85 protein-coding genes (1 of these 85 cut by a window edge) are annotated in these 98,034 nt (G+C 61.8%); 29 read left to right on the top strand and 56 right to left on the bottom strand.

Annotation, left to right across the window (positions count from 1 at the left end; all coding sequences use genetic code 11):
• Positions 1–3: 3 nt before the first annotated feature.
• Positions 4–855: an alpha/beta hydrolase gene (locus tag HB676_RS05130; protein ID WP_213736580.1), complete on the bottom strand. Its 852-nt coding sequence runs from the start codon at positions 853–855 to the stop codon at positions 4–6.
• 101 nt (positions 856–956) lie between these two features.
• On the opposite strand from HB676_RS05130, the gene HB676_RS05125 reads away from it, so the two are divergent.
• From HB676_RS05125 to HB676_RS05115, 3 genes are all read left to right on the top strand, one after another.
• Positions 957–2,393 carry an amidase family protein gene (locus tag HB676_RS05125; RefSeq protein WP_213736579.1) on the top strand — a complete coding sequence of 479 codons (1,437 nt, stop codon included), beginning with the start codon at positions 957–959 and terminating at the stop codon, positions 2,391–2,393.
• 289 nt (positions 2,394–2,682) lie between these two features.
• The gene (locus HB676_RS05120; RefSeq protein WP_213736578.1) at positions 2,683–4,008 is read left to right on the top strand and encodes an MFS transporter; all 1,326 of its coding nucleotides are present in this window, start codon (positions 2,683–2,685) and stop codon (positions 4,006–4,008) included.
• Between the two features lie 32 nt (positions 4,009–4,040).
• A complete protein-coding gene (locus tag HB676_RS05115; RefSeq protein ID WP_213736577.1) occupies positions 4,041–5,264 on the top strand; it encodes an alpha/beta fold hydrolase in 1,224 nt (407 codons plus the stop codon).
• Positions 5,265–5,286: 22 nt separating this feature from the next.
• On the opposite strand, the gene HB676_RS05110 is transcribed toward HB676_RS05115, so the two are convergent.
• The 16 genes from HB676_RS05110 to HB676_RS05035 all read right to left on the bottom strand — a co-directional run bounded on the left by HB676_RS05110 (position 5,287) and on the right by HB676_RS05035 (position 19,593).
• Entirely contained in the window at positions 5,287–6,345 is a 1,059-nt protein-coding gene (locus HB676_RS05110) for a YeeE/YedE family protein (RefSeq protein ID WP_213736576.1), read from the bottom strand.
• Positions 6,346–6,490: 145 nt separating this feature from the next.
• Positions 6,491–7,504 (bottom strand): zinc-binding alcohol dehydrogenase family protein, encoded by a 1,014-nt coding sequence (locus HB676_RS05105; RefSeq protein ID WP_213736575.1) that lies wholly within the window; start codon positions 7,502–7,504, stop codon positions 6,491–6,493.
• Between the two features lie 40 nt (positions 7,505–7,544).
• The gene (gene paaK, locus HB676_RS05100; protein WP_213736574.1) at positions 7,545–8,870 is read right to left on the bottom strand and encodes a phenylacetate--CoA ligase PaaK; all 1,326 of its coding nucleotides are present in this window, start codon (positions 8,868–8,870) and stop codon (positions 7,545–7,547) included.
• Between the two features lie 22 nt (positions 8,871–8,892).
• Positions 8,893–9,348, bottom strand: a complete 456-nt coding sequence (paaI, locus tag HB676_RS05095) for a hydroxyphenylacetyl-CoA thioesterase PaaI (RefSeq protein WP_213736573.1) — start codon at positions 9,346–9,348, stop codon at positions 8,893–8,895.
• A 100-nt stretch (positions 9,349–9,448) separates the two neighbouring features.
• Positions 9,449–10,531, bottom strand: coding sequence for a 1,2-phenylacetyl-CoA epoxidase subunit PaaE (gene paaE / locus HB676_RS05090; RefSeq protein WP_213736618.1), 1,083 nt, complete (start codon positions 10,529–10,531; stop codon positions 9,449–9,451).
• A 2-nt stretch (positions 10,532–10,533) separates the two neighbouring features.
• Positions 10,534–11,037: a 1,2-phenylacetyl-CoA epoxidase subunit PaaD gene (gene paaD, locus HB676_RS05085; protein WP_213736572.1), complete on the bottom strand. Its 504-nt coding sequence runs from the start codon at positions 11,035–11,037 to the stop codon at positions 10,534–10,536.
• The gene (gene paaC / locus HB676_RS05080) at positions 11,031–11,807 is read right to left on the bottom strand and encodes a 1,2-phenylacetyl-CoA epoxidase subunit PaaC (RefSeq protein ID WP_213736571.1); all 777 of its coding nucleotides are present in this window, start codon (positions 11,805–11,807) and stop codon (positions 11,031–11,033) included. Before paaC ends, paaD begins: the two co-directional genes overlap by 7 nt.
• 158 nt (positions 11,808–11,965) lie before the next feature.
• Entirely contained in the window at positions 11,966–12,253 is a 288-nt protein-coding gene (gene paaB / locus HB676_RS05075; protein ID WP_213736570.1) for a 1,2-phenylacetyl-CoA epoxidase subunit PaaB, read from the bottom strand.
• 34 nt (positions 12,254–12,287) lie between these two features.
• Entirely contained in the window at positions 12,288–13,271 is a 984-nt protein-coding gene (gene paaA / locus HB676_RS05070; protein ID WP_213736569.1) for a 1,2-phenylacetyl-CoA epoxidase subunit PaaA, read from the bottom strand.
• 72 nt (positions 13,272–13,343) lie between these two features.
• The gene (paaX, locus tag HB676_RS05065) at positions 13,344–14,210 is read right to left on the bottom strand and encodes a phenylacetic acid degradation operon negative regulatory protein PaaX (protein ID WP_213736568.1); all 867 of its coding nucleotides are present in this window, start codon (positions 14,208–14,210) and stop codon (positions 13,344–13,346) included.
• 188 nt (positions 14,211–14,398) lie between these two features.
• Positions 14,399–15,169 carry an alpha/beta hydrolase gene (locus HB676_RS05060; protein ID WP_213736567.1) on the bottom strand — a complete coding sequence of 257 codons (771 nt, stop codon included), beginning with the start codon at positions 15,167–15,169 and terminating at the stop codon, positions 14,399–14,401.
• Between the two features lie 191 nt (positions 15,170–15,360).
• Positions 15,361–16,647 (bottom strand): DUF445 domain-containing protein, encoded by a 1,287-nt coding sequence (locus tag HB676_RS05055; RefSeq protein ID WP_213736617.1) that lies wholly within the window; start codon positions 16,645–16,647, stop codon positions 15,361–15,363.
• Positions 16,648–16,862: 215 nt separating this feature from the next.
• Positions 16,863–17,345, bottom strand: a complete 483-nt coding sequence (locus HB676_RS05050) for a phasin (RefSeq protein WP_213736566.1) — start codon at positions 17,343–17,345, stop codon at positions 16,863–16,865.
• 192 nt (positions 17,346–17,537) lie between these two features.
• Positions 17,538–18,131 carry a GNAT family N-acetyltransferase gene (locus tag HB676_RS05045; protein WP_213736565.1) on the bottom strand — a complete coding sequence of 198 codons (594 nt, stop codon included), beginning with the start codon at positions 18,129–18,131 and terminating at the stop codon, positions 17,538–17,540.
• Positions 18,128–19,210: an alpha/beta fold hydrolase gene (locus HB676_RS05040; RefSeq protein WP_213736564.1), complete on the bottom strand. Its 1,083-nt coding sequence runs from the start codon at positions 19,208–19,210 to the stop codon at positions 18,128–18,130. Before HB676_RS05040 ends, HB676_RS05045 begins: the two co-directional genes overlap by 4 nt.
• Complete coding sequence (locus HB676_RS05035; protein WP_213736563.1) at positions 19,207–19,593, bottom strand: poly(R)-hydroxyalkanoic acid synthase subunit PhaE; 387 nt, start codon at positions 19,591–19,593, stop codon at positions 19,207–19,209. The genes HB676_RS05040 and HB676_RS05035 overlap by 4 nt, the downstream gene beginning before the upstream one ends.
• A 220-nt stretch (positions 19,594–19,813) precedes the next feature.
• On the opposite strand from HB676_RS05035, the gene HB676_RS05030 reads away from it, so the two are divergent.
• The gene (locus tag HB676_RS05030; RefSeq protein WP_213736616.1) at positions 19,814–20,707 is read left to right on the top strand and encodes an alpha/beta hydrolase; all 894 of its coding nucleotides are present in this window, start codon (positions 19,814–19,816) and stop codon (positions 20,705–20,707) included.
• Between the two features lie 34 nt (positions 20,708–20,741).
• Positions 20,742–21,149, top strand: a complete 408-nt coding sequence (locus HB676_RS05025) for a GFA family protein (protein ID WP_213736562.1) — start codon at positions 20,742–20,744, stop codon at positions 21,147–21,149.
• Between the two features lie 226 nt (positions 21,150–21,375).
• Here the strand turns inward: HB676_RS05025 and HB676_RS05020 are convergent, their stop codons facing one another.
• The 6 genes from HB676_RS05020 to HB676_RS04995 form a co-directional block, all read right to left on the bottom strand.
• Positions 21,376–24,606, bottom strand: coding sequence for a cytochrome P450 (locus HB676_RS05020; RefSeq protein ID WP_213736561.1), 3,231 nt, complete (start codon positions 24,604–24,606; stop codon positions 21,376–21,378).
• A 120-nt stretch (positions 24,607–24,726) separates the two neighbouring features.
• Positions 24,727–25,722, bottom strand: a complete 996-nt coding sequence (locus HB676_RS05015) for an alpha/beta hydrolase (protein WP_213736560.1) — start codon at positions 25,720–25,722, stop codon at positions 24,727–24,729.
• Between the two features lie 38 nt (positions 25,723–25,760).
• Entirely contained in the window at positions 25,761–27,308 is a 1,548-nt protein-coding gene (locus tag HB676_RS05010) for a wax ester/triacylglycerol synthase family O-acyltransferase (RefSeq protein ID WP_213736559.1), read from the bottom strand.
• 81 nt (positions 27,309–27,389) lie between these two features.
• Positions 27,390–28,190, bottom strand: a complete 801-nt coding sequence (locus HB676_RS05005) for an alpha/beta hydrolase (RefSeq protein WP_213736558.1) — start codon at positions 28,188–28,190, stop codon at positions 27,390–27,392.
• Complete coding sequence (locus HB676_RS05000; RefSeq protein ID WP_213736557.1) at positions 28,190–28,444, bottom strand: DUF6489 family protein; 255 nt, start codon at positions 28,442–28,444, stop codon at positions 28,190–28,192. Before HB676_RS05000 ends, HB676_RS05005 begins: the two co-directional genes overlap by 1 nt.
• A gap of 267 nt (positions 28,445–28,711) precedes the next feature.
• The gene (locus tag HB676_RS04995) at positions 28,712–29,965 is read right to left on the bottom strand and encodes an FAD-dependent oxidoreductase (RefSeq protein WP_213736556.1); all 1,254 of its coding nucleotides are present in this window, start codon (positions 29,963–29,965) and stop codon (positions 28,712–28,714) included.
• A 195-nt stretch (positions 29,966–30,160) separates the two neighbouring features.
• Here HB676_RS04995 and HB676_RS04990 point away from each other — a divergent pair, with 195 nt between their 5' ends.
• From HB676_RS04990 to HB676_RS04935, 12 genes are all read left to right on the top strand, one after another.
• Positions 30,161–31,771 (top strand): ABC transporter substrate-binding protein, encoded by a 1,611-nt coding sequence (locus HB676_RS04990; RefSeq protein ID WP_213736555.1) that lies wholly within the window; start codon positions 30,161–30,163, stop codon positions 31,769–31,771.
• 133 nt (positions 31,772–31,904) lie between these two features.
• Positions 31,905–32,885, top strand: a complete 981-nt coding sequence (locus HB676_RS04985; protein WP_213736554.1) for an ABC transporter permease — start codon at positions 31,905–31,907, stop codon at positions 32,883–32,885.
• A 13-nt stretch (positions 32,886–32,898) separates the two neighbouring features.
• Positions 32,899–33,858 carry an ABC transporter permease gene (locus HB676_RS04980; protein WP_213736553.1) on the top strand — a complete coding sequence of 320 codons (960 nt, stop codon included), beginning with the start codon at positions 32,899–32,901 and terminating at the stop codon, positions 33,856–33,858.
• Between the two features lie 28 nt (positions 33,859–33,886).
• Entirely contained in the window at positions 33,887–34,873 is a 987-nt protein-coding gene (locus tag HB676_RS04975; protein WP_213736552.1) for an ABC transporter ATP-binding protein, read from the top strand.
• Positions 34,873–35,871, top strand: coding sequence for an oligopeptide/dipeptide ABC transporter ATP-binding protein (locus HB676_RS04970; protein ID WP_213736615.1), 999 nt, complete (start codon positions 34,873–34,875; stop codon positions 35,869–35,871). Before HB676_RS04975 ends, HB676_RS04970 begins: the two co-directional genes overlap by 1 nt.
• Before the next feature lie 105 nt (positions 35,872–35,976).
• On the top strand, positions 35,977–37,779 hold the full coding sequence (locus HB676_RS04965; protein ID WP_213736551.1) for a gamma-glutamyltransferase family protein: 1,803 nt from the start codon (positions 35,977–35,979) through the stop codon (positions 37,777–37,779).
• An 8-nt stretch (positions 37,780–37,787) separates the two neighbouring features.
• Positions 37,788–38,510 (top strand): DUF1028 domain-containing protein, encoded by a 723-nt coding sequence (locus HB676_RS04960; RefSeq protein WP_213736550.1) that lies wholly within the window; start codon positions 37,788–37,790, stop codon positions 38,508–38,510.
• On the top strand, positions 38,507–39,496 hold the full coding sequence (locus HB676_RS04955) for an ABC transporter ATP-binding protein (RefSeq protein WP_213736549.1): 990 nt from the start codon (positions 38,507–38,509) through the stop codon (positions 39,494–39,496). Before HB676_RS04960 ends, HB676_RS04955 begins: the two co-directional genes overlap by 4 nt.
• Positions 39,493–40,602, top strand: a complete 1,110-nt coding sequence (locus HB676_RS04950) for a dipeptide ABC transporter ATP-binding protein (RefSeq protein ID WP_213736548.1) — start codon at positions 39,493–39,495, stop codon at positions 40,600–40,602. The genes HB676_RS04955 and HB676_RS04950 overlap by 4 nt, the downstream gene beginning before the upstream one ends.
• A 17-nt stretch (positions 40,603–40,619) precedes the next feature.
• The gene (locus HB676_RS04945; protein ID WP_213736547.1) at positions 40,620–42,131 is read left to right on the top strand and encodes an ABC transporter substrate-binding protein; all 1,512 of its coding nucleotides are present in this window, start codon (positions 40,620–40,622) and stop codon (positions 42,129–42,131) included.
• A 46-nt stretch (positions 42,132–42,177) separates the two neighbouring features.
• On the top strand, positions 42,178–43,119 hold the full coding sequence (locus HB676_RS04940) for an ABC transporter permease (RefSeq protein WP_213736546.1): 942 nt from the start codon (positions 42,178–42,180) through the stop codon (positions 43,117–43,119).
• Positions 43,120–43,122: 3 nt separating this feature from the next.
• Positions 43,123–44,010 carry an ABC transporter permease gene (locus HB676_RS04935; protein WP_213736545.1) on the top strand — a complete coding sequence of 296 codons (888 nt, stop codon included), beginning with the start codon at positions 43,123–43,125 and terminating at the stop codon, positions 44,008–44,010.
• A 7-nt stretch (positions 44,011–44,017) separates the two neighbouring features.
• Here the strand turns inward: HB676_RS04935 and HB676_RS04930 are convergent, their stop codons facing one another.
• From HB676_RS04930 to HB676_RS04905, 6 genes are all read right to left on the bottom strand, one after another.
• Complete coding sequence (locus HB676_RS04930; protein ID WP_213736544.1) at positions 44,018–44,761, bottom strand: hypothetical protein; 744 nt, start codon at positions 44,759–44,761, stop codon at positions 44,018–44,020.
• 237 nt (positions 44,762–44,998) lie between these two features.
• Positions 44,999–48,094, bottom strand: coding sequence for a multidrug efflux RND transporter permease subunit (locus HB676_RS04925; protein ID WP_213736543.1), 3,096 nt, complete (start codon positions 48,092–48,094; stop codon positions 44,999–45,001).
• Positions 48,095–48,205: 111 nt separating this feature from the next.
• Complete coding sequence (locus HB676_RS04920; RefSeq protein WP_213736542.1) at positions 48,206–49,399, bottom strand: efflux RND transporter periplasmic adaptor subunit; 1,194 nt, start codon at positions 49,397–49,399, stop codon at positions 48,206–48,208.
• A 1-nt stretch (position 49,400) separates the two neighbouring features.
• Positions 49,401–50,102 (bottom strand): TetR/AcrR family transcriptional regulator, encoded by a 702-nt coding sequence (locus HB676_RS04915; protein WP_213736541.1) that lies wholly within the window; start codon positions 50,100–50,102, stop codon positions 49,401–49,403.
• A gap of 82 nt (positions 50,103–50,184) precedes the next feature.
• Entirely contained in the window at positions 50,185–50,775 is a 591-nt protein-coding gene (locus HB676_RS04910; protein ID WP_213736540.1) for a thiamine pyrophosphate-dependent enzyme, read from the bottom strand.
• The gene (locus HB676_RS04905) at positions 50,772–51,329 is read right to left on the bottom strand and encodes a thiamine pyrophosphate-binding protein (protein ID WP_213736539.1); all 558 of its coding nucleotides are present in this window, start codon (positions 51,327–51,329) and stop codon (positions 50,772–50,774) included. Before HB676_RS04905 ends, HB676_RS04910 begins: the two co-directional genes overlap by 4 nt.
• A 122-nt stretch (positions 51,330–51,451) precedes the next feature.
• On the opposite strand from HB676_RS04905, the gene HB676_RS04900 reads away from it, so the two are divergent.
• Positions 51,452–52,672 carry a cytochrome P450 gene (locus HB676_RS04900; RefSeq protein ID WP_213736538.1) on the top strand — a complete coding sequence of 407 codons (1,221 nt, stop codon included), beginning with the start codon at positions 51,452–51,454 and terminating at the stop codon, positions 52,670–52,672.
• On the opposite strand, the gene HB676_RS04895 is transcribed toward HB676_RS04900, so the two are convergent.
• From HB676_RS04895 to HB676_RS04855, 9 genes are all read right to left on the bottom strand, one after another.
• Entirely contained in the window at positions 52,673–53,506 is an 834-nt protein-coding gene (locus tag HB676_RS04895; RefSeq protein WP_213736537.1) for a sulfite exporter TauE/SafE family protein, read from the bottom strand.
• 301 nt (positions 53,507–53,807) lie between these two features.
• Positions 53,808–54,671, bottom strand: a complete 864-nt coding sequence (locus tag HB676_RS04890) for a sugar phosphate isomerase/epimerase family protein (protein ID WP_213736536.1) — start codon at positions 54,669–54,671, stop codon at positions 53,808–53,810.
• Positions 54,671–55,864, bottom strand: coding sequence for a dihydrodipicolinate synthase family protein (locus tag HB676_RS04885; RefSeq protein WP_213736535.1), 1,194 nt, complete (start codon positions 55,862–55,864; stop codon positions 54,671–54,673). The genes HB676_RS04890 and HB676_RS04885 overlap by 1 nt, the downstream gene beginning before the upstream one ends.
• A 12-nt stretch (positions 55,865–55,876) precedes the next feature.
• Positions 55,877–57,028: a Gfo/Idh/MocA family oxidoreductase gene (locus HB676_RS04880; RefSeq protein ID WP_213736534.1), complete on the bottom strand. Its 1,152-nt coding sequence runs from the start codon at positions 57,026–57,028 to the stop codon at positions 55,877–55,879.
• Positions 57,025–58,440, bottom strand: a complete 1,416-nt coding sequence (locus HB676_RS04875; RefSeq protein WP_213736533.1) for a hypothetical protein — start codon at positions 58,438–58,440, stop codon at positions 57,025–57,027. The genes HB676_RS04880 and HB676_RS04875 overlap by 4 nt, the downstream gene beginning before the upstream one ends.
• 11 nt (positions 58,441–58,451) lie before the next feature.
• Positions 58,452–59,297 carry an ABC transporter ATP-binding protein gene (locus tag HB676_RS04870; protein ID WP_213736532.1) on the bottom strand — a complete coding sequence of 282 codons (846 nt, stop codon included), beginning with the start codon at positions 59,295–59,297 and terminating at the stop codon, positions 58,452–58,454.
• Positions 59,298–59,409: 112 nt separating this feature from the next.
• A complete protein-coding gene (locus HB676_RS04865; RefSeq protein WP_213736531.1) occupies positions 59,410–60,399 on the bottom strand; it encodes an ABC transporter substrate-binding protein in 990 nt (329 codons plus the stop codon).
• A 57-nt stretch (positions 60,400–60,456) separates the two neighbouring features.
• Positions 60,457–61,266, bottom strand: coding sequence for an ABC transporter permease subunit (locus HB676_RS04860; RefSeq protein ID WP_213736530.1), 810 nt, complete (start codon positions 61,264–61,266; stop codon positions 60,457–60,459).
• A gap of 238 nt (positions 61,267–61,504) precedes the next feature.
• The gene (locus HB676_RS04855; protein ID WP_213736529.1) at positions 61,505–62,215 is read right to left on the bottom strand and encodes a TetR/AcrR family transcriptional regulator; all 711 of its coding nucleotides are present in this window, start codon (positions 62,213–62,215) and stop codon (positions 61,505–61,507) included.
• 229 nt (positions 62,216–62,444) lie between these two features.
• Between HB676_RS04855 and HB676_RS04850 the strand changes: the two genes are divergently transcribed.
• Entirely contained in the window at positions 62,445–62,804 is a 360-nt protein-coding gene (locus HB676_RS04850) for a hypothetical protein (RefSeq protein WP_213736528.1), read from the top strand.
• A gap of 116 nt (positions 62,805–62,920) precedes the next feature.
• On the opposite strand, the gene HB676_RS04845 is transcribed toward HB676_RS04850, so the two are convergent.
• A complete protein-coding gene (locus HB676_RS04845) occupies positions 62,921–63,772 on the bottom strand; it encodes a VOC family protein (protein ID WP_213736527.1) in 852 nt (283 codons plus the stop codon).
• 251 nt (positions 63,773–64,023) lie between these two features.
• Between HB676_RS04845 and HB676_RS04840 the strand changes: the two genes are divergently transcribed.
• A complete protein-coding gene (locus HB676_RS04840) occupies positions 64,024–64,935 on the top strand; it encodes a sugar kinase (protein WP_213736526.1) in 912 nt (303 codons plus the stop codon).
• Positions 64,936–65,108: 173 nt separating this feature from the next.
• Here HB676_RS04840 and HB676_RS04835 read toward each other — a convergent pair whose 3' ends face one another.
• A complete protein-coding gene (locus HB676_RS04835; protein ID WP_213736614.1) occupies positions 65,109–66,329 on the bottom strand; it encodes an FAD-dependent oxidoreductase in 1,221 nt (406 codons plus the stop codon).
• A 133-nt stretch (positions 66,330–66,462) separates the two neighbouring features.
• On the opposite strand from HB676_RS04835, the gene HB676_RS04830 reads away from it, so the two are divergent.
• Entirely contained in the window at positions 66,463–67,266 is an 804-nt protein-coding gene (locus HB676_RS04830; protein WP_213736525.1) for an enoyl-CoA hydratase/isomerase family protein, read from the top strand.
• A 61-nt stretch (positions 67,267–67,327) separates the two neighbouring features.
• Here the strand turns inward: HB676_RS04830 and HB676_RS04825 are convergent, their stop codons facing one another.
• The 6 genes from HB676_RS04825 to HB676_RS04800 form a co-directional block, all read right to left on the bottom strand.
• Positions 67,328–68,668 (bottom strand): TRAP transporter large permease subunit, encoded by a 1,341-nt coding sequence (locus HB676_RS04825; protein ID WP_213736524.1) that lies wholly within the window; start codon positions 68,666–68,668, stop codon positions 67,328–67,330.
• Positions 68,665–69,249, bottom strand: a complete 585-nt coding sequence (locus HB676_RS04820; RefSeq protein WP_213736523.1) for a TRAP transporter small permease — start codon at positions 69,247–69,249, stop codon at positions 68,665–68,667. Before HB676_RS04820 ends, HB676_RS04825 begins: the two co-directional genes overlap by 4 nt.
• A 163-nt stretch (positions 69,250–69,412) precedes the next feature.
• Positions 69,413–70,414, bottom strand: a complete 1,002-nt coding sequence (locus HB676_RS04815; RefSeq protein WP_213736522.1) for a TRAP transporter substrate-binding protein DctP — start codon at positions 70,412–70,414, stop codon at positions 69,413–69,415.
• A gap of 120 nt (positions 70,415–70,534) precedes the next feature.
• The gene (locus HB676_RS04810) at positions 70,535–71,491 is read right to left on the bottom strand and encodes a TRAP transporter substrate-binding protein (RefSeq protein WP_249780075.1); all 957 of its coding nucleotides are present in this window, start codon (positions 71,489–71,491) and stop codon (positions 70,535–70,537) included.
• Between the two features lie 354 nt (positions 71,492–71,845).
• Positions 71,846–73,552: an IlvD/Edd family dehydratase gene (locus tag HB676_RS04805; RefSeq protein WP_213736520.1), complete on the bottom strand. Its 1,707-nt coding sequence runs from the start codon at positions 73,550–73,552 to the stop codon at positions 71,846–71,848.
• A 163-nt stretch (positions 73,553–73,715) separates the two neighbouring features.
• Positions 73,716–74,528 carry an NAD(P)-dependent oxidoreductase gene (locus HB676_RS04800; protein ID WP_213736519.1) on the bottom strand — a complete coding sequence of 271 codons (813 nt, stop codon included), beginning with the start codon at positions 74,526–74,528 and terminating at the stop codon, positions 73,716–73,718.
• Positions 74,529–74,681: 153 nt separating this feature from the next.
• Between HB676_RS04800 and HB676_RS04795 the strand changes: the two genes are divergently transcribed.
• Positions 74,682–75,650 (top strand): SMP-30/gluconolactonase/LRE family protein, encoded by a 969-nt coding sequence (locus tag HB676_RS04795; protein ID WP_213736518.1) that lies wholly within the window; start codon positions 74,682–74,684, stop codon positions 75,648–75,650.
• Positions 75,651–75,896: 246 nt separating this feature from the next.
• On the opposite strand, the gene HB676_RS04790 is transcribed toward HB676_RS04795, so the two are convergent.
• Positions 75,897–77,327 carry an aldehyde dehydrogenase family protein gene (locus HB676_RS04790; RefSeq protein ID WP_213736517.1) on the bottom strand — a complete coding sequence of 477 codons (1,431 nt, stop codon included), beginning with the start codon at positions 77,325–77,327 and terminating at the stop codon, positions 75,897–75,899.
• A 218-nt stretch (positions 77,328–77,545) separates the two neighbouring features.
• A complete protein-coding gene (locus HB676_RS04785) occupies positions 77,546–79,915 on the bottom strand; it encodes a transketolase (RefSeq protein ID WP_213736516.1) in 2,370 nt (789 codons plus the stop codon).
• A 136-nt stretch (positions 79,916–80,051) separates the two neighbouring features.
• Between HB676_RS04785 and HB676_RS04780 the strand changes: the two genes are divergently transcribed.
• Entirely contained in the window at positions 80,052–80,513 is a 462-nt protein-coding gene (locus HB676_RS04780; protein WP_213736515.1) for an Lrp/AsnC family transcriptional regulator, read from the top strand.
• Here the strand turns inward: HB676_RS04780 and HB676_RS04775 are convergent, their stop codons facing one another.
• Together HB676_RS04775 and HB676_RS04770 are read right to left on the bottom strand one after the other, a co-directional pair.
• Positions 80,514–81,458, bottom strand: coding sequence for a DMT family transporter (locus HB676_RS04775; RefSeq protein WP_213736613.1), 945 nt, complete (start codon positions 81,456–81,458; stop codon positions 80,514–80,516).
• A 175-nt stretch (positions 81,459–81,633) separates the two neighbouring features.
• Positions 81,634–82,473 carry an aldo/keto reductase gene (locus HB676_RS04770; protein WP_213736514.1) on the bottom strand — a complete coding sequence of 280 codons (840 nt, stop codon included), beginning with the start codon at positions 82,471–82,473 and terminating at the stop codon, positions 81,634–81,636.
• A 262-nt stretch (positions 82,474–82,735) separates the two neighbouring features.
• On the opposite strand from HB676_RS04770, the gene HB676_RS04765 reads away from it, so the two are divergent.
• Genes HB676_RS04765 through HB676_RS04755 form a run of 3 tightly spaced genes read left to right on the top strand, consistent with a single transcriptional unit; the run spans position 82,736 to position 85,808 of the window.
• The gene (locus HB676_RS04765; RefSeq protein WP_213736513.1) at positions 82,736–84,058 is read left to right on the top strand and encodes a sugar ABC transporter substrate-binding protein; all 1,323 of its coding nucleotides are present in this window, start codon (positions 82,736–82,738) and stop codon (positions 84,056–84,058) included.
• Positions 84,055–84,987 carry an ABC transporter permease subunit gene (locus HB676_RS04760; protein WP_213736512.1) on the top strand — a complete coding sequence of 311 codons (933 nt, stop codon included), beginning with the start codon at positions 84,055–84,057 and terminating at the stop codon, positions 84,985–84,987. The genes HB676_RS04765 and HB676_RS04760 overlap by 4 nt, the downstream gene beginning before the upstream one ends.
• Complete coding sequence (locus HB676_RS04755; RefSeq protein WP_213736511.1) at positions 84,984–85,808, top strand: carbohydrate ABC transporter permease; 825 nt, start codon at positions 84,984–84,986, stop codon at positions 85,806–85,808. The genes HB676_RS04760 and HB676_RS04755 overlap by 4 nt, the downstream gene beginning before the upstream one ends.
• A 154-nt stretch (positions 85,809–85,962) precedes the next feature.
• Here HB676_RS04755 and HB676_RS04750 read toward each other — a convergent pair whose 3' ends face one another.
• The 5 genes from HB676_RS04750 to HB676_RS04730 form a co-directional block, all read right to left on the bottom strand.
• A complete protein-coding gene (locus tag HB676_RS04750; protein ID WP_213736510.1) occupies positions 85,963–86,361 on the bottom strand; it encodes a hypothetical protein in 399 nt (132 codons plus the stop codon).
• Positions 86,362–86,660: 299 nt separating this feature from the next.
• Positions 86,661–89,369: a nitrate reductase gene (locus HB676_RS04745; protein ID WP_213736509.1), complete on the bottom strand. Its 2,709-nt coding sequence runs from the start codon at positions 89,367–89,369 to the stop codon at positions 86,661–86,663.
• A gap of 4 nt (positions 89,370–89,373) precedes the next feature.
• Positions 89,374–90,594: an FAD-dependent oxidoreductase gene (locus HB676_RS04740; RefSeq protein ID WP_213736508.1), complete on the bottom strand. Its 1,221-nt coding sequence runs from the start codon at positions 90,592–90,594 to the stop codon at positions 89,374–89,376.
• A gap of 10 nt (positions 90,595–90,604) precedes the next feature.
• Positions 90,605–91,030, bottom strand: a complete 426-nt coding sequence (locus tag HB676_RS04735) for a globin family protein (protein ID WP_213736507.1) — start codon at positions 91,028–91,030, stop codon at positions 90,605–90,607.
• Between the two features lie 71 nt (positions 91,031–91,101).
• On the bottom strand, positions 91,102–92,493 hold the full coding sequence (locus tag HB676_RS04730; RefSeq protein ID WP_213736506.1) for an MFS transporter: 1,392 nt from the start codon (positions 92,491–92,493) through the stop codon (positions 91,102–91,104).
• A gap of 451 nt (positions 92,494–92,944) precedes the next feature.
• Here HB676_RS04730 and ilvD point away from each other — a divergent pair, with 451 nt between their 5' ends.
• A complete protein-coding gene (gene ilvD / locus HB676_RS04725) occupies positions 92,945–94,786 on the top strand; it encodes a dihydroxy-acid dehydratase (RefSeq protein ID WP_213736505.1) in 1,842 nt (613 codons plus the stop codon).
• 115 nt (positions 94,787–94,901) lie between these two features.
• Here the strand turns inward: ilvD and HB676_RS04720 are convergent, their stop codons facing one another.
• Entirely contained in the window at positions 94,902–95,816 is a 915-nt protein-coding gene (locus HB676_RS04720) for a dioxygenase (protein ID WP_213736504.1), read from the bottom strand.
• 138 nt (positions 95,817–95,954) lie between these two features.
• On the opposite strand from HB676_RS04720, the gene HB676_RS04715 reads away from it, so the two are divergent.
• Together HB676_RS04715 and HB676_RS04710 are read left to right on the top strand one after the other, a co-directional pair.
• Positions 95,955–97,217 carry a serine hydrolase domain-containing protein gene (locus HB676_RS04715; RefSeq protein ID WP_213736503.1) on the top strand — a complete coding sequence of 421 codons (1,263 nt, stop codon included), beginning with the start codon at positions 95,955–95,957 and terminating at the stop codon, positions 97,215–97,217.
• A gap of 149 nt (positions 97,218–97,366) precedes the next feature.
• Positions 97,367–98,034: the 5' portion of a sensor histidine kinase gene (locus tag HB676_RS04710; RefSeq protein WP_213736502.1), read on the top strand. Its footprint extends 841 nt past the window's final position; the window shows 668 of its 1,509 coding nt (coding positions 1–668); the start codon lies at positions 97,367–97,369; the stop codon falls past the right edge of the window.

Here is a 98,034-nt window from a genome sequence, read left to right as displayed (position 1 = left end):
TCGTCACCCCGCCTTCCGCTCAAACAAATGCCGGATCAGCGCGGTGATCCTGCCGGTCGGTGACGCCAACTGGTCCATCACGCTGAAATGGTCGGCATCAGGGATCTCTTCGTAACTGACCGGCAGGCCATATTTGGCGCGATGACCGGCGAAGTCGGCGGTCTGTCTGCGCAGCAGCGGCAGTTCACCGCCGCCGACCACCAGCGCCAGTGGCTTCAACGGGCCTGCCGCATGCGCCATCGGCGAATTGCGGCGGGACATCAGTTCGTCGAGCTTCAATTTGACGTTGAGATAGCTGTGACGGATCGGCTCAAGATCGTAGATCCCGCTGATCGCGACGCCGCCCCTAATGTTCGGATTCGACAACGCCATTGCCGTGAGATGACCGCCGGCCGACCATCCGCACACCGCGATACGGCTCGGATCACCGCCGAGCGCCGGCAGTTCCGCGGCCAGAAAATCGATCCCCGCATGGATTTCGGCGACGATCTGATCGAGCGTCGCGTCCGGCGCCAGCGTATAGCCGATCATCGCGACATTGATGCCGAACATCATCGGACCGCCGGCAAACAACGCGAAGTTTTCCTTGGCGCGCATCTGCCAATAGCCGCCATGAATGAACACCAGCGTCGGGGCTTTTTCGGCAGACTTGAAGAAATCGATGCGATTGCGCTCACGCGGGCCATATCGCAGATCCAGGTGCGCGGGATGCCGCGCACGCATGTCGGTTGAACGCCGGTCCCATTCGGCGACGATCTCGCCACTGCCGGCCACGGCTGCGCCATTGTTAAGGCCGTCGTCCCGATCCTTCTGGCTCATTCCGCGCCAGTCAGGCGCATCGAACGGCGTGCTCATTGTTAAACCTCCCCATTCTTGCTGCATTTCACTTTGTCGGAAAATGATTTACAGGGCTACACAATCCGTCATCCCAAAGCGGACCCCGGGGGGAGATGTAAGTGGCATCCGATCAAAAGCTAGTGCATGCGACAGCATGCGCCGTCATCGATAAACTTAATGCCGGCGAGGTCACCCCACTTGATTTGTTGGACGCGCTGGAGCAGCGAATCGCCGAGGTTGACGACAAGGTCAACGCCCTGCCGATCCTGTGTTTCGATCGTGCCCGGGATCGCGCCAAGGCCTTGATGAAAAAGCCGATCGGCAAGCGCGGCCTGCTCGCCGGCATGCCGATCCCGATCAAGGACCTCACCAATGTCGAGGGCGTGCTGACCACGCAGGGCTCGCCGATCTATAAAGACAATGTTCCCGCGCGCTCGGATATCGTGGTTGAACAGCTCGAACATCATGGCGGGCTGATTTACGCCAAATCCAACACGCCGGAATTCGGCGCCGGCGCCAATACGTTCAACGAAGTATTCGGCGCGACATTGAACCCCTGGGACCTGTCGCGCTCCGCCGCCGGTTCTTCGGGCGGCGCTGCCGTGGCGCTGGCCACCGGGATGGCCTGGCTCGCCCACGGAACCGACATGGGCGGTTCGCTGCGCAATCCCGCCAGCTTCTGCGGCATCGTTGGCATGAGGCCGAGCATCGGCCGCGTCGCCCACAGCCCGGCCGCGAAGATCGACCGCAATCTGGGGGTCCACGGCCCGATGGCGCGCAATGTCGAGGATCTGGCGCTGCTGCTGGACGCGATGAGCGGCGAACACCCGGCCGACCCGCTGTCGCTGCCCTTGTTGCCGGCATCGTTCCTGTCAGCCGCGCGCTCTGGCAACAAGCCCAAACGCATTGCCTATTCGCCCGATCTCGGCATCACCCCCGTCGATCCCGAAGTCGCCGCGATCACCCGCAAAGCAGCCGCGCGTTTCGCCGAGGCCGGGGTCATTGTCGAGGAAGCGCATCCCGATTTGCGCGAGGCCCATGAATGTTTCCATGTACTGCGCGCCTTCGATTTTGCGATCAGCAAGGCAGCGCTGTTACGCACCAAGCGCGATCAGTTGAAGCCGGAGGTGATCTGGAACATCGAGGAAGGCCTCAAGCTGACCGTCGAGCAGCTTGAGCGCGCCGAAGCCCAGCGCGTCACGATGAGCACGCGCACGCTGGAATTTTTCAAGACCTATGATTTGCTGCTGGCGCCCGCAACCATCGTCCCGCCGTTTCCGATCCGCGACCGTTATGTCGCCGAATGCGCGGGCACCAAATTCGACAATTATGTCGAGTGGCTCGGCATCGTCTACGCCATCACGCTGGTCTGTTGCCCGGCGATGTCGTTGCCATGCGGGTTCACCGCGTCGGGCCTGCCGGTCGGATTGCAGGTGGTCGCGCCGCCCCGTGGCGAGGCGCAGCTCCTCGCCGGCGCCAACGTACTGGAAGATATTCTGGGCCTGCGCGGCACGACGCCGATCGATCCCCGAATCGAGCCGATTCCACACAAGTAGCCAGACACCGCATTGACAGCGAAAAGCGCGGTTCGGCGCTGGCGCATCATGCCTGCCCCGCTATAATTGCCCCCGGGGAACAATGCGCGGCACCAAGCAGCAGCAGACGGGGGAACGCTCAAATGTCCGCAGCGCTAAAAATACACGTCGATCGGGATCGATGCCAGGGACACGCCCTCTGCAAGGCGCGATGAGCGCCTTATCCCTTCGATCCATTTACACCAGACTAATTTGCAAAAATAACTAGACGATCCGAGCCGAACCAAACACAAAACCCGAGGAAACAACCGTGACAGATCATGCTTTAAACCCGGCCGCTGACGACCGCCTCGACATCCACGACGCGGAGCGCCGGATCAAGGCGATCTTCATCGGCTCGATCGGTAACCTCGTCGAATGGTATGATTTCTACGCCTACACCGCGTTTGCGCTGTACTTCGCGCCGGCCTTCTTTCCGAACAGCGATCCGGTGGTGCAACAGCTCAATGCCGCCGTGCTGTTCGCCGCGACCTTCCTGATGCGGCCGCTCGGTGGCTGGCTGTTCGGCTATATCGCCGATCGCTACGGCCGGCGGCTTTCACTGACACTGTCCGTGGTCTGCATGTGCTTCGGCTCGCTGATCATTGCGGTCACGCCGACCTATGCCTCGATCGGCATCGCCGCACCGGCGATCCTCGCGCTCGCGCGCGTCATCGAGGGCCTGAGCCTCGGCGGCGAATACGGCGCCAGCGCGACTTACTTGAGCGAAGTCGCCGACGCCAAGCACCGCGGCTTCTACTCCAGCTTTCAATACGTCACCCTGATCGGTGGCCAGCTCACTGCGATCATTGTTTTGCTGTTGCTGCAAAAGGTGTTTCTGACCCAGCAGGAATTGCAGGCTTGGGGCTGGCGGATCCCGTTCGTGATCGGCGCCGTGCTGGCAATCTTTGCCGCGGTGATGCGGCGCAACCTGCACGAGACCGAGGCGTTCGTGGAGGCCAAGAAAATTGCCAAGCCGACCGGCTCGATCGCCGGCCTGCTCAGATATCCCCGCGAGCTGTTGCTGGTGGTCGGCCTCACAGCCGGCGGCACCGCCGCGTTCTACACTTTCACGACCTATATGCAGACCTTCGTCAAATTGTCGGTCGGCCTCACCGCCGACGAAACCACCTTCGTCATCTTCGGCTCTCTGGTATTCGCCACATTGCTGCAGCCGATTTACGGCGCGCTATCTGACCGGATCGGCCGCAAACCGCTGCTGATCTTCTTCGGCGTCGTCGGCACCCTGGCGACGATCCCGATCCTGAGCGCTTTGAAGGAGACCAAATCGCCGTTCGTGGCGTTCCTCTTGATCTGCGCGGCATGGATATTCGTCGCCGGTTACACCTCGATTAACGCAATCGTGAAGGCCGAATTGTTTCCGACCAATATCCGTGCGCTTGGCGTCGGCCTACCTTACGCCATCACGGTGTCGATCTTTGGTGGCACCGCGCCTGCGGTCGCGCTCTATTTCAAGAGTCTCGGCCACGAAGACTGGTTCTACTACTACCTCAGCGGCATGATCTTTCTGTCGCTGCTGATCTACGCGACCATGCGCGACACCAAGCATGAATCGGCGATGCACCGCCACGAATAGGCTTAACGCGAATAGCCCAAGGGAGACCTTCCGTGCTGACTGAACGTTTTCAATTCACCGGCTCGGAAGGCCATCAACTGGCCGCCGCGCTCGATCTGCCCGAGCGCGAGCCGATTGCCTATGCGCTGCTGGCGCACTGCTTCACCTGCGGCAAGGATGTGCTCGCCGCACGGCGTATCGCGGTAACGCTGGCGGCCAAGGGCATCGCGGTACTGCGGTTCGACTTCACGGGCCTCGGCTCCAGCGAAGGCGATTTCGCCAACTCGACATTTTCCTCGAACGTCGCCGACCTGGTGCGGGCCGCCGACCATCTGCGCGAAACCCGCCAAGCGCCCGCGATCCTGATCGGCCACAGCCTCGGCGGTGCGGCCATTCTGGCCGCCGCCAGTCAAATCCCGGACGCCAAGGCCGTCGTCACCATCGCCGCCCCCTCCGATCCCGCACATGTCACGGGACTTTTCGCCGATCGCATCGAGGATATCCGCAAGAAAGGCGAAAGCGAAGTTTCGCTCGCAGGCCGTCCTTTCCGCATCAAGCGCGAGTTTCTCGACGATATCGCCGAGCACGGCCTGATGGAACATGTTGCCAGGCTGCACAAGGCGTTGCTGGTGATGCACGCGCCGACCGACGACACGGTCGGGATCGACAACGCGACCCGCATTTTCGTTACCGCCAAGCATCCCAAGAGCTTCGTGTCGCTGGCGGGCGCGGATCACCTTTTGACCAACAAAAACGATGCCGCCTATGTCGCCGACGTCATCGCCGCATGGGCCACGCGCTATCTCGCGCCGGCCGCGCCGGAACAGGACGCCGTTACGGACGAAGGGCCACGCCAAGTCGTGGTTCGCGAAACCCGCAACAGCAAGCTCCAGCAGATTATCTCCACCGGACCGCATCGCCTGCTCGCGGACGAACCGGTTTCCGTCGGCGGCGAGGACACCGGACCCGGGCCGTATGATTTTCTGCTGGCCAGCCTCGGCGCCTGCACGTCGATGACGATGCGCATGTATGCCGACCGCAAATCGCTGCCGCTGGAGCGCATCACGGTGACGCTGAAGCATCAAAAAATCCATGCCGAAGACTGCGCCGAGTGCGAAACCAAGATTGGCATGCTCGACCAGATCGACCGCGTCATCGCGATGGAAGGCGCGCTCGACGCCGAGCAGCGCCAGAAACTGATGGAGATCGCCGACAAGTGCCCGGTGCATCGCACCCTCACCTCGGAGATCCGCATCGTGACCAAGGCGGCCGATTGACGAACATCCAGGCGGGCGCGCCTTACGCGCTCGCCAACGGCTGCACCCGCAACACGCCGCGCAGACCTGCGGCCGATCCCAGCAATATCCCGGCCACCGCGACGAAAGACGCCAGCGCCAGCGTTGATATGCCCGTCAGCCCCTGCCCGACCGAGCAGCCATAGGCCATCGCGCCGCCCGCTCCCATCAGCGCCGCGCCACCCATCGAACGCAGCATATGGCGCGGCGACGTGTAGCCCTCCCAATGAAAGCGGCGCGTGACCAGCGCGGTCACCAGGCTTCCCAGGAAGACGCCAGCCACCAGCGTGATACCGAAATTCAGGGTCAGCCCGGTCGACAGCATCGCGTATTGCAGCGCGTCGGCGACCGGCGCGATGAAGGTGAGCGAGGTGACCGGGGCTGGATTGAAATCATCGGCACCGAGATAGCCGGTCGCGAACCATCCGGCAGCGACCAGCAGGCCAACAATGATTCCGGCCGCAATCTGTCCCCAGGCGCGCTGGAACGGCGTGTGTGTGAACGCAAAAATAATCAGCGCACCGGACAGCACCGCGGCCACCAGCGTGCGCGCAAAGACCTCGCTGACGCCAAAGGCCGACACCAGCGCCGGCAGCGAAATGATCGCCGGTGTGGTCTGCGATGCCTGCAGCAGCACCACCCGCGCCGGCGCGATCAGTCCCTTGAGGGTCATCTGTGCAGCAATGCCGAGCACGATCACCACCACCAGCGAGCGCAGATTGCCTCGGCCGAGCAGCACCAGCGCGCGCGAGCCGCAGCCATTCGACAGCACCATGCCATAACCGAACAACAACCCGCCGAAGAACATCAGCGGCGCCGAGAACGACTTTTGCAGATAGATCGACTTGGCGAGATCGACCATGCCACTGCCGGCCAGCAACTGCGTGGCGACGATCGCCACGCCCAGCGCCAGCGCATAACTTCGGACCAGTCGGCCATCGCCCTGCGCCCACCAGCCGCGCAGACTGCTCATCAGGCAAAACCCGCTCAATAGCCCCACCGCGCCGTAGACGAGGCCAATCAGGAGACCGGCATAGACGACGATGTGGGCGCCTGAATCCATGGAATCCTTTCTTTAGAGACTGGCCGGATTTAACCAATGCGACCAGTCTCACCTCCCGTCATTGCGAGCGAAGCGAAGCAATCCATATCCGTAAAAAAGATGGATTGCTTCGTCGCTTCGCTCCCCGCAATGACGAACTAAATATTTACGGCCGCAGAATTACGCGATCGCGCGATGAACCGGCGACGGCGACAAACGCGGTTTTGGCGTCTTCCAACGGATAGATCGCGTTCGGCCTGATCGGAAACGTCTTGAGATGGCCGCTGGCAAAGCCGGGCCCGAGCTCGCGCAGCACCGCACCGGTCGCGATCGACGACAGGCCGAGCGAGTCGATGCCGACATAGGTATGCTGGCCGCGATAGAATTCCAGAATATTGAACTGCACGATCCGGTCGATCGCCGAGATCAGGATCTGGCGACCCCGCAAGGCCAGCGCCTTGTGCGCCGCCTGGAAATAGGGATCGCCGACCGTGTTGAACACGATGTCGGCGCCCTTGCCGTCGGTGAGTTCGCGCACGCGCGGCGCCAGATCAGTCGCCGATGCATCGACCACCTCCACGCTGGAATTGGTATGCCCCTCGTAAGGCTCATCCCGGCGCACCACACCGATCACGCGCGCGCCGTGCCAGGTCGCGATTTGCGTCGCGGCCTGTCCGACCTTGCCGTTGACCCCTAGCACCAGCACGGTCTCGCCTTTTTTCGGCATCCCGGCGCGGCGAAAACCTTCCATCGCCGTGACAAAGGGAACGCCGATGCCGGCGGCCTCTTCCCAGGAAAGATTTTTGGGCTTCTCCACCACCGCCTCGGCTTCGACCGCCAAATGCGTGGCATGGGTGCCGTCGCGCCGGATCCCCAGATCGCCCGACGAGCCGAACACTTCGCGGCCGATCGTGCCAGCCGGACCGTCGATCACGATCCCGGCGTAGTCGCGGCCGGAGGTGCGCGGAAACACCGCGTAGGGCATCAGGCCGGTTGCGGCCTTGATGTCGGAGGGATTCACCGCCGCTGCCTTGACCTCGATCAGCACCTCGTTCGCGGCCCGCGACAGTGCGCGGCGCTCGATCACGGGAGCTATTGATGCCGCATCGGCGGCCTTGGCGAGCAGGCGCACGCTTCTGGTCTCGGCAGTGACGGATTGGGTATTTTGGGCAGACGGCATTACGGGGATTTCCAATTTCTCGTGTCGCGAGAAACAGGAGTTACCCTTTTGGCCGCTTGTCGTAAACACGCTTGGCCTTGCCCAAGGACCGTTCCAGCGTGTCCGGCGCGACAATCCCGACCCGGGCCGATATCCCGATGGTATTCTTGATAAAGGCCGAAACCTTCTCGGCGTGCACCAAAAGCCCGCTACCGTCCCAATGCTCGGGACGGGATTCGGCCAGCACCGCCATCTGGTCCATCCGCCCCTCGCGCGTCAGTTCGATGACGAAATGACCGCCGCACCACTCGGTCGCGAGTAAAGCCTCCTCGATCTGGGTCGGGAACACGTTGACACCGCGCAGGATGATCATGTCGTCGGAGCGTCCGGTGACCTTCTCCATCCGTCGCATCCCCGGCCGTGCGGTTCCGGGCAATAACCGCGTCAGGTCGCGGGTGCGGTAACGGACGATCGGGAAAGCTTCCTTGGTCAGCGAGGTGAAAACCAGCTCGCCCTTTTCGCCGTCTGGCAGCACTTGGCCAGTCTCGGGATCAATCACCTCGGGATAGAAATGATCCTCCCAGATGTGCAGGCCATCCTTGGTCTCGACGCATTCCTGCGCGACGCCCGGCCCGATCACCTCCGACAGACCGTAGATATCGGTCGCGTCCATGTCGAACGCCTGCTCGATCTCGGCGCGCATCGCGTTGGTCCAGGGCTCGGCGCCGAAGATGCCGAGTTTCAGCGACGATTGGCGTGGGTCAATGTTCTGGCGCTTGAACTCGTCGAGGATCGCCAGCATGTAGCTCGGCGTCACCGTGATGATGTCGGGCTTGAAATCGTTGATGAGCTGCACCTGCCGCTCGGTCATGCCGCCGGACACCGGCACCACCGTGCAGCCAAGCCGCTCGGCGCCGTAATGCGCACCGAGGCCACCGGTGAACAGGCCGTAGCCATAGGCATTATGCATGATCATGCCGGTGCGGCCACCGGCGGCGCGGATCGAGCGCGCCATCACCTCGGACCACATGTCGATATCGCCCTGGGTATAGCCGACCACGATCGGCCTGCCGGTAGTCCCCGAAGACGCGTGGACGCGCACCAGCTTTTCGCGGGGGACCGCGAACATGTTGAAGGGATAATTGTCGCGCAGGTCGGTTTTGACGGTGAACGGGAATTTGGCCAAATCAGAGAGCCGCCTGAAATCCGACGGATGCACGCCGGCCCTGTCGAACGCCTGGTTGTAATGCCTGACATTGGCGTAGGCATGCGCCAGAGACCACGCCATGCGCTTTGTTTGCAGCGCGATAATCTCGTCGCGCGAGGCGCGCTCGGCATCATCCATCTCGGCGCGGTAGCCGCTTTGTCCAATCCTTGTCGAAGACATCGCGCGTTTCCCTGATCGATTATTATGGTTTGGTGCCGCTTTCCGGCAGCCATGTGCCTGATATCACGCGGGAATGGCCGCGAAACTCAGCAATGACGGTGCCATTCTCTGTCGTGACACTCACATCGTAGATCCCTGATCGACCACTGCGCGAGACTTCACGCGCGGTCGCGACCAGCCGATCGCCGAGCTTGCCCGGCCTGATAAAAGTGATGTCGCCCTGCGCGGCGACAACGCGTTCGTTATGGGAGTTGCAGGCAAAGGCGAAGGCCGAATCTGCCAGCGTAAAGATGAAGCCGCCATGGGCGATGCGCTGGCCATTGACCATATGCGGCTTGATCGTCATCGCCAGCGTGGCATGGCCGGACGTGACCTCGACCAGTTCCATGCCGAGCCCCCGGCTGGCATCGTCCTCTTGCCACATCGCTTGCGCGCAAGCGCGCGCGATATCGTCAGGCGTCGGCGTGGCCTTGTTCACGGCGGTCTCCCTGTTGTCGTCGGGCTTGTTGAAACAAGCCTCTTTAAGGTGCGCCAGTGTTGAGGCGGCGCGTTGACAGTGTCAACGAAACAATACTCCGCTAAACATGATCGTAATCCACCACGACCCGCTCCGAAGCCGGCCGCGCCTGGCAGGTCAGGATAAATCCCGCCTTGAGCTCCCACGGCTCCAGCGAATAATTCAATTCCATCGGCGCGTCGCCCTCGACCAGCTTGGCGCGGCAGGTCGAGCACATGCCGCCCTTGCAGGCGAACGGCAAATCCATGCCCGCGCGCAGGGCCGCATCGAGAATGGCCTCACCCTCGGCAACCGGCACGTCGCGGCGTTTGCCGTCGACAATCAACGACGCGATCGCCTTCGGCGGCGCATTCTCCGGGATCACAGCTTTCGGGCGCGGCTTGCCGCCGAGGCCCGAGACAAAACGCTCAACGTGAATGGAGTCGGCAGGCATCCCGATATCGCGACAAGTGGCTTCGATATCCTCGCTCATGCCGGTGGGACCGCAGATAAAGACATGATCGACGCTCGCGGCCGGAACCAGCGAGCGCAGCAGCACCCGCACCTTGTCGCCGTCGAGCCGGCCATGCAGGATCGGGATGTCCTGCTCTTCGCCGGAGATCACATGGAAAACCGAGAACCGCTGCATGAAGCGGTCCTTGAGTTCTTCCAGCGCCTCGCGAAACAGCATGCCGCCGGTCGAACGGTTGCCGTAGAACAGAAAGAAGCGGCTGTGCGGCTCGCGCGCCAGCACGCCCTTCACGATCGACAGGATCGGCGTGATGCCGGAGCCGGCGGCAAAGCCGACATAGACCCGCGCTTCATCGGGTGCGTGCACGATCCCGAAACGTCCCGTCGGCGTCATGACGTCGAGTTCGTCGCCGGCTTTCAACTCGTCGGCGGCCCAACTCGAAAACGCGCCGCCATCGACCTTCTTCACGGCGATGCGCAGTTCGCCGTCATCGGGACCGGAGCAGATCGAATAGGACCGGCGGACTTCTTCGCCGTCCATCGTGGTGCGCAGCGTCAGATATTGCCCGGGCGCGAAGCGATAGTCGTCCACGAGTTCGCCCGGAATCGCGAAGGTCAGCGACACCGCATCGGCGGATTCGCGGCGCAAATCGTTGACGGCCAGACGGTGAAAACGCGGAATTGAAGCCGACATGGTCAATGACATCTGAAATAATCAAAGGGTTCGCGGCAGCTCTTGCAGCGCCACAGCGCCTTGCAGGAGGTCGAGCCGAATTCGGCAAGCACTTCGGTATTGACCGAGCCGCATTGCGGGCACGCGACTTCCTGCACGCCGAACAGCGCGCGGCGGGAACTGCCCGCCGCCGGCGGCGCAATGCCGTAGTCCCGGAGTTTGCGGCGCCCCTCCTCGCTCATCCAGTCGGTGGTCCAGGCCGGCGACAGCACGGTGCGAACCTTTGCGCCCCGAAAGCCCTCACGCTCCAGCGCCAGCTCGATCTCGAGCTGGATCATGTTCATCGCGGGACAACCGGAATAGGTCGGCGTGATCGCGACCTCGACGCGGCCGTCGGTCACCGCGACATCGCGCAGCACGCCGAGATCGGCGATGGTGAGCACGGGAATTTCGGGATCGACCACGCCGGCCGCGATATCCCAGGCCTGTTGCCGTAACGCGGTATCGTCCAGCAAGGCGGTCACCATGTCGCCCCCGGAAATGTCCGCGGCATCGATTGCAGCTCGCTCAGGAGATGGCCGAGATGCTCGCTGTGCCGGCCGCTGCGCCCGCCCTGCTGCATCCAGTCATTTTTGGGCAGGCTCAAAGTCGCCTCGCCCACGACATCAGTAACGGTCTTCAGCCAGTGCGAGCGTAACGTCGCGGGGTCGACCGCGACGCCGGCCTCGATCAAGGCCCACTCGCTGTCGTCGGCTTCGAACATTTCGCCAGTATAGGCCCAGAGATCGTCGATCGCGCTCTGCGCGCGGCGATGACTTTCCGCTGTGCCGTCGCCGAGCCGAACGATCCATTCCGAGGAATGTCTGATGTGATAAGCGCTTTCCTTCTCGGATTTCGCCGCAATCGCCGCCAGTATCGCGTCATCAGACTTCATCATCGCGCGCCAATAGAGATCGGCAAAACCTGAGTAGAAGAATTGCCGCACCATGGTGTGCGCGAAATCGCCGTTCGGCTGTTCCAGCAGCAGTAGATTGCGGTACTGCCGGACGTCGCGCAGATACGCGAACTTGTCCTCGTCGTTGCCTTTGCCTTCGACCTCGGCGGCATATGAATACAATTCGCGCGCCTGCCCGAGCAGATCGAGCCCCATATTGGCGAGCGCCATGTCCTCTTCCAGCATCGGCGCATGGCCGCACCATTCCGACAGCCGGTGCCCCAGGATCAAAGCATCGTCAGCCCGGCGCAGCGCGTAGAGCACCAGCGGCGTTTCAGAGACCTGGATCGAGGCGATGGACATTTCGATGAACCTAATGCGCTAACAGTGTTTCGTCATTGCGAGGAGCGAAGCGACGAAGCAATCCATTCTTTCTTTTTTTCTTGAGCGATGGATTGCTTCGCTGCGCTCGCAATGACGTTTCGAAAATTTGGAACACCCTCACCATGAGGGATCAACAATCACATATGCCCTACTTCATCCGGCACATCATAAAACGTCGGATGGCGATAGATCTTGGATTCCGCGGGTTCGAACATCATGCCCTTCTCTGACGGATCGGAAGCGGTGATCGCGTTCGAGGGCACCACCCAGATCGACAACCCCTCGCCGCGCCGGGTGTAGATATCGCGCGCAGCCTGCAGCGCCAGCGTCGTATCGGCGGCGTGCAACGAGCCGACGTGTTTATGCGCGAGGCCGTTTCGGCTACGGATAAAGACCTCCCACAATTGCGTATTCGGCGTGGCCATTCTGGGCTCCCTATATTTTTATAAATTTTGCGGCTTATGCCGCGGCCTTGCGGCTCTTGCGTTTCTCAGCATAGGCCTGCGCGGCCTCGCGCACCCAGGAGCCTTCATCATGCGCCTTGCGCCGCGCCGCGAGACGATCGCGGTTGCATGGGCCGTTGCCGGCCAGCACCGCATTGAACTCGCTCCAGTCGATCGCGCTGTACTCCCAATTCCCGGATTCGTTCTGCTTCATGCCGGGATCGGGAATCGTAAGACCCAGATAATACGCCTGTGGCACCGTGGCATCGACGAATTTCTGCCGCAGCTCATCGTTGGAGAAGCGCTTGATCTTCCATTTGGTCGAGGTGTCGCTGTGCTGGCTCACCTTGTCGGGCGGCCCGAACATCATCAGCACCGGCCACCACCAGCGATCGAGCGCGCTTTGCGCCATCGCCTTCTGCTCCTCGGATCCACGCGCCAGCGTCAGCATGATCTCAAAACCCTGCCGCTGGTGAAAGGATTCCTCCTTGCAGACGCGGATCATCGCGCGGGCATAGGGGCCATAGGAACACCGGCACAGTGGAATCTGGTTCATGATCGCCGCGCCATCGACCAGCCAGCCGATCACACCGATGTCGGCCCAGGTCAGCGTCGGGTAATTGAAGATCGAGGAATATTTGGCTTTGCCTGACAGCATCAGGTCGACCAGCTCTTCACGCGAGGTGCCGAGCGTCTCGGCGGCGGCGTACAGATAAAGCCCGTGACCGCATTCGTCCTGCACTTTGGCGAGCAAGGCCGCCTTGCGGCGCAGTGACGGCGCGCGGGTGATCCAGTTGCCCTCCGGCAGCATGCCGACAATTTCGGAATGCGCGTGTTGCGAAATCTGCCGGGTCAGTGTCTTGCGATAGGCCGCCGGCATCCAGTCATTCGGCTCGATGCGATCGTCGGCGTCGATGCGCGCCTGAAACTGCGCCGAGCGATCGGCGTCCTCGATATAGCGGTCTTCGGCATCCGACGCGTTGAGCGCTTGGGTGTACACGGCCGACCTCCCTAGAACGAGATCAAAATATAACATAAAAAGAGAAATACAAGTTATTTTTGTAACATAATGTCAGTCGCCGAACCGGCGCACGAGTTCCACACCGGCGGCCGGCAGCGGGCCTTTTTCGTTGCTGGCATTGCGGTCAAGCCATTGTTCGGATGCCGGAAGCAGCCCGCGATAGATTTCGCCGCAAAGCTGGCGGGCGGCCCTGCCGGGCCAATCCGCCGGCAGTAATGGGGGCGGCAGCAAGGGATCGCGCAGCACCACGCGCCGGTAGTGGTGGATCAGCAGGATTCGCGCGGTGAAGGCCTCGGTATCCGCGAGGGTTTCGCCACGGCCGATCCAGCCCCTCAACGGCTCAAAGGTTTTCATGAATTTCAGATAGGCATCGGCGGTGCGATCGAGCGGCCAGCTTTCGCTGAGCAAACGCCGCCCGCTGTCGTCCTCGGCGGAAACTTCCAGCCGGATCGCGGATGAAGCCTCTTCCGGAATCGGAGCGCCAGAAGGCGCGACCCACACACCGGGCAACGGCGTACCGAAGCCGGCATTTTTCAGCGGCTCGCGCGCGGCGTCGCGATCCTCGGCTTTGCCGATCAGCAGCAGTTCAAAGCGGCCGGTCCAGTCGGACGGTTGCGGATCGTAGATGTGTCGTGTCGCGGCATCGAAGGTTTGCCGTCCCTTCTTGACCAGCCGGTAGAAACTGTTGCGGCCGACTTTGTGGCGCTCGAGCCAGCCATCGGCGGCGAGCCGCGACATCGCGGTGCGCACCACGCCGCTGTCGATGTCGATGGTCGCGAAAAACTCCAGGAGCGTGCCGAGCCAGACCGAACCGCCGCGCGGCACGATGGCGTCGCCGAACACGGTGATGACAATGGAGCCGGTGCGCGAGGGTTCGCGCTTGAGCTGATCAATAATGCCGGCAAGCGGATGCGCCATGCGTAACGCATAGCGCGATTTGCGGAGTGGCGACAACGTTCGTCTGTCGGGGCCTCATGGTTCGAGACGCGCGAAGTCGCGCTCCTCACCATGAGGGTTCTCGAACCTTCTTCTGAGGGGCATCCTCCAGGACCTCATCCTGAGGAGGCCGCGAAGCGGCCGTCTCGAAGGATGAAGCAGCGCCAACTTTATCTAGTCGGATCCGGATACACGAGGCTGCGCCAACCGCTGCGATCGAACGGGGCCCATTCGCCTTCGGGCTGAGCCAGACGTTCCGCCACCGCATAGACCACCGCGGGGTGATGGCCCATGCCGCAATGGCTGCTCTCGACTTCGATATTTTCTGACAGCGCCGACGGCTTTTCCATGCAGCCCTGCCACGCGCAGATGCCGTCGGTACGGCTGAAGATCGCGGTGGTCGGTACCGGCGGGGTTTCGGACAGCGATCCACCGAACCGGGCATCCTCTTCATCGGCGCGTCGGCCGCTCGCCAATTCATAGACGCGCCAGGCATTGGTCGCTTTGGGATCACCGGCAAACGGACTGCCGAGCGTGATCACCGAGCGCACGCGTTCGGGCATCATCTTGGCGAGCTGTCGCGCATAGAGACCGCCGAGGCTCCAGCCGACCAGACTGATCTTGCGGCCATGCGCATCGCTGAGTTCGCGCACCAGATCGACCATCGCATGCTGCACGCCGTCGCGCAGGCCGAGATTGCGGCCCTGACGCCAGCCGCTGACGGCATAGTCACGGCTCTTCAGGAAGCTGCGCAGCGGGCGCGTCGAGGTGTCCGAAGCGACAAGCCCGGGCAGCACCAGCACGGGATGACCGTCGCCCTTCGGCGCAAGGCTGAGCAGCGGCAATGCGCCGAGAAAAGCACCGAGTTCATGAAACGCCCGTCCTTCCAGCAACATCAGGGTTCTGGACGGCGGGCGCAGCGTCTGGGCTGTAGCGGACATCGTGTTTCCTCTTCAAAGCCGGCCTCTGACGGGCGGCCCAATGGATCAATAGTACGACGCAAAAGCCGGATAATCGTTCCGCAACGCAACAATTCTGGATCAAGTTAAGACGCTGATTCCAGCATTCAAGCTGGTGACATCAGACGGGACAATAGGTCCCCACATTTAAAACATGCGCAGTGATCTAAAAGTCACAGCCATCGCAGCAAATATTCTCCCGTATAGAGCGCCAATCCGGCAAGCCCGCCGATCAGCGAACCGTTGAAACGGATGTATTGCAGATCCCTGCCGATGTTGATTTCAATCAGCGAAATCAACTGCCCCATGTCCCAGGATTTGACCTGATCGGCGATGAATCCTGACACGCCGCTTTTCTGGTCCGCGATGAAACTGCCGAGCACCGCGACGAGGCCCTTGTTAATTTCCGAACGCAATTCGGCATCGCCCGCGAGCGCCTCGCCGGCCTCCACGAACATGCGCGCCAGATAATGCTGCAGCACCTGCGTTTCGCCGCTGGCGCTGCGTTCGATAAAGCTGCGCGTATTCGACCAGATATTGCGCGCGAGATCGCCGAGTTCAGGACGCGCCAAGAGGTCGCGCTTCAGGCTGTCGATGCGATCGACATAGGCCGGATCGCTGCCGAGCCGGTCCACGAACGACAGCACCATGCGATCGAATTCGCCGCGGAACGGATGCGCCGGATCATTGCGGACTTCTTCAAAGAACGAAGTCGCGGACGCCACGATCTTGTTCACCAGGAATTTGTCGGCGCGATAGAGTTTTAAAAGCGTCGGCAACTCACCGCGGATTTTCTCGCGGATCATCGCCATGGTTTCGGGCTGGGTCAGCGATTGATGCACCCCGCGCAGGATGTCGTCGAGCAAGCCCTGATGCCGGCCCTCGGCCACGAACGCGCGCAGCGTGCCGGCCGCAAGCGGCGCCAGATCAATCGACTGCAATTGCGTGGCGATGCGCCGGGTGATGAAGGTCATCAAGCCCGAATTTTCAGTGGCCGATACCGCCTCGGGCAACAGACGCAGCGTGAAGCGGGCGAGATCGGCGCTTCGCTTGCGGTCGCGCAACCAGTCGGCAATGAAGGAGCCGAAATCGATCTGGCGCAGCCTTGCATCGACGGGGACGGCTTCGAGAAAATGCACCTCGATGAATTCACCGAGCTTGTCGGCGATGCGGTGCTGATTGCTCTGGATGATGGCCGTGTGCGGGATCGGCAATCCCAAAGGCCTACGAAACAGCGCCACGACCGCATACCAGTCAGCCAAGCCGCCAATCGTCGCGGCTTCCGCGAACGCCGCGACAAAGCCAAATGCCGGATGCGCCGGCAGCAACAATTTCGCTATCACGAACAGCGCCAGCGTGCCGGCCAGCACCAGCATAGCCAGCAGCTTGACGCGCCGCAGCTCGGCTGCACGCGCAGCATCGGCTGATGTGGCGAACGAAAATGTGCCTGACGTGGTCATGGCGGCTTTCGGGGAGTGGGGATCAATCATGGCGCGGCATCCCTTCCGCCGTCATTCCGGGGCGTGCGAAGCACGAACCCGGAATCTCGAGATTCCGGATCGCCGCTTCGCGTCGTCCGGAATGACGGTGGAAAGACTCTATATGCGGCACGCGCCAAAAAAGAAGGCCCGCATGACGCGGGCCTTTGAATGACTGGCCGTCAGCTTAACCGCGATCAGGCGGACTTGGTGTAGACCTTGGAGAGGTTGTCCTGCGCGGTCTTGGCACCGTCGGCGACGAGCTTGCCGAGATATTCGGTGGTCGACTTGGCGCGCGACACGAAGGTCTCGCCGCTGGCGCGAAGCAGGTCGGACTGGATCTGAACCGCTTCGTTGATCGACTTGGCGGAAGCCAGCTTGTCGATGCCGGCGAAGAAGGCTTCGGTGTCCGAATAAATCGCCTGCTGGATATTGCGGCTGATCTTGGCGGCTTCACTGACCGAACCGGCAGCAGCGGTCTCGATCGCAGCAGTCACCTTCTCGGAGCCGGCATGAAGGTCAGCGGCGCGCTCCTTGGCGGTGCCGGCGGTCTTCTTCACGAACTCACGGGCAGCCTCGGGGACTTCCAAGTTCTGGAGGTTCTTGAGCGCTTCGGTGACGGGGGCGAAAGCTTCCTTGACGCTGTTCAGCACGGAATTGGCTTGGGTCTCGGTGGTCATTGGGGTCTCTCCATCCTCAGGGTTTGAGCTATGGGCTCACCCCGTCCGCTTTGGCCCGGGGCGTGATCGTTGTGCCATAGTTAATGGTGCGTCGCAATATCTTTGTTGCACTGCGATATCACGAATTCGTGATCAGCTCGCTGATTAGGCGATCTGCCCGGTAAACCAGCGCAAGGGAACTTACGCCCTGCTTCAGGGCTGCACAGCGCCCGGCAACCCATAGGCTTCCATCTGGGCCCGAACCTGCGCCACATTGTGCCCGAGCACGACGATATCGTGCTTTTTGCCGGCCTTATCCCTCACATGGTCGCGCAACAGCGCCTCGGCCTTAAAGCCCAGGCCTTCGAAGATCGCGATGGCGCCGGTTTGATCGACCGTCATTTGCACAAGCAGCTTTTCGAGGCCGACGCCTAAAGCGAGGGCAAAGATTTCCTGCGTCAGCGCCCGGCCGACGCCTTGGCCGCGCACTTCCGTCGCGACGACGTTGCGGATTTCACCGACATGCGGCGACCATGACAGGGGATCGCGCACCAGCGTTCCGCATCCCACCACCCTGCCCGCCTTCACCGCCAGGAGGCTCGTGATCGCGCCGCGCTCGATCTCCTTGATCCAGGCCGCCAGCACCTTGGGCTCGCTGATGTCGCGCGGCAGAAACAGCAAATCATGCATCGGCAGCTTTCGCGCAAAATCCAGCACGGCGACTTCATCGGCCTGCGACATCAGCCGCACTTCGATCTCGCCGGCCTCGGTCGCCACGCGCCGCGGATAGGAACGGATTTCACTCATATCGATCTCTCACCCAGCCATGAATCCAGTTTCGGCCACAGCCGCTTGATGGCATTGGCGCCGGCGACCAGGCTGACATGGCCGCCCTTGAGGATCACTTCCTGCTTGTCGGCCGAGCCGATCTTGGGGATCAGCGGCTTGGCGGCATCATAGGGTACGATGTGGTCGTGCTCGGCGACCGCATGCAGGATCGGCACTTTGATCTTCGAAATATCTGCCTTGCGGCCGCCGACCGACATTTCGTCATTGTAGAGCTTGTTGTCCCACATCAGATCGCGGGTGATGGTGCGGAAATATTCACCGGCCAGCGGCAGCGTATCGGTCGCCCAGCGATCGAACATCCGGTATGACTTGACGTATTCGTCGTTCCAGATGTTCTCCCACAATTGCACCTGGCTCGCAGCCCGCGAGGCCGGCCGCAGCATCTCGAAGGATGACAGGATCATCTCGGGCGGCACGTTGCCGACACTGTCGATCAGGTGGTCAACATCGAAATAGCGGCGGTCCGCGAAATTCTGGAACAGCTTCATCTCGCGAAAATCGACCGGCGTGGTGAAGCAGATCAAATTCTTCATTGGCCCATCGGGAAAGATCGATCCATACAACAGCGACAGCACGCCGCCGAAGCAATAGCCGATCACCGTGACATCGGTCTCGCCGGAATCGCGTTGCACCTGGCGGACACAATCCGGGATGAAGTCGAGGACGTAGTCCTCCATCCGCAGCGATTTCTCTTCGGGTTTGGGCGCAGCCCAGTCCAGCATGTAGACGTCGTAGCCGCGCTTCAACAGAAACTCGATGAAGCTCTGGCCCGGCACCAGATCGAGGATGTAGCCACGGTTGGTGGTCGCCATCACGATCAGGATCGGTATGCGATAGATCTCGTCCGCGACCGGCCGGTAATGATAGAGATTCATCGTGCCGCGCACATGCAGGATGTCTTTCGGCGTCGAGCCGAGCGAAGGACCGGACGACGATAGATATTCGACGCCCTTGATGCTGCGTTGGATCGCGCGCTGCACTTCGGATTGAATCCGCTCCGGGATCGCGGCCAGATCAATGCCCGGCGTGGCATTCATTTTTGTTCCCCGTCCGCCGACGGCGGACGCTTGGTGCGCGGCGGCTTGGGCGCGCCGGCATGTCCGCCTTCCGAGGTGATGGAATTGCTGTGCACCTGATGCAACAGCGCCTTGATCTCGTTCAACTGCCCCTCGATCGATTGCAGCCGCTCGGCCATGCTGACCATCTGTGAGCGGCTCGGCAGGTTCATGCTGACGAGATATTTCTCCATGAGATCGCCGAGCTGCTTCTGCGCGCCCGCCGTAGCCCCGCCGACCTGATTGACGACCTTGCTGAATTGCGGCGACGCCATCGCCTGATTGGCAAAGGCGTTGAAACCTTTTTCCATCTCGCCGACCATGTTTTGCCACAGCGCGACTGGATCGTTGCTTTTGTCGGCCATCGGCGCCTCCCCTGGATTGGATTGACGGCGATTGCTTCGCCTGTTTCGATCATTCCATACCGTTGCGCCGGGCCGGTCAACCGGGCGGGCCGATTTCCCGTTCCGCGGAATAGCTTATGCAGCCTTCTGCAGCGCGACAAACCGTGTCATAGAGTCCTCAAAACAATACCACCTCAGAGGGAGCTGCCACGTGAATCCGTCAGCGCATCAGCCGCCGCAAATGGCCCGCACCAACGGCATCGAGCTTTGCTACGAGATCTTCGGCGACGCGGCGGCCGAGCCGTTGCTTCTGATCATGGGGCTTGGCGCCCAGATGATACATTGGGACGATGAATTCTGCCGGCAGCTCGCCGCGCGCGGCTTTCGCGTGATCCGGTTCGACAACCGCGACATCGGCAAGTCCACCAGGCTGACTGGCGGCAAGCGCCTGAGCCCGGTGGAACTGCTCAAGCTGCGTTTCCTGAAAATCCCGGTCGATGCTCCCTACCGGCTGTCCGACATGGCGCTGGATGTCACCGGCCTGATGGATACGCTCGGGATCAAGTCGGCGCATTTGGTAGGCGCGTCGATGGGCGGCATGATCGCCCAGGAGATCGCGATCTCGTTTCCGCAGCGGGTGCGCTCATTGACCTCGATCATGTCGACGACGGGCAATCCAAAAGTGCCGCCGCCGACCCGCGAGGCCACCGCGGTGTTGATGGCGCCGCCGCCGGCGACCAAGGAAGAGTATTTCGATCGTTTCGCGCACACCTGGAAAGTGCTGCGCGCCGGCAGTTTCCCGGAAGACGAAGCGCTCGATCGCGCCCGCGCCGAACGCACCTATGCGCGCGGCCTCAATCCGGCCGGCGTCGGACGGCAGCTTCGCGCCATCCTCGCCTCTGGTAGCCGCAAGGAGCGGCTGGCATCGGTCAAGACACCAACGCTGGTCATTCACGGCACCGTCGATCCGCTGGTCCGGCCCGAAGGCGGCAAGGACACCGCGGCCTCGATCCCCGGCGCGAAACTCCTGATGATCGAAGGCATGGGCCACGCGCTGCCGATCCCGATGTGGCCACAGATTATCGATGCGATCGACAAGCACGCGCATGCGGCTTCGGACAAGACCATGCACTAAAAGCACGACGCCTTAACAAGACAAGGAGAACGTCATGAAGCTGGAAGGTGGATGCTATTGCGGCCAGGTGCGTTACGCCGCCGAAGGCGAACCGATGTTGAAAGCGCAGTGCCATTGCCGCGAATGCCAATATATCAGCGGCGGCGGTCCCAACATGTTCACGCTGATGCCGATCGCGGGCTTCAGCTATACCAAGGGAACACCGAAGCAGTTTACACGCAGCGATCTTGAAGGCGCGGTGACCCGGGATTTCTGTGCCGAGTGCGGCACCCATCTGATCACAAGGCGGCCGGGATTGCCCGCCGCGGTCCTGAAGATCGGCACGCTCGACGATCCCAGCCTGTTCGGCAGCCCGCAGATGGCGATCTTCACCATCGACAAGCAGGATTTTCATGTGATCCCCGAGGGGATGCCGAGTTTCGAGCGATTGCCACAGAGGTAATGGATGTCAGAAGCGATGTAGCCAGGCGTTTCGTCGTGCCGGCGTGCTCTTCTCCCCTCCCTCCGCGAAGCGGCGGGGAGGGGTCGGGGGTGGGGGGTGTCTCCGGGGACTCACTGCTAACAATGGAGTGAGTTGATAGACCCCCCACCCCCGACCCCTCCCCGCCACGCGCTTTTGCGCGTGGAGGGAGGGGAGACGAGTCAGCACGACCCGTTGATAAATCGCTTCAACTTCCCGCCCAGACGTCGAGCACATAGCGGTTCTTCGCGCCGAGATCGTCGATCCAGCGTTGCGCGGCCGCGGCATCAGCACCGGCGCGATCGCGATAGATCTTCATCAGCGTCGCCTTGACGTCGGGCTCCATTTTCCCGCCGTCGCCGCAGACATAGATGATCGAGCCTTGTTCGATCAGGGCCCAGACGCGCTCCTGCTGCGCCGCAATCAAATTCTGCACATAGGTCTTCGGCGTGTCCGCGCGCGAAAACGCCGTGTGCAGTTCGGTAATGCCGTCGGCCGCAAAGGCCTTCAACTCATCCGCATAGAGATAATCCTGCTCGGGATGACGGCAGCCGAAAAACAGCATCGCTGGGCCGAGCGTTGCACCCTTCGCCTTGCGCGCCGCGCGCTCCTGCAGGAAGCCGCGGAACGGCGCCAGACCTGTTCCCGGGCCGACCATAATAATCGGCACCGAGGGATCATCGGGCAGCCGAAACCCGGCCTTGGTCTCGCGCACCGTGGCGTGAATCGTCTCGCCCACGCGGCGGCTGGCGAGATGGTTCGAGCAAATACCCTTATAGGTGCCGTGCCCCGAACTCGCAGGCCCCTCGACCACCGCGACCGTGACGCTGCAGCGTGCGGGATCGCCCGATGGCGACGACGAGATCGAATAATAGCGCGGCGCCAGCAGCGACAGCATTTCGAGATAGGCATGAAACGGCAATTCGCAGGCTGAATATTCCTCCAGCAGATCGAATACCGATTTGCGCTTGCCGAGAATATCCGCGTGGTAGCGTTCGGTCGCGGCAACATCGTCGCCGATATAGGCCAGCAATTTCGGTTTTGTCACAGGGCAGCGGGTATTGTCTGCCATGACCTGGATCTGCTTGCGGGTCGCGACCTGCTGCAGTTCGACGAACTCGCTGAGCAGACGCCCGACAGACACGGTATCGCCGATCGGCAATTGCGCGCGGCGGCCCTCCGCGACCTGCAACCGGATCTGGTCGGAGGGCGTAAATCCGAAGCGACGCGCGACGGAATCGACCAGCGAGAGGTCATTGCGCGGCACCACACTAAGATGATCGCCGACGCGGTAACTCACGCCAGGCGGCAGTTGCACCTCGATATGCCGGGTCGATCGCTGAGAAGCATGAGCGCCCGACTTGTTCTGCAATTCGGTATTAACCAGCATCTTCATCGGCGCATTGCCGCCGAGCGCCACGATGGCATTGACCGCCGACGGCGCCACCGGCTCGATCGAATAAAGTGGTGCATCGTCGCTGCGGCTGAAATTGGAATCGACACCGAACTCCTTCATCGCCAGCGGCGCCAGCGCAGCGAACCAGCTTTCGAACTGGCCGTCGAGATCGCTGCGCGCATCGCCCTCGCCCCGCGCATACACGCTGCGCGCGCCGTGTGCCGCCAATTGGGTATCGATGACGCGCGGAATCCATTGATAGGTCGCGGCCCAATCGCTGTTGCCGCAGCCGAACACCGCGTAGCGAACTTTCGCAAAAGCATCCTTCGGCAAGTCGCTACCGAGCCATTTGACGAATTGGGCGGCGTTATCGGGTGCCGCGCCATTATACGACGCGCAGAAAATCAATACGCCGCCCTGCTCCGGCAATTTGCCGACGAAGTCATCGAGCGGCGCGAGCTTGGTGGCAAAACCATTGACCTCGGCGAGATCGGCTACGCGCGTCGCGAGTTCCTCGGCGGTGCCTAGGTTCGATCCGTAGAGCACCAATAGCGGCGTATTGTGCCCCGGCCGCGTCCGGGCGCGCGGCGCCGGTGCCGCACTCGATGCGGCCGCCGTCACCGGCCCGGCGAACGCGCCACGCTCCCTGTCGGTGCGCGGGCGCACCTTGATCTTGAATCCATCGGGCTTGATGGTCAGCGTTTCCTTGAGCTGCATCTGATAGCGGTGGATGTCGAGCAGCTTGAAGCGCTGCAGGATCATGCCGATCGCCAGTGCGGCTTCATGCATCGCAAAGCCGCGGCCGATGCAGGCGCGCTGACCATTGCCGAACGGCTTCCAGGCATTGACCGGCCGCGCCGCCTCGGCCTCACGGCTGAAATTTTCGGGATCGAACGCGTCGGGATTAGGTCCCCATACACTGGGATCGCGATGCAGCGCCATCACCAGCACCGTGATGAAAGTATTCTTCCGCAGCTTGTACTTGCCGCCAATGGTCTGGTCACTGAGTGGCGAGATGCCATAGGCCGGCGCCGGCGGCCACAGCCGCAACGCTTCCTTCAGAATCTGCGTAATGTAGGTGAGCTGGGTGACCTGCTGATAGGTCGGCCGCGCTTCGAGATTAGGACCGAGGACGCGATCGACCTCCTCATAGGCCTTCTTCAGCACGTCGGGATGCTTGAGCAGGGCGTAGATCGTACACGACAACAATCCGCTGGTGGTTTCGTGCCCCGCGATCAGAAACGTGTTGATCTGGTAGCGGATGTTGACGTCATCGAGCTGCTCGCCGGTGGCGCGATCGACGCCGGTCATCATGGCGGCGAGCATATCCTTTTTGTCTTCGGCAGCCTCGGCGTTCTTGCGGCGCTCGGCGACGATTTCGTCGACCATCTTGTTCATGAAGGCGACGTCGGCGCCGAGTTCCTGCTGACGCTTCTTCAGCCAGAGGCTCTCGAGCGGAATGCCGCGGGTCATCATGATGGTTTCGAGCGAACGGACCAGCGACTCCACGAACGGGTGATAATCCCGGCGGTAGAATGAATTGAAGCGGTAATCGAAACCGCACAGCCCGATCGTATCCAGCGTCAGCGCGGTCATGTCGTGGACGACGTCGATTTCCTCGTCGCCGTTGAGGCGTTCCCACTTCTTCACCAGTTGCTCGGCGATATCGACCATGCTCGGGTGATAGGACTGCATCGCCCGGTTGCCGAACGGCTGCATCAGGATGTTGTGCGCCTTGCTCCAGTTCGGCTCGCTGGTGTCGGCCGTGAACAATCCGTCGCCGCCAACCGCGCGCACCCGGCGCAATGAGCCACGCACGGCCTTGTCGAACCGCCTTTCGTCGCTGAGTTCCTCGACCAGGTCATGGCCGGAAACGATCACGATCGGCGCGCCCATCATGTCGAGCCAAAAGATCGGCCCCAGCTCCTTGGTCAGCCGCACCAGATCCTGCACCGGCGCCTTGGCATCCAGCGACAGCATATTGCCGATCACAGGCTTTTTCGGCGGATGGGGAATCGGGCTCAGTTTGTTGGTGGACGCCATCGTCAGAGTGTCTCCTGCCGTCTAAATCCGTACCGTCATTGCGAGCGAAGCGAAGCAATCCATTCTTTCTTTGCGCGGCGGCATGGATTGCTTCGCTTCGCTCGCAATGACGATGAATGATCACCCGAATCTCCTCCTGCGCCATTCAATCAGCTTGGCGCTGACTTCTTCCGGCTTTTCCTGTTGCGTCCAATGGCCGCTGCCGCGGACCAGATATTTCTCCAAATCAGGGATCAACTTCTCCATGCCGTCGGCGGAGGACGGCGGCAGCACCTGGTCGTTTTCGGCCATGATCATCAGCGACGGCACCCGCACGGTATGATCGATGTCGGCCGAGCGCTGCCAGTTGCGCGACATGTTGCGGTACCAGTTGATGCCGCCGGTGAAGCCGGTTTTGGTGAAGGTATCGACGAACACTTTCTTTTCTTCCGCCGACAGGATCGGTGTGCGCGGATCGTGCCTGGCATCGTAACCCGCGATCATCTGCGGAAACGCCAGATTGAGCCGCGGCGAGGCCCCGACGCCGGCGACGACCGTTTCTTCGGGTGCGGTGTCCGGCCGCGGCACGGGCTTGCGCATGAAGGCATCGAAGGTCTGCTCCACGCGGCTGCCGAAGATCTTGTCAGGCTCGTGCCCCGGATTCTGGAACTGCACGATATACATCTGATCGCCGAAACGCGTGCGCAGCAGTTCGATCGGGTCGGCCCAGGCCCGGTTGGTGTGCGGTGTATTGACGCCCACGACACCGGCGACACGATCGATATGCCGCAGCGGCATCTGCCAGACGATGAAGCCACCCCAATCGTGGCCGACAAAAATCGCCTTATCGATCTTGAGATGGTCGAGCAGGCCGATGAGATCGCCGGTCAAGTGCTCGATATCGTAGGATTCCACCGGCTCGGGCCGCTCGGTCGCGCCGTAGCCGCGCTGGTCCGGCGCGATCACCCGGATGCCCGCGGCCGCCAGCGCCTTGATCTGGTGGCGCCACGAAAACGCAATTTCCGGCCAGCCATGACAGAGAATGACAGGCGGCGTGTCGGTCTTCGGACCGGCTTCGTAATAGCCCATGCGGATGCCGTTCGTTTGGGCGAACTGCAGCGGAGGCATTTCAATCATCGGCGTGGTCCCACCTTGTCTTGCGTGGAAGGTGCGCGTCAGCTGGCCGCGCTCTTGAGATCGGCCGGCGGCGCGAAGGCGGCCTCAATGGCCTCGAATTCCGCCGGCAGCATGTCGCAGAGCACCTGGACGTGCGGAATGATGTTGGCGCCGGAGATAAAGCCGAAATCCAGTTGATCGCGGTAGCTCTGCACGGTGATGTTGAGCGCCAGCCCATGCGTCGAGATCGACACCGGGAAGATGTGCAGCAGTTCCGCACCGGCCGCGTACAGCGTCTGGCGCGGTCCGGGCACGTTGGACACCGTGATGTTCGCGGCAGGCGGTAGCACATCCGACAGGCTGGAGCGGCTGTACAGCAGCGCCAGGATCTGGACCAGGATCGGCGCGCCCAGCATCGAGATGTTGGACATCTGCGGCATCAGCGCGCGCAGCGGATGCGACATCTCCTTGGACTTGGTGGATTGCGCGATGATCGATTCAAGCCGCGCCTTGGGATCGTCGACGTTGGAGGCGATCGAGCAGATCATGCCGAACACCTGGTTGTTGGCGTCGGTGTTGCCCTCTTCGCGCAGCGAGATCGGCACCGCCGCGGTCATCGATTTCGCCGGCAGCGCGCCGCGCTCCAGCAGATAACGCCGCACCACGCCGGAGGAGACCGCCAGCACCACGTCATTGAGCTTGCCGCCGGCCTGCTTGGCCAGCGCCTTGGCCCGGCTCAGCGAAATCGATACGCCGGCAAAGCTGCGCTCCGACGAAATCGATTTATTGAGGATGGTCGAGGGCGACACCATGCTGGCAAGGCTGTCGCGCGATTTTGGATCGGAAATCTTGCCGACCACATCGGAGACGCTTTTCAGCATGGTCGGCACGCTGCCGGCAAACTTCACGGCTGACTCGATCTGGAACATCGCGTTGTCGAACAGGATCGATCCGAGATCGCTTTTGCCGGTACGCGGCAGATCGATGCCCTTGGCGGCCGCCGAGGCATCGAAGGGCTGACGCCAGAGTTGCTGGTAGGAATCGATGAAATTGGCGGCGATGTCGCGCGGTTCTTGTCCAACTTTCGGCGGCGTGACCGGTGTCTCGATCTTTCTGGGCACCGGCGTGATGTCGTAGATCATGTTGGTGAGGGCTGCACCGGCGCCGCCGTCGATGCAGGCGTGATGCATCTTGGAGTAAAGCCCGATCTCGTTGTTCTTCATGCCTTCGAATACATAGAACTCCCACAGCGGGCGAGCACGATTGAGCAGCTTGGCATGCATCCAGCCGACGATGCGCTCCAAGGTCGCACGATCGTGCGGTGCAGGAAGGCTGCCGCGGAAGATATGACGGTCGATGTCGAACTGGTCGTCCTCGACCCAGGAGGGATGATCGATATCGAGCGGCGCCTTTTCCAGGCGAGCTTTCAGGATCGGCGCAATATGCAATCGCGACGCGATCATCGCCTTGAATTCCTCGAAGAAGTCGCCCTTGTAATCGTCAGGCAGGCGGAAAATCGCCATGCTACCGACATGCATCGGCATTTCCGGCGTTTCCAGATAAAGAAACGACGCATCCATTGAGGACAGCTTTTTGGCGTCACTCATGATCTTCCTCCCTCCACCAATTCACGCGGCGCCTTGTTGGCGCTTCTGGCGTTCAGACGATCCCTTGTCGGGGAGCGTCAATCAGGATTGTGCCTGCTCCGGAGGCGCATATGCAATGGCAAACGGCCCCGATCGGTCAAATTGACTGAATTGGCCCTCGGGCTGGGCCAGCCGGTCGGCGACCGCCCACAAGGCGGCGGCGTTGACGCCCAACCCACTATGGCTGGCCAGATGCACCTCGATATTTTCTGCGGTCTCGGACGGGCGCAGGAGGCAGGTCCGCCAATTAACCACGCCGTCGGTGCGTGAATAGATCGACGTCGCCGGAACCGGCAAATCGCCGGCGATCGCCTGTCGAAGCTCGGAGTCATCCCCGACCGTTTCGCCGGACAGCGCCTCATAAAGCCGCGTCGCGTTGGTCGCCCGCACATCGTTCGCAAACGGGCTGCCCAGCGTGACCACGCATCGCACCAGATCGGGCGCCTGCAGCGCCAGATCGCGCGCATAGACACCGCCCAGACTCCATCCGACGATACTGACCTTGCGACCGCAACTTTCATGAATCTCCACGAGCCGGTCGCGCAGCGCAGCGCGCATTCGTGATACGCCGCCGGTGTTGCGGCCCATCTTCCACGCATAGGCGTCGTAGCCGAGTTCCCGAAGATAGCGGCGCATCGGCGCCATCGACAGATCGCTGGCGAGGAACCCCGGCAATGTCAGCACCGGATGCCCGTCGCCCTTCGGCGCACGCATCAGCAGTGGCGACAGCAGGACGCTGGTGTTGAATTCGAATATCCCGCGCACTTCAGCCAGCAGCAAGCCTAGACCCGGAGCACGAAGGCGGCCCGGCGCCGGCGATTCGCTGCTGTCATCCGGCGGCATTATTTTTTATCGGCCGAGCGCGCGCCGCCGAGACCCGCCATGGTCACGAACATATCCGAGAAACGCTCGGCGATCTTCGGATCGAAGGTCAACCAGCTCTGCATCAGCGCTTCCGGGGACACCTTCTTGATGTTGTCCATCATCTGGCTCTGGAGCTTGTCCATCACCGCCGTCTGCATCGGCTGCACATCGGGCAATCCGAAAAACTGGCGGGCTTCCAGCGGCGTGCAATCTATTTCAACGTTTACCTTCATGTGTACTCCCGATTGCATCTAGAGCCTTATCGGCTCTGATTAAATCAGAACCGGGCTCTAGCCTTTTGTTTTGACGCGTTTTCTACCGCAGATAAGTCTACGCAATCTGCGTAAACTTGATTGCTATGCGAACCGGTGTCCACTTCGCTCGAAAACGCTATAGCCAACTTGCAGCAGTATCGCCACGACCGGCCACAGGACGCAAGTCATCTAAAGGATGGGAGGGCGCCGCAAAGCGTCGAAAAGGCGTCCAATCAGCCCTTACGGTCAACCAAAGCGCGCGGCGGCATAGGGCGCTGGATCGGTGAAAGGCGTCTCGCCGGTCATCATTTCCGCCAGCAGGCGGCCAGTCGCTGGCCCCAGCGTCAACCCGTGGTGCTGGTGGCCGAAATCGAACCACAGCCCGTCATGGCGCGGCGCCTTGCCGATCACCGGCACCATATCGGGCAGACACGGCCGGGCCCCCTTCCAGGGTTTGGCATCGACCGCCTCACCCAACGGAAACAGGGCATGCGCCCGCGGCAGCGCCTGCGCGATCTGGATCGGCGTCGGCGGTGCATCGCGGCGGGCGAACTCGACGCCCGTCGTCAGGCGAATGCCCCGGTTCATTGGCGCCAGGAGATAACCGAGATCCGAATCGAGCACCGGATGGTTGAGCACGGCGTTGCCGCGCGGCGCCAGATGCAGATGGTAGCCGCGCTTGATACCGAGCGGAATGGAATAGCCGAGCGGGCGAAACACCAGATCGGACCACGGTCCGAGCGCCACCACGACCTCGCGCGCGCTGATCGAGCCCCCGGAGCCGCTCACGCGCCACCGGTCCGAGCTTTGTTCAAGCGTTCGCGCGTCGCCCACGAGAAAGCGTCCGCCCTTGCGCTGGAACAGCGCCGCATAGGCCTTGGCGAGCGCGCCGGGATCAGGAATAAATCCCGGCGCCGGAAAATGGATCGCGCCGGCGAATTCACCGGTCAGATTGGGCTCACGCGCGGTAATGGCGTTGCCATCGAGAATATCGCCGGCGACGCCATATTGTTTGGCGCGTTCGAAATCGCTCACGGCCGTCGCCAGCGTCGCATCGGAACGAAACAGCTTGATCCAGCCGGTCCGCCGCAACAATTCGGGAACGCCCGCCTCCGTAATCAGCGCTTCGTGTTCGACAAGGCAGCGTCTGATCAAGGGCAATTCGGCCATCGCACTTTGCAACGCGCGCTCCGGCGATGACGCCAGAAAGTAGCGCAGCAGCCAAGGCGCCGTGGTCGGCAAATCCGACAGGCTGTAGCGCACATGCGGCGAGCGGTTCATCGCATATTTGAGAATCTGGCCGAAATCCCGCGGAAACATCAGCGGAAAGACCGAGGCGGCTTCGATTATTCCGGCATTGCCAAAACTGGTCTCGTCGCCGGCGCGTTCGTTGCGGTCGATCAGGATGACGTCCCGTCCCCGCTGCTGCAGGTGCAAGGCGGCGCTGACGCCGACCATGCCTGCACCCAGGACAAGAACATCGGCCTTGAATTCCGCCATCCGGCACTCCCGTTGAACGTCACGCACGCGCTATCGCCTGCCGTGAAGCTAGTTATCGCAACCGCGTCGCGCAAACCAAGGCGGGAGCTCAAGGAAATCACGCTTGCGTGGCAGCCAAACTCTGGCAACATGGCTCGGTCGGAGCTGTCGATCGTGGGAAAACCAGCGGCGCGGCACAGCGGAGAACGTCAACACATGCCGGTACGTCAAGCCTTGTTTGCAGCAGCCAGCGTCTCGATCGTCGCTTTTGCCATGACAGCTTTTTCCATGACACCGGCGTCAAGCCAGACCCTGCGTTACGCCAACCAGGGCGAGCTCAAATCGCTCGATCCCTACACGGTCAAGGAAACCACGACCATTGCCCATCACGCCCACGTCTATGAGGGCCTGGTCACCCGCGACAAGGATCTGAAGATCGCGCCGGCGCTCGCCGAAAGCTGGGAAACGCCCGAGCCGACCCGCTGGCGCTTTCATCTGCGCAAGAACGTCAAATTCCATAATGGCGACCCCTTCACCGCCGACGACGTGATTTTTTCAGCCGATCGGGTGCGCGCCAAAGGCTCGAACTTCCTGACCAACGTTCCGGCCGACGCCAAGTTCGTCAAGATCGACGACTACACGGTCGATGTGAAACTCGACTCGCCCAATCCCATTCTGATTTCGCAGTGGGACGGCTGGTTCATCATGGACAAGAAGTGGTGCGAGGATAACAACGCGGTCGCGCCGACCCCGGCTTCCGCCACCACGCCAAGCTATGCGTCGTTGCACGAAAACGGCACCGGCCCCTTCACGATCGAGAGCCATCAGCCCGGCGTGAAAACCGTGTTCAAGGTCTATCCGGGCTGGTGGAACAAGCCTGAGCATAATCTCAAGGAAATCGTTTTTACATCGATCGGTTCGGCCGCCACACGAGTGGCCGCATTGCTGTCGGGTGAAGTCGACGTCATCGAGCCGGTTCCGACCCAGGATATCCAGCGGGTCAATTCGGGCGGCAACGCCACCGTGATGGCCGGCCCGGAAATTCGCACTATCTTTCTCGGCATGGACCAGTCGCGCGACGAACTGCTGTATTCCAACATCAAGGGCAAGAACCCGTTCAAGGACATCCGGGTCCGCGAAGCCTTCTACAAGGCGATCGACGTCGATCTGATCAAGAACCGCGTGATGCGCGGCCTCTCGACGCCCTCGGCGCTGATGATTGCGCCGCAACTGTTCGCGCTCTCCAAGGACTTCACCCGGCCCAAAGCCGATCCGGACGCCGCCAAGAAACTGATGGCCGACGCCGGCTATCCCGACGGCTTCGAAGTCACGATGGATTGCCCCAACGACCGCTACGTCAACGACGCCGATATCTGTCAGGCAGTCGTCGGCATGCTGGCGCGGATCGGCGTGAAGGTGAACCTGCTGGCGCAACCCAAGGCGCAATATTTCGGCAAGGTGCTGAAGCCCGGCGGCTACCAGACCTCGTTCTATCTGTTGGGCTGGACACCGGCCTCGATGGATTCCCACAACGTGCTGTACGACATCTTGGGCTGCCATGACCCGAAGGAGCCGACCCGCGGCGAAGCCAATCTCGGCGGCTATTGCAACAAGGACATGGATGCGCTCACCGACAAGGTGCTGGTCGAACTCGATAACGCCAAGCGCGACCAGATGATCAAGCAGGCCTTCGAGCTTGTGATTAAAGATTATGGCTATATCCCCGTGCATCAGCAGGCGCTGGCATGGGGCGTTTCGAAGAAAGTGAAATTGACCCAGCGCGCGGACAATCAGGTTTTGCTCTACTGGGCGACGAAACAGGAATAGGAGCTTTATTCGCCAAGAAACCCGGAAGTGTCTGCTTCCGGGATTTTTCGTTTTGAGTTAGGGAACGGCGCGCGCCGTCTCTGAAAAGCCGCCCTCTAAAGAGCCGCCCTCTAAAGAGAAGTGAAAGGAACAGATGCTCGCTTTCACTCTTCGCCGCGCCATCCAGGCCATCGGCGTCATGATCGCCGTCGGGATCATCTCGTTCTCGATGTTCCGGTTCGCCGGCGATCCGGTCAACCAGATCGTTTCGATCGACACTTCGGCGGCCGAGCGCGCCAATATCCGCGCGTCGCTTGGCCTTGACGACCCGGTGCTGGTCCAATTCACGCGATATTTGGTCAACGCGGCGCAGTTCAAGTTCGGGGTGTCCTACCAGTTCCGCCTGCCGGTTGCTGACCTTCTGAAAGAGCGGATGCCGGCCACGCTGGAACTTGCGACCTGCGCCACGATACTCGCGATGATCTTCGGCATCCTGATGGGAGTCTATTGCGCGCTGCGGCGTGACACTCTGCTCGCAAAACTGTTCCAGGCGGTATCGCTGATTGGAATCTCGCTACCGACTTTTCTGATCGGCATTCTTCTGATCTATCTGTTCGCGGTCACGCTGGGCTGGCTGCCGTCGTTCGGCCGCGGCGACGTGGTGCCGATCGGCTGGTGGACCACAGGCCTGCTCACGCTCTCCGGCCTCAAAGCCCTGATCCTGCCGTCGATCACGCTCGGCCTGTTCCAGATGACGCTGATCATGCGGCTGGTGCGCGCCGAAATGCTTGAGGTGCTTCGCACGGACTATATCCGGTTCGCGCGGGCGCGCGGATTGACCACGCGCGCGATCCATTTCGGGCACGCGCTCAAGAACACGCTGGTTCCCGTCATCACGGTCGCCGGGCTGCAATTTGGCTCGGTAATTGCATTTGCAATCATTACCGAAACCGTTTTCCAATGGCCGGGCATGGGGCTGTTGTTTGTTCAGGCGGTGCAAAACGTCGATATCCCGATCATGGCGGCCTACCTGATCATGGTGTCGCTGATCTTCGTCACCATCAATCTCGTAGTCGATATTCTCTACACGGTTGTCGATCCGCGCCTGCGCGCGACTGTCGGCCACACGACCTGATTGCGAGCCCTGCATGTCCAACGCCGCCGTCCCACATCAAACCAGTTCAAGCGTCCCGGACGCGGGCTGGCTGCGGCGCGCGCTGGCGAGCGACGTGTTCTATTCGTTCCGCCGCTCCCGACTCACGATGGTGGCCGCCGCGGTGACGCTGCTGCTGTTTCTGCTCGCGATCGCCGCCCCTCTGCTGGCCGTGCAAAATCCGTTCGATCCGGCGCAGCTCCAATTGATGAATTCGCGCATCGAGCCATTGTGGACGGCGGAGGGCCAAAGCCCGTTCCTGCTCGGCACCGACGAGCAAGGCCGCGATGTATTTTCCGCCATTCTCTATGGCTTGCGCATTTCTCTTACCGTGGGCGTGCTCGGCGTCGTATTTTCAGGCGCGCTCGGTATCCTGCTAGGACTGGTCGCCGGCTATTTCGGCGGCGCGATCGACAGCCTGATCATGCGCATCGCCGATGTGCAACTCACCTTCCCGGCGATTCTGATCGCGCTGCTCGTCAACGGCGTCGCCAAATCGGTGTTCGGCAATCGCCTCGATGCCATGAGCACGCTCGCGGTTCTGGTGTTCGCGATCGGATTGAGTTTCTGGGTGCAATATGCCCGCACCGTGCGCGGCTCGGTCATGGTGGAGAAGAACAAGGATTATGTCGCCGCAGCGCAACTGATCGGCCTTCCCGCCCATGTCATCATGCTGCGGCACGTGCTGCCGAATACCATGGGGCCCATTCTCGTGATCGCGACCATCAATCTCGCGCTGGCGATCATCACCGAGGCAACCTTGTCGTTTCTGGGCGCGGGTATGCCGGACACCATGCCGTCACTCGGCACCCTGATCCGGATCGGCAATAATTATCTGTTTTCGGGCGAGTGGTGGATCGTCGCCTTCCCGGGCATTGCGCTCGCGGCGCTGATCCTCTCCATCAATCTGCTCGGTGACTGGCTGCGCGACGCGCTTAATCCGAAACTCCGATGATGACCGAAGCTCGGGGATACCGGACCGCATGACCGAACCAGTACTTTCCGTGCATAATCTAAGCGTCGAATTTGTCACCCGCCACAGCGTGCTGCGCGCCATCGACGGCATTTCCTTCGATATCGCCAAGGGCGAGGTGCTCGGCGTGGTCGGCGAGTCCGGCGCGGGCAAATCCGTCACCGGCCTCGCGGTGATCGGACTGATTGATCCGCCCGGGCGTCTTAGCGGCGGCGAGATTTACCTCTCGGGTTTGCGGATCGACAACCTGCCGCCGGAAGAGATGCGCCGCATCCGGGGCAAGCGCATCGGAATGATCTTTCAGGATCCGCTGACCAGTCTGAACCCGCTCTACAAGATCGGCGATCAATTGGTCGAGACCATCCGGACCCACAGCACTCTATCTGAATCCGCCGCGCGCAAACGCGCTATCGATCTCCTCGCCGAAGTCGGCATTCCCGCGCCGGACAAGCGCATCGACGCCTATCCGCATGAGTTCTCCGGCGGCATGCGCCAGCGCGTGGTGATTGCGCTGGCGATCTGCGCCGAACCCGAACTGATCATCGCCGACGAACCCACCACCGCGTTGGATGTATCGGTGCAGGCGCAAATCATCGCGCTGATCAAGCGTCTCGGCCGCGACCACGGCACCGCAGTGATGCTGGTGACGCATGATATGGGCGTGATCGCCGAGACCTCGGACCGCGTCGCGGTGATGTATTCCGGACGCGTTGCCGAGATCGGCCCGGTCCGGGATGTCGTGCAGAACCCGCTGCATCCCTATGCCAAGGGCCTGATGGGCGCGATCCCGACGCTCGCCGGCAATACCGAGCGGCTGGTCCAGATTCCCGGCTCGATGCCCAGGCTTTCCGCGATCCCGCCGGGCTGCTCGTTCAACCCGCGCTGCGCTTTTGCGTTCGATCGCTGCCGGGTTGAGCGGCCGGAGCCGATGATGCACGGCACGCAAGCTGTAGCCTGCCATCTCTACGACACGCCGGCGAAAGTGTCCGCGGCATGATTTCAGTGCCTTTCATCGAAGCCAGGAATTTGCGCCGCGTGTTCGACGTCTCGAAGCCGTGGCTCAACCGGATGCTTGAAGGCGGCCATCTGGAAACCCTTAAAGCCGTCGACGGCATCAGCTTCGATATCGCCAAAGGCGAGACCTTTGCGCTGGTCGGCGAATCCGGTTCAGGCAAGACGACCGTCGCACGGATGATCGTCGGCCTGCTGCCGCCGACATCGGGCGAAGTCATTATCGATGGCGTTTCGATGACCGACGCCAAGCAATCGCAGGCGCGCCGGCAATTGCGCCGCCGCATCCAGATGATTTTCCAGGACCCTTATGCGAGCCTCAACCCGCGGCTTCGGGTCGACGCGATTGTCGCCGAGCCGATTCGGGCGTTCGATCTGATCCAGGGCGAACGCCATATTCAGGCACGCGTCGGCGAGTTGCTGGGCCTGGTCGGACTCCACGCCGACGACGGCTGGAAATATCCGCATGAGTTTTCCGGCGGCCAACGGCAACGCATCGCGATCGCCCGCGCCTTGGCCTCTGAAGCCGAATTCATCGTGTGCGACGAGCCGACCTCGGCGCTCGATGTTTCCGTGCAGGCCCAAATCCTTAATTTGATGCGCGACCTGCAGGACAAATTCGGCCTCACCTATCTCTTCATCAGCCACAACCTCGCCGTAGTCCGCCATATGGCGAAGCGCATCGGCGTGATGTATCTCGGTCGCATCGTCGAGATCGCGGAAGGCCGCGAATTGTTCAATAATCCGCGCATGCCCTATACGAAAATGCTGCTGGGCGCGGTGCCCGATCTGGCGATGTCCGGCCGCCAGCGGATTCCCGTCAAGGGCGAAATCCCGAACCCGATCGATCCGCCGCCCGGCTGTGCCTTTAACCCGCGCTGCCCGCTGGTGTTCGATCGCTGCCGCCAACAGGCGCCCGCGTTGATCGACGGCGTCGCTTGCCACGCCGTCAACAATCCCGCTGCCGCGACTGCCGCCGTATGATCACAGGGATGGGAGCGGCGCATGGCGCCGGGCCGGTTGGCAGGCCGCCCCGGCTGTGGTCAAGTGCGCCGCCCGCAAGGCCTTTAAAAACAACGATGGATTCCCATGAGCAAGATCAATCCCGACCCATTCACCACCAGGCCTGAAATCGAGGGCACTTTCGGGGTCGTGACCTCCACCCACTGGATCGCTACCGCGGTCGGAATGGGCATCCTCGAAAAGGGCGGCAATGCGTTCGATGCCGGCGTGGCCACGGCGTTCACGCTGCAGGTTGTGGAACCACATTTGAACGGCCCCGGCGGCGACGTGCCGATCATCGTGCACGATATCAAGCGCGGGCGCACCGAGGTGATTTGCGGCCAAGGTCCCGCGCCCCAAGGCGCCACCATCGCGCATTATCGCAGCGAAGGCCTGGAGATGGTGCCCGGAACCGGCCTGTTGGCGGCCTGCGTTCCCGGCACATTCGAATCCTGGATGTTGTTGTTACGCGATTACGGCACGATGCGGCTGCGCGACGTGCTCGAACCCGCCATCGCCTATGCCCGCGACGGCTATCCTTTGGTGGAACGCGTATCCGCGACGATTGCCACCGTCGAGCAGTTGTTCCGCAAATACTGGAAGACCTCGGCCGCGGTCTATTTGCCGAATGGTGAAGTGCCGAAACCCGGCACGCTCTTCACCAACAAGACGCTGTCGGAAACCTATGCCCGCATCCTCACCGAAGCCGAAAGCGCCGGTGCCGACCGCGTGGCCCAGATCGACCGCGCGCGCCAGGCATGGTCGCACGGCTTCGTTGCCGAAGCGATCGGCAATTTCTGTCGCACGCAGGAAGTCATGGACGTCAGCGGCTCGCCGCATCGCGGCGTCCTGACCGCCGACGACATGGCGCGCTGGCAACCTACCACCGAAGCGCCGCTGACCTACGATTACGGCCGCTACACCGTCTGCAAGGCCGGCGTCTGGAGCCAGGGTCCGGTGATGCTGCAGCAGCTCGCGCTGTTGAAGGGTTTTGAACTCGACGGGCTCGACCCCGCCGGTCCGGAATTCATTCATCTTCAGACCGAATGCGCCAAACTCGCATTTGCCGACCGCGAGAAATTCTATGGCGATCCGAAATTCAACGAGATCCCGATCGCGACGCTGTTGTCCGACGCCTATAATGACGAGCGCCGCAAACTGATCACGGACAGGGCTTCGCTCGATTTCATCCCCGGCTCGGTCGAAGGCTTTGGCTCCGTCGTCAAGCTGCGCAAGCAGGAAGGCCAGCGCGAGGCGGTCGGCGCAATGGGCGCTGGCGAACCTACGGTCGGCCGGTTCGGCGAGGTGCGCGGCGACACTGTGCATTTCGATATCATCGATCAGGCCGGCAACATGATTTCGGCGACGCCGTCCGGCGGCTGGCTGCAATCATCGCCGGTGATACCGGAACTCGGCTTCTGCCTCGGCAGCCGCGCCCAGATGTTCTGGCTTGAGGAAGACCATCCCGCCGCACTGGCGCCGGGCAAGCGCCCGCGCACGACATTGAGCCCGACCATGGCGCTGCGCGATGGCGAGCCATATCTGGCATGGGGTTCGCCCGGCGGCGACCAGCAGGATCAATGGACCACGCAATTCTTTTTGCGCCATGTCCATGCCAGGCTCAATCTGCAGGAAGCGATCGACGCCCCGGCATGGCATTCGGAACATTTCCCGATCTCGTTCTGGCCCCGCACCGCGCGGCCCGGCGTGCTCGTGGTCGAGAACCGCGTGCCGAAGGCGACCGTCGACGCGTTGAAAGACCGCGGCCACATCGTTGAGGTCGGCCCCGATTGGTCGGAAGGCCGTCTCACCGCGGCCTCGAAAATCGGCCGCCGCCGCCGCGCCGCCGCCAATCCAAGGGGCATGCAGGGTTACGCGGCCGGGCGTTAAGAGCAGAGATGACCTGGTCGATTATCGCTCGCGACGCAATTACCGGTGAATTCGGTATCGCGGTCGCGACGCGATTTTTTGCGGTGGGGGCGCTGGTGCCCTATATCGCCCCCGGCATCGGCGCCGTCGCGACGCAGGCCCTGGTCAATCCCTATTACGGCATCGATGGCTTGAAGCTGCTGCGTGCAGGCTGCTCGCCATGCGATGTCCTGGAGAGCCTGATTGCAGCGGATCCCGGACACGACAGCCGCCAGGTCCATGTCATGGACACTGGCGGCCGGATCGCCGCTTATACCGGTGGCACGTGCGTCGACTGGTGCGGACATATCAAGGGCGACGGCTTCTCGATCGCGGGCAACATGCTGGCCGGCGGCAACGTGCTGGACGATACCGCAATGGCCTATGTCGCCAACGAGAAGCTGCCGTTCGCGCAACGGCTGATCGCGGCGATGCACGCCGGCGAGGCTGCCGGTGGCGACAAGCGCGGCAGGCAATCGGCCGCCCTCCTGATTCACGGCGACGAGGAATGGCCGGTGCTTGATCTGCGCGTCGACGATCATGCCGATCCGCTGGCCGAACTCGAACGCCTCGAACAGGTCAGCCGCGAGCGCTGGGTGCACTTCCGGACAAATCTGCCGAGCCGCAGCAATCCGGCCGGGATTACCGACCGCGAGGCGATCGACACAAAAATTGAATTGGGCATTGAAACGGCGCGGGCGAGCCGGACATGACCGACGCTCCGCTGATCGAAATCAATGATTTGCGGATTGTCTTTCATGGCGATGACGGCCGGACCACCCACGCGGTCGATAGCGTCGATCTCAGCGTAGCCAAGGGCGCCACACTCGGGCTGGTCGGTGAATCCGGCTGCGGCAAGAGCGTGACGTCGCTCGCCATCATGGGCCTGTTGTCGAAACAATCTTCAGAAGTAACGGGCTCGATCCGTTTCGATGGCTTCGATCTGCTTGAGGTGCCCGACCAGACCCTGCGCGACCTGCGCGGCAACCGCCTGGCGATGATCTTCCAGGAACCGATGACGTCGCTCAATCCCAGTTTTACGATTGGCGACCAGATCGTCGAGACCATCCTGCGGCATCGCGGCGGCACTCGCCGCGCTGCGCGGGAACGCGCGGTCGAGCTGCTGCGACGCGTCCATATCCCCTCGCCCGAGCGGCGCATCGACGAATATCCGCACAAACTCTCGGGCGGCATGCGCCAGCGCGTCATGATCGCGATGGCGCTGGCCTGCGATCCGATGCTGCTGATCGCGGACGAACCGACCACCGCGCTCGACGTCACCCTGCAGGCGCAAATCCTCGATCTGATGCGTGAACTGAAAGACGCCAGCGGGGCTGCGATCATCCTGATCACCCACGATCTCGGCGTGGTCGCCGAAGTCTGCGACGAAGTCGCGGTAATGTATGCCGGCGAGATCGTCGAGCGCGCTACCGTCGATGAACTGTTCGCACGTCCCCAGCATCCCTACACCGTCGGCCTGCTTGGCTCGATCCCGCGGCTCGATCGCCGCATTTCGCATCTCGCCACCATCGAGGGCATGGTGCCCAACATGGCGAATCCGCCCCCCGGCTGCCGCTTTGCCGCGCGCTGTCCATTCGGCGACGACGCCTGCGTCGCGACGCATCCGCCGCTGGTGAACGTGGGTCCCGGTCACCTGTCGCGCTGCATCAAGGCGCCGCTGGAAAGGCTGGTGTCGTGACCGCACTCCTCGAAGTCCGCGATCTCGTCAAGCATTTCGTCGCGGACCGTTCGGTGTTCGGGCGGCCGACCGCTTTCATCAAGGCGGTCGATGGCGTCAGCTTCCACGTCGATGCCGGCGAGACGCTGGCGCTGGTCGGTGAATCCGGCTGCGGCAAATCCACCGTCAGCCGGCTGGTGCTGCGCCTGATCGAGCCCGACGCCGGCAGCGTGCATTTCGAGGGACATGATCTACTGGCACTCAAAGCGAATGAGCTGCGCGCGTTCCGCCGCGATGCGCAGATCATCTTTCAGGACCCCTATGCGTCGCTCAATCCGCGCATGACCGTCAGCCAGATCCTGACCGAGCCGCTGGCGCTGCATGATCTGGTTCCGCCGGCACGCCGGCGCGAACGGGTCGAGGAATTGCTGCGGCTGGTCGGGCTGGAGCCGCGTTTCGCGCGCCGCTATCCGCATGAATTCTCCGGCGGCCAGCGCCAGCGCATCGCGATTGCGCGGGCACTGGCGGTCGAGCCGAAACTGATCATCTGCGACGAGCCGGTATCCGCGCTGGATGTCTCGATCCGCTCGCAGATCCTGAACCTGCTGCGCGACCTCCAGGATCGGCTTGGCCTTGCCTACATCTTCGTCTCGCATGACCTCGCGGTCGTGAAGCACATCGCCGACCGGGTCGCGGTGATGAATCTCGGCGGCATCGTCGAGACCGCGGAGGCGCAGGCATTGTTTGCCTCGCCGCGCCATCCCTACAGCCGCGCGTTGTTATCGGCGATCCCCGTGCCCAAACCGCGGGCAAAGCGCAGCCGCATTCTGCTGCAGGGGGAGATGCCGAGCGCGCTTAATCCGCCGTCAGGCTGCCGCTTTCATACGCGCTGCCGCTACGTGATCGACCGCTGTCGCATCGAGGCACCGCAATTGCATGGCGATGCGACGGGACATGCCACCGCGTGTCACCGCACCGCGGAACTGCCGCCACCCGATGCGCTTGAGGCCGATAGCGCGGTTTCATCGAGCCTGGAGCGATTAGTCGCGGCTTTCAGCAAGCCTGCGGAAGTACCGGCCTCCGCCGGGGTTGATATAGTCGGAGAAAAACCTTCGACCGGCATTTGAAGATGGGGATTAGTCCAATGAAAGTCTTGCGCTCGGCAGCATTGGCAGCGGCGGCGTTGCTCTCGCTCGCGACGGGCGTTCATGCCCAAACGACCCTGCGCATCGGCGTTGCCGAAGATCCTGACATGCTCGATCCCTCGCTCGGGCGCACCTATGTGGGACGCATCGTGTTTGCGGCGTTTTGCGACAAGCTGTTCGACATCGACGAAAAACTCAACATCGTGCCCCAGCTTGCGCTGTCCCATGAGACATCAGCCGACGGCAAGGAAATGACGATCAAGCTGCGGCCGGGCGTGAAATTCCACGACGGCGAACCGCTCGACGCCGAGGCTGCGAAATTCTCGCTGGAACGCCACCTGACCATGCCGACCTCGTTCCGCAAACCGGAACTGGCCGCGCTCGACCATGTCGATGTCGTCGATCCCCTGACCATCAAGCTTGTCTTGAAGACCCCCTACTCGCCGCTGATCGCGCAGCTCACCGATCGCGCCGGCATGATGGTCTCGCCCAAAGCCGTAAAGGAAGCCGGCGACAAGTTCGGACTGCATCCGGTGTGTGCCGGGCCCTACAAGTTCGTCGAACGCGTGCAGCAGGACCGCATGGTGTTCGAGAAGTTCGCGGATTACTGGGACAAGGACAACGTCTTCATCGACCGCGTGGTGTTCCTGCCCGTCGTCGACGCCACCGTGCGGCTCGCCAATCTCAAATCCGGCGGGCTCGATTTGATCGAGCGCGTGCTGGCGACCGATATCCCCGATGTGCGCGCCGATTCCCGGCTGGTGCTCTCCACCATGCCCGAACTCGGCTATCTCGGCCTCACCATCAACACCGACAACGACAAGAAAAAGGGCGCGCTCAGCCAATCGGCAAAAGTCCGTCAGGCGCTCGACTGGTCGATCGACCGCGAAGCCCTCAACCAGGTCGTATTCAATGGGGAATTCACCGTCGGCAATCAGTGGGTCAGCCCGAGCCATCCTTACTATCAGCAGGCGTTTCCAGTCCAAAAGCGCGATATCGCCAAAGCCAAGGCGCTCTTGAAGGAAGCCGGTGTCACCTTGCCCGTCAGCATCGACTACATGGTGCCGAAAGGCACGGAATATGAAGCCGTCGCCCAGGTGATCCAGTCGATGGCAGCGGAGGCGGGCATTGATCTTAAACTCCGAGTCGTCGAATTCGCGACGACGTTCAAGCAGGCCCAGGCCGGTGAATTCCAGATCTTCCAGATCAACTGGAGCGGCCGGATCGATCCCGACGGCAATTCCTACGTCTTCCTGCACACCAAGGCGCCGCAAAACGACGGTGGCTATTCCAACCCGGAGGTCGACAAAGCGTTCGAGGACGCACGCCTCACCTCAGATCCGGCACAACGCAAGACCATCTATGAAAAGATGACCAAGACGATCCTCAACGATGAGCCGATCATCTATCTCTATCACCGCAAGATCCTGATCGCGCACACGACCAAGCTGCAGAATTATCGCGCGATGCCGGACGGATTGGTGCGTGTCGTCGGGTTGAAGCTGAAGTGAGCGTGATCATGCGACGCAGCCTGGCATCTGGGAAAATTGACGCCGCATGCTGAGCTTTCTCGCCAAACGCATTCTGCAACTGATCCCGACGCTGTTCTTTGTGTCGGTGTTGATTTTCTCGCTGCTACAATTGCTGCCCGGCGATCCCGCGCTGGTGATGGCGGGCGAGGAGCGCGACCCCAACGTAATCGCGCAAATCCGCGCACAGTATCATTTGGATCAGCCGCTGCCGGTGCAGTATTTCTACTGGGTCAAGGGTGTGCTGTCCGGCGACTTCGGTGAATCGCTCCGCATCAAGGTGCCGGTGCGCGATCTTATTTCGCAAAAACTGCCGGTGACGCTGCAACTGGCATCGATGGCGATCGTGATCGCCTTCCTGATCGGAATTCCCGCCGGCATCGTATCCGCGGTCAAGAAGGGCACGCTCTGGGACTACGGCGCCAACCTGTTCGCGCTGTGGGGCATTTCGACGCCGAATTTCTGGCTCGGCATCATGCTGATCTTCCTGTTCTCGATCGAGCTCGGCTGGCTGCCGGCATCGGGGTATGTGCCGCTGTCCGAAAACTGGCGCGCAAGTCTCGCCTCCACCATCATGCCCGCCTTCGTGCTCGGCAACGCCATCGCCGCGATCCTGATGCGGCACACGCGTAGTGCGATGCTGCAGGTGCTGGAAAGCGATTATGTCCGCACCGCCCGCGCCAAAGGTCTTTCCGAACGCTCGGTCGTTCTCAAGCATGCGATGCGCAACGCGCTGACGCCGATCATCACGCTCGGCGCGCTCGAACTCGGCACGCTGTTGTCTGGCGCCGTGCTGACCGAGCAGATTTTCTCGATTCCCGGATTCGGCAAGCTGATTGTCGATGCGGTGTTCAACCGCGATTACGCGGTGGTACAGGGCGTCGTGCTGGTGACCGCGACAATCTACATCACACTCAATCTCATTGCCGATATCGCCTATATCCTCGTCAATCCACGGCTGCGGGCCTAGCGCATGACCGACGCCGCGCTGCCCGCCCTTGCTGCTATTCGCCCCGATGAACTGGAAAGCCCGGCACGTCGCGCGCTACGCCGGTTGTTCAAGCGCAAGGGCGCGGTGGTGGGACTGGCCGTGATCGCAACCTTCGTGGTGCTCGCGGTGTTTGCGCCCCTGATCGTGCCCTATGACCCCATTGCAACCAGTTGGACATTGGTGCGCAAGCCCCCAACGGCGCTGCACTGGTTCGGCACCGACGATCTTGGTCGCGATATCCTCAGCCGCGTGGTCTATGGCGCACGTGCTTCGCTGACCGCCGGCGCGATATCGGTCGGCATTGCGCTCGGCGTCGGTGTCCCGTTCGGGTTGCTGTCGGGCTATAGCGGCGGCTTCGTCGATGCGCTGATCAGCCGGATCACCGACGCGATGCTGGCCTGCCCGTTCCTGATCCTCGCGATTGCGCTGGCAGCGTTTCTGGGCCCGAGCCTCGGCAATGCGATGATCGCGATCGGCATCAGCGCCACGCCGATTTTCGTGCGGCTGACCCGCGGCCAGACCATGAGCGTCAAGGTCGAGGATTATGTCGAAGCCGCCCGCGCGATGGGTAATCCGCGCTGGCGCATCGCGCTGTTTCATATCCTGCCGAACATCATGCCGGCCCTGCTGGTACAGGCCACGCTGTCGATTGCCGCGGCGATCATCGCCGAAGCCGCACTGTCGTTCCTGGGCCTGGGGCAGCAGCCGCCCGCGCCGTCCTGGGGCAGCATGCTCAACGCCGCGCAACGCTTCCTGACCAACGCGCCATGGATGGCACTGTGGCCCGGACTCGCGATCTTTCTGGTGGTGCTGTCGTTCAACCTGGTCGGCGACGGCCTGCGCGACGCGCTCGATCCGAGGGAGCGGTGACGGCAAATTAGATTACCGTCTCCCGCGTCACTCTCCGGCAATCCATCTCGTATTCGAGATCGACCACCGGCGGGCGCGCGAAGTGCCAGGTCAGGCCGGAGCGCATGGCGCCACGACTAACCAGTTCTTCCGTCACGACCGGATGGAAATCGTGGACCGTGTAGGCCTGCACGCCGGTCGTATCCTTCCAGCCGAATCCGAATGCCTCCATGCGGCTTTCCATGGCGCGGACAGTAAATCCGACCTTCTCTTTCAATCCATCCGCGCTGAGGTCCCGGTAGCGCACAATCCGCTCGGGATAGCTGCCACTGCCGCCCCGCGCTTCAGCCCCGCCTGCAATGACGAAAGCCGGTGTGATGGCAGCACTCGGGCGGGTGAAAGAGAACGCGTAAAACGACGGCTCGGCGGGCGGATCGATTTCGGGACAGACATTGCTGCGCGCCACCGGATTGACGGAGCCGTCGAACAGCCCCCACTCCGCGAGCGTCTTCACATAATGCTGGTTGAAAGCGAGAAACCCGGCCTCGGTGAACGCCGCCGGCGAACGCAATTCACAGTCGCAGAACGACGTCAGCGGCCGTCCGGCACCGCGGATATAGTCCGCCACCTTCGCAAACCCTTCGGCCAAAGGCAGCCAGCGCTCGAACCGCACGCGCTCGATCTCGAAGCCGGGATCGGCCGCCACACCGCTTGAATATTGAAACACCGCCGGGATGAAGCGATAATTGCCGGCCGGAAAATCGCGCGTCATGTCTGGCGTCTCCTGTGAGAGAGCGTCAGTCTAGCTCATTTTCCGCGCCCTTGGCTTCATCCTTCGAGACGCCGCTTCGCGGCTCCTCAGGGATGAGGACTGAGCCAGGATGAGGACCGGTGATCCCTCATGGTGAGGAGGCGCGAAGCGCCGTCTCGAACCATGAGGCCCCAAAAAACGGCCCCGATTCTGATTCAGAATCGGGGCTCGAGCAGCTTGCGAAAAATCAGGCCAGTCTTACGTCGGCTTGAGCGCCGCCTGCCCGTGATCGAACTCCGCGATTTCCTTGGCGCGCTGGGATTCCGCACCGGCCCGGTGATCGGTGGCAATCGCCACATAGACCGCGGGCAGCACGAACAGCGTGAACAACGTCCCGATGGTCATGCCGGAGACGACCACGAGCCCGATCGAGAATCGGCTCGCGGCGCCAGCACCTGATGCGGTGAGCAGCGGCAACAGGCCGGTGACCATGGCCGCGGTGGTCATCAGGATCGGACGAAGCCGGACCCGTGCCGCCATTTCAATGGCGGAGCGGCGATCCAGCCCTTCCTTAAGCTGCAGCTCGTTGGCGAACTCGACCATCAGAATGCCGTGCTTGCTGATCAGGCCGACCAGCGTCAGCAAGCCGACCTGGGTATAGATGTTCATCGTCGCCACGCCGAAGAACAACGGGATCAACGCGCCGACTATCGCCATGGGGACGCTGATCATGATCACCAGCGGATCCCGAAGGCTCTCGAACTGCGCCGCCAGCACCAGGAAGATGATGATGATCGCGAAACCGAAGGTCACTGCGAGCTGATTACCCTCCTGCACATATTGCCGGGAGTCGGCGAGATAATCGTGGCTGAAACCGGCCGGCAGCTTTTTCGCTTCACCCTCGAGGAAGTCCACCGCCTGCCCGACGGTCACGCCGGGCATCGGCACCGCCTGGAAGGTCGCGGAGTTCAACTGGTTGTAATGGGTCAACGCATTCGGATCGGTTGCCGTCTCAATCGCGACCACGGTCGAGAGCGGCACCTGCTGGCCGGTCGAGGTCGGCACATAATATTTGCCGAGCGCCTCCGGCGACAGCCGGTCCTCGCGCGGCACCTGCGGAATGACCTGGTAGGAACGGCCTTCAAGATTGAACCGGTTCACATAGTTGCCGCCGAGCAGCGTCGCCAATGTATTACCGACGCTCTGCATGGTGATGCCGAGATCGCTAGCCTTCGAGCGGTCAACCTTGACCCGCACCACCGGCTGGTTGAAATCGAGATCGCTGTCGGAGACGATGAACAACCCGCTCTTGCGCGCGGCGTCCTTCAGCTTGACCATCTGCTCATAGACCGCCTGGAAGCCATTGGTCGAATTGATCACCATCTGCACCGGCAAGCCGCCGGGACCGCCCGGCAAGGGCGGCAGGTTGAACGCGAAGGCGCTGACGCCCTCGATCTTGCTCAACTCGGCCTGCACCAGCGGCTTCAGCTTGATCGATGAACGCGTCCGCTCGTCCCACGGCTTGAGCAACATGCCTGCAATTCCGCTCTGCGGCCCGTTGATGCCGTTGAGGACGAACCGCAGATCGGTTTCGGGAAACTTGGCAAACGATTTGTCGAGCTTCTCGCCGTAAAAATCCGCATAGTCGATGTTGGCGTATTTGGGCGCCTTGGTCACCGCGAACACGATGCCCTGATCTTCTTCGGGCGCGAGTTCCTTTGCGGTGTGCAGATAGAGAAAGCCCACCAATCCCAGCATCGTCAAAGCGAACAGCCCGGTGATGGGCCGATAGTCGAGCGACCGGTCGAGCTGACGGCCGTACCAACGCGTCATCGCGCCGAACACCCTGTTCACGGCCTTGGCGAAACGCCCTTCTTCGGCGCTTTTGAGGAACACCGAGCACATCATCGGCGAGAGCGTCAGCGCGATCACGCCGGACACGATCACCGAGCCCGCCAGCGTGAAGGCGAATTCGCGGAACAATGAGCCGGTCAATCCGCCGAGGAATCCGATCGGCGCGTACACCGCGGCGAGCGTGATGGTCATCGCTATGACAGGACCGACGATCTCGCGCGCGCCCTGCATGGCCGCCTGCACCGGTGGTTTGCCCTCCTCCAGATGCCGGTGGATGTTTTCAACCACCACGATGGCGTCGTCGACCACCAGACCGATCGCCAGCACCATCGCCAGCAAGGTCAGCAGGTTGAAACTGAATCCTGCCGCCAGCATCAGGCTGCAGACGCCGATCAGCGACAGCGGAATCGTCACTACCGGGATCAGCACCGAGCGGAACGACGCCAGGAACAGGAAGATCACGACCACCACGATGATGACGGCTTCACCCAGCGTCTTCTCGACTTCGTCGATCGACGATTGAATGAATTTGGTGGAGTCATACGCCACCTTCATCTTCATCGAGGGCGGCAGGTTACGCTCCAGCTCCGGGAACAGCTTGCGCACGCCTTCGACCAGCGTCAGCGGATTGCCTTGCGGGGTCGCCTGAACGCCGATGAAGATCGCATGCTCGCCGTTGAAGGCAACGCTGGCGTCGGTGCTCTGCGCCGCAAGCTCGACGGTGGCGATATCCTCGATTCGGACGAAGCCGCCGTCCTTGGACTTGACGATCATGCGCTTGAATTGATCGAGATTCTGCAGATCGGTGTTGGCCGACACGTTGGAGACGATGAAGAAGCCCTTGGACTGACCGGCGGCGGCCTGGAAATTGTTGGCGGCAATCGCAGCGGCGACGTCGGTCGGCGAAACATTGCGGCCGGCCATGCGGACCGGGTCGAGCCACAGCCGCATCGCAAAAGTCTGGCCGCCCAGAATATCGGCGGAGGCGACGCCATCGACGGTCGACAGCACCGGCTGAACCACGCGCGTCAGATAGTCCGAGATCGCCGAGCCCGACAGCACCTGGCTCGAGAAGCCGAGATACATGACAGCCGTCGTTTGGCCGGTCGTCTTGGTCACGACCGGATCGTTCGACTCTTTCGGGATTAGATATTTGACCGAGTTCACCTTGGCGAGAACTTCGGTCAGTGCCTGGTTCGGATCAAAGTTCAGCTTGATGTAGACCTGGATGGTGCTGGTGCCGAGCACCGACGACGAGGTCATGTAGTCGACACCCTCGGCGGACGCGACGGCCTGCTCGATCGGCGTGGTGATGAAGCCCTGAATCAGATCGGGCGACGCCCCGGGATACGAGGTGGTGACGTTGACCACCGTGTTCGACAGCTTCGGATATTGCCGAACCCCCATGCTGGTCGCGGCACGAAAGCCGATCAGCAGAATCAGCAGGCTGACGACCAAAGCCAACACAGGCCGCTTGATGAAAATATCGGTCCAGGCCATCGCGATGCGCTCCGTTAGATCAGGATCCGATCAAATCGGATCGCGATCTCATCTTCTGTGTTTGATCGTGATCTGCGGAGCAAACGCTGCGCGTTTGCCCCATCATGTTTTTTAGTAACGCGGCGGAGTCGCCGGGATCGGCGGCGTCGGATCGGGTGAAATCGCCACCGCGGCTCCCGATTGCAGCTTGATCTGGCCCACCGCGACCACGCGATCGCCGGGTTTCACCCCGCTCAGAATCTCGACCCGTCCGCCGACCCGGTTGCCGGTCACCACGAAGGTGCGCACCACAACGAGGCTGGTCTTGCCGTCATCCGCCTTCTTCTCGGTGACGAGGAAAACCGCGTCGCCGTAAAGTGTGTAATCGACCGCTGTTTCAGGCACGGTGACGACCGCCGGCTTTTCTGGCAGCACCACCGTCGTGGTCGTGAACATGCCGGGCTTGAGAATATGTTCGGGATTCTCGATCGTGGCCTGCACGCGGATGTTACGCGTATCGGTGGCGATCTGCGGCTCGATCGCGGTGATCTTGCCCTCAAAATTCCGGTCGCGATAGGCATCGACCACGATACGCACGGTCTGTCCGACCTTGAGTGCCGCGCTGTCCTTTTCCGTGACGGTAAAGTTGGCATACAGCGTCGACAAATCGGTCAACGACACGATCTGCGTGCCGGCAGTCAGATACTGACCGACCTCGACGTGACGAACACCGAGTTCGCCGTCGAACGGCGCACGCACCAGCTTCTGCGAAATGATTGCCTCGGTCTTGGCGATACCCGCGCTGGCCTGGTCATACGTCGCCTGCGCGGCGTCGACCGTCGACTGCGGGCCGAACTGGCGTGCCGCCAACTGCTTGGCGCGGTCGAGCGCCAGTTGCGCACCGATGGCCTGTGCCTTGAAGCTTGCGAGATCGCCCTGATCCGGCGCGTCGAACAACTGCACCAGTGGGCTTCCGGCCTTCACCGTGGCACCCGCGGTAAACATGATGTCGGTGATGCGTCCGCTGACGTCAGGGGTGACATTCACCTGATGCACCGCCGCGAGATCGCCGACCGCCGTCAACAGATTCGGAATGACTTCCGATTTGGCATCGGCCACCGTGACCGGTGTCGGCGGCGGCTTGTTGTTGGCGAAGAATTGCGCGATCATTTGGCCGCGGAACGAGTTGAACCAAACGAGGCCGCCCACCAGCAACGCCAGCAGCACGCCGACGACGATGAACCAGCGGATCATCCGAACCGGACGCGCGCGCGGCTTTTCTTGAATCGGCTGACCCGCGATATTGGCTTCGGTCACAATGTTCATATCATGCACTTTCTGCAATGACCGGCTGACCCAAAACTTGGGACAGATCGCGGTCCAGATAGGAGGCAATCGCGGCTTCGTTAACTCCAACGCCGCGTAGAATAAATTCACACACTTGCCGCTCCAGATCGGGAGCATTGGCATAAGACAGGCATGGCACCGACGGCAGCCGCGTCAGTGCGGCCATCAGCACGGTGTGATGCGCAAACCAAAACAGATTCAGCGGTTCGCGTCCCACCCGCGACGCATCGCCCGCCGCGACGGCGCGTTCCAGTGACGCGGTGAACACGGGTCCGATCAGATTTCCGATCTTCTCATAGAGCAGTCGCGCGAATTCGCCGTCATCCAGATGGCTGGTCATCATCAGCCGCAGGCGCTGGGCTTCCTGCTGATCGGGCGCGTCTGACATCTGCAGGAAGTGGCGGACCATGCCGCGGATCAGCACCACCAGCGTCTCGGTCGAGGGGTCCAATCCCAGCAACCTGTGCAGCGCCGGGTCCGCCTCGCAGGCTTCGGCGAGGATTTCGGCATAGAGCGCCGCTTTCGACGGGAAATGCTTGAACAGCAACCCCTCCGAAATCGCCGCGGCGGCCGCGACACTCTTGGTCGTGGTCCCCGCAAAGCCGCTGCGGGCAAAACAACGCTTCGCCGCGCCCAAAATCAGTTGGCGCCGCAAATCACTGGTCATTCGCAGGGTGCTCATGCTCGTGAGTAAGCACTCACCTTCGGAAAATGTCAAGAATCTGCTGCAACGCACCAAGTTCCGTCGGTTCTAAATTGTGGCTTTAAATGGGGCCGAATCCGAGCGCGCCTCGGATCCGGGTCACGATGAAGCTGCCGTCGCGGCTGGCCAGCACCCGCTCTAGATTGGCGCTGTCGATCTTGATGCTGACAAAGCGCGGCCCACCGGAGACGTCCTGCATCGATGGCTTGAAAGCCTCGACCTCGGCCATGGTCGAGATGGACCGGGCGTCGGCTATGCCGCAGGCGCGGGCGACGCCGATCAGATCCACATTCCCCGCAGTATGGCTCGCCTGCCCGCCGGTTTCGCCATAGACCTCATTGTCGAGCACAATGATGGTGAGATTTCCGGGCTTTTGCAGGCCGACAGTCGCCAGACTGCCCATCCCCATCAGCATCTCGCCGTCGCCGGTGATGACCACGACCGGCAGTTGGGGCTGCGCCAGCGCGACCCCGAGCCCGATCATGACCGCGCCGCCCATGGCGCCCCACAGATAGAAATTGCGATCGTGATCGCCGGCGGCGGCGATATCGTAGGTCGAGGCACCCAGGCCGCCGACCACGATGGCTCCCTTGCGATCCGACAGCAATTGCGTGACGACATCCCGCCGTCCAAGAAGGTTTGCTTTGCTCATTTGGTGAAAACCTTGGCGCCGATCAGGCGCTGCGACAACAGAACCGCGGTGGGCGTGCAGGCATTGTAGGCCTGCCCGGCCGCCGCCTCGACCACCTCGCGCACTTCCCCGGCGTGGGACGCCCGTAACACCTTGATACCCGACAATTCGAAGACGCCGGCCGTGCTGGAGCCCATCGGGACCTGCCAGGGATTGAATTCGCCCCACTCGCCGCGCATCGTCACCAGTGTCAGGAACGGGAGGCGGAATATTTGAGCGAGCGAGAACATGTTCACGCAGTTGCCGACGCCGCTCGACTGCATCAAGAGCACGCCGCGCTGGCCACCGGCCCAAGCGCCGGCCAACAGCGCCACGCCTTCCTCCTCGGTCGTCAACGGCACCGCCCGCATCGACGGCGTCGCGAGCACGCGGTCGATCAGTTGCGAGTGCCCGGCATCCGGCACGTAAGGCACCTGGCGGACATCGAAGCGCTGCAAAATCGCGAAAATATCCTCTGGCCAGGAAGGCGTATTATCGGGCGCAGTTTCGGAAGAGGCATCATTACGGGCGTGCATTTTCAATTCCAGTGAATCGGCAAACTTTGTTGCAGTGCATTGCGTTGCGGCGACTGTAGAGGGAGCCGCGCTTTGCGAAAGAGCAAAAACGGCATATCGGTCTCCCCAAAGAGTATGGCAGCATGAATGCAAACGCGCGAGAGCTGGCGGCCGGTTTCGACCTCGAGAAACTGACGGGCGAATTCTATGCCGATCCCTACCCGACCTATCGTGCACTGCGGGAGCATGCGCCGGTCAAGCTGATGCCCAACGGCTCCTATTTCCTGACGCGATATGACGACCTCGTCAGCGCCTACAAGAACACCAGGCTTTTCAGTTCCGACAAGAAAAAGGAATTCGCGCCGAAATACGGCGCCTCATTGCTCTACGAGCATCACACCACCAGTCTCGTCTTCAACGATCCTCCCGCGCATACCCGCGTGCGGCGCTTGATCATGGGCGCGCTGTCGCCGCGCGCGATCGCGCAGATGGAGCCTGATCTCGTCGCGCTGGTGGATCGGCTGCTCGACGCCATCACCCTCAAAGGCAATTTCGAGCTGATCGAGGATTTTGCTTCCGCGATCCCGGTTCAGGTGATCGGCAATCTCCTGGACGTACCGCTGGAGGAGCGCGAGCCGCTGCGCGACTGGTCGCTGGCCATTCTGGGCGCGCTTGAGCCGGTGATATCGCCCGAGGTGTTTGCGCGCGGCAACGCAGCGGTAAAGGAATTTCTCGCCTATCTGGAAATACTGGTCGAGCGGCGGCGGGCGAAACCCGGCAATCCCGAACGCGACGTGCTGACGCGCCTCATTCAAGGCGAGGACAATGGCGAGCGCCTGACATCCAAGGAATTGCTGCACAATTGCATCTTCCTGCTCAATGCCGGCCATGAGACCACCACCAATCTGATCGGCAACGGACTGGTGGCGCTGTCGGACTATCCGGCGCAGAAGCAACGGCTGCTTGAGCAGCCTGATCTGATCAAAACTGCGGTCGAGGAGTTTCTGCGGTTCGAGAGCTCTAACCAGCTCGGCAACCGCATGACGACGGAGCGCGTCGAACTCGGCGGGGTCACGATGGAAGCCGGCACGCCGGTGACATTGTGCATTGGGGCTGCGAACCGCGATCCCGCTCAATTCACCGATCCGGAAAATCTCGATATCGGCCGCACGCCGAACCGGCATCTGGCCTTCGGCACCGGCGCGCATCAATGCGCCGGGATGGCGCTGGCGCGGCTGGAAGGCTCGATCGCGATTTCAAGATTTCTGACGCGGTTTCCACGCTACGCGCTCAACGGCACGCCGGTGCGCGGCGGACGGGTTCGCTTCCGGGGATTTCTGCGTGTGCCGTGTAGCGTCAATTAATTACTGGGCTGCAGCGCTCGGTAAAAAAGCCGCGAGGATCGAGGACGACGAATGCAGCTCATGGGATGCAAGGTTGCCGGCCACCACGATCAGCGTTACCGCCAGCACCACACGTAACGCCGGTTCCGGCACCCGATGCGCCAGATAGCTGCCGAGGATGATGCCGGGTAACGAGCCCACCAGCAGCACGCCCATCAGGCCCCAGTCGATCTCGCCGGTCGCCCAATGTCCGATCCCCGCCACCAGCGTCAACGGCACCGCATGCGCGATGTCGGAGGCGACGATGCGCGGCATCGGGAGTTGCGGATAAAGCAACAACAATGCGGTGACGCCGACGGCGCCGGCTCCCACCGAGGAAATCGAAACCAGCACGCCAAGTATGGCGCCGACCAGCACAGTCGCGCGGGCGATGGTCGTTGGATTGACCTGTTCCGGAGGCCAGGGATGGCGCTGCATGATGGCCTTGCGGAAGATCAACGACGCCGCGGTGAGACAGAGTGCAAAGGACAGCACCAGATTGACCAGGCTGCGCGAGGTTTCGCCGTTGAGATCAAGTCGCCAGAGAACGACGAGCGTCACGATGCTGGCCGGAATGCTGCCGCTCGCGAGCCGGACCACCGCCGGCCAGTGGATGCTCTTTTTCCAACTATGCGCGAGGCTACCGACGGTCTTGGTGGTGGCGGCATAAAGCAGATCGGTGCCGACGGCCGTCGCCGGGTGGATACCGAACAACAAAATCAGCAACGGCGTCATCAGCGAGCCGCCGCCGACGCCGGTCATGCCAACCAGCAGGCCGACACCAAAGCCGGAAGCTACATAAAGGGGATCGATCATCAGCGGTTACGGATTCCCGGTTCCCATTCGCCGACGTCACGCGGCACAACCCTGACGATACGGCAGCCGGATCGCAGAACCGAGCCACCAACGTGTACACCGGCGCCGGCCATGACGACCGTCTAAAACGAAAAAGAACGCTTATGCCCCTGCCGGGGGATTGGCAGTGCGCTTCATCCAATCCGGCGACTCAAGATGGAATCGACGGTCTCAACCCTTCAAGGCCATTGAATGGCAGAACAACTCAGCACGTCTTTCGCGGGTTCCCGGCGGACCTGAACCTCGGTCGTGGCGACCGGAGCTACACCACTGAGCGATGCCGGCCGATGCAGGTCTGCAACACCTCGTCCATCGGTTTCTCCCACCACTGATTGGAGAAAATCTCGATCTCGGAATACCCAGCGAAACCCTGCGCCTCGACCGCCGAGCGTACCGATTTGATATCGATCACGCCGTCACCCATCATGCCGCGGTCGTTGAGAATATCTTTGGTCGGCACCAGCCAGTCGCAGACATGAAATGCGAGCAGGCGATCGCGGCCGGCGCGGGCGATCTGCGGCAGCAATTCCGGATCCCACCAGATGTGATAGACGTCGAGCGCGACACCGAGCGCGCCGCTGCGTTGCGGATCGAGCCGGTCGCAGATATCGAGCGCCTGTTGCGTCGTGTTCACGCAGGCGCGGTCGGCCGCATAGGCCGGATGCAGCGGCTCGATCGCCAGCGGCATCTGAGCTGAGCGCGCATAGTCCAGCATCTCGGCGATGGCGTCATCGACCTGCGCGCGCGCGGCCACGATATCCCTGGAAGCTGCACTGCCCGGCCGCGAATATTGCGGCAGGCCGCCGACCACCAGCACGATACAGGGCGCGCCGAGCGCCTTGGCCTCATCGACGGCACGGCGGTTGTCGTCGCGCGCCTCGATGCGATGCGCGGCATCCGCCGTGAACATCCCGCCGCGGCAATAGCCCGACAGGTCCAGCCCGGCGTCGCGCACGGCGCGAACCGCGCGGTCGAGGCCGATCGCCGCGACCTGATCGCGCCACGGATCGATCGCGCGGATACCGTTCCGCGCGCAAGCCTCGATGATTTCAGCAAGGTTACCCTGCTTGCGGACCGTCGCGGTATTGAGCGACAGCCAGCGATGATCCCCCGAGAAATCCCGCATCACGCCTCGATGCCGCGCAGCGCCAGCACTGCCTTCATGCGCCGCGTCGCGAGTTCGGGATTGGCGAGCAATCCGGCCTTGTCGGCGAGACGAAACAGTTCCGCGAGATGCAAGGTCGAGCGCGTGCTTTCCTGGCCGCCAACCATCGTGAAATGATCCTGATGGCCGTTGAGATACGCCATGAACACGATGCCGGTCTTGTAGAACCGCGTCGGCGCCTTGAACATATGACGCGACAGCGCCACCGTCGGCCCCAGCACATCGTGGAAGCCGGCTGTGTCATCGGCCGCAAGCCGCGACAGCGCGTAGGACGCCGCCGGCGCGATCGCATCGAAGATGCCGAGCAGCGCATGCGAGAAACCCTGGCTGTCGCCGGCGATCAATTCGGCATAATTGAAATCGTCGCCGCTATACATCTTGACGCTCTTGGCGAGCCGGCGGCGCATGTCGATCTCGCGCTGCGCGTCGAGCAGCGAGACTTTGACGCCATCGATCTTGCCGGCGTGGGCGTTGATGAGGCCGACTGCGACATCCATCGCCTGGTTAAGATCTGATGTACCCCAATAATTCGCCAGCGCCGGGTCGAACATGTCGCCGAGCCAGTGGATGATCACGGGCTCGCGGACCTGCGACAGCACGCGGTCATAGACCTTGACGTAATCGTCCGGATTGCGGCCGATCTTCGCCAGCGCGCGCGAGGCCATCAGGATGATGCGGCCGCCGGCTTTTTCCACCGCCGCGATCTGCTCTTCATAGGCGCGGATCACATCGTCGAGGCTCTTGGCATCTTCGGCCGCCAGATGATCGGTGCCGGCGCCGGAAAACACCGGCGCATTGCCCTTCGCCTTCGCCGCCGCAACCGAGCGCTGGATCAATTCCAGCGAGGTCGGCCAGTCCAGCCCCATGCCGCGTTGCGCGGTGTCCATCGCTTCGGCGACCCCGAGGCCGAGGTCCCAGATGTGTTCGCGAAATGCGATGGTCTTGTCCCAGTCGACCGCGGCCGACAGCCACGGGTCGGTATCGGCCAGCGGATCCGCCACCACATGCACCGCCGAAAACGCCACGCGATTCAGCGTGCCCTGAAGCTTGGCGGGAAACGCGCGCGACGCGGCGAGGCGATAGATCTCGATCGCGCGATTTGCGGTCGGCAATTTGAGCGACAGTGACGACATCGGTAAAACCGGCTTGTTCATGGTCGTATCTCCTCAGACCTTGATCGGAGCGACGTCGATCCAACGGCGTTCACGCCAGCTCTGCAGCGCGCACTCCGCCAATTGCACGCCCTTGGCGCCTTCGAGCAGCGTGTATTTGTAGGGCGCGTCCTCGCAAACGTGGCGAATGAACATTTCCCACTGCTCCTTGAAGCCGTTGTCGTAAACCGCGTTCTCCGGCAGCTTCTGCCAGTCGGCGTAGAAATCGTGGGTGCGCTTCTCGTCGGGATTCCACACCGGCCGCGGCGTCGCCTGGCGCGCCTGGATGACGCAATCAGTCAGCCCAGCCACCGCCGAACCATGGGTGCCATCGACCTGGAAGGTGACGAGATCGTCGCGATAGACCCGCGTCACCCAGGACATGTTGATATGCGCGATCACGCCGCCTTTGAGCCGAAACGTCGCATAGGCGGAATCGTCCGCGGTCGCCTTGTACCTGGTGTTCTTCTCGTCCCAGCGCTCGGGAATATCCGTGGTGCCGGTGCAACTGACGCTTTCGACCTCGCCGAACAGATTGTCGAGCACGTAGCGCCAGTGGCAAACCATATCGAGAATGATGCCGCCGCCGTCCTCGCTGCGATAATTCCACGACGGCCGCTGCGCCTCCTGCCAGCCGCCCTCGAACACCCAATAGCCGAATTCGCCGCGCACCGAGAGCATGCGGCCGAAGAAACCGGAATCGCGCAGGAACGCGAGCTTTTTCAGGCCCGGCAGGAACAGCTTGTCCTGCACGGTGCCGTGTTTGAGGCCCTTGGCGGCGGCGAGCTTGAGCACTGCCACGGCTTCCTCGAGATTGGTCGCAATCGGCTTCTCGCAATAGACATGCTTGCCGGCATTGATCGCCCGCGTCAGCAGTGACGGGCGCGCCTGCGTGGTCGCGGCATCGAAGAAAATCTCGTCGTTCTTGTCGGCGAGCGCCGCGTCGAGGTCGGTGGTCCAGCGCGTCACGTTAAATTGCTTGGCGAGGCGTTCGACCTTGCCAGCATCACGTCCGACCAGAATCGGATCGGGCATCATGCGGTCGCCATTGCCGAGCTTCACCCCGCCGGCATCTCGGATCGCGATGATGGAGCGGATCAGATGCTGGTTGAGTCCCATGCGGCCGGTGACGCCGTTCATGATGATGCCAAGACGTTTTGTCGTCATATCGAGTGCTCCTGCAGGATTTTTGCTTTTGGTTGTTGAAGCGGCGACAGCGTCGCCCAGTCGGGATGCACGCCGGAAGCAAATCCCGGCGCGGTCAGCGATACCGTCAGGAGATCGCCGTCATGGATCGACAGCCGGATGATGTTGCCGTCGCTAGCGTAGAGATCGGGATGCGCGGCCAGAAAGGCCCGCGCTTCGGCAGCGGGGGTTTCGGCAAACCCGTCGACATAGTGATGACCATTGCGCTCGGCATGAGTAACGCCGATCATGGCGCCCAGCGCGAGGTCCTGCTGCACGCCAAGGCCGGCCTGACAGGTCAGGTCTTCGCCCGTGATGAAGTATCTTTGATCCTCCGTGCTCCAGATACCGGCACGCGCCGCATTGATCACGGACTTGTAGATGCCCTTGCAGGATTTGGACGAGATGCCGCGATAGCCGAGTTCGCGGGCCGCCGGAAACGCATCGTAGGAATCATCGGCCTCGTCGATGATGAAATCGCGGACCGCCAACGCGCCCAGCGGCGATTGCCGGGAGATGTCGCGCGGCATCGGCTGTTCAACATACAGGAGTCTGGTCGAGATCGGCCTCAACGCCGCATCGCGATCGAGCCGCTCGGACAGCGCGGCCAGTGCGGCGAGATCGGCGTATTGCTCGTTGGCATCCAGCGTAACGCTGTAGGCATGCGGCAGCGTGGCAAGTTCGTTTCCGATCCGGGTCAGGCGTGCGGCGTCGGCCTCAGGATCGCCATTGAGCTTCAGCTTGAAATAGCGAGCATCGCTGTTCTCGCGCTTATCGGCAACGCCGCCCTTGCCTTCGATCTGGTCGTCAAGACCGACGGTGTGCCGGAGCGCGACACGGTCGAGCCTGCGGCAGCGCGCGAGGAATTGCGCGATGTCTTCATCCCGAATATCGGGCGACAGCCGCGCATCGATCCCGGCGATATTGCCGTTCATACCGTCAAAGAAATTCACGCCGACGCCACGCAGCAGCGCATCGAGGATCGCCTTGTCGATCTCCGCCGGCCCAAAGGCGGCGGCGAGCGGCGGGATGTCTTCCTTGGCGCAGGCTTCGACTTGCTCCGGCAGGCAACGGGCATGCAGCGCGAACGCGGTCTCGAAGCCTGATTGTGCCAGATAAAGCTCCCGCGCAATCGTCAGCGAACGCCTGAGCTCAGTAACGGTTTGCTCCGTCGAAAGCTGCGGCCGCTTGTCGAACCATTTCGGCACCATCATTTCAGCGCTGGCGCCGATCGATATGCCCTTATTTTTTTCTTGCCCTTCAATCTCGATCCCGACACGCACAAAGACCTGCGGCGCCGCGTTGACGACCACAGCGCCAAAGCGGAACGGCCGGACAAAACCAACCGGGCGTTCAAAGAATGCGATATCCCGCACGGCGATACGTGGCGGCATGATGTTAAGCCTCAATCCAGCGCGCTTTGGGTGAAGAAGTGCTTGCGAATGCGTTGCACCAGTTCAGTGAAGACCGGATCGGACATCACGTCGAGCGAACGCGGCCGCGGCAGCGGCACGTCATAGATCGCCGCGATCGAGCCCGGCCGTTCGGTCATGACCAGCACGCGGTCGGCGAGGAACACGGCTTCCGGGATCGAATGGGTGATCAGCAGCACGGTCTTGCCGGTTTCGCGCTGGATCCGCATTAGCTCGACATTCATGCGCTCGCGCGTCATCGCGTCGAGCGCACCGAACGGCTCGTCCATCAGCATGATCTTGGGATCGTGCACCAGCGCGCGGCAGATCGAGGCGCGCTGCTGCATGCCGCCCGACAATTGCCAGGGCAGCTTCTTCTCGAAACCTTCGAGCCCGACCAGTTTCAACAGCGCCTTCGCCCGAGCCAGATATTCCTGGCGCGGCAGCCGCTTCATGTCGATCGGCAACATGACGTTGTTGAGGATGTTGCGCCACGGCAGCAGCAGCGAGTTCTGGAACACGATGCCGACATTGCCGTGCGGCGTCGTCACCGGCTCGCCCTCGACATGAATCTCGCCGGTCGATGGCGGCAGCAATCCCGAGATCATCTTGAGAAGCGTTGACTTGCCGCAGCCGGACGGGCCGACCACGACAAAGAACTCGCCGGAATTGATGTGAAAATCCAGCGGCCGCAGCGACGGCACATCGCCGTCGCGCGAGCGATAGGTTTTCGACACGCCGGAGAGCTGAATGCCCGGCGTGCTGCTCGCACCGCGGTCGGACACGACGCGAAGATGCGCGGCGGCAGGATTAGTGCCTGTTTTGGTTACTGCGTTCATTTACGCGTTTCCGTTAGGTATCAAGGAGTCGTCATTGCGAGGAGCAAAGCGACGAAGCAATCCAACTTCCTCGCTGTATGGATTGCTTCGCTGCGCTCGCAATGACGGGAAGTCACTTCGGCAGATAATCATTGCTGTAAAACGCCTTCGGATTGTCCTTGGCCTTGGCGTCGAGCCCGCCATATTCGACCATCAGGTTGACAGTGTCGGTCATGTTCTGATCGGTCACCTGGAACGGCCGCTTGTCCTTGGTTTCGGGCGTGCGATAGAGCGGGATCGTCAGCTCAAAACCCTGCGTGAGCGTATCGATCTTGCCGCCCTTCGGATTGGCGTCGAGGATCGACTGCGCAGCCCCCTTCGGATCCTTCTCCGCGGCTTCTACGGCTTTGGTGGTCGCAGCCATGAAGCGCTTCACGAGGTCCGCATTGGCCTTGGCGTAGTCCGAATTGGCAATGATGCCTGACGAGACCATGTGGATGCCGTAGTCGGCGAACTTGATCGGATAGACATCCTTGCCGGTAGCGTCCTTGATCTTCATCGACTGGTCCATCACGTAACCCAGCAGCAGATCCGCCTGTCCGTTGATGACGGCGTTGAGCTTGGTCTGGCCGTCGCCGGCCACGGTTGTGAATTCGCTTTCCTTGACGCCGGTCTTTTTCAGAAACAGCGGCCAGATCTGCGTCATCGAATCCGCCGGCGTAATCGCCACGGTCTTGCCCTTGATGTCCTCGGGCTTCCTGATGTTCTTGTCGACAAACCCCATCGCCGACATCGGGCTGGTCTGCAGCAGCACACCGGTCGCAATCACAGGCGCGCCCTTGACCGCGGCGCGCATCATGGTCGGGATATCGACATAGCCAAAGTCGGCGGTCTTGGCGGTGACGGCCTGGGTGGTCGCCGCCGAGCCGCGGCCTTCCTGAATCTCGAGATCGATATTTTCTGCCGCATAAAGGCCCTTGGCCTTGCCGTAATAGAACGGCGCATGCTCGCCATAGACATACCAGTTGAGCATCAGCACCACCTTGTCCGCAGCACTTGCCGGGGCCACCGCCAGCGCCGTCCAGATCAGCGCTACCGCAAGCCCTGCTATCAATCGCACCATGTCATCCCTCCCGCTGGTTTTACTGCGGCCCTTTGCGGGCCGCTTTTCGTTGGCCGTCTATGCGGCGATAACAATGTCCTGACGTTGGCTGACATGCCAGGGAATCACAAGGCGTTCGATCCGGTCGACGATCCAGAACAGCACGACGCCGAGCAACGCCAGGATCACCAGGGCCGCAAACATGGTCGGCAGGTCGAACGTCCCGATCGAGCGTTGCAGCACATAGCCGATGCCCGAATTGGAGCCGACGAACTCACCGACCACGGCGCCTACCACGGCCAGCGTCACCGAAACTTTCAGCCCTGAAAAGATCGCCGGCATTGCGTGCGGCAAATTGACTGCGCAAAACACCTGGAAGCGGCTGCCCTGCATCGCCCGCGCCAGATCGACCATATCAGGATCGACCGATTTGAATCCCTGCACGGCCGACACCACCACCGGAAAGAACCCGAGCAGAAACGCCGCGATCACTTTCGGAATGATTCCGAAGCCGAACCAGACCACGAACAGCGGCGCGATCGCGACCTTCGGCACCGATTGCGAGAATACCAATAGCGGATAGACATAGCTTTCCACCGTCTTCGATCCTGCGATCAGCATCGCTAGGGGAATGCCGAACACCGCCGAGAGCAGAAAGCCGCACAGGGTCGCATAGGTGGTCGGCCAGGATTGCCGCGCCAGTTCCGGCCAGTCCTGCCATAGCACGGCGATGACATCGCCCGGCGCGGGGATCTGATAGGGCGGAATCCGGAACAACCGGATCGTCACGTCCCAGGCCACCACGATGAAAATCAGGAACAAAAACGGACGAATCCAGGCCGCATTCAGCGCCTTCGATACGTTTCCGAGGCCCGTTGGTTCGGCCACGCTTCTCTCCCTTATTATCGTTTCTTCGGGTATTAATTAACCCGTTGGATAAATACTGTCTAGGGCCTCAATGGGCAGAATGGCTCAGTTAGCATGCGGCCACGACGCATCCGTCCCTGCGAACAAACTCCCGTCATTCCGGGGCGATGCAAAGCATCGAACCCGGAATCTCGAGATTCCGGGTTCGCGCTGCCGCGCGCCCCGGAATGACAGCTTAAAGGCCGGCGGATCAGCCCCCTCACCCCACGCCAGAATGTGCCGCCACACGCAGCTTCGGCGCCTTTTGCTTGCCAAAAACCGCCATGGATTTTCCAGTCAAAGCCGCCAATACCAGCGCGATCATGTGCTCGAGGCGTTCATCCCTGGCGTCTTCGCTTAAGAGATCGCGGCCGAAAATCACGCTCAGGGTGGCGCTGTTCGACAGGTAGAAGAAGCACAAGGCCGCGATCGAAATATAGAGTTGTATCGGGTCGACATTCACCACGAAGTCGCCGCTCTCGACGCCACGCTTCACTACCGTGCTGATCATCTCCACGAACGGCGAGTGCATCGATTTGACCTTGGTGGAACGCTTGAGGTAGCGCGCCCGCGCCATGTTCTCGGTATTGAGCAGCGCCAGGAACTCGGGGTTACGGATAAAATAATTCCAGGTGAAGTCGATCAGACGCGCGATTGCCTTGGGGGGATCGAGGTGTTCCAGATCGAGACTCCGTTCCTCGACGCGGATTTTCTCATAGGCGCCTTCCAGCACCGCGAGATAGAGCTCGTCCTTCTTGCCGACGTGATAATACAGCATGCGCTTGTTGGCGCCGGCCTTGGCCGCGATCCGGTCGACCCGCGCCCCGGCAATGCCATGGGCGGCAAACTCCTGCTTTGCAGCCTCGAGAATGCGAAGCCGCATGCCTTCGGGATCGCGCTGCCATTTCAGAATTCGCTTTGTCTTGGCCAAGATCGAAAAACCAATCATTCGACAGCAGGAAAACAGGGCTTCGCGTGTAGCACGCGAAACGCGGTTTGAGAATAAAGCAAATCCATCGGCCGTCATTGCGAGCGGAGCGAAGCAATCCATGGGCCTCAAAGCAAGTCTGGATCGCTTCGTCGCTGGCGCTCCTCGCAATGACGAAAGACCGGATTGGCGGTAGCGCCGGGAATACCCGAGTGGTTATGATCCAATCACCATGATCTATTCAAACCTTATCCGCCCGCTTGCGTTCCGGCTCGATCCGGAAACCGCGCATCATCTGGCGATTGCCGCCGGCGCGCGTCTCGGCTGGGCCGCGCCTGCGATCCGCGCGGCAACGTGCATCGATGATGGCAGGCTCGCGATCGACGTGGCCGGGCTTCGCTTTCCATCTCCGATCGGGCTTGCCGCCGGCTTCGACAAAAGCGGCTCGGCAATATCAGCCCTCGCCGGTCTCGGCTTTTCGCTGATCTGTCAGGGCCCCAATGTCGTTCGCCGGATCACGATGGGGCTGACGCAGTTATTGTCACGCGATGGCGTGAAGCATGTCGCGGACGTGGTCGGTGTGGATGCCTGAAGCATTTGCGCCCGGCGGCTTCATCCTTCGAGACGCGGCCAAGAGGCCGCTCCTCAGGATGAGGTCCTCCAAACCCTCATGGTGAGGAGCGCGGCAACGCCGCGCGTCTCGAACCATCAGCTCGCCGGCCGCGCCGAGCGTTCCACCAGCAGCGTCGGAATGCCGCAGGTGCCGCTGCGCACCGTCAATACGCGGGTGCCCGGCTTGCGTCCGGCGCGCACATCCGACACATCGACGCCAGCGGACAACAGCCGCGCCCGTGTCGCGTCGATATCGGCGATGCGCCAGCTCAATCCCCAGAGACGATCGCGCGTCTTGTCTACAGGTTGATCGCCAGGCCGATGCACGATTTCAACGATGAGATCGCCGCAGCGAAAGAACATCAACTGACCCCAATCGGAATGCGACCGGTCGAGCGCCATATCGAGCCCCAGCCGCGCACCGTACAGCGCCGCAGCACGCTCGGGGTCACCGGTCGAGATCACGACATGATCCAGCGCGGTGATCGGCGCGGCGGCTGACGGCGTCGAGAGCGGGCGTTCTCCGGCCAGCTCCAGAAAAAACAACCGCACCCCGCGCGTGGCCGATGTCGCCGCGCGGGTTCGTCGCCACGAAAGCATTCCACCCGATATCGTATCGCGGCTTTCAGCTTGCGTAACCGGCTCAGGCTTCAGCGCCAGCCGGTCGAGCCGGCGGTGCATTTTCGCGATATCGTTGGTACGAAAAGCGATGCTGGCCAATCCCTCGCCCTGCTCGGCGATGACTTCGCGAATCCGGTTCGCGGCCGCGCCGTCGCCGCTGGGCGCCATCAGTTCAACGGTCATGTTATCGAGGGTGAACAGCACACGGTCGGCGCCATCGCCGGAGCTTCGCCAGGCCGGCGCGCGTGCCAGCAGCGTCTCGTAGGCCGTGGCACCCGCCGCAATATCGCGAACCAGAACGACGACGTGGTCGAGCCCGGTGATCACGACAACAGCCCCGGACTGAAATAAACCGTCATCGTTCCCGCCCCTTGGTCTCTCAGGAACTCACACCGGCCGCAGGCCGTTCGACCGGCGCGGCACGCGCGATGAGCCCCGGGACGGTCCTAGTCCCGCCTCAGCGGCATCTCAAGCGATTAAGCAGGCAGCTTTGCGAATAATTTTAGCGAAGCTTCGGGGACAACCGGTGCTAGTGTGGGGCGCCGCCGGGACCACCATCAGCGCATGACGGACAAATTATGCAGGCCCTTTTCATCGGACAAACCTACATCGACGTTGTCTTCATTACCGACCACATGCCGACCGGCGACGAGAAGCATGTCGCCAGGGACTATGCGGTATCGTTCGGCGGCAACGCCGTCACGGCGGCATTTTGCTGCGCCAAACTCGGCATTGTTCCGGACCTTGTCGCCACGGTCGCCAATGACTGGCTCGGCCGGATGTTTCAGGACATGTGCGCCAAATACGGAATCTCGGTCCATCCGCGCAAGGTCAATGCCTCGTCGCTGTCCTTCATCATGCCGAAGGACGGCAAGCGCGCCATCGTGCGCTGCCGCGACGACGAGCATATCCATCCCTTCCCGCTGCTGAACCTCGGCGGCTGCCGTGCGCTGCATGTCGACGGTCACCAGCCGGATGCCGCGATCCATTACGCGAAACTCTGCCGCGAAGCCGGCATCCTGACCTCGCTCGACGGCGGCGGCCTTCGCACCAACACCCACGAGCTGCTGGAATTCATCGACGTCGCGATCGTCGCCGAGCGGCTGTGCGAACAAATGGACCTCACGCCGGAAAAGATGCTCGACTATCTCAAGAGCCGCGGGTGCAAGGTCGGCGGCGTTACGCAAGGCGAAAAAGGCCTGCTCTGGTACAACGAAGCGGGCGCGGTTCGTACCATGCCCGCGCTACCGATCGCACGCGAGCGCGTGATCGACACCAACGGCGCCGGCGACGTATTCCACGGTGCCTATGTCTATTCTTACCTAAGCAATCCCGGCAAAGCCTGGCACGATCATTTCGAATTCGCGCGCGCGGCCTCGACCTACAAGATCCAGCGCCTCGGCAACGAGGCCGGATTACCGACGCTTGCCGACATCGATACCGTCAAGCAGGAATTTCAGATCGGGCGCAAGAAGGAATTTTGGGATTAGGTTGCTCGTCGTCGATACCGACGCCCGACCACCCCCACGCGTCGTCCCGGCCTTGAGCCGGGACCCATAGCCACAGGACGCTGGGTTGCGCGAAAGTCGTCCAACAGCGTTCTTGAACGAGGGGCCGCGGGGCGTATGGGTCCGGCTCAAGGCCGGGACGACAACGGTGGGCTTTACGCCAACGCCGCCTTCAAATCGAAACTCAAATCCGCCGCCTGTTCCGGCTCAATCGAGCGGTTCAGCCCGAGAATTTTTCGGCCGAACACGTGATCCCCGGCACGGTTGATCGACTCGATGCCGACGAGTTGTCCGGCCTTGTAGCAGAACGCCGAGAATGATCGCTGCGCGCGGTCGCCGCGCACCACGACGCGGTCATATCCGGTGGTCAGGCCGGCGATCTGCAGCTTGTCGTCGCCCTGATCGCTCCAGAACCACGGCAGGCCGTCATAGGTTTTGGCGTCGCCGGTCAAGCGCGCCGCGACGCAGCGCGCCTGATCGGTGGCGTTCTGCACGGATTCTAGCCGCAGCGATCCGCCAAAGCGCGGGCTTTCGAACAGCGCGCAATCGCCGATCGCAGAGATATTCGGATCTGCAGTGAGCAATTGCTCATTGACGATGATGCCGGCCGCAACGGGTAAGCCGGCTTCCGCCGCGAGTTCGATATTGGGCAACACCCCGACGCCGACCACGACCAGATCGGCCGGCACGTGGCGGCCATCGCTGAGACTGACGCCGGTGACATCCTTGCCATCACTCTCGATACTGGTGGTCTGCACCCCCAGATGAAGGCGAATGCCGGCCTCGGTGTGCCGCGCCTGAAAGAATTCCGAGATTTCAGCCGTGACCGCGCGCGCCATCACGCGCGCGCCGAGTTCGATCACATCCACTTCAAGCCCTTTGGCCCGCGCCGTGGCGGCGAATTCGAGGCCGATGAAGCCCGCGCCGACCACCACGACATGCTTTGCCGAAGTCATGCGCTGCCGCAACGTGTCGCTTTCGTCGAGGGTGCGCAGATAGCGCACATCAGGCAGGTTGGCGTTCGGAATATCGAGCATCCGGTTGCGCGCGCCGGTGGCCAGCACCAGATGCGCATATTCCAGCGATGCGCCGGAAGCACACAGCAGCCGGCGTGCGGCGCGATCGATCGCGACGGCGCGTTCGCCGATCAACTCGACGTTCTGGTCGCGGTAGAATTTATCCGGCCGGAACATCAGGCTGTCGGGACCGCCGGTGCCCTTCAGATAGGCCTTTGACAGCGGCGGCCGTTGATAGGGCAGATGCGCTTCATCATTGATCAGGCCGATGCGGCCGGCATAGCCATGCTGGCGCAACGACACGGCAACCTGGAAGCCGGCATGGCCGGCGCCGACGATAAGGACAGTTCCCTGCTCCATGCTCAAGACGCTTGCTTCTCCATTTGTTTGCATTTTGCAGACTTCGCCTGCCATTGTCACCTCTTGCCTTGTGCTATTTAACTGCCCAACGATCTCCTTAAACTTGGGAGCCATTAACTTGGGAGCTATGGCCATGGACACGCCCACGCACACGACCTCCCTGCCCGACGATCCCGCGCTGCTTCGGATCGAAGGCCCGATCGCCACCATCACGCTCAACCGGCCGGCCGCCTTCAACTCGATCAATCTTGAAATCGCCAGGAAGCTGGAACAACTCGGCGCCGAGGTCGAGGCCAATGAGGATATTCGCGTGCTGGTGATCGAAGGCGTGGGACGCGCGTTCAGCGCCGGCGGCGATCTGCAGACCATCGGGGCTGCGGCCGAGGCAGACACCATTGCGCCCGTGGTCGGCGAACTGCTCAAGCATTATCACGCCTTCATCGAAACCATCAGGCGGATGCCGAAGATCGTGCTGTCCAGCGTCCACGGTTCCGCTGCCGGCGCCGGCATGGGCCTCGCCTTTGTCGCCGATCTCTGCATCGCGGCCGAAGACGCCCGCTTCACGCCCGCCTATGCGAAAATCGGCGTCTCGCCTGACGGCGGCAGCACTGTCGGTATCGTCGGCACGGTCGGAACCCGCCGCGCGCTGCAGATATTTCTGGCCGAGGATAATTTCTCAGCACAGCAGGCACAGGAGTGGGGCCTGGTTGCCAAGGTGGTTCCGGCAGCAGAGCTCAAGGCCGCGACGCGGCAATTCGCCGAACGGCTGGCGCAAAATCCGCCAAGTGCGATCGGCGGCACCAAATCGTTGGTCTACCAGGCCACCGTCACCCCGACCCGGCAGCAGCTCGATGCCGAAGAAGAGAAGATCATCGACGCCATGCACACCGATGAGTTTCGCGTCGCGGTGAAGAAATTCACGAGCAAGGGGAAGTAGGGCCGGATTTCTCCACACGTCGTCCCGGCATTCGCCGGGACGACGTGTTGTGATGATGAGATCAATTCGGGCAAATATACCCGGTCCCGGCCGGCGATTTGAAGCACCCCACCGATTCCGGAATGATGTGCTTCGGCAGCCACAGCACCACCTTCGGAAAATAGATCGTAAACGTGATGGTGGCCAGGAACACCACATAGATCGGCAATGCCGCCCTTAGCGCTTTACCGAAACTGACGCCGACGAATTTCGAGGCCATCAGCAGCACCAAACCATACGGCGGCGTGATCAGGCCGAACGCCAGCGTGGCGATCAGCACTACGCCCATATGGACGCCATTGATGTCGCCGGCTTGCGTCAGCGCATTCACCAGCGGCATGAAGATGATGATGGTCGGTACCGGCTCGATGAAATCGCCCACGACAGTGAACAGCAGCACCAGCAGCAGCATCATATATTGCGGATCATTGCCGGCGATCGAAGTGATCCAGTCGGCGATCACGATGGCGCCGCGCAGATAGGCCAGCATCCAGCCAAACGCGTTGGCGGCGCCGATGGTGATCAGCGGCAGTGAGAAGATCAGCCCGGCCAAGCAGAAGTCGTAGGGGATTTTCCTAAGGTGCCCGCGATTGAGCGCGGGGATCACGATCGCGATGATCCAGACCACCGCAACCACGCCGGCTTCGGTCGGCGTAAACCAGCCAGTGAGAATGCCGCCGAGCAGAATCACGGGGATCATCAGCGGCAGTGCGGCATCCGCGGTCGCGAACGCGATCTGGCGGAACGGCGCGCGCGGCTTGCGCATCCCGGAGGGCCCGAAGAAATAGCAATAGATCATCAGGCCGAAGCCGATCATCAGCCCCGGCACCACGCCGGCCATGAACAGTCCTGCAATCGAGACGTTGCCAACGGCGCCATAGACCACCGCGGTGATGCTCGGCGGCACCAGAGCGGCGATGGTGGAGGCAGATGCGATGATCGCCGCGATAAAGGCGGGGCTGTAGCCTTCCCGCTTCATCGGTCCGCCCAGCGCGCGGCTCATGACCGCGACATCGGCGGTGGTCGATCCCGACATCTCCGAGAAGAACATGCTGAAGACGACGACGACCTGCGACAGCCCGCCCCTGATATGCCCGACCAGCGACAGCGACAGATTGGCTATTCGCACCACGACATTCGCCGAACTCATGAGTTCGCCAACCAGCAAGAAGAAAGGTATTGCCAGCAATGCTTCGGAATCCACGCCGTCAAAGATCTTCTGGATGATGGCCGCCAGCGACACGTCGGTCAAAAGCGCACCGACGAATACGCCGGCCATCAGCGAAAACGGTACGGGCACGCCGAGATAGCCGAAGAACAGGAAGCAGAACGACATCAGCGCCAGAACAATGGGTGCGCTCACGGCCGCGCCCTCGTCTGGAGGCTGGTATCGACCGGCGGAATCGGAAGATCCTCCTCCGGCGGCTCGGGATGATCGAAGCCATTGCGGATGCCGTTGACCAGTTGCTCCACCGTGAACAGCGCGATCAGCACTCCGGCCAGCGGAATCACAGCATAGAGCGAGGCGATCGGCGTGCCCGAGGGCAGCCGAAAACTGCCAAAGCCCCTGAGATAATTGATGTAGCCAAACCAGATCAGGCAGAACGCCACGCCGAGCACCACAAAGCGGATGATAATCTCGACGATCAGCCGCGGCGTGCCATGCAGCGCCTCGGAGATCGCGGTCAGATACAGGTGATCGTTACGGCGGGTGGCCACCGCAGTTCCGATGAAGATCGCATAGATAAACAGCGTGGAGGTGACTTCCTGCAGCCACAGCCAGGGATGACCGAGCGTGCGCGTGATGATATCGAACATCACCGACAGCGAAAATCCGAAGCACAACAGCCCGCAGATGATCATCAGGACCAGTTCGAGCCTGTCGAACGACCGCCATTTCAGGTGATGCTGCCGTTGCAGCACCAGTTTGTCGGCGATGGTCATCGTTTAATTCCCCGTCGTCCCAAACTCTCGTCGTCCCGGCGAAAGCCGGGACCCATAATCCCCGGTGCTTACGTTTGCAGAAGACCGCGGCCTGATTGCCCCATTGAGAAGCCGCGGCGTATGGGTCCCGGCTTTCGCCGGGATGACACGTGGGCTGCCTACCTCAGTTAATCGCCCGGATCAGGGTCTTGATCTTGTCCGCATGCGGGCCGAGTTCCTTGGCGAGCTTGTCGAGATAGGGATCGGCGATCTTCTGGAAACCAGACTTGTCGACATCGGGCACGATCTTGACGCCCATTTTCTCAAGCTTGGTGGCTGCCGCACGCTCCAGATCGAAGGCGCGCTTGGGCTCCTGCGTGCTGACATCCTGCGCCGCCGTCTGAACCCACTGCTTCTGGTCGGCGCTGAGGCTTTGCCAGAGCTTGTCGCTGATCCACAAAATCGCGTTGTTGGCTTCATGCTCGGTCATCGACAGCACGGGCGCGACTTCGTAGTGCTTGTTGATGAGGTAGACGTTGACCGCGTTCTCACCAAAATCCATCACGCCGGTCTGCAGCGAGGTATAGACGCTGCCGAAAGGCATATGCACGGTTTGAGCGCCATAGGCAGCGAACATCGTGTCTTCGGTCGCGGTAGCCTGGACGCGAACCTTGTAGCCCTTGAGATCCTCGACCTTGTGCACTTCCTTCTTGCCATACATGTGCCGGAAGCCCTGGGTGCCGAGCCCGATCACATGAATGCCCTGAACGGTTTCGTCGATCATGTCCCGGACCGCTTCGAACACCTTCTGGTCGCCGAGCGCCTTGATGTCATGTTCGTCGGACCGAAACAGATAATGCAGCGACATGACGCCGGCCTGCGGCGAGATCGTCGAGGTATTGGCCGATGAGACGATCGCGAAATCGATATCGCCTGACCGCACCAGTTGCAGGATCTGCGACTCCTGCCCGAGCTGCGCGCCGGGAAATTGGTCGACCAGCATCGCGCCCTTGCTCAATTCCTTGAGCTTCGCGGAAAAGATGTCGTAGGCAATGCTGTAGCCGGAATTGAGTTGCTGGTCGTGGGCGAAGCGATAATGTTTTGTTTCTTGGGCGCCTGCGCTGGCTGCGAACGTGACGGCCGCAACCGCACAGAGTCCGCCGATAATTCTTGCCGGATAATTCACCGTTTCCCCCTGTTATGATTTTGCCGGATCATCCCATCGGGGTTGCAAGATTGTCAATCAGCCATCGTGCTATGCGGTTCTGATTTACTCAGAACCGCAGCCTTGGCCGATCGAACCGTCCTAGTTGATCGCCCGGATCAGGTTCTTGATCTTTTCGGCATGCGGGCCGAGGTCTTTGGAGAGTTTGTCCAGATAGGGGTCGGCGATCGCGGTAAAGCCTGACTTGTCGACATCCGTGACAACCTTGACCCCGATCGATTTGAGCTTGTCCTGCGATTGATGCTCGAGTTCGACCGCTTTGGCCGGCTCGTTCCTGTTGACCTCGTCGGCGGCGGCCTGCACCCAGCCTTGCTGTTCTGGCGTGAGGCTGTTCCACAATTTGTCGCTGATCCAGATCAGGCTGTTATTGGCCTCGTGTTCGGTGATCGAAAGTACCGGCGCGACTTCATAATGCTTGTTGGCGAGATAGACGTTGACGCCGTTCTCGGCGACATCGACCACGCCGGTCTGCAGCGACGTATAGACGCTGCCGAACGGCATATGCACGATCTGGGAGCCGTAGGCCGGAAACATGGTGTCCTCGGTCGGCGTCGCCTGCACCCGCACCTTGAGGCCCTTCATGTCCTCGATTTTGCGGATCTCGCGCTTGGAATACATGTTGCGCAGGCCGAGCGTGGACAGCGCGATGACGCGGGCGCCCTGCACGGTATCGGCGATCATCCCCTTGACGGCCCGGGAGACCTCGGGGTCCGCAAGCGCCTTGACAAGATGCGCTTCGGAACGAAACAGGAAATGCATCGACATCACGCCGGCCTGCGGCGACAGCGTCGCGGCATTCGCCGAGGATGAAATGCAGAACTCGACGTCGCCCGATTTCACCAGTTGCAGGACCTGCGGTTCCTGCCCGAGCTGCGCGCCCGGATACTGGTCGATCACCATGGTACCTTTACTCAACGCCTTGAGCTTGTCATTGAAGATATCGCCGACGATTCCATAACCGGTCGTCTTCGGCTGATCGTAGGCGAAGCGATAATGTTTCACTTCCTGCGCACCGACGGCGCCGACGGTGAGCCACATCGACGCCGCGGCGATCGCCGCAACGGTCCTCCTTCGCGGATGTCCCATTTCGCTTCCCCCTGGATGATTTATTTGATCTTTTTTCAGATCATCCCATCGGGGTCGTTTGAATGTCAATCAAACACGGCGTCGCGGGGATACAACGCAAGTGCGAGATGGAGTGTGCCGAGAGCTAGCCGCTTGCGCGGGCCCTCATCCTGAGGAGCGGCGTAGCCGCGTCTCGAAGGATGGATGCAGGGGAACGGACTCGCGGCCATCCTTCGAGACGCGCGCAAAAGCGCGCTCCTCAGGATGAGGTCGGTGGTGTATTTACCGGGTCGCCGCGCGAACGCCGACCTAACTCGAAGGACGAGACTACCCCTTCCCCTTGCCGCGCATGAAGTCGAAATCGCAGCCTTCATCGGCCTGCAGGATGGTCTCGTTGAACAGATGCGCGTAGCCGCGCTTGGCCCAGTCCGGTGTGGTCCGCGCCGGCAGCGCGGCACGGCGCTTTTCCAGTTCGGCCGCATCGACCAGCAGATCGATACTGCGCTTGGCGACATCGAGCCGGATCATGTCGCCGTTCTTCACCAGCGCCAGCGGGCCGCCATCGGCGGATTCCGGCGTGATGTGCAGCACGATGGTGCCGAACGCCGTACCGCTCATCCGCGCATCCGAAATTCGCACCATGTCCTTGACGCCGGTGCGCGCGATCTTCATCGGGATCGGCAGATAACCCGCCTCCGGCATCCCCGGCGCGCCCTTCGGGCCGGCATTGCGCAGCACCAGCACATCGTCGGCGGTGACATCGAGCGCGGGATCGTCGACCCGTAGCGTCATGTCTTCAACCGAGTCGAACACCACGGCGCGGCCGGTGTGCTGCAACAGCTTGGGACTCGCCGCCGAATGCTTGATGACAGCACCGCGCGGCGCGAGGTTGCCATGCAGCACCGCCATCGCGCCTTCCGGCTTGATCGGATTGTCGCGCGGCCGGATCGCGTCCTGTCCCGGTACTTCTTCAGCGCCGGCCACGACGTCGCGCAGGCTGGCGCCGGTGATGGTCTTCGCGTCAAGGTCAAGCAGATCGCCGAGTTGCGCCATCAGTTTCGGCACGCCACCGGCATGGTGGAAATGCTCCATGTAATGCGCGCCCGACGGCTTGAGATCGATCAGCACGGGCACTTCGCGGCCGAGCTTGTCGAAGGCTTCGAGATCGATGCGGTGTTCGGTACGGTTGGCAATCGCGGTTAGATGGATCAGCCCGTTGGTCGAGCCACCGATCGCCTGCAGCACCACCTGCGCATTGCGGAACGAAGCCTTGGTCAACAGCTCGCTGGGCTTGGGCCCCTTCGCCTTGGCCATTTCGGCCGCGACCTTGCCGCTGGCTTCGGCCGAGCGAAAGCGCTCGGCATGCGGTGCGGGAATGGTCGCGCTCATCGGCAGCGACAGGCCCATCGCTTCGGTGATGCAGGCCATCGTGCTGGCGGTGCCCATCACCATGCAGGTGCCGACCGACGGCGCCAGCCGGTTGCTGACGGCTTCGATCTCGACCTGATCGATTTCGCCGGCGCGATGTTTGGCCCACAACCGACGGCAATCGGTGCAGGCGCCCAGCACCTCGCCCTTGTGATGTCCGACCACCATCGGACCCACCGGGATCACGACGGTCGGCAAATCGGCGCTGACCGCAGCCATGATCTGCGCCGGCAAGGTCTTGTCGCAACCGCCGATCACGACCACCGCATCCATCGGCTGGGCGCGGATCATCTCCTCGGTGTCCATCGCCATCAGATTGCGCAGATACATCGAGGTCGGATACGAAAAACTCTCCGCGATCGAGATGGTCGGGAACACCATCGGCATCGCCCCCGACAGCATCACGCCGCGCTTCACCGCCTCGATGATCTGCGGCACGTTGCCGTGGCACGGATTGTAGTCGCTGTAGGTATTGGTGATGCCGACAATGGGCCGGCTCAGCGCATCGTCCGAATAGCCCATCGCCTTGATGAAGACCTTGCGCAGGAACAGCGAAAATCCGGCATCGCCATAACTCGTCAAACCCTTGCGCAGTCCGTCAGCCATTTTCTTGTTTCCTTGGTTTCTAGCCGTCATTCCGGGATGGTCCGAAGGACCAGACCTCAGATGCGCAATTGCGCATCGGGGAATCTCGAGATTCCGGGTTCGATGCTGCGCATCGCCCCGGAATGACGTTGATCTAATTGGTCCGTGACGCTACCGCCAGCGGCTATTTCCAGATCTTGCTCTTGTCGCCGTTGAACTCGATACCGCAGAACCCGCCGCCCTGGTAGAAATCGCCGACCGGATCGGGCCCGACCTTGGCCTGCTCGGCGAAGGCGTGTTCGCGGAAATCCTCGGCGTGGCCGGTCGGGCGATAGCCGAGGTCGATGGCACGGTGATTGTCCCACCAAGACCGCTCATTGTTGGACGCGCCGTAGAAAACCTCGAAATGGATATCGGGATGATCGAGGCCAATTTGGCAGAGTTGCACCAGGTCTTCCGGCTTCAGCCAGATCGCGAGCCGGCGGTGATCCAGCGGCTTTTCGCCGAAATTGCCGATCCGGATACACGTCACCCCGATTCCGTGCTTGTCGGCATAGAGCGCGCCGACCGCCTCGCCGAACACCTTGCTGACGCCGTAGCGGCTGTCCGGCCGCGGCGTCACGTCGGTTCCGATCCGGTGATGCCGCGGATAGAAACCGACCGCATGGTTCGAGGACGCGAATACGATGCGCTTGACGCCCTTCTTGCGCGCCGCCTCGAACAGGTTGTAACAGCCGATGATGTTGGACTGCAGGATATCGCCCCACGGACCCTCGACCGAAAATCCGCCGAAATGAACGATGCCGTCGACCCCCTCGCAGATCGCCTCGACCTGCGCCGGATCGGACAGTTCAGCCGCCTTGAATTTTTCGTGAGCGCCGAGATCGGCTGGCGCCTTCAGGTCGCTCAACAGCAGATCCGGATAGATCGGCGGCAGCAGTTTTCGCAGGCTTGTTCCGATTCCACCGGACGCGCCGGTCATCAATATGCGTGGCATTTCATCCCTCGTTATCACTGGATTGAATTCAGTATGGCGCGGCGGCCACATCGCGGCAAGGCATCATGACGGCGGCCGCTTGCTTGCCGCCGGAACGCGCTGGTGTTAGCAAATGCGCCCGGTGAGGTAACCAACCAATAACGAGAACAGCAAATGTCCAAGGCAGCATCCCCCCGCGCCGGCTGGCAGCAGGCGACCTATTATCCCGATCCCTGCATCCAGGCGCTCGATCCGCGCTTTGAAAAATACTGGCTGAAACTCTCCGCCGTGGAGCGGCTGACGACCGGCCTGCGCTGGGCCGAAGGCCCGGTATGGTTCGGCGACGGGCGCTATCTGTTGTGCAGCGACATTCCCAACCATCGCATCATCAAATGGGAAGAGGAAACCGGCGCGGTCAGCGTTTACCGCAAGCCGTCGAATTTCGCCAACGGCAATACCCGCGACCGCCAAGGCCGTCTGGTGACCTGCGAGCACGGTGGACGCCGCGTCACGCGAACGGAATATGACGGTTCGATCACGGTGCTGATGGATTCCTTCGAAGGCAAGAAGCTGAACTCGCCGAATGACGTCGTCGTGAAATCCGACGGCTCGATCTGGTTCACCGATCCGGTGTTCGGCCTGCTCGGAAATTACGAGGGCTATGTCGCGGAATCCGAGATCGGCATGAATGTCTACCGGATCGACGGCAAGACCGGGAAATCCACCATCGTCGCCGAGGGTGTGCTCGGGCCGAACGGGCTGTGTTTCTCGCCGGACGAAAAGATCCTCTACATCATCGAGTCCCGCGGCGTGCCGACCCGCAAGATCCTCGCTTACGACGTATCACCTGATGGCGACAAGCTCTCCAACAAGCGCCTGTTCGCCGATGCCGGCCCCGGCACGCCGGACGGCATGCGCGCCGATATCGACGGCAACCTGTGGTGCGGCTGGGGCATGGGCGATCCCGATCTCGACGGCGTCGTGGTGTTCGCGCCCGACGGCGTGATGATCGGCCGTATCGCTTTGCCCGAACGCTGCGCCAACCTCTGCTTCGGCGGACTGAAGCGCAACCGCCTGTTCATGGCCGCCAGCCAGTCGATCTACGCGCTGTATGTGAACACGCAGGGCGCGCTGGGGGGATAGGCGAGTTAATTCGTCGTCCCGGCGAACGCGAAGATATCTCCGCTGTCGTCCCTGCGCACGCAGGGACCCATACGCCGCGGCTTATCGTTGAGAAATGCTGATCGACGATCTTAACACAACACGACGTCCTGTGGTTATGGGTCCCTGCGTGCGCAGGGACGACACCGAGATTTGTCGACACTCCCCCCAAACACAAAACGCCGGAGCGGAATAATCCGCCCCGGCGTTTTGCTGTCGCCTTAAACCTTACGCGGCGTTGAAGCCGGCGATGGCCTTGACCTCGAGGAATTCCTCGAAACCATACCGGCCCCATTCGCGGCCGTTGCCGGACTGCTTGTAGCCGCCGAACGGTGCGGTGCGGTCGTTCGGAACGCCCTGCAGGTTGACGTTGCCGGCGCGGATGCGGCGGCCGACCTTGCGGGCGGTCTCGACGGTGTCGGCGGAAACGTAACCGGCCAGACCGTAGGGCGTGTCGTTGGCGATACGAACCGCGTCTTCCTCGTCCTTGGCGCCCATCACCACGAGCACCGGCCCGAAGATTTCCTCGCGCGCGATGGTCATGTTCTCGGTGACGTCGGCGAAGATCGTCGGGCGAACATAGAAGCCCTTGTTGACACCTTCCGGCAGGCCGGGACCGCCGGCAACCAGCGTGGCGCCTTCTTCAATGCCCTTCTGGATCAGGCCCTGGATCTTGTCCCACTGGCCGCGGTTGACGACCGGTCCGATGGTGGTCCCTTCGGCGCGCGGGTCGCCCGCCTTGGTCTTGTCGGCCACGCCCTTGGCGATGGCAGCGACTTCCTTCATCTTCGACAGCGGCACGATCATCCGGCTCGGCGCGTTGCAGGACTGGCCGGAGTTGTTGAACATGTGCATCACGCCGCCGGTCACCGCCTTGGTCAGGTCGGCGCCTTCGAGGATCACGTTCGGCGACTTGCCGCCGAGTTCCTGGCTGACGCGCTTAACGGTTGGTGCCGCGCGCTTGGCGACATCGATGCCGGCGCGGGTCGAACCGGTGAACGAAATCATATCAATGTCCGGATGCTCGCTCATCGCGGCGCCGACTTCGGGGCCGAGGCCGTTGACGAGGTTGAACACGCCCTTCGGCACGCCAGCTTCATGCAGGATTTCGGCGAAGATCAGCGCCGAGGTCGGCGTGAATTCCGACGGCTTGAGGATCATGGTGCAACCGGCTGCGATCGCGGGCGCGACCTTGCAGGCGATCTGGTTCAGCGGCCAGTTCCACGGCGTGATCATGCCGATGACGCCGACCGGCTCGCGGACCACCACGGCGGAGCCGACGGTTTCCTCGAACTCATACTTCTTGAGCACATCGAGCGTCGCGACGATGTGACCGAGGCCGGCGCCGGCCTGCAGCTTCTCGGCCATCGGCAACGGGGCGCCCATCTCGTCGGACACCGAAGCGCCGATATCCTTGATGCGGGTCTTGTAGACCTCGATGATCTTGGTCAGCAGCGCCACGCGCTCCTCGCGGCTGGTCTGCGAAAACGTATCGAAGGCGCGCCTGGCGGCCTTCACAGCCTTGTCCACATCGGCCTTGGAGCCGAGCGCAACTTCATACATCGCCTCTTCGGTCGCCGGGTTGACGACGGGCGTGGACTTCTTGACGGCGGGATCGACCCAGGCACCGTCGATGTAGAATTGCAGGCGGTTAACCATCGTGAACCTCTTGATTTCGGGGGCAGTTGGGGGAACGAGGCGTTCGGCAGGCATCCTTGCACGAACGGCCAAAAAAATGAACCCGCCATATGCGGGAGGCCGCGTTGCGGCGCACGCTGGATATAAGGTCTGATGTGTGAGGGAAACAAGGCGGCGGGGTATTTCCTTCGTCGTCCCTGCGTTCGCAGGGACGACAAACACCGTTACAGCGCCATTTTTTACACCGCCATCTTGCGATGGCGCACCGGGCCGCCGGTGGAGACGCTTTCGGCGGCGTCGATGATCGCATTGGCGTCGATGCCGTGGTGGCGATAGAGATCGTCGATGGTGCCGGTCTGGCCGAAATGTTCGACACCCAGCGCTTCCACCCGATTGCCGCGCACGCTGCCGAGCCAGCCCAGCGCCGCCGGATGACCGTCGATTACGGTGACGATTCCGCAATCGCGCGGCAACGGTTCCAGCAGTTTCTCGATGTGGCTGAGATGGGCGACGCTGCGGCGATCACGGCGCAAGGCGCGGGCCGAGGTCCATCCGGAATGCAGTCGGTCCGCGGATGTGATCGCCAACAGGCCGACATCGCGGCGGCTTTCGCCGAGCAATCCCACCGCCTCGATCGCCTCCGGCGCGAGCGCGCCGGTATAGGCGATCACCACATCGCAATTCGGACCCGGCTTGCGCAGCCAATACGCGCCCTCGGTGATCCCGTTTTGCAGGTCCGGCGTCATGATCCGTTGCGGCTGGTCGAGCGTGCGGGTCGAAAGCCGCAAATAGACCGAACCGCCCTCACCGGCTTTCTCGCGCTGCATGTGCTGGAAGCCCCAGCCCATAATGACAGCGAGTTCATCGACAAAGGCCGGCTCGAACGAAGCGAGCCCGTCCTGCGCCATCCCAATCAAAGGCGTCGCGATCGATTGATGCGCGCCACCTTCCGGCGCCAGCGTAATGCCCGACGGGGTCGCCGCCACCATGAAGCGCGCGTCCTGGTAACAAGCATAGTTCAGCGCATCGAGGCCGCGCTCGATGAAGGGATCGTACAAAGTCGCAATCGGCAGCAGCCGTTCGCCGTTGATGGCGTGCGACAGACCCAGCGCCGACATCAGGATGAACAAATTCATCTCGGCGATGCCGAGCTCGATGTGCTGTCCGTCCGGCGAAAAATCCCAGTTGAAGGTCGAGGGTATTTTCTCGCTGCGGAACAGATCGGCCCTCTCCGCGCGCGCAAACAGCCCGCGGCGATTGACCCAGGCGCCGAGATTGGTCGAGACCGTGACGTCGGGCGACGCCGTGACGATGCGCGAGGCCAGCTCTGTTTCGCCGCGCGCCAGTTCGTTGAGTACGAGTCCAAACCCTTGCTGCGTCGACATCTGCGGCGACGGCGTGAACGAGAGCCGCTCCGGCACCTCGACAACAGGCGCGGTAAGCCTCCGCCTGCCGTCGCGAGTGAACGGCGCGCTTGCGAGAAACGCCTCCAACTCGGCCGGCGTCTGCGACAGCCCTTCGAACTTTTCCCACTCATGGCCGGGCCGGATGTTCTGCGCGCTGCGCCACTTCTCCATCTGCGTGACCGTCATCAAGCCCGCATGATTGTCCTTGTGGCCCTGGAACGGCAAGCCGACGCCCTTGATGGTGTAGGCGATGAAGCAGACCGGACGATCGTGATCGATCGACTCAAATGCCTCGATCATGCTGGCCATGTCATGGCCGCCGAGATTGGACATCAGCGCGAGCAATTCGTCGTCGCTGCGCCGGTCGATCAATTGTGTCACCGCGCCCTGGTCGCCGATCTCGTCGTGCAGGCGCTTGCGGAACGCAGCACCTCCCTGAAAGCATAGCGCCGCATACATCTGGTTCGGGCAGGTATCGATCCAGCGCTTGAGCGCATCGCCGCCCGGCTCGGCGAAGGCCGCGCGCATCAGCCGGCCATATTTCACGATCACCACGTCCCAGCCGAAATTGCGGAACATGGATTCGAATTTTTCCCACAGACCTTCGCGCACCACCGCATCGAGGCTCTGGCGGTTGTAGTCGACCACCCACCAGGTATTTCGTAGCCCATGCTTCCAGCCCTCGAGCAGCGCCTCGAAGATGTTGCCTTCATCCATCTCGGCGTCGCCGACCAGCGCGATCATCCGCCCTTCCGGACGATCCTTCATCCAGCCATGCGACTTGACGTAATCCTGCACCAGCGAAGAGAACAAGGTCTGCGCGACGCCGAGGCCAACCGAGCCGGTCGAGAAATCGACATCGTCGGTGTCCTTGGTGCGCGACGGATAGGATTGCGCGCCCTTGAAGCCGCGGAAATTCTCCAGCTTGTCGCGGGTCTGGTGACCGAACAGATACTGGATGGCGTGAAACACCGGACTCGCATGCGGCTTCACCGCGACGCGGTCTTGCGGCCGCAGTACTGAAAAATACAGCGCCGACATGATGGTGGCGAGCGACGCCGACGAAGCCTGATGGCCGCCGACCTTGAGGCCATCGACATTGGGCCGGATATGATTGGCGTGATGGATGGTCCAGGACGACAGCCACAGGGCTTTGCGCGCCAGCGCGGTCAGCATTTCCAGGCGTGCGGATTCGATCGGCATGGCGGGTCTCCCTGCCCAAGGTTACCGCGGGATATTAACGGGCTTAGAAGCGGCAAAAATCTCAATTTTTAGCGACATACCGCCAAAAATTGGGATAAATTACCAATCGAATGCCCAATCAACAGAGTTTATCCCAATGACTACGCTCGACGCCATCGACCGCAAAATACTCGGCGTGCTGCAATCCGACAGCCGCACCACCATGCAGGAACTGGCCGACAAGGTCGGATTATCCGTCTCGCCCTGTCATCGCCGGGTCAAACTGCTGGAAGAGCGCGGCGTGATCACGCGCTATATCGCGACCGTCGATCAGAAATCGCTGGGTCTGCATGTCAGCGTCTTCATCTCGATCAAGCTCGCGCGCCAGAAGGAAGAAGACCTCAATCGATTTGCGAAAGCGATTTCGAAATGGGACGAGGTTCTGGAATGCTATCTGATGACCGGCAACCGCGACTATCTGTTGCGCGTGGTCGCCGCGGATCTGTCGTCCTATGAGGCGTTCTTGAAAAACAAGCTGACACGATTGGACGGCATTGCCTCGATCGAGTCGAGCTTTGCGCTCAGCCAGGTGAAATATTCGATTGCTTTGCCGGTGTGATCAGGCGTTGGGAGACGGCTCGGCCTCGAGCATCATGAGCTGCGAGCGCCGCAGCCGCTCGCGGTGCGCGGTGTAGAGGCCGCTTGCGACAACGAAGACCGCGCCGACCACGGTCCATATATCGGGCACTTCGCCGAACACCAGAAAGCCGAGGATGCTGACCCACAATAATTGGGTGTAGGAAAACGGCGCCAGCACGGAGGCGTCGGCGTAGCGAAAGGCGAGTACGACGATCCACTGTCCCGCCGTCGATGCCACGCCAACAATAATTCCGAAGAAAATATCGTGCCAGGTCGGCGCCACCCAAACGAACGGCACCAGCACGCAGAGAATGGCCAGGCCAATGATCGCCGAATAGGTCATGGTGGTCATGACCACTTCCCGCCCGCTCATGATCCGGGTCATGATCAACAGGCTGGCCCAGCACGCCGCCGACACCAGCGGAAAAAACGCGGCCACATGAAACGCACTGGAGCCGGGCCGCAAAATAATCAACACGCCGATCAGTCCGACCGCAGTCGCCAGCCAGCGACGCATGCCGACGCCCTCGCGCAGAACAACGATCGACAGCGCGGTGACGAGCAGCGGCGAGACGAAGCTGGTCGCCGAGGCTTCGGCGATCGGCAGATACCGCAACCCCGAAATGAAGAACAGCGAAGACCCCAGCATCGCAGCGCCGCGCATCAACTGCAGACCGGGAAGCGCGGTTCGCAACGCGAACAGCGGCGACCCCGGCAGCATGCCGGGAACCATCACCAGCGTAAACACCACAAACCTGATCCAGGTAATTTCGATCGATGGCAGCGTCGCCGACAGGTATTTCGACGTGACGTCGGATGATCCGAGAAACACCGTCGAGGCGAGGATCAGCGCGATGCCGCGGAACGGCCGGTCGGCGCGCGCGGGCGCGGTTTGTCCGGTCAGTTTTTTCGCGGGCAACGGCAATGGATCGCTGTCGAGCCTAACGGCTGCGGTTGGCGGGTTCACTTGTAGGCTCGGACGCTGGAATTATCGAATCGGGCGAGGCGCCAAAAGACGATAATTGCCCTGAAGCGACAAGGTCCGAAAACAGGCAGCCGATATGCGCTGATAGGCGCGGCAGCGTGCCGCGCCGCAGCAGTCACAGCATCGGCAGGCCGCGCGGCTTTGGGCCACGCGGAAAAGCCTTGTCCAGTTCGGCAATATCGGACGCACTCAACATCAATTGTCCGGCCGCGGCATTGTCGGCAGCATGCTCCGGCGTCGAAGCTTTTGGAATCGGAAATACGCAGGCCTCGCGCGCGAGAAATGCCAGCGTTACCTGACGTGCCGAAGCGCCGTGCGCATTCGCAATACCTTGCAGAACTTCACCCGGCTTGCTGCGCGGCGACGGGAAATCATCGTGACCGAACGGCGAGTAGGCCACCACAGCGACATCATGTTTGGCGCACCACGGTATCACCGCATGCTCGATCGCGCGCTCCCTTAGATGATAGAGTACCTGGTTGCAGGCGATCTTGCCCTTGCCCGCCGCCGCCAGCATCTCGTCGAGATCGTCGACGTCGAAATTGCTGACGCCCCAGGAGCGGATCTTGCCCGCGCCGACCAGTTCCTCGAACGCCGCGACGGTTTCCCCCAGCGGATAGGATCCGCGCCAGTGCAACAGATAACAATCAAGCCGGTCGGTCTTCAGCCGCTTCAGCGAACGTTCGCAGGCCGTGATGGTGCCGCGCCGCGAGGCGTTGCTCGGCAAGACTTTCGAGACCAGAAAAACCTCATCGCGCCGCCCGGCGAGGGCTTCGGCGATCACAAGCTCCGCATCGCCATACATCTCGGCGGTGTCGATATGGGTCATGCCGAGATCGATACCGCGTTGCAACGCAGCGACCGCGCTCTTGCGATGTCCCTGATCGATATACCAGGTGCCCTGCCCGATCACGGACACATCCGGGCCGTTACTACCGAACTTTTTGTGTTTCAAGACTTCCTCGCAAATGCCGCTACGTCGATTAGTTGCGTCGATCAGTCGCGGCGGGTTGCCAGATACGCACCGCGTCGCTTTGCCTGCGAACGCGTGCCGCACTTTAAATGAGCAACGCGGCGCCGTCGACGCCTCGAAGCGTTCTTGTTCCGCTCCCGCGGCGTGCTATGAATCGGGCAAGACGCGCGCGACCGGCATCCGCCGGACGTGACGGTCAACATCATCACCGCCACCAAAGGCGGACCCCAGGGAGGATTACGACATGGCCCATTTCGGCCCGACACGGCGTGCCCTGTTGCAGGGAACGCTCGCCACCGGCGCACTCGGTCTCACCGGATTTCCAGCCCGCGCCGAGCCGCAATGGAAGAAATATGCCGGCACGACCCTCGAGGTGAACCTCGTCAAAGGGCCGCGCGGCGACAATCTGCAAAAATACGTCAAGGAATTCACCGAGCTGACCGGCATCAAGGTCGAGTCGGAGCAGATTCCCGAACAGCAGCAGCGCCAGAAAGCCGTGATCGAGCTCGCCTCCGGCAAGCCGAGCTTCGATGTGATCCATCTCAGCTATCACGTGCAGAAGCGCCAGTTCGAGAAAGGCGGCTGGCTCGCCGATCTCTCGGGCTACATGAAGGACCCGAACCTCACCGCACCCGATCTGGTCGAGAGCGACTTTTCCAAGGCCGGTCTTCAATACGCCAAGAACGACAAGGGGCAGATGCTGTCGCTGCCGTGGTCGGTCGATTACTTCGTGCTTTATTACAACAAGGAGCTGTTCGCAAAGAAGGGCGTCGCGGTGCCCAAGACCTTCGACGAGATGGTCGCGGCGGCCGAAAAACTGACCGACCCCAAGGAAGGGATTTACGGCTTCGTCGGACGCGGCCTGCGCAATGCCAACATGGCGATGTGGACCAACTTCTATCTCAACTATGGCGGCGAATTCCTCGATGCCAAGGGCAACATCCTGACCGATGGGCCGGAAGCGATCGCAGCAACCAAGCTGTATCAAACGCTTCTCACCAAAGTTGCCCCTCCCGGCGTTTCCGGCTTCAACTGGATGGAGTCGATGGCGTCATTTACGCAAGGACGCGCGGCGATGTGGATCGACGCCGACGGCTGGGCGCCGCCGCTGGAAGATCCCGCGGCGTCGCGCATCGCGGGCAAGGTCGGTTACACCGTCGTGCCGGCCGGACCCAAGGGACAATATTCATCGACCTATGGTGACGGCATCGGCATCGCGGCCGCGAGCAAGAACAAGGAGGCGGCTTATTTGTTGTGCCAATGGGCGGTCTCGAAAACGCAAGGTGCGCGCCTGCTGCAGGCTGCCGGCGGCGTGCCGTTCCGCAACTCGATCATCGACGATCCCGAAGTGCGCAAGGGCGTCAAGAGCCAGGAATGGCTGCAATCGGTGATCGATTCTTCCAAGATCAGCAAGCTCGGCCTGCCGATCGTGATTCCCGTCGCGGAATTCCGCGACCTCGTCGGCGCCGCGCTGACCGCGACGCTGTCGGGCGGCGACCCGGAGACGGAATTGAAGAAAGCCCACGAACAGTTTCGGCCGATCCTGGAGCGCAGCGAAAAAGCGTGAGCGCGATAACGCAAATCGCTCCGGCAGTGGCTGAAACCGCGCCGGAGCAGCAATGGCGGCGGCCATCCTATTGGCCGTTCGTGCTGCCAGCGCTGGTGGTCGTGCTCGCGATCATCATCTTTCCGTGGCTGTTCACGATCTGGATGAGCCTCAACGAATGGAAGGTCGGCTCTCCCACCACCTTTGTCGGGCTCGCCAATTATCTGCGCCTGCCAGCCGATCCACGCTTCGTCGAAGCGGTTTGGCATACTATCGCATACACAGCCTTGTCAGTGGTGCTGCCGGTGATCCTCGGCACGTTCGCGGCCGTAGTCTTCCACCAGAAATTCGCCGGCCGCGGTTTCCTGCGCGGCATCTTCATCATGCCGATGATGGCGACGCCGGTGGCAATCGCGCTGGTCTGGACCATGATGTTCCACCCGCAACTCGGCGTGCTGAATTATCTGCTGTCGCTGGTGGGATTGCCGCCGCAGCTCTGGGTGTTCAATCCCAACACCGTAATTCCGTCGCTGGTGCTGGTCGAAACCTGGCAATGGACGCCGCTGGTGATGCTGATCGTGCTCGGCGGCCTCGCTGCGATCCCGATCGAACCCTATGAGAGCGCGGAGATCGACGGCGCCAATATCTGGCAGACGTTCCGCTACATCACCCTGCCGCTGATCACGCCGTTCCTGTTCATTGCCGGCATGATCCGCATGATCGACGCGGTGAAAAGTTTTGATATCATTTTCGCGATCACGCAGGGCGGTCCCGGCTCCGCCTCGGAGACCATCAATCTCTATCTCTATAGCGTGGCCTTTGTGTATTACGACCTCGGCTACGGCTCGGCGATCGCGGTAGTGTTCTTCTTCCTGATCATCGCGCTCGCGGGCGTGCTGCTGTATCTACGCCGGCGCACGATGTGGACCGAGATCGGGGGCGGCGCATGAGCCCGCGTTACATCCTCGGCCGGATCGGTCTCTGGTTCGCGGTGTTCGTCATCGTGTCGCCGGCGATCCTCTTCTTTCTCTGGATGGCCTCGCTGTCGCTCAAATTCGAGATCGACAACGCGTCTTATCCGCCGGTGTTCATCCCCGAGCATTTCGCCTGGAAGAACTATACCGACGTGCTCGCCTCCAACCGCTTCCTGACCTATTTCGTCAACAGCCTGATCGTGACCGGCAGCGCGACCCTGCTGGCGATGCTGGTCGGCGTCCCCGCGGGATACGGCATCGCGCGCATGGCGGCGCATAAATCCGCGATCGTGATTTTGATCGCGCGCATCACGCCCGGACTGTCCTATCTGATCCCGTTGTTCCTGCTGTTCCAGTGGCTGGGATTGCTCGGCACGCTGGTGCCGCAGATCATCATCCATCTGGTGGTGACGGTGCCGATCGTGATCTGGATCATGATCGGCTATTTCGAAACCACGCCGATGGAGCTCGAGGAAGCCGCTTTGATCGACGGCGCCACGCGCTGGCAGGTGTTCCGCCACGTCGCGTTGCCGATCGCGCGGCCCGGCATGGCAGTGGCATTCATCCTGGCGGTGATCTTCTCCTGGAATAATTTCGTGTTCGGCATCGTGCTGGCCGGGCGCGAGACGCGCACCCTGCCGGTCGCGGTCTACAACATGATTTCGTTCGACCAGTTGAGCTGGGGTCCGCTCGCCGCCGCTGCGCTGATCGTCTCGCTGCCGGTACTGGTATTGACGGTGTTCGCGCAACGCCAGATCGTGGCGGGCCTGACCGCGGGCGCGGTGAAGGGCGGGTAGACTAGAGCGTTGGACTCATTGGCACGCAGCCAAATTCGGATTGATGCGAGTTTGACGAACGAAGGATCGGTATTTCCGAGATTAATTCGTAAGCGGAAATATCCCGGACATCCCGAATCGACGCGAATGACTCAGAGCGGACTTGCCCGACACGTTAGTCCGCAAGCATTCTCTCGCGCTGCACGACCAGCCAATATGCGGTCCCAGCCGCCAAACCAGCAACGGTCAATTGCCACGCAAAGGCGGGCGGAGCTTTGAAGAAAAAAGCGAAGGCATAACCCAGCCCGGTGCCAAAGCAGAGGTAGCTTAATGGCTGCCGCCGAAGATCAAGAAAGTGGGCAAGCCAGAGACAAATCGCCGACGGTACGGGCGTGACGATGAAGACCGAAATGAACGTGACAGAAAAACAAAAAAGAGCCGTGACAAGCGTTTTGCAGATGCCGAACTGAGCTTTTACGCAGTCGTCGATTGCAAACATCATCAGAACTGCAGACGCTACGGCGCAGGCACAAAACCATCCCTTAATCGCGCCAGAGAGTTCTGCATCCGACATGGTCGTGGCTTCCGCTCGGGTCTAGACCACATCAGCCTAGCACCTTTAGTTTGCAGTCCTGCAAAGTGGATATGTCGAATTTGAGGGATCCCATTTAAGATGAGTAAGGAAACGGCTTCTGGAAGGCATTACGCATCGCAGCAACTTCCGCTGCTGGCACTTTTCGGCCATGGGGCCATGTCCGAGGCCGTTATCGGCGCCAAAGCGGACATCCGCCAGCCGCTCCAAGTTTATGGGTTCACGCCCTAGCTAAGCTCGTCATGGTTGGCCTTGTCCCGGCGACGGATACCTGGAAATATTCAGCTAGCCACCGCCGCCAATTGCCGCTGTTGCGGATCGGCATCCGTCTGCGCGATCAGGCGTTTCAATTCCGGAATGCACGAACCGCAATTGGTGCCGGCCTTGAGCTGTGCGCCGATCGCGGCGGCCGAACCCGCGCCCGCTGCGATGGCGTCGCAGATCGTGGTGCGGCCGACGCCGAAACAGGCGCAGACGATCGGCCCGGCATTGGCGAGGCCGTCCATCGATTTGCCCGACAACAAGGTCCGGCGCTGATCGTCGCCGAGCACGCCAGCCGCGAACAGGCCCTTGACCACATTCCAGTCGCCCGCATCGCGCGCGGGTCCCATGAACAGGCAGGTGTCGATCTGGTCTTCGGTAAATGAAGCCGCGCGATAAACGCCGCCGCCGAAATCGCGATATTCAGCAACATCGCTGCCGGATTTGGACTTCAACCAGGACGGCCACCGCGCCAGATCGGCGTTGTCGGCCAGCAGATAGCCATAACCGCCGGCGACGGTGACGCGCGCCCACCAGACATGCTCCGGCAATTCCAGCGGCGTGCGCGATAGCGCAAAACCACGGAACACATATTCGTAAGGCACGATCGATGCAGGCGTGGCCTTGTTTTCGGGCTGGCCGGAATGGGGATCGGTGATCGGCGTCACCAGCGCGCCGACGCGGGCGGAGAACGCTGTCACATCGCTCCAATGGATCGGCGCGAACAGCATGCCGCGCTGCTGCCGGTCGCTGACCACCACCCGCAGGATGCATTGCCCGAGATCGGTGATGACGCGCGCGAAACTGCCATGGGCGACGCCCGATTTCAGCGCGTCGTCAGGATGAATCTCGACAAACGGCTCCGGCAGATGCTGGCCCAGCCGCTGGCTCATGCCGGTGCGGGTCATGGTGTGCCACTGGTCGCGGATGCGGCCGGTGTTCAAGCGCAGCGGCCGCCCCGCCGTGGTTTCGGTTTTCAGCGCCGGAACTTCCGGCGCGATGAAGCGGGCCTTGTGGTCGTTCGAATAAAAATGACCATCGGCAAAGAACCGCTGCTGCGGCTCGGTATCGCCGAGGCGGTGCGGCCATAGTACCGGCGACATCGTATCGAAGGCTTCGTCCGACAGCGATTTCAGCGCGCCGATATCGAAATCGCGGCCGCCGCTGTTTTCGAATGCCGATAGCCCCGCATGTTCGCGGAAGATTTCCGCCGCCGAATTGAAGGTGAAGGCTGCGCCGAACCCCAGACGCTTGGCAACTTCGCTGACAATCCACCAATCCGGCTTGGTTTCGCCGGGAGGCTTCAGGAACGAACGCTGCCGCGAGATGCGCCGTTCCGAATTGGTCACGGTGCCGGACTTCTCGCCCCAGGCCTGCGCCGGCAGCAGCACATGCGCGCCGGCATTGACGGTGTCGTTGGAGGCAACATTCTCCGATATGACGAATAGTTCGAGTTTCTTCAATGCCGCGCGCGCGGCATCCGCGTCCGGCAATGACACCGCCGGATTGGTGCCCATCACCCACAGCGCCTTGATCTCGCCGCGCGCGATCGCCTCGAACATCTGGACGGCCTTCAGCCCTTCATGCGTCGCGATCCGCGGCGCTTTCCAGAACCGGCGCACGCGATCGATGTCCGGCGGCGTAAAGCCCATATGCGCGGCGAGTGTATTGGCGAGGCCGCCTACTTCGCGGCCACCCATCGCATTGGGCTGCCCGGTCAGCGAAAACGGCGACGCACCGGGCTTGCCGATTCGCCCGGTCGCGAGATGGCAATTGAGGATCGCGTTGACCTTATCGGTGCCCTGCGCCGACTGATTGACGCCTTGCGAGTACAACGTGACCACGCGCGGCGTCGACGCGAACATCTGAAAGAACGCCGCGACATCCTGTTCGGAAAGTCCGGTTGCGAGCGCGGTCGCGGCGACGCTGCCAGCCATGCTTCGCGCCCGCGCCAGCGCGTCTTCGAAACCGCTGGTGTGAGCGTCGATATAGTTCCGGTCGAGCGCGTCACTATTCGCAAGATGCGCCAGCAATCCGGAAAACAGCGCGGTATCGGTGCCGGGCTTCAATCCGAGAAACAGATCGGCATCCCCAGCGGTGTCGGTCCGGCGCGGGTCGATCACGACAATGCGCGCGCCGCGTTTTTGTTTATTGGCCAGCATGCGCTGAAACAGAATGGGATGGCACCACGCCGCGTTGGAACCGACGAGCACCAGCAGATCGGCCTCGTCGAGGTCTTCGTAGACACCGGGCACGGTATCGGCGCCGAAGGCGCGGCGATGGCCCGCGACCGACGACGCCATGCACAGCCGCGAATTGGTATCGACATTGGCGCTGCCGATAAAACCTTTCATCAGCTTGTTGGCGACGTAATAGTCTTCGGTCAGCAATTGCCCGGAAAGATAAAACGCCACCGCGCCGGGGCCGTCGCGCGCGACGATGTGCTGAAAACGATGCGCGACATGGTCGAGTGCGTCAGTCCACGCCACCCGCTCCATCGACCCCTTGCTGACGCGGATCATCGGATAGAGCAGACGTTCCTCAAGGCTCAGCGTTTCGCCGAGCGCCGAGCCCTTCGAACACAGCCGTCCGAAATTGGCGGGATGCTCGGGATCGCCGGATATCGCCGCGCCGCCGCTTCCATCCGGGGTCGCCAATACGCCACAGCCCACGCCGCAATAGGGGCAGGTGGTGCGTGTCGCGCGCAGGGCTGGATCGACCGCGGTCATCTGGTCATGCCGCCTTCGAGATGATCGGATGCGGGCGGCCGAACATCATGTCGGCGCGGATGGTCGCGATGGATTCCCTTGTGCGGATCAATTCGAGATACCAGAGCGCATCGCCGGTTTCGCCGACCAGTACCGCACCGATCAGCCGGCCTTCGCAGACCACCAGCTTCTTGTAGGTGCCGCGCTTGAGATCGGTCAGCACGATGGCTTCGCTGCCTTCCTTGCCGAGGAAGTCGCCCGCGGAAAATACGCTGACGCCAGAGACTTTCAGGTTGGTCGCAACGACGCTGCCGCTGTAGTTGGCGGACGCCTTGCCTGCCAGATGCTGCGCCAGCACGCGGCCTTGTTCATAGGCCGGCTCGACCAGGCCGTAACAGATGCCGCGATGCTCGGCGCATTCGCCGAGCGCGAAAATATCCGGCGTGCCGGTCTGCAGATGATCGTCCACGACAATGCCGCGATTGACGGCAATGCCGGCCTCGCGCGCCAGCGCGATATTCGGCCGGATGCCCGCGGCGAAGATCACCGCATCGGCTTTAATCAAACGACCGTCGGTCAGCTCGACGCCTTCGACATGGGTCTCGCCGTGAATCCGCGCGGTGTTGGCATTGAGCAGAACCTCGATGCCTTTGCGCTCGACGAGCGATTTCAGCAATTCTCCGGCGGGCACATCGAGCTGACGCTCCATCAGCCGGTCCATCAGATGCAGCAGCGTCACCGGCGCGCCGGCCTTGGCGAGGCCATAGGCGGCTTCCAGTCCCAATAATCCGCCGCCGACCACGACCACGCGCTTCTTTTGCGCGGCGAGCGTCAGCAAGAGATCGACATCGCGGCTGTCGCGAAACGTATTGACGCCGATGAGGTCGGCGCCGGGCACGTTGAGCCGCAGCGGCGTCGAGCCGGTGGCCAGCACCAATCTCGAGAACGCCATGCTTTCTTCATTGGCAATCTTGAGTTCGCGGCGGCCGACATCGACCTCGGTGACGGCGCAGCCATATTTCAAAGTGACGCCGCGATCGCGCCACCAGTTGGACGGCTTGAGCTCGATGTCCTGCGACGCGATCTCGCCCGCCAGCACCGACGACAGCAGCACGCGGTTATAGGCCAGCCGCGGCTCCTCGCCGATCACCGCGATGGCGTAGCGCCCGAGCGCGACCTTCGCCAGCTCGTCGACCAGACGCGCAGCCGCCATACCATTGCCGACGATAACCAGCGGTTCGCTCACGGGCGTATCCTTACTCGGCCGCCTGCGGACGACCGTAAGCTTCCGAAATCATGTAGCCGGACAGCGTTCCGTAAGCCGTGGTCCAGGCTGCCGCAACGTCTGATGTCCAGTCGTCGCCGAGTCCCTTTTCCAGTGTCCACAGCAACGCCGCGCCGACGACGGGATAGTGCTCGGCCTTGGCGCCATAGCTGACATGGCGCGTGGCCAGCGCGCTCGCGGCGGGCAGGATCGACGGCAGATCGCCCAACCCTTTCACCACCGCCGCCAACATCATCATCAGCTTGCGGCGCTGCTCGGTCATATCGGCGGGAAACAACGCCTTCACCGCCGGCGCGATTTCAAACAGGCGGTCGTAGAACAAAACCGCGGCCGTCTCCGAAATCGGCACGACCTTGGCGAAGCTGTCTTGCACGAGTTTGACTTGGTCAGGTGTCATTTACGTCCTCCTGATGTTGGCCTGTTTCCCGCCCCTCTCCCCGCATGCGGAGAGAGGCATCAATGCTTCACTCAGATCCGCGCTTCGGCGAGGCTGGTCGCCCCCGCTGTCACGGGGCTCTTGCGCAGATAGAACCACCAGGTGAGCGCGAGGCAGACCGCGTAGAAGCCGAGATAGATCACCAGCGCGAGCTGCGGTCCGCCGGTCATCGCAATCGACTTGCCGAAACCGCTTGGGATCAGGTAGCCGCCGCAGGCGCCCACAGCGCCGATGAAACCGACAGCAGCGCCGCTCTCGATGCTGGCGGTCTTCAATGCGAGCGCGCGGCCGGCTTCGCCGGTGCCTTTGGCCTTGCGCAGATTCTCCTCGCGGAAGATCGAGGGGATCATCCGGTAGGTCGATCCGTTGCCGACGCCGGTGGTGACGAAGAGAATAAGGAACATCACGAGGAAGCCGGTGAAGTCCTTGGCTCCCACGAAATACAGCACGCCGATCGTAGCGGCGCCCATCGCGATGAAGTTCCAGAACGTCAGGATCGCGCCACCGATTTTGTCGGCCAGCAAGCCGCCGAGCGGACGCGACAGCGAGCCCACCAGCGGACCAAGAAATGCGATCGCGATCGTGACCGCCGGGAATTGCGTCTTGATCAACAACGGAAACGCGGCGGAGTAGCCGATGAAGGAGCCGAACGTCCCGATATAGATGAACGCCATGATCCAGGTGTGCTTGTTCTTGACGATCGCGATCTGGTTCTTGAACGACGACTTGGCCGTGGTGAGGTTGTTCATGAAGAACACCGCGCCGAAGATCGCGATCAGGATCGGCAGCACCCACATCAGGCCGGCATTCTGCAGATAGACACCGGAAACCGGGCTGGCCTGGTAAAGGTTGAAAATACCGAAACCCATCAGGATCGGCGTGAGCAGTTGAACGCTGCTGACGCCGATATTGCCACCGGCAGCATTGAGGCCGAGCGCCCAACCCTTCATGCGATCAGGATAAAAGAACGAGATGTTCGCCATGCTGGAAGCAAAGTTGCCGCCGCCGAGACCGGCGGTCGAGGCCACCAGCAGCATCAGCCAGAACGGAGTTGCCGGCTGGCTGACGAAATAAGCCAGCCCAAAGGTCGGAATGAACAGCACGGCCGCGCTGAAGATGGTCCAGTTGCGGCCACCGAACGTCGTCACCGCGAAGGTGTAGGGAAATCGCATCAGCGATCCGATCAATCCCGGGATCGCCACGAGCTGAAACAGTTCGTCGGTGCTGTAATGGAATCCCGCCGCCGGCAATTTGGTGGCGACGATGCTCCAGATCAGCCAGACCGAAAACCCGATATGCTCGGCAACGATCGACCAGATGAGATTGCGACGGGCGACGGTTTTGCCGGTGGAATTCCAGAAGGCTTCATCCTCCGGCTTCCATTCTGAAATCCAGGTCTGGTTCGGCGTCGGGTTCGGGCTCATTAAAGATGTCCTTTCTCAACGATAGGCGCGGCCATCGAGGGATCGCGCTCAAGACACAGGGGCGCGTTCTGGGGAGGCCCCAGTCTGGCGGTCGTGCAATTCGGATGATTGGTTTCGATGGACGGCATCAATGGCGTCAGCACTATCTATTCAAGCTTTGTGCCAAGCCAGATCAGCACAAAAAGTCCTTAAATTATAAATAGTTGTCTCTATTGCCGCCAAACCGCGCAGAGCGAGCTTCGCTGTCAAAATTTGCGATTCGCTCAATCTGTGTGCGCTGCACAAAAATTGAGCGGGAACCGAATTCCCGTCGGGACAAGGTCGTCAGGATGTAATGCGAGCCTACCTGACCGTCATTCTCGGCACTGGCAACAATCCACGTTCCATGATTTGCCTCCGGCATTCAAAGACGGCCGCCACCTCGAAATCTTCGCTACGTAAAGGACAGACCATGCCCGCCTATCGCTCCCGAACCACAACCCATGGCCGCAACATGGCGGGCGCCCGCGGGCTCTGGCGCGCTACCGGCATGAAGAACGAGGACTTCGGCAAGCCGATCATCGCCGTGGTCAATTCGTTCACGCAATTTGTGCCCGGTCACGTCCATCTCAAGGACCTCGGACAGTTGGTGGCGCGCGAGATCGAGAACGCCGGCGGTGTGGCCAAGGAGTTCAACACCATCGCAGTGGATGACGGCATCGCGATGGGGCATGACGGAATGCTCTATAGTTTGCCGTCGCGCGAGATCATCGCCGACAGCGTCGAATACATGGTCAATGCGCATTGCGCCGACGCGATGGTGTGCATCTCCAATTGCGACAAGATCACGCCGGGCATGCTGATGGCCGCGTTGCGGCTCAACATCCCGACCGTGTTCGTCTCGGGCGGTCCGATGGAGTCCGGCAAGGTCAACATCAGGGGCAAGATCCGCGCGCTCGATCTGGTCGATGCCATGGTCGCGGCCGCCGACGATACCGTCAGCGATGCCGAAGTCGAAGTGATAGAGCGATCCGCGTGCCCTACCTGCGGGTCCTGCTCGGGCATGTTCACGGCAAATTCCATGAACTGCCTGACCGAAGCGCTCGGTCTGGCGCTGCCCGGCAACGGCTCGGTACTGGCGACGCATGCAGATCGCAAGGGCCTGTTTGTCGAAGCCGGCCATCTGATCGTCGATCTGGCGCGCCGCTACTACGAACAGGAAGACGAGACGGCGCTGCCGCGCACGATCGCGAGCTTCAAGGCCTTCGAAAACGCGATGACGCTGGATATCGCGATGGGCGGCTCGACCAACACCGTGCTGCATTTGCTCGCCGCTGCTTATGAAGGTCAAATTCCATTTACGATGCAGGATATCGACCGGCTGTCCCGCCGCGTGCCGGTGCTCTGCAAGGTCGCGCCCTCGGTGCCCGACGTGCATCTTGAGGACGTTCACCGCGCCGGCGGCGTGATGGCCATTCTCGGCGAACTCGACCGCGCCGGCCTGATCAATCGCGGCCTGCCGATGGTGCACTCCGGTTCGATCGAGGACGCGCTGGAGCGCTGGGACATCCGCCGTACCCGAAGCGAAAACGTCCGCACCTTTTTCAAGGCCGCGCCGGGCAACGTGCCGACGCAGGTCGCTTTCAGCCAGGAGCGCCGCTTCGAGGATGTCGATACCGACCGCACCGCCGGCTGCATCCGTGACGCCGAGCATGCCTTCTCAAAGGACGGCGGCCTTGCGGTCTTGTCCGGCAACCTCGCCGCGGACGGCTGCATCGTGAAGACCGCCGGTGTCGACGAGGGAATCTTGAAATTCGAGGGCCCGGCGCGAATCTTCGAAAGCCAGGACGCCGCGGTCGAAGGAATCCTCGGCGGCAAGATCAAGGCGGGCGATGTGGTCGTGATCCGCTACGAAGGACCGCGTGGCGGCCCCGGTATGCAGGAAATGCTCTATCCCACCAGCTACCTCAAATCGAAGGGATTAGGGAAAACCTGTGCCCTGGTCACCGACGGCCGTTTCTCCGGCGGATCGTCAGGGCTTTCGATCGGGCATATCTCGCCGGAAGCGGCCGAGGGCGGCCTGATCGGGCTGGTGGAGGACGGCGACCGCATCGCGATCGACATTCCGGCCCGCTCCATCCGCCTCGTCGTCGACGACACTATTCTGAACCAGCGCCGTGAGGCGATGCTGGGTCGTGGGGCGCAGGCTTGGAAGCCGGCCAAGCGCGCGCGCAAGGTGACGATGGCGCTCAAGGCCTATGCCGCGCTGACAACCAGCGCCGCACGTGGCGCGGTGCGCGTGGTCCCGGAGTGAAACGAGCGATGTGAGCGCGCGGAGCGACGAACGATTTCACGGGCATCAACATATGCCCGTGGAGCAGTTCGGCTTCAGCGGAGCGGAAAACCCGGCTGATATCCGTCGGCGGCCTTCAGGCGTCCTCGGTCACCGCCATCATCGGCTTCGGCGCGATACCCACACCCGGCCTGACGCGGAAATTATAGGTCATCAAATGCCACGGCGTGCTGCCGGCGGGCTTGCCGTCGGGCATATTGGCATCGGTGCGTTTCTCGATCTTGGAAATCAATTCTTCCTTCACGCCGAACACAACGTCGGAGTCGATATACTTGTCGCCTTCGATGAAGACGTGGGTGACCAGCGGCTCATGGCCGGGCGCGTTGACGAGAAAGTGCACATGCGCCGGCCGATACGGATGGCGTCGCACCCCCAGGATCATCTGGCCGACCGGCCCGTCGGTCGGGATCGGATAGCTGCAGGGCAAAATGGTGCGGAAGGAGATCCGGCCATCCTCATCGGTGATGAAACGCGCCCGGGATGACGGACCTGAGGTCTCGTAGTCGGGCCTTTGCGAGTCATAATAGCCGTCGTCGTCGGCGTGCCAGACATCGACCGGAACATTCGCCAGCGGCTTGCCCGCGAGATCAGTCACCCGGCTCTGCACGAACATCTTCTCGCCCTGCAGATTGGGAGAGATGTCGGTGCCATGCGGCATCGCCTTGTGCTCGCCGACATAGAACGGGCCGAGCACGGTGGTCTCAGTGGCGCCTTCGCGTTCGCGGTGGTTCACCGCGTCGACCAGCATCGAAACCCCGAGCACGTCCGACAGCAGGATGAATTCCTGCCGGCTCGGGGTGCATTTCTGGCCGACACGGGTCAGAAAATCGATGGCGTATTCCCATTCACCGAAGGTCAGGTCCGTCTTGCGGACAAACGCATGCAGCGACTTCACCAGTTCTTCCATCAGGAATTTGACCCGCGGATCCGGCGTCTCTTCAAAGCTCTCGAGCACGGCGGCGGTGAGTTCGGTGTCGTTGAATTGGGGCATGGTTGTTGTCCTGCGGGTTACACCATTGTGGGCGCGAGCCTACACCAGAGATATGGCAATGGTAAGCGGCTGGCAGTTGGAACAGGACCCACTTTTCGGCTATCAAGACCGCCCGCGTCAGCTTCCGGAGAGCTTCCGATGTCAGCTTCTGCCTCGCCCGAATCCGCCGGGATGTCCAAGGCCGCCTTCGACCGCCTCGAAAGCCACCTGAAGACGCGCTACATCGAGGCCGGCCGCTTTCCGGGAACGCAGCTCCTGGTCTATCGCCGCGGCCAGGTGGTGCACAGCGCGGTGCAGGGTTTTGCCGACATCGAACGCAAAACCGTCATGAAAGACGATACGATCTTTCGCATCTATTCGATGACCAAACCGATCACCTCGGTGGCCTTCATGATGCTGTTCGAGGAAGGCCGCGTCGCGCTCGACGAGCCCGTGCATAAATACATCCCGGAATGGAAGAACCTCGGCGTTTTCCAGGCCGGGACCAGGCCGGCCTTCCTGACCAGGCCGCCGTCGCGGCCGATGCTGATCGTGGACCTGCTACGCCACACCTCCGGCCTGACCTACGGCTTCCAGCAGCGCTCCAATGTGGATGCGGCCTATCGCGAAATCAAAGTCGGCGAGATCGAGAAGGCGGGAACGCTGCAATCGATGATCGAGGATCTCGCAAAAATTCCGCTGGAATTCTCACCCGGCGAGGCCTGGAACTATTCGGTCTCGACCGACGTGATCGGCTATCTCATCGGCAAAATCGCCGGCATGCCGTTTGAGCAGTTTCTGCAGGAACGCATCCTCGGTCCGCTTGGCATGAAGGACACCGGCTTTTTCGTCCCCGCCGACAAGGCGCATCGCCTCGCGGCGTGTTATTCGGCCAATCCACAGGGCGTCACGACATCGACCGGCCTTAAAGACGGCCTGACCTTGCAGGATGACCCGACCACCAGTTCCTTCCTGACGCCACCCTCCTTTATTTCAGGCGGTGGCGGGTTGTGCTCGACGGCATCAGATTATCTCACCTTCTGTCGCGCCTTGCTCAATGGCGGCGAACTCGACGGCGTGCGGCTGCTCGGCCCGAAGACGCTGGCGCTGATGACAGCCAATCATCTGCCCGGCGGACGCGACCTGCCGGAAATGTTGCGATCGCTGTTCTCCGAGGCGTCCTATAACGGCATCGGCTTCGGCCTCGGTTGGTCGGTGACGATGAATCCCGCGCAAACCCTGATTCCCGGCAGCGCCGGCGAATATGCGTGGGGCGGTGCGGCGACGACCACGTTCTGGATCGATCCCGCGGAGGAGTTGATTACGATTTTCATGACCCAGGTGCTGCCGTCGAGCGCCTATCCGATCCGGCGCGAGCTGCGCGCCATGGTCTATGCGGGGATCACCGACAGCAATCTTTAGCGTCCACACCGATCCCGCGCTGCGACGGCCCCCCGCGGGAAACCACCTCGCGGACCCAAATTATTGGCGTGAATCAGCCACTTCTCCTATGCTTTTCGGAACACGTTGGGTTGGACCGACTTATCGTGTGCCTTTATGCCGGAGTTTGAGTGCCGAAGCCCTCACTGCCTATGCGGCTGGCTCTTCTGGTCGCCGGAACTGCGCTGCCGCTGATCATCTTTGCGGCCGTCATCGTGTTCCACGACTACCAGCGTGACCGCCGGGACGCCGAGCTGCGGGTTGTCGAAACCGTCCGCAGTATCCGCCTCGTGCTCGATTCCGAGGTGCAGCGCGTGACCGGCGGACTTCAGGTGCTGGCGCTCACCGACACGCTGCGGGGCAGTGACTTTGCGAGCTTTCGCCGCATCGCGCTGGGCTTTCTCGACCAATACGGCAAGAACGGCGTCGTAATCGTGGCCGACCGCGACGGCCGCCAGATGTTCTCGACCATTTCGCCGGACACGCCGAGCCTCCCCCAGCGCAACAACCGCGCCATCGTGGAAAAGGTGTTCGCGACCAAAATGCCGCAATACTCCAATCTGTTCATGGGCTCGATGCGCAAGGAGCCGTTGCTGACGGTCGAGGTGCCGGTGCTTCGTGGCGACGAAGTTCTTTACGACATCTCGTTCAGCCCGCCGATCGACATCTTCCAGTCCATCCTCGACAAGCAACGCCCTGGCGAGGACTGGATCATCTCGATCATCGACGGGGACGGCATCAACTTCGCGCGTGTTCCCAATCCACGCGAGTTCATCGGCAAGCGGGCTTCAACCTTGCT

The organism is Bradyrhizobium sp. dw_411 (assembly GCF_018449695.1).
Classification (GTDB): domain Bacteria; phylum Pseudomonadota; class Alphaproteobacteria; order Rhizobiales; family Xanthobacteraceae; genus Bradyrhizobium.
This window is presented reverse-complemented; position numbering and strand designations above follow the sequence as displayed.

Excerpts from the sequence above, each read along its gene's own strand:
- HB676_RS05130 (WP_213736580.1), bottom strand. The coding sequence starts at position 855 with ATGAGCACGCCGTTCGATGCGCCTGACTGGCGCGGAATGAGCCAGAAG.
- HB676_RS05110 (WP_213736576.1), bottom strand. The coding sequence starts at position 6,345 with ATGGATTCAGGCGCCCACATCGTCGTCTATGCCGGTCTCCTGATTGGC.
- HB676_RS05105 (WP_213736575.1), bottom strand. The coding sequence starts at position 7,504 with ATGCCGTCTGCCCAAAATACCCAATCCGTCACTGCCGAGACCAGAAGC.
- paaK (WP_213736574.1), bottom strand. The coding sequence starts at position 8,870 with ATGTCTTCGACAAGGATTGGACAAAGCGGCTACCGCGCCGAGATGGAT.
- paaE (WP_213736618.1), bottom strand. The coding sequence starts at position 10,531 with ATGTCGGCTTCAATTCCGCGTTTTCACCGTCTGGCCGTCAACGATTTG.
- paaD (WP_213736572.1), bottom strand. The coding sequence starts at position 11,037 with ATGGTGACCGCCTTGCTGGACGATACCGCGTTACGGCAACAGGCCTGG.
- paaC (WP_213736571.1), bottom strand. The coding sequence starts at position 11,807 with ATGTCCATCGCCTCGATCCAGGTCTCTGAAACGCCGCTGGTGCTCTAC.
- paaB (WP_213736570.1), bottom strand. The coding sequence starts at position 12,253 with ATGGCCACGCCGAATACGCAATTGTGGGAGGTCTTTATCCGTAGCCGA.
- paaX (WP_213736568.1), bottom strand. The coding sequence starts at position 14,210 with ATGGCGCATCCGCTTGCCGGCATTATTGATCAGCTCAAGCGCGAACCC.
- HB676_RS05060 (WP_213736567.1), bottom strand. The coding sequence starts at position 15,169 with ATGTCCGCTACAGCCCAGACGCTGCGCCCGCCGTCCAGAACCCTGATG.
- HB676_RS05055 (WP_213736617.1), bottom strand. The coding sequence starts at position 16,647 with ATGACCACGTCAGGCACATTTTCGTTCGCCACATCAGCCGATGCTGCG.
- HB676_RS05050 (WP_213736566.1), bottom strand. The coding sequence starts at position 17,345 with ATGACCACCGAGACCCAAGCCAATTCCGTGCTGAACAGCGTCAAGGAA.
- HB676_RS05045 (WP_213736565.1), bottom strand. The coding sequence starts at position 18,131 with ATGAGTGAAATCCGTTCCTATCCGCGGCGCGTGGCGACCGAGGCCGGC.
- HB676_RS05040 (WP_213736564.1), bottom strand. The coding sequence starts at position 19,210 with ATGAATGCCACGCCGGGCATTGATCTGGCCGCGATCCCGGAGCGGATT.
- HB676_RS05035 (WP_213736563.1), bottom strand. The coding sequence starts at position 19,593 with ATGGCCGACAAAAGCAACGATCCAGTCGCGCTGTGGCAAAACATGGTC.
- HB676_RS05030 (WP_213736616.1), top strand. The coding sequence starts at position 19,814 with ATGGCCCGCACCAACGGCATCGAGCTTTGCTACGAGATCTTCGGCGAC.
- HB676_RS05025 (WP_213736562.1), top strand. The coding sequence starts at position 20,742 with ATGAAGCTGGAAGGTGGATGCTATTGCGGCCAGGTGCGTTACGCCGCC.
- HB676_RS05020 (WP_213736561.1), bottom strand. The coding sequence starts at position 24,606 with ATGGCGTCCACCAACAAACTGAGCCCGATTCCCCATCCGCCGAAAAAG.
- HB676_RS05015 (WP_213736560.1), bottom strand. The coding sequence starts at position 25,722 with ATGATTGAAATGCCTCCGCTGCAGTTCGCCCAAACGAACGGCATCCGC.
- HB676_RS05010 (WP_213736559.1), bottom strand. The coding sequence starts at position 27,308 with ATGAGTGACGCCAAAAAGCTGTCCTCAATGGATGCGTCGTTTCTTTAT.
- HB676_RS05005 (WP_213736558.1), bottom strand. The coding sequence starts at position 28,190 with ATGCCGCCGGATGACAGCAGCGAATCGCCGGCGCCGGGCCGCCTTCGT.
- HB676_RS05000 (WP_213736557.1), bottom strand. The coding sequence starts at position 28,444 with ATGAAGGTAAACGTTGAAATAGATTGCACGCCGCTGGAAGCCCGCCAG.
- HB676_RS04995 (WP_213736556.1), bottom strand. The coding sequence starts at position 29,965 with ATGGCGGAATTCAAGGCCGATGTTCTTGTCCTGGGTGCAGGCATGGTC.
- HB676_RS04990 (WP_213736555.1), top strand. The coding sequence starts at position 30,161 with ATGCCGGTACGTCAAGCCTTGTTTGCAGCAGCCAGCGTCTCGATCGTC.
- HB676_RS04985 (WP_213736554.1), top strand. The coding sequence starts at position 31,905 with ATGCTCGCTTTCACTCTTCGCCGCGCCATCCAGGCCATCGGCGTCATG.
- HB676_RS04980 (WP_213736553.1), top strand. The coding sequence starts at position 32,899 with ATGTCCAACGCCGCCGTCCCACATCAAACCAGTTCAAGCGTCCCGGAC.
- HB676_RS04975 (WP_213736552.1), top strand. The coding sequence starts at position 33,887 with ATGACCGAACCAGTACTTTCCGTGCATAATCTAAGCGTCGAATTTGTC.
- HB676_RS04965 (WP_213736551.1), top strand. The coding sequence starts at position 35,977 with ATGAGCAAGATCAATCCCGACCCATTCACCACCAGGCCTGAAATCGAG.
- HB676_RS04960 (WP_213736550.1), top strand. The coding sequence starts at position 37,788 with ATGACCTGGTCGATTATCGCTCGCGACGCAATTACCGGTGAATTCGGT.
- HB676_RS04955 (WP_213736549.1), top strand. The coding sequence starts at position 38,507 with ATGACCGACGCTCCGCTGATCGAAATCAATGATTTGCGGATTGTCTTT.
- HB676_RS04945 (WP_213736547.1), top strand. The coding sequence starts at position 40,620 with ATGAAAGTCTTGCGCTCGGCAGCATTGGCAGCGGCGGCGTTGCTCTCG.
- HB676_RS04940 (WP_213736546.1), top strand. The coding sequence starts at position 42,178 with ATGCTGAGCTTTCTCGCCAAACGCATTCTGCAACTGATCCCGACGCTG.
- HB676_RS04935 (WP_213736545.1), top strand. The coding sequence starts at position 43,123 with ATGACCGACGCCGCGCTGCCCGCCCTTGCTGCTATTCGCCCCGATGAA.
- HB676_RS04930 (WP_213736544.1), bottom strand. The coding sequence starts at position 44,761 with ATGACGCGCGATTTTCCGGCCGGCAATTATCGCTTCATCCCGGCGGTG.
- HB676_RS04925 (WP_213736543.1), bottom strand. The coding sequence starts at position 48,094 with ATGGCCTGGACCGATATTTTCATCAAGCGGCCTGTGTTGGCTTTGGTC.
- HB676_RS04920 (WP_213736542.1), bottom strand. The coding sequence starts at position 49,399 with ATGAACATTGTGACCGAAGCCAATATCGCGGGTCAGCCGATTCAAGAA.
- HB676_RS04915 (WP_213736541.1), bottom strand. The coding sequence starts at position 50,102 with ATGAGCACCCTGCGAATGACCAGTGATTTGCGGCGCCAACTGATTTTG.
- HB676_RS04910 (WP_213736540.1), bottom strand. The coding sequence starts at position 50,775 with ATGAGCAAAGCAAACCTTCTTGGACGGCGGGATGTCGTCACGCAATTG.
- HB676_RS04905 (WP_213736539.1), bottom strand. The coding sequence starts at position 51,329 with ATGCACGCCCGTAATGATGCCTCTTCCGAAACTGCGCCCGATAATACG.
- HB676_RS04900 (WP_213736538.1), top strand. The coding sequence starts at position 51,452 with ATGAATGCAAACGCGCGAGAGCTGGCGGCCGGTTTCGACCTCGAGAAA.
- HB676_RS04895 (WP_213736537.1), bottom strand. The coding sequence starts at position 53,506 with ATGATCGATCCCCTTTATGTAGCTTCCGGCTTTGGTGTCGGCCTGCTG.
- HB676_RS04890 (WP_213736536.1), bottom strand. The coding sequence starts at position 54,671 with ATGCGGGATTTCTCGGGGGATCATCGCTGGCTGTCGCTCAATACCGCG.
- HB676_RS04885 (WP_213736535.1), bottom strand. The coding sequence starts at position 55,864 with ATGAACAAGCCGGTTTTACCGATGTCGTCACTGTCGCTCAAATTGCCG.
- HB676_RS04880 (WP_213736534.1), bottom strand. The coding sequence starts at position 57,028 with ATGACGACAAAACGTCTTGGCATCATCATGAACGGCGTCACCGGCCGC.
- HB676_RS04875 (WP_213736533.1), bottom strand. The coding sequence starts at position 58,440 with ATGCCGCCACGTATCGCCGTGCGGGATATCGCATTCTTTGAACGCCCG.
- HB676_RS04870 (WP_213736532.1), bottom strand. The coding sequence starts at position 59,297 with ATGAACGCAGTAACCAAAACAGGCACTAATCCTGCCGCCGCGCATCTT.
- HB676_RS04865 (WP_213736531.1), bottom strand. The coding sequence starts at position 60,399 with ATGGTGCGATTGATAGCAGGGCTTGCGGTAGCGCTGATCTGGACGGCG.
- HB676_RS04850 (WP_213736528.1), top strand. The coding sequence starts at position 62,445 with ATGATCTATTCAAACCTTATCCGCCCGCTTGCGTTCCGGCTCGATCCG.
- HB676_RS04840 (WP_213736526.1), top strand. The coding sequence starts at position 64,024 with ATGCAGGCCCTTTTCATCGGACAAACCTACATCGACGTTGTCTTCATT.
- HB676_RS04835 (WP_213736614.1), bottom strand. The coding sequence starts at position 66,329 with ATGGAGCAGGGAACTGTCCTTATCGTCGGCGCCGGCCATGCCGGCTTC.
- HB676_RS04830 (WP_213736525.1), top strand. The coding sequence starts at position 66,463 with ATGGACACGCCCACGCACACGACCTCCCTGCCCGACGATCCCGCGCTG.
- HB676_RS04820 (WP_213736523.1), bottom strand. The coding sequence starts at position 69,249 with ATGACCATCGCCGACAAACTGGTGCTGCAACGGCAGCATCACCTGAAA.
- HB676_RS04810 (WP_249780075.1), bottom strand. The coding sequence starts at position 71,491 with ATGTGGCTCACCGTCGGCGCCGTCGGTGCGCAGGAAGTGAAACATTAT.
- HB676_RS04805 (WP_213736520.1), bottom strand. The coding sequence starts at position 73,552 with ATGGCTGACGGACTGCGCAAGGGTTTGACGAGTTATGGCGATGCCGGA.
- HB676_RS04800 (WP_213736519.1), bottom strand. The coding sequence starts at position 74,528 with ATGCCACGCATATTGATGACCGGCGCGTCCGGTGGAATCGGAACAAGC.
- HB676_RS04795 (WP_213736518.1), top strand. The coding sequence starts at position 74,682 with ATGTCCAAGGCAGCATCCCCCCGCGCCGGCTGGCAGCAGGCGACCTAT.
- HB676_RS04790 (WP_213736517.1), bottom strand. The coding sequence starts at position 77,327 with ATGGTTAACCGCCTGCAATTCTACATCGACGGTGCCTGGGTCGATCCC.
- HB676_RS04785 (WP_213736516.1), bottom strand. The coding sequence starts at position 79,915 with ATGCCGATCGAATCCGCACGCCTGGAAATGCTGACCGCGCTGGCGCGC.
- HB676_RS04780 (WP_213736515.1), top strand. The coding sequence starts at position 80,052 with ATGACTACGCTCGACGCCATCGACCGCAAAATACTCGGCGTGCTGCAA.
- HB676_RS04765 (WP_213736513.1), top strand. The coding sequence starts at position 82,736 with ATGGCCCATTTCGGCCCGACACGGCGTGCCCTGTTGCAGGGAACGCTC.
- HB676_RS04755 (WP_213736511.1), top strand. The coding sequence starts at position 84,984 with ATGAGCCCGCGTTACATCCTCGGCCGGATCGGTCTCTGGTTCGCGGTG.
- HB676_RS04750 (WP_213736510.1), bottom strand. The coding sequence starts at position 86,361 with ATGTCGGATGCAGAACTCTCTGGCGCGATTAAGGGATGGTTTTGTGCC.
- HB676_RS04745 (WP_213736509.1), bottom strand. The coding sequence starts at position 89,369 with ATGACCGCGGTCGATCCAGCCCTGCGCGCGACACGCACCACCTGCCCC.
- HB676_RS04735 (WP_213736507.1), bottom strand. The coding sequence starts at position 91,030 with ATGACACCTGACCAAGTCAAACTCGTGCAAGACAGCTTCGCCAAGGTC.
- HB676_RS04730 (WP_213736506.1), bottom strand. The coding sequence starts at position 92,493 with ATGAGCCCGAACCCGACGCCGAACCAGACCTGGATTTCAGAATGGAAG.
- ilvD (WP_213736505.1), top strand. The coding sequence starts at position 92,945 with ATGCCCGCCTATCGCTCCCGAACCACAACCCATGGCCGCAACATGGCG.
- HB676_RS04720 (WP_213736504.1), bottom strand. The coding sequence starts at position 95,816 with ATGCCCCAATTCAACGACACCGAACTCACCGCCGCCGTGCTCGAGAGC.
- HB676_RS04715 (WP_213736503.1), top strand. The coding sequence starts at position 95,955 with ATGTCAGCTTCTGCCTCGCCCGAATCCGCCGGGATGTCCAAGGCCGCC.